Origin of the sequence: Nocardia sp. NPDC051911, assembly GCF_040681035.1 — a bacterium.
Lineage (GTDB): Bacteria > Actinomycetota > Actinomycetes > Mycobacteriales > Mycobacteriaceae > Nocardia > Nocardia sichangensis.
Window position 1 is genome coordinate 21,906 of record NZ_JBFAXY010000007.1, and the last position, 113,181, is coordinate 135,086.

The 113,181-nt window shown below is 67.9% G+C and carries 110 protein-coding genes and 2 tRNA genes; 66 read left to right on the plus strand and 46 right to left on the minus strand.

The features are described from left to right. Positions 1-2,177: 2,177 nt before the first annotated feature. The 3 genes from AB0L97_RS10580 (at position 2,178) to dnaG (ending at position 6,083) form a co-directional block, all read left to right on the plus strand. The gene (locus AB0L97_RS10580; protein ID WP_355072512.1) at positions 2,178-3,332 is read left to right on the plus strand and encodes an FIST N-terminal domain-containing protein; all 1,155 of its coding nucleotides are present in this window, start codon (positions 2,178-2,180) and stop codon (positions 3,330-3,332) included. Then, a complete protein-coding gene (locus AB0L97_RS10585) occupies positions 3,329-4,078 on the plus strand; it encodes a Mut7-C RNAse domain-containing protein (RefSeq protein ID WP_364427429.1) in 750 nt (249 codons plus the stop codon). Before AB0L97_RS10580 ends, AB0L97_RS10585 begins: the two co-directional genes overlap by 4 nt. 85 nt (positions 4,079-4,163) lie before the next feature. Beyond that, entirely contained in the window at positions 4,164-6,083 is a 1,920-nt protein-coding gene (gene dnaG, locus AB0L97_RS10590; protein WP_364427432.1) for a DNA primase, read from the plus strand. Positions 6,084-6,153: 70 nt separating this feature from the next. Here the strand turns inward: dnaG and AB0L97_RS10595 are convergent, their stop codons facing one another. Further along, positions 6,154-6,399, minus strand: a complete 246-nt coding sequence (locus AB0L97_RS10595; RefSeq protein ID WP_039796811.1) for a hypothetical protein — start codon at positions 6,397-6,399, stop codon at positions 6,154-6,156. Positions 6,400-6,602: 203 nt separating this feature from the next. Between AB0L97_RS10595 and AB0L97_RS10600 the strand changes: the two genes are divergently transcribed. Then, positions 6,603-6,675: transfer RNA gene (locus tag AB0L97_RS10600), tRNA-Asn, on the plus strand. Positions 6,676-7,039: 364 nt separating this feature from the next. Then, a complete protein-coding gene (locus tag AB0L97_RS10605) occupies positions 7,040-7,357 on the plus strand; it encodes a DUF222 domain-containing protein (RefSeq protein WP_364427436.1) in 318 nt (105 codons plus the stop codon). Between the two features lie 470 nt (positions 7,358-7,827). Here the strand turns inward: AB0L97_RS10605 and AB0L97_RS10610 are convergent, their stop codons facing one another. Continuing rightward, positions 7,828-7,980, minus strand: coding sequence for a hypothetical protein (locus AB0L97_RS10610; RefSeq protein ID WP_364427439.1), 153 nt, complete (start codon positions 7,978-7,980; stop codon positions 7,828-7,830). A 13-nt stretch (positions 7,981-7,993) separates the two neighbouring features. On the opposite strand from AB0L97_RS10610, the gene AB0L97_RS10615 reads away from it, so the two are divergent. Beyond that, entirely contained in the window at positions 7,994-8,251 is a 258-nt protein-coding gene (locus AB0L97_RS10615; protein WP_364427442.1) for a hypothetical protein, read from the plus strand. A gap of 245 nt (positions 8,252-8,496) precedes the next feature. On the opposite strand, the gene sigJ is transcribed toward AB0L97_RS10615, so the two are convergent. Next, on the minus strand, positions 8,497-9,387 hold the full coding sequence (sigJ, locus tag AB0L97_RS10620; protein ID WP_364427445.1) for an RNA polymerase sigma factor SigJ: 891 nt from the start codon (positions 9,385-9,387) through the stop codon (positions 8,497-8,499). A 138-nt stretch (positions 9,388-9,525) separates the two neighbouring features. On the opposite strand from sigJ, the gene AB0L97_RS10625 reads away from it, so the two are divergent. The 3 genes from AB0L97_RS10625 (at position 9,526) to AB0L97_RS10635 (ending at position 12,505) form a co-directional block, all read left to right on the plus strand. Further along, positions 9,526-10,104, plus strand: coding sequence for an NAD(P)H-dependent oxidoreductase (locus AB0L97_RS10625; protein ID WP_364427448.1), 579 nt, complete (start codon positions 9,526-9,528; stop codon positions 10,102-10,104). Positions 10,105-10,156: 52 nt separating this feature from the next. Further along, a complete protein-coding gene (locus tag AB0L97_RS10630; RefSeq protein WP_364427451.1) occupies positions 10,157-10,636 on the plus strand; it encodes a nuclear transport factor 2 family protein in 480 nt (159 codons plus the stop codon). Between the two features lie 387 nt (positions 10,637-11,023). Next, positions 11,024-12,505, plus strand: a complete 1,482-nt coding sequence (locus AB0L97_RS10635) for an MDR family MFS transporter (protein WP_364427454.1) — start codon at positions 11,024-11,026, stop codon at positions 12,503-12,505. Positions 12,506-12,605: 100 nt separating this feature from the next. On the opposite strand, the gene AB0L97_RS10640 is transcribed toward AB0L97_RS10635, so the two are convergent. Further along, on the minus strand, positions 12,606-13,037 hold the full coding sequence (locus tag AB0L97_RS10640; protein WP_355072531.1) for a hypothetical protein: 432 nt from the start codon (positions 13,035-13,037) through the stop codon (positions 12,606-12,608). Positions 13,038-13,293: 256 nt separating this feature from the next. Here AB0L97_RS10640 and AB0L97_RS10645 point away from each other — a divergent pair, with 256 nt between their 5' ends. The 8 genes from AB0L97_RS10645 to AB0L97_RS10680 all read left to right on the plus strand — a co-directional run bounded on the left by AB0L97_RS10645 (position 13,294) and on the right by AB0L97_RS10680 (position 21,532). After that, positions 13,294-14,541: a helix-turn-helix transcriptional regulator gene (locus tag AB0L97_RS10645; RefSeq protein ID WP_355072533.1), complete on the plus strand. Its 1,248-nt coding sequence runs from the start codon at positions 13,294-13,296 to the stop codon at positions 14,539-14,541. Positions 14,542-14,873: 332 nt separating this feature from the next. After that, entirely contained in the window at positions 14,874-15,707 is an 834-nt protein-coding gene (locus tag AB0L97_RS10650; protein ID WP_364427459.1) for a toll/interleukin-1 receptor domain-containing protein, read from the plus strand. Positions 15,708-15,709: 2 nt separating this feature from the next. Further along, positions 15,710-16,036 (plus strand): hypothetical protein, encoded by a 327-nt coding sequence (locus AB0L97_RS10655; RefSeq protein WP_355072537.1) that lies wholly within the window; start codon positions 15,710-15,712, stop codon positions 16,034-16,036. A gap of 35 nt (positions 16,037-16,071) precedes the next feature. Next, the gene (locus AB0L97_RS10660; protein WP_364427463.1) at positions 16,072-16,356 is read left to right on the plus strand and encodes a helix-turn-helix transcriptional regulator; all 285 of its coding nucleotides are present in this window, start codon (positions 16,072-16,074) and stop codon (positions 16,354-16,356) included. Positions 16,357-16,564: 208 nt separating this feature from the next. Next, entirely contained in the window at positions 16,565-17,236 is a 672-nt protein-coding gene (locus AB0L97_RS10665; protein ID WP_355072540.1) for a VWA domain-containing protein, read from the plus strand. Next, the gene (locus tag AB0L97_RS10670) at positions 17,236-18,234 is read left to right on the plus strand and encodes a protein phosphatase 2C domain-containing protein (protein WP_355072971.1); all 999 of its coding nucleotides are present in this window, start codon (positions 17,236-17,238) and stop codon (positions 18,232-18,234) included. Before AB0L97_RS10665 ends, AB0L97_RS10670 begins: the two co-directional genes overlap by 1 nt. A gap of 11 nt (positions 18,235-18,245) precedes the next feature. After that, positions 18,246-20,291 (plus strand): hypothetical protein, encoded by a 2,046-nt coding sequence (locus AB0L97_RS10675; RefSeq protein WP_364427468.1) that lies wholly within the window; start codon positions 18,246-18,248, stop codon positions 20,289-20,291. 50 nt (positions 20,292-20,341) lie between these two features. Further along, positions 20,342-21,532 (plus strand): serine hydrolase domain-containing protein, encoded by a 1,191-nt coding sequence (locus AB0L97_RS10680; protein ID WP_364427471.1) that lies wholly within the window; start codon positions 20,342-20,344, stop codon positions 21,530-21,532. Here AB0L97_RS10680 and AB0L97_RS10685 read toward each other — a convergent pair. Further along, positions 21,499-22,752 (minus strand): acyltransferase, encoded by a 1,254-nt coding sequence (locus tag AB0L97_RS10685; RefSeq protein WP_364427474.1) that lies wholly within the window; start codon positions 22,750-22,752, stop codon positions 21,499-21,501. The two genes, AB0L97_RS10680 and AB0L97_RS10685, sit on opposite strands and share 34 nt — an antisense overlap. A gap of 20 nt (positions 22,753-22,772) precedes the next feature. Beyond that, the gene (locus tag AB0L97_RS10690) at positions 22,773-23,681 is read right to left on the minus strand and encodes an SGNH/GDSL hydrolase family protein (protein WP_364427477.1); all 909 of its coding nucleotides are present in this window, start codon (positions 23,679-23,681) and stop codon (positions 22,773-22,775) included. Between the two features lie 117 nt (positions 23,682-23,798). On the opposite strand from AB0L97_RS10690, the gene AB0L97_RS10695 reads away from it, so the two are divergent. Together AB0L97_RS10695 and AB0L97_RS10700 are read left to right on the plus strand one after the other, a co-directional pair. Further along, complete coding sequence (locus AB0L97_RS10695) at positions 23,799-24,224, plus strand: hypothetical protein (RefSeq protein ID WP_364427480.1); 426 nt, start codon at positions 23,799-23,801, stop codon at positions 24,222-24,224. A 296-nt stretch (positions 24,225-24,520) separates the two neighbouring features. Then, a complete protein-coding gene (locus AB0L97_RS10700) occupies positions 24,521-24,772 on the plus strand; it encodes a CsbD family protein (RefSeq protein WP_039804891.1) in 252 nt (83 codons plus the stop codon). A 77-nt stretch (positions 24,773-24,849) separates the two neighbouring features. On the opposite strand, the gene AB0L97_RS10705 is transcribed toward AB0L97_RS10700, so the two are convergent. Then, positions 24,850-26,040: a lipase family protein gene (locus tag AB0L97_RS10705; protein ID WP_355072558.1), complete on the minus strand. Its 1,191-nt coding sequence runs from the start codon at positions 26,038-26,040 to the stop codon at positions 24,850-24,852. Positions 26,041-26,238: 198 nt separating this feature from the next. Between AB0L97_RS10705 and AB0L97_RS10710 the strand changes: the two genes are divergently transcribed. Then, positions 26,239-27,240, plus strand: coding sequence for a YdcF family protein (locus tag AB0L97_RS10710; RefSeq protein WP_364427485.1), 1,002 nt, complete (start codon positions 26,239-26,241; stop codon positions 27,238-27,240). Between the two features lies 1 nt (position 27,241). Here AB0L97_RS10710 and AB0L97_RS10715 read toward each other — a convergent pair whose 3' ends face one another. Continuing rightward, positions 27,242-27,982, minus strand: a complete 741-nt coding sequence (locus tag AB0L97_RS10715) for a glucose 1-dehydrogenase (protein ID WP_364427488.1) — start codon at positions 27,980-27,982, stop codon at positions 27,242-27,244. Positions 27,983-28,194: 212 nt separating this feature from the next. On the opposite strand from AB0L97_RS10715, the gene AB0L97_RS10720 reads away from it, so the two are divergent. Continuing rightward, positions 28,195-29,091: an alpha/beta hydrolase gene (locus AB0L97_RS10720; protein WP_364427491.1), complete on the plus strand. Its 897-nt coding sequence runs from the start codon at positions 28,195-28,197 to the stop codon at positions 29,089-29,091. A gap of 46 nt (positions 29,092-29,137) precedes the next feature. Here AB0L97_RS10720 and AB0L97_RS10725 read toward each other — a convergent pair whose 3' ends face one another. Continuing rightward, positions 29,138-30,529 carry a wax ester/triacylglycerol synthase family O-acyltransferase gene (locus AB0L97_RS10725; RefSeq protein WP_364427494.1) on the minus strand — a complete coding sequence of 464 codons (1,392 nt, stop codon included), beginning with the start codon at positions 30,527-30,529 and terminating at the stop codon, positions 29,138-29,140. Positions 30,530-30,725: 196 nt separating this feature from the next. On the opposite strand from AB0L97_RS10725, the gene AB0L97_RS10730 reads away from it, so the two are divergent. The 3 genes from AB0L97_RS10730 to AB0L97_RS10740 all read left to right on the plus strand — a co-directional run bounded on the left by AB0L97_RS10730 (position 30,726) and on the right by AB0L97_RS10740 (position 34,539). After that, the gene (locus AB0L97_RS10730; RefSeq protein ID WP_355072566.1) at positions 30,726-31,628 is read left to right on the plus strand and encodes a metal-dependent hydrolase; all 903 of its coding nucleotides are present in this window, start codon (positions 30,726-30,728) and stop codon (positions 31,626-31,628) included. A 68-nt stretch (positions 31,629-31,696) separates the two neighbouring features. Next, the gene (locus AB0L97_RS10735; protein ID WP_364427955.1) at positions 31,697-32,728 is read left to right on the plus strand and encodes a PDR/VanB family oxidoreductase; all 1,032 of its coding nucleotides are present in this window, start codon (positions 31,697-31,699) and stop codon (positions 32,726-32,728) included. A 32-nt stretch (positions 32,729-32,760) separates the two neighbouring features. Beyond that, positions 32,761-34,539, plus strand: coding sequence for an SDR family oxidoreductase (locus tag AB0L97_RS10740; RefSeq protein WP_364427498.1), 1,779 nt, complete (start codon positions 32,761-32,763; stop codon positions 34,537-34,539). A gap of 2 nt (positions 34,540-34,541) precedes the next feature. Here the strand turns inward: AB0L97_RS10740 and AB0L97_RS10745 are convergent, their stop codons facing one another. Together AB0L97_RS10745 and AB0L97_RS10750 are read right to left on the minus strand one after the other, a co-directional pair. Continuing rightward, complete coding sequence (locus AB0L97_RS10745) at positions 34,542-35,027, minus strand: hypothetical protein (RefSeq protein ID WP_364427958.1); 486 nt, start codon at positions 35,025-35,027, stop codon at positions 34,542-34,544. 342 nt (positions 35,028-35,369) lie between these two features. Continuing rightward, complete coding sequence (locus AB0L97_RS10750) at positions 35,370-35,522, minus strand: hypothetical protein (protein WP_174553193.1); 153 nt, start codon at positions 35,520-35,522, stop codon at positions 35,370-35,372. Positions 35,523-35,600: 78 nt separating this feature from the next. Here AB0L97_RS10750 and AB0L97_RS10755 point away from each other — a divergent pair, with 78 nt between their 5' ends. Continuing rightward, positions 35,601-36,596: a zinc-binding dehydrogenase gene (locus AB0L97_RS10755; protein WP_355072571.1), complete on the plus strand. Its 996-nt coding sequence runs from the start codon at positions 35,601-35,603 to the stop codon at positions 36,594-36,596. Between the two features lie 64 nt (positions 36,597-36,660). Then, positions 36,661-36,825: a hypothetical protein gene (locus tag AB0L97_RS10760; RefSeq protein ID WP_355072572.1), complete on the plus strand. Its 165-nt coding sequence runs from the start codon at positions 36,661-36,663 to the stop codon at positions 36,823-36,825. A gap of 10 nt (positions 36,826-36,835) precedes the next feature. On the opposite strand, the gene AB0L97_RS10765 is transcribed toward AB0L97_RS10760, so the two are convergent. After that, complete coding sequence (locus tag AB0L97_RS10765; RefSeq protein WP_364427504.1) at positions 36,836-37,264, minus strand: nitroreductase/quinone reductase family protein; 429 nt, start codon at positions 37,262-37,264, stop codon at positions 36,836-36,838. Between the two features lie 112 nt (positions 37,265-37,376). Here AB0L97_RS10765 and AB0L97_RS10770 point away from each other — a divergent pair. Together AB0L97_RS10770 and AB0L97_RS10775 are read left to right on the plus strand one after the other, a co-directional pair. Continuing rightward, positions 37,377-37,450: transfer RNA gene (locus tag AB0L97_RS10770), tRNA-Ile, on the plus strand. A gap of 337 nt (positions 37,451-37,787) precedes the next feature. Then, positions 37,788-38,216 (plus strand): hypothetical protein, encoded by a 429-nt coding sequence (locus tag AB0L97_RS10775; protein ID WP_364427507.1) that lies wholly within the window; start codon positions 37,788-37,790, stop codon positions 38,214-38,216. A 471-nt stretch (positions 38,217-38,687) separates the two neighbouring features. Here the strand turns inward: AB0L97_RS10775 and AB0L97_RS10780 are convergent, their stop codons facing one another. From AB0L97_RS10780 to AB0L97_RS10790, 3 genes are all read right to left on the minus strand, one after another. Beyond that, positions 38,688-39,002, minus strand: a complete 315-nt coding sequence (locus AB0L97_RS10780; RefSeq protein ID WP_364427510.1) for a hypothetical protein — start codon at positions 39,000-39,002, stop codon at positions 38,688-38,690. A gap of 137 nt (positions 39,003-39,139) precedes the next feature. Further along, on the minus strand, positions 39,140-40,522 hold the full coding sequence (locus AB0L97_RS10785) for a toll/interleukin-1 receptor domain-containing protein (RefSeq protein ID WP_364427513.1): 1,383 nt from the start codon (positions 40,520-40,522) through the stop codon (positions 39,140-39,142). Next, the gene (locus AB0L97_RS10790) at positions 40,512-41,195 is read right to left on the minus strand and encodes a hypothetical protein (RefSeq protein ID WP_364427516.1); all 684 of its coding nucleotides are present in this window, start codon (positions 41,193-41,195) and stop codon (positions 40,512-40,514) included. Before AB0L97_RS10790 ends, AB0L97_RS10785 begins: the two co-directional genes overlap by 11 nt. A 934-nt stretch (positions 41,196-42,129) precedes the next feature. Here AB0L97_RS10790 and AB0L97_RS10795 point away from each other — a divergent pair. Both AB0L97_RS10795 and AB0L97_RS10800 read left to right on the plus strand, forming a co-directional pair. Next, complete coding sequence (locus tag AB0L97_RS10795) at positions 42,130-42,375, plus strand: hypothetical protein (RefSeq protein ID WP_364427519.1); 246 nt, start codon at positions 42,130-42,132, stop codon at positions 42,373-42,375. A gap of 306 nt (positions 42,376-42,681) precedes the next feature. After that, positions 42,682-43,269 carry a serine protease gene (locus tag AB0L97_RS10800; protein ID WP_355072976.1) on the plus strand — a complete coding sequence of 196 codons (588 nt, stop codon included), beginning with the start codon at positions 42,682-42,684 and terminating at the stop codon, positions 43,267-43,269. A gap of 101 nt (positions 43,270-43,370) precedes the next feature. Here AB0L97_RS10800 and AB0L97_RS10805 read toward each other — a convergent pair whose 3' ends face one another. Then, positions 43,371-43,607 carry a DUF6374 family protein gene (locus AB0L97_RS10805; protein ID WP_355072629.1) on the minus strand — a complete coding sequence of 79 codons (237 nt, stop codon included), beginning with the start codon at positions 43,605-43,607 and terminating at the stop codon, positions 43,371-43,373. A gap of 352 nt (positions 43,608-43,959) precedes the next feature. On the opposite strand from AB0L97_RS10805, the gene AB0L97_RS10810 reads away from it, so the two are divergent. After that, positions 43,960-44,910 carry a hypothetical protein gene (locus AB0L97_RS10810; RefSeq protein ID WP_364427523.1) on the plus strand — a complete coding sequence of 317 codons (951 nt, stop codon included), beginning with the start codon at positions 43,960-43,962 and terminating at the stop codon, positions 44,908-44,910. Between the two features lie 149 nt (positions 44,911-45,059). Here AB0L97_RS10810 and AB0L97_RS10815 read toward each other — a convergent pair whose 3' ends face one another. Together AB0L97_RS10815 and AB0L97_RS10820 are read right to left on the minus strand one after the other, a co-directional pair. After that, the gene (locus AB0L97_RS10815; RefSeq protein ID WP_364427526.1) at positions 45,060-45,863 is read right to left on the minus strand and encodes an LLM class flavin-dependent oxidoreductase; all 804 of its coding nucleotides are present in this window, start codon (positions 45,861-45,863) and stop codon (positions 45,060-45,062) included. Positions 45,864-45,917: 54 nt separating this feature from the next. After that, positions 45,918-46,499 carry a TetR family transcriptional regulator gene (locus AB0L97_RS10820; protein ID WP_364427529.1) on the minus strand — a complete coding sequence of 194 codons (582 nt, stop codon included), beginning with the start codon at positions 46,497-46,499 and terminating at the stop codon, positions 45,918-45,920. 72 nt (positions 46,500-46,571) lie between these two features. Here AB0L97_RS10820 and AB0L97_RS10825 point away from each other — a divergent pair, with 72 nt between their 5' ends. From AB0L97_RS10825 to AB0L97_RS10850, 6 genes are all read left to right on the plus strand, one after another. Continuing rightward, positions 46,572-47,147 carry a dihydrofolate reductase family protein gene (locus AB0L97_RS10825; protein WP_364427532.1) on the plus strand — a complete coding sequence of 192 codons (576 nt, stop codon included), beginning with the start codon at positions 46,572-46,574 and terminating at the stop codon, positions 47,145-47,147. Between the two features lie 70 nt (positions 47,148-47,217). Further along, the gene (locus AB0L97_RS10830; RefSeq protein WP_364427535.1) at positions 47,218-47,349 is read left to right on the plus strand and encodes a hypothetical protein; all 132 of its coding nucleotides are present in this window, start codon (positions 47,218-47,220) and stop codon (positions 47,347-47,349) included. Positions 47,350-47,419: 70 nt separating this feature from the next. Beyond that, complete coding sequence (locus AB0L97_RS10835) at positions 47,420-48,973, plus strand: FAD-dependent monooxygenase (RefSeq protein ID WP_364427538.1); 1,554 nt, start codon at positions 47,420-47,422, stop codon at positions 48,971-48,973. Between the two features lie 182 nt (positions 48,974-49,155). After that, on the plus strand, positions 49,156-50,100 hold the full coding sequence (locus tag AB0L97_RS10840; protein WP_364427541.1) for an ATP-binding cassette domain-containing protein: 945 nt from the start codon (positions 49,156-49,158) through the stop codon (positions 50,098-50,100). Beyond that, the gene (locus tag AB0L97_RS10845) at positions 50,097-50,858 is read left to right on the plus strand and encodes an ABC transporter permease (protein ID WP_355072642.1); all 762 of its coding nucleotides are present in this window, start codon (positions 50,097-50,099) and stop codon (positions 50,856-50,858) included. The genes AB0L97_RS10840 and AB0L97_RS10845 overlap by 4 nt, the downstream gene beginning before the upstream one ends. A 54-nt stretch (positions 50,859-50,912) precedes the next feature. Beyond that, positions 50,913-51,557 (plus strand): DUF4097 family beta strand repeat-containing protein, encoded by a 645-nt coding sequence (locus AB0L97_RS10850; protein WP_355072644.1) that lies wholly within the window; start codon positions 50,913-50,915, stop codon positions 51,555-51,557. A gap of 87 nt (positions 51,558-51,644) precedes the next feature. On the opposite strand, the gene AB0L97_RS10855 is transcribed toward AB0L97_RS10850, so the two are convergent. Beyond that, entirely contained in the window at positions 51,645-54,806 is a 3,162-nt protein-coding gene (locus AB0L97_RS10855; protein ID WP_355072646.1) for a BTAD domain-containing putative transcriptional regulator, read from the minus strand. A 366-nt stretch (positions 54,807-55,172) separates the two neighbouring features. Here AB0L97_RS10855 and AB0L97_RS10860 point away from each other — a divergent pair, with 366 nt between their 5' ends. Both AB0L97_RS10860 and AB0L97_RS10865 read left to right on the plus strand, forming a co-directional pair. Beyond that, positions 55,173-55,391 (plus strand): ferredoxin, encoded by a 219-nt coding sequence (locus AB0L97_RS10860; protein ID WP_364427546.1) that lies wholly within the window; start codon positions 55,173-55,175, stop codon positions 55,389-55,391. Beyond that, positions 55,388-56,614, plus strand: coding sequence for a cytochrome P450 (locus AB0L97_RS10865; RefSeq protein WP_364427549.1), 1,227 nt, complete (start codon positions 55,388-55,390; stop codon positions 56,612-56,614). Before AB0L97_RS10860 ends, AB0L97_RS10865 begins: the two co-directional genes overlap by 4 nt. Before the next feature lie 45 nt (positions 56,615-56,659). On the opposite strand, the gene AB0L97_RS10870 is transcribed toward AB0L97_RS10865, so the two are convergent. Continuing rightward, on the minus strand, positions 56,660-56,785 hold the full coding sequence (locus AB0L97_RS10870) for a hypothetical protein (RefSeq protein WP_355072651.1): 126 nt from the start codon (positions 56,783-56,785) through the stop codon (positions 56,660-56,662). A 317-nt stretch (positions 56,786-57,102) separates the two neighbouring features. Between AB0L97_RS10870 and AB0L97_RS10875 the strand changes: the two genes are divergently transcribed. Further along, a complete protein-coding gene (locus AB0L97_RS10875; RefSeq protein WP_364427554.1) occupies positions 57,103-57,561 on the plus strand; it encodes an SRPBCC family protein in 459 nt (152 codons plus the stop codon). Positions 57,562-57,572: 11 nt separating this feature from the next. On the opposite strand, the gene AB0L97_RS10880 is transcribed toward AB0L97_RS10875, so the two are convergent. After that, a complete protein-coding gene (locus tag AB0L97_RS10880; protein WP_364427557.1) occupies positions 57,573-59,429 on the minus strand; it encodes a DNA/RNA non-specific endonuclease in 1,857 nt (618 codons plus the stop codon). A 202-nt stretch (positions 59,430-59,631) separates the two neighbouring features. Beyond that, complete coding sequence (locus AB0L97_RS10885; protein WP_364427560.1) at positions 59,632-60,054, minus strand: MarR family transcriptional regulator; 423 nt, start codon at positions 60,052-60,054, stop codon at positions 59,632-59,634. Between the two features lie 88 nt (positions 60,055-60,142). Between AB0L97_RS10885 and AB0L97_RS10890 the strand changes: the two genes are divergently transcribed. Then, positions 60,143-60,868, plus strand: a complete 726-nt coding sequence (locus AB0L97_RS10890) for a glucose 1-dehydrogenase (protein ID WP_364427563.1) — start codon at positions 60,143-60,145, stop codon at positions 60,866-60,868. A 54-nt stretch (positions 60,869-60,922) separates the two neighbouring features. Here the strand turns inward: AB0L97_RS10890 and AB0L97_RS10895 are convergent, their stop codons facing one another. Beyond that, entirely contained in the window at positions 60,923-62,791 is a 1,869-nt protein-coding gene (locus AB0L97_RS10895; RefSeq protein WP_355072978.1) for a potassium transporter Kup, read from the minus strand. Between the two features lie 205 nt (positions 62,792-62,996). Further along, positions 62,997-63,971: a helix-turn-helix domain-containing protein gene (locus tag AB0L97_RS10900; protein WP_355072661.1), complete on the minus strand. Its 975-nt coding sequence runs from the start codon at positions 63,969-63,971 to the stop codon at positions 62,997-62,999. A 140-nt stretch (positions 63,972-64,111) separates the two neighbouring features. Between AB0L97_RS10900 and AB0L97_RS10905 the strand changes: the two genes are divergently transcribed. The 5 genes from AB0L97_RS10905 to AB0L97_RS10925 all read left to right on the plus strand — a co-directional run bounded on the left by AB0L97_RS10905 (position 64,112) and on the right by AB0L97_RS10925 (position 68,878). Then, positions 64,112-64,537: a VOC family protein gene (locus AB0L97_RS10905; protein WP_355072663.1), complete on the plus strand. Its 426-nt coding sequence runs from the start codon at positions 64,112-64,114 to the stop codon at positions 64,535-64,537. 110 nt (positions 64,538-64,647) lie between these two features. Then, complete coding sequence (locus AB0L97_RS10910) at positions 64,648-65,130, plus strand: DUF4254 domain-containing protein (RefSeq protein WP_364427568.1); 483 nt, start codon at positions 64,648-64,650, stop codon at positions 65,128-65,130. 237 nt (positions 65,131-65,367) lie between these two features. Next, positions 65,368-65,805 (plus strand): anti-sigma factor, encoded by a 438-nt coding sequence (locus tag AB0L97_RS10915; RefSeq protein WP_355072666.1) that lies wholly within the window; start codon positions 65,368-65,370, stop codon positions 65,803-65,805. Continuing rightward, positions 65,798-66,607 (plus strand): RNA polymerase sigma factor SigF, encoded by an 810-nt coding sequence (locus AB0L97_RS10920; protein ID WP_355072668.1) that lies wholly within the window; start codon positions 65,798-65,800, stop codon positions 66,605-66,607. Before AB0L97_RS10915 ends, AB0L97_RS10920 begins: the two co-directional genes overlap by 8 nt. A 153-nt stretch (positions 66,608-66,760) precedes the next feature. Further along, the gene (locus AB0L97_RS10925) at positions 66,761-68,878 is read left to right on the plus strand and encodes an MMPL family transporter (RefSeq protein ID WP_364427573.1); all 2,118 of its coding nucleotides are present in this window, start codon (positions 66,761-66,763) and stop codon (positions 68,876-68,878) included. On the opposite strand, the gene AB0L97_RS10930 is transcribed toward AB0L97_RS10925, so the two are convergent. The 7 genes from AB0L97_RS10930 to AB0L97_RS10960 form a co-directional block, all read right to left on the minus strand. Further along, a complete protein-coding gene (locus AB0L97_RS10930) occupies positions 68,839-69,666 on the minus strand; it encodes a sterol desaturase family protein (RefSeq protein ID WP_364427576.1) in 828 nt (275 codons plus the stop codon). The two genes, AB0L97_RS10925 and AB0L97_RS10930, sit on opposite strands and share 40 nt — an antisense overlap. Positions 69,667-69,670: 4 nt before the next feature. Continuing rightward, complete coding sequence (locus AB0L97_RS10935) at positions 69,671-70,384, minus strand: GntR family transcriptional regulator (RefSeq protein WP_355072674.1); 714 nt, start codon at positions 70,382-70,384, stop codon at positions 69,671-69,673. A gap of 206 nt (positions 70,385-70,590) precedes the next feature. Beyond that, complete coding sequence (locus AB0L97_RS10940; RefSeq protein WP_355072675.1) at positions 70,591-70,764, minus strand: CsbD family protein; 174 nt, start codon at positions 70,762-70,764, stop codon at positions 70,591-70,593. A gap of 202 nt (positions 70,765-70,966) precedes the next feature. After that, positions 70,967-71,773 carry a hypothetical protein gene (locus tag AB0L97_RS10945; RefSeq protein WP_364427581.1) on the minus strand — a complete coding sequence of 269 codons (807 nt, stop codon included), beginning with the start codon at positions 71,771-71,773 and terminating at the stop codon, positions 70,967-70,969. A gap of 678 nt (positions 71,774-72,451) precedes the next feature. Beyond that, on the minus strand, positions 72,452-73,747 hold the full coding sequence (locus tag AB0L97_RS10950; protein ID WP_355072679.1) for a bifunctional o-acetylhomoserine/o-acetylserine sulfhydrylase: 1,296 nt from the start codon (positions 73,745-73,747) through the stop codon (positions 72,452-72,454). Between the two features lie 48 nt (positions 73,748-73,795). Further along, complete coding sequence (locus tag AB0L97_RS10955; protein ID WP_355072680.1) at positions 73,796-74,311, minus strand: OsmC family protein; 516 nt, start codon at positions 74,309-74,311, stop codon at positions 73,796-73,798. Positions 74,312-74,392: 81 nt separating this feature from the next. After that, complete coding sequence (locus AB0L97_RS10960; protein ID WP_355072682.1) at positions 74,393-75,532, minus strand: AI-2E family transporter; 1,140 nt, start codon at positions 75,530-75,532, stop codon at positions 74,393-74,395. Between the two features lie 147 nt (positions 75,533-75,679). Here AB0L97_RS10960 and AB0L97_RS10965 point away from each other — a divergent pair, with 147 nt between their 5' ends. Further along, positions 75,680-77,140, plus strand: a complete 1,461-nt coding sequence (locus tag AB0L97_RS10965; protein WP_364427586.1) for an SDR family oxidoreductase — start codon at positions 75,680-75,682, stop codon at positions 77,138-77,140. Positions 77,141-77,158: 18 nt separating this feature from the next. On the opposite strand, the gene AB0L97_RS10970 is transcribed toward AB0L97_RS10965, so the two are convergent. After that, positions 77,159-78,085 (minus strand): alpha/beta hydrolase family protein, encoded by a 927-nt coding sequence (locus AB0L97_RS10970; RefSeq protein WP_364427963.1) that lies wholly within the window; start codon positions 78,083-78,085, stop codon positions 77,159-77,161. A gap of 370 nt (positions 78,086-78,455) precedes the next feature. Here AB0L97_RS10970 and AB0L97_RS10975 point away from each other — a divergent pair, with 370 nt between their 5' ends. From AB0L97_RS10975 to AB0L97_RS10990, 4 genes are all read left to right on the plus strand, one after another. Next, positions 78,456-79,877 (plus strand): condensation domain-containing protein, encoded by a 1,422-nt coding sequence (locus tag AB0L97_RS10975; RefSeq protein WP_364427589.1) that lies wholly within the window; start codon positions 78,456-78,458, stop codon positions 79,875-79,877. Next, positions 79,874-81,514 (plus strand): MFS transporter, encoded by a 1,641-nt coding sequence (locus AB0L97_RS10980; RefSeq protein WP_364427592.1) that lies wholly within the window; start codon positions 79,874-79,876, stop codon positions 81,512-81,514. The genes AB0L97_RS10975 and AB0L97_RS10980 overlap by 4 nt, the downstream gene beginning before the upstream one ends. Then, positions 81,511-82,410: a glucosyl-3-phosphoglycerate synthase gene (locus AB0L97_RS10985; protein ID WP_364427595.1), complete on the plus strand. Its 900-nt coding sequence runs from the start codon at positions 81,511-81,513 to the stop codon at positions 82,408-82,410. The genes AB0L97_RS10980 and AB0L97_RS10985 overlap by 4 nt, the downstream gene beginning before the upstream one ends. 124 nt (positions 82,411-82,534) lie before the next feature. After that, a complete protein-coding gene (locus AB0L97_RS10990) occupies positions 82,535-83,821 on the plus strand; it encodes a VWA domain-containing protein (protein ID WP_364427598.1) in 1,287 nt (428 codons plus the stop codon). Positions 83,822-83,906: 85 nt separating this feature from the next. On the opposite strand, the gene AB0L97_RS10995 is transcribed toward AB0L97_RS10990, so the two are convergent. After that, complete coding sequence (locus AB0L97_RS10995; RefSeq protein ID WP_355072692.1) at positions 83,907-84,182, minus strand: hypothetical protein; 276 nt, start codon at positions 84,180-84,182, stop codon at positions 83,907-83,909. A gap of 316 nt (positions 84,183-84,498) precedes the next feature. Here AB0L97_RS10995 and AB0L97_RS11000 point away from each other — a divergent pair, with 316 nt between their 5' ends. Next, on the plus strand, positions 84,499-84,792 hold the full coding sequence (locus AB0L97_RS11000; protein WP_195077704.1) for a hypothetical protein: 294 nt from the start codon (positions 84,499-84,501) through the stop codon (positions 84,790-84,792). 138 nt (positions 84,793-84,930) lie between these two features. Then, on the plus strand, positions 84,931-86,352 hold the full coding sequence (locus AB0L97_RS11005; protein ID WP_364427603.1) for a DUF1254 domain-containing protein: 1,422 nt from the start codon (positions 84,931-84,933) through the stop codon (positions 86,350-86,352). 332 nt (positions 86,353-86,684) lie between these two features. Here the strand turns inward: AB0L97_RS11005 and AB0L97_RS11010 are convergent, their stop codons facing one another. Continuing rightward, entirely contained in the window at positions 86,685-87,128 is a 444-nt protein-coding gene (locus tag AB0L97_RS11010; RefSeq protein ID WP_364427606.1) for a hypothetical protein, read from the minus strand. Positions 87,129-87,374: 246 nt separating this feature from the next. Between AB0L97_RS11010 and AB0L97_RS11015 the strand changes: the two genes are divergently transcribed. Continuing rightward, a complete protein-coding gene (locus AB0L97_RS11015) occupies positions 87,375-88,604 on the plus strand; it encodes a cytochrome P450 (protein WP_356965225.1) in 1,230 nt (409 codons plus the stop codon). Between the two features lie 8 nt (positions 88,605-88,612). Next, positions 88,613-89,338 (plus strand): TetR/AcrR family transcriptional regulator, encoded by a 726-nt coding sequence (locus tag AB0L97_RS11020; protein WP_355072698.1) that lies wholly within the window; start codon positions 88,613-88,615, stop codon positions 89,336-89,338. Between the two features lie 7 nt (positions 89,339-89,345). Here AB0L97_RS11020 and AB0L97_RS11025 read toward each other — a convergent pair whose 3' ends face one another. Then, positions 89,346-91,358: a TerD family protein gene (locus AB0L97_RS11025; protein ID WP_364427610.1), complete on the minus strand. Its 2,013-nt coding sequence runs from the start codon at positions 91,356-91,358 to the stop codon at positions 89,346-89,348. An 85-nt stretch (positions 91,359-91,443) separates the two neighbouring features. Here AB0L97_RS11025 and AB0L97_RS11030 point away from each other — a divergent pair, with 85 nt between their 5' ends. After that, a complete protein-coding gene (locus AB0L97_RS11030) occupies positions 91,444-91,941 on the plus strand; it encodes a hypothetical protein (RefSeq protein ID WP_364427613.1) in 498 nt (165 codons plus the stop codon). A 14-nt stretch (positions 91,942-91,955) separates the two neighbouring features. Here the strand turns inward: AB0L97_RS11030 and pabB are convergent, their stop codons facing one another. Then, positions 91,956-94,175, minus strand: coding sequence for an aminodeoxychorismate synthase component I (pabB, locus tag AB0L97_RS11035; protein WP_364427616.1), 2,220 nt, complete (start codon positions 94,173-94,175; stop codon positions 91,956-91,958). Between the two features lie 80 nt (positions 94,176-94,255). Here pabB and AB0L97_RS11040 point away from each other — a divergent pair, with 80 nt between their 5' ends. The 3 genes from AB0L97_RS11040 (at position 94,256) to AB0L97_RS11050 (ending at position 97,198) form a co-directional block, all read left to right on the plus strand. Beyond that, positions 94,256-95,320: a phosphotransferase family protein gene (locus AB0L97_RS11040; protein ID WP_364427619.1), complete on the plus strand. Its 1,065-nt coding sequence runs from the start codon at positions 94,256-94,258 to the stop codon at positions 95,318-95,320. A 73-nt stretch (positions 95,321-95,393) separates the two neighbouring features. Further along, on the plus strand, positions 95,394-95,924 hold the full coding sequence (locus tag AB0L97_RS11045) for a DinB family protein (protein WP_355072707.1): 531 nt from the start codon (positions 95,394-95,396) through the stop codon (positions 95,922-95,924). Positions 95,925-96,067: 143 nt separating this feature from the next. Further along, on the plus strand, positions 96,068-97,198 hold the full coding sequence (locus tag AB0L97_RS11050) for an NDMA-dependent alcohol dehydrogenase (protein WP_355072708.1): 1,131 nt from the start codon (positions 96,068-96,070) through the stop codon (positions 97,196-97,198). Between the two features lie 88 nt (positions 97,199-97,286). Here AB0L97_RS11050 and AB0L97_RS11055 read toward each other — a convergent pair whose 3' ends face one another. Continuing rightward, positions 97,287-98,480: a serine hydrolase domain-containing protein gene (locus AB0L97_RS11055; protein WP_364427624.1), complete on the minus strand. Its 1,194-nt coding sequence runs from the start codon at positions 98,478-98,480 to the stop codon at positions 97,287-97,289. 42 nt (positions 98,481-98,522) lie between these two features. On the opposite strand from AB0L97_RS11055, the gene AB0L97_RS11060 reads away from it, so the two are divergent. Continuing rightward, the gene (locus AB0L97_RS11060) at positions 98,523-99,356 is read left to right on the plus strand and encodes a serine hydrolase domain-containing protein (protein WP_355072712.1); all 834 of its coding nucleotides are present in this window, start codon (positions 98,523-98,525) and stop codon (positions 99,354-99,356) included. Between the two features lie 95 nt (positions 99,357-99,451). After that, positions 99,452-99,985, plus strand: a complete 534-nt coding sequence (locus tag AB0L97_RS11065; RefSeq protein ID WP_355072714.1) for a DUF3145 domain-containing protein — start codon at positions 99,452-99,454, stop codon at positions 99,983-99,985. Between the two features lie 26 nt (positions 99,986-100,011). Here AB0L97_RS11065 and AB0L97_RS11070 read toward each other — a convergent pair whose 3' ends face one another. The 4 genes from AB0L97_RS11070 to AB0L97_RS11085 form a co-directional block, all read right to left on the minus strand. Continuing rightward, positions 100,012-100,542 carry a VOC family protein gene (locus AB0L97_RS11070; RefSeq protein WP_364427629.1) on the minus strand — a complete coding sequence of 177 codons (531 nt, stop codon included), beginning with the start codon at positions 100,540-100,542 and terminating at the stop codon, positions 100,012-100,014. A gap of 68 nt (positions 100,543-100,610) precedes the next feature. Beyond that, positions 100,611-101,825: an FAD-dependent monooxygenase gene (locus AB0L97_RS11075; RefSeq protein ID WP_364427632.1), complete on the minus strand. Its 1,215-nt coding sequence runs from the start codon at positions 101,823-101,825 to the stop codon at positions 100,611-100,613. Positions 101,826-101,870: 45 nt separating this feature from the next. Beyond that, positions 101,871-104,969 carry a BTAD domain-containing putative transcriptional regulator gene (locus tag AB0L97_RS11080; RefSeq protein ID WP_364427635.1) on the minus strand — a complete coding sequence of 1,033 codons (3,099 nt, stop codon included), beginning with the start codon at positions 104,967-104,969 and terminating at the stop codon, positions 101,871-101,873. Between the two features lie 278 nt (positions 104,970-105,247). After that, entirely contained in the window at positions 105,248-106,090 is an 843-nt protein-coding gene (locus AB0L97_RS11085) for a methyltransferase domain-containing protein (protein ID WP_364427638.1), read from the minus strand. A gap of 71 nt (positions 106,091-106,161) precedes the next feature. On the opposite strand from AB0L97_RS11085, the gene AB0L97_RS11090 reads away from it, so the two are divergent. Together AB0L97_RS11090 and AB0L97_RS11095 are read left to right on the plus strand one after the other, a co-directional pair. After that, on the plus strand, positions 106,162-106,857 hold the full coding sequence (locus AB0L97_RS11090) for a class I SAM-dependent methyltransferase (protein ID WP_364427966.1): 696 nt from the start codon (positions 106,162-106,164) through the stop codon (positions 106,855-106,857). Positions 106,858-106,867: 10 nt separating this feature from the next. Then, complete coding sequence (locus tag AB0L97_RS11095; RefSeq protein ID WP_364427641.1) at positions 106,868-107,683, plus strand: class I SAM-dependent methyltransferase; 816 nt, start codon at positions 106,868-106,870, stop codon at positions 107,681-107,683. A gap of 66 nt (positions 107,684-107,749) precedes the next feature. On the opposite strand, the gene AB0L97_RS11100 is transcribed toward AB0L97_RS11095, so the two are convergent. After that, positions 107,750-108,349 carry a TetR/AcrR family transcriptional regulator gene (locus AB0L97_RS11100; RefSeq protein WP_364427644.1) on the minus strand — a complete coding sequence of 200 codons (600 nt, stop codon included), beginning with the start codon at positions 108,347-108,349 and terminating at the stop codon, positions 107,750-107,752. A gap of 61 nt (positions 108,350-108,410) precedes the next feature. On the opposite strand from AB0L97_RS11100, the gene AB0L97_RS11105 reads away from it, so the two are divergent. Next, positions 108,411-109,775, plus strand: a complete 1,365-nt coding sequence (locus tag AB0L97_RS11105) for an FAD-dependent oxidoreductase (protein ID WP_364427647.1) — start codon at positions 108,411-108,413, stop codon at positions 109,773-109,775. A 52-nt stretch (positions 109,776-109,827) separates the two neighbouring features. Here AB0L97_RS11105 and AB0L97_RS11110 read toward each other — a convergent pair whose 3' ends face one another. After that, positions 109,828-110,247 carry a heme-binding protein gene (locus AB0L97_RS11110; RefSeq protein ID WP_364427650.1) on the minus strand — a complete coding sequence of 140 codons (420 nt, stop codon included), beginning with the start codon at positions 110,245-110,247 and terminating at the stop codon, positions 109,828-109,830. 97 nt (positions 110,248-110,344) lie between these two features. Between AB0L97_RS11110 and AB0L97_RS11115 the strand changes: the two genes are divergently transcribed. Both AB0L97_RS11115 and AB0L97_RS11120 read left to right on the plus strand, forming a co-directional pair. After that, complete coding sequence (locus AB0L97_RS11115) at positions 110,345-110,776, plus strand: MarR family transcriptional regulator (protein ID WP_364427653.1); 432 nt, start codon at positions 110,345-110,347, stop codon at positions 110,774-110,776. 511 nt (positions 110,777-111,287) lie between these two features. Further along, on the plus strand, positions 111,288-111,530 hold the full coding sequence (locus tag AB0L97_RS11120) for a hypothetical protein (protein WP_364427656.1): 243 nt from the start codon (positions 111,288-111,290) through the stop codon (positions 111,528-111,530). A gap of 10 nt (positions 111,531-111,540) precedes the next feature. Here the strand turns inward: AB0L97_RS11120 and AB0L97_RS11125 are convergent, their stop codons facing one another. From AB0L97_RS11125 to AB0L97_RS11135, 3 genes are all read right to left on the minus strand, one after another. Next, complete coding sequence (locus AB0L97_RS11125) at positions 111,541-111,696, minus strand: hypothetical protein (protein ID WP_364427659.1); 156 nt, start codon at positions 111,694-111,696, stop codon at positions 111,541-111,543. A gap of 158 nt (positions 111,697-111,854) precedes the next feature. Continuing rightward, positions 111,855-112,682 (minus strand): GAF domain-containing protein, encoded by an 828-nt coding sequence (locus tag AB0L97_RS11130; protein WP_364427662.1) that lies wholly within the window; start codon positions 112,680-112,682, stop codon positions 111,855-111,857. Between the two features lie 8 nt (positions 112,683-112,690). After that, positions 112,691-112,921, minus strand: a complete 231-nt coding sequence (locus tag AB0L97_RS11135; protein ID WP_364427665.1) for a hypothetical protein — start codon at positions 112,919-112,921, stop codon at positions 112,691-112,693. Positions 112,922-113,181 lie beyond the last annotated feature (260 nt).

The window sequence follows — 113,181 nt, forward strand, 5'->3', positions numbered from 1 at the left end:
GTGGCGTCGTTCTGGGGGTTCGGTTCGGGGTGGGGCGTGGTAGCTGCGGGTGCGGGTGCCGTCTCCTCGGCGATGTCCGTCGGTGGGTGGGGCTCCGGGGCGTGGGTGCTGATTGCCGGTTGTCGGCCGGAAAGGCGCGCGCTGTCGATCGGCTGGTCGGGCGTTGAGGTTGTCTGCCGTTTGGCGGCGGGGTGCTCTGTGGCGTCGTTCTGGGGGTTCGGTTCGGGGTGGGGCGTGGTAGCTGCGGGTGCGGGTGCCGTCTCCTCGGCGATGTCCGTCGGTGGGTGGGGCTCCAGGGCGTCGGTGCTGATTGGCGGTTGTTGGCCGGAGAGGTTTGTGTAGTCGATCGACGGTGTAGGTGGGGCGTCGGGAACCTGGAGGGATGCGGAGTCGGTGGGGCGATCGCTCTGAGGGGAGGACGCGGCGTCGGTCTTCGGAGTGGGCGTGGGTTGGCCGGTTCTTCGGCGACGTGCGAGCTCGCCTGCGCTGCCGGACTGATGGGTGGGCTCGATCCGTGCCGGAAGGGGTGGGGTATCGAACTGGAACGGAAGCGGCGAGTCGTCCGCGATACCGGACGTCGGGGTGGTTGCGGTGTCGAGGGTCGTGTCGTCTCGCGGGGTGACCGCCGGAAGATGCGGGTTGTCGGCTTCTTCAATGGGTGCGACACCGCCGGTGGCGTGGATCGGGGCCAGGTGCCCGGGGTCATCGGTGCGTTCAGGGAGCGCAGGTTCTGTCGTCTTCGGGACGGGCTTTGGACGGGATGCGGGGCCCGTCTCCGGAGCGGACGGGGTGTCGTCAGCCGTACCGATACGTCGCGGTGGTGCGATGGCTTCCGGCGAATCCGTTCGGCGGATCGGTTTTGGATGTTGCGTGCCGTTCGTCGCGCGGACGGGTTCGTGGTTGTCCTCGGCATCAATCCGGCACGCTGAGGTTCGGTGCTCCTCAGCGGTGGTGCTCGTGGAGTCGGTCGGTGCGGAGGCGCCGGTGGAATCGGTTGGCCGGGCCGGTGCAGACCCGCCCCGGGGGCCCGGTGCGAGGGTCGGCTGTTCGTTATCCGGTCGCGGTATCGAGTCTTCGGCGATCTCGATGTCCAGACGCGGCGGAAGACCGCCGGCTCTGTCGGCCCGCGGAGCGGCTACCTCGTGGCGCGGGTCCCCGATCTGCGGGATGTCCTCGGTGCGGTGCGCTCTTTCGACCGGTGGGCTGGGTGCGGCGACGGTCGGCTGATTCGGTGGGCGGCCGTCAGGGGACCGGCGGCCGGATGCGGTATCCATCCGAGGACGGGGTGTGGAGTGCTCGCCCCGGTCCGTCCGCCGGATCGACGCCGGAGCAACGGTGACTGCGGGTGCAGGGCCCTCGGCGACAACCGAGCGCCGGACGGATGCCGGCTCGTCGAGGGCGTCGGTCCGGTGACTTGCCGGTTCGAATTGCGGGTGATGCCCTGCGGCCGGTCGGCGTACGGCTGCGGACAACTCTGCCGAGACGCCGATCTCGCGGCCCGCGGATACGCGAACCGGTGTGCCCGGCGCCGCCGGGTATGGCCGGACCACCCGCTTGGACCAGGGCGTCTCCTGGGTCTTCCGAGACCATGGCGTCGGCATCGCCTTCGGCGCGGGCTCGGCCGATGACTCCGGCGGAAGCACCCGGCTCTCCGGTGCGGGCGCCAAGACAGGCAATGCTTCGGCATGATCGAGCCGGTCGCCGTCGACGAGCCCTTCCGCGGAGGCGATGGCCGCCTTCAGTTCGCCGACCGTCCGGGAAGCGTCGGCAATGAGCCGCTCCAAGGTGGATACCATCGCGCGCAGCTCGCCCGTGTCGATCCGCGACGGCTGACTCACAATGTCTCCCGCCTGTCCTCATCAGGTCTTGCCGCGGTGCGCCCGGCCCGCGCCGACACTCTGGTCCCGGGTGACCGAAAACAGACTGTGGTCGCGGCTATTGTCGCTCAAATCCGCCGGACCTCCCCGGGCTGGGAAGATCGAGTATGCGTCGCTGCCGCCGAACAGCTATCGATTCGCAACCTGTTCGTCGCCCTTGTCGCTTCGCTCGTGGAGCTGAGGAATCTCCGGCCCGCCCCGCGCATCGGGCCACTTGGCGGTACCGGCTCGGCAATGTCGATGAAAAGCACTGCGCGACAGGTGAATTCACTGAAGCCGCAGGTTGGCTACCATGGAAGGGTGCGGATCGGAGTAGGGCTCTCCACCGCGCCCGAAGCGCGGCGAGCGGGCATGGAGGCCGCAGCGCGCGCCCGCGACCAGATCGCGGGCGAAGCGCCGTCGCTCGCTGTGCTGCTCGCGTCCCGCGTGCACACCGACGACGCCGTCGAGGTGCTCTCCGGCGTCCACCGGACGGTCCGGGTGCCCGCCCTGATCGGATGCGTGGCGCAGGCGGTGGTGGCGGGTCGCCGTGAAATCGAGGACGAACCCGCGGTGGCGGTGTGGCTGGCCTCCGGACTGCCCGCAGCCGAAACCTTCCAATTGGACTTCCTTCGCACGGCCAGCGGCGGGCTCCTCGCCGGCTATCGCTTCGACAAGGCCGCACGCGACTTCCACCTGCTGCTGCCCGACCCTTACTCCTTTCCGGCCGATCTGCTGCTGGAGTACGTGAACACGGATCTGCCCGGCACCGTCGTGATGGGCGGGTTGGTCAGCGGCGGCCACGGCCCGGAAGGCAGCCGCCTGTTCCGCGACCACGCCGTGGTGACCTCGGGCGCGGTCGGCGTGCGTCTTCCCGGACTGCACAACGTGCCGATCGTGTCCCAGGGCTGCCGTCCGATCGGCAACCCCTACACGGTCACCGGCGCGGACGGCACGGTGATCACCGGACTCGGCGGTCTGTCCCCGATCGAGCGGTTGCGTCAGATCGTCGCCGTGCTGCCACCCGACCAGCAGGAAGAGCTCGCGCGCGGCCTGCAGATCGGGTTCGTCGTCGACGAGCACCTGGCCGAGCCCGGGCAGGGCGACTTCCTGATCCGCGGTCTGCTCGGCGCCGATCCGTCCAGCGGCGCGATCGAGGTGGGTGAGGTCGTGGAAGTCGGCACCACCGTCCAATTCCAGGTCCGCGACGCGATCGGAGCCGACCACGACCTGCGGAACGCGCTGGCGCGTGCGCGCACCGACCTTTCCGTCCGTCCGGCCGGTGCGTTGCTGTTCACGTGCAACGGACGCGGCCGCCGGATGTTCGGTGTTGCGGACCACGACGCCACGACCATCGAGGACTTGCTCGACGGCATCCCACTCGCGGGTTTCTTCGCCGCCGGTGAGATCGGGCCCATCGCGGGCCGCAACGCGCTGCACGGATTCACCGCATCGATGGCGCTGTTCGTCGAATGAGCGTCGATCTCCGGGTCTACGCCGAGCTGAACGATTTCCTGCGGCCCGGCGAGCGATACACCGTGCTGCGTCGGCCGTGCCGCCCGCACCAGACCGTCAAGGACGTCATCGAGGCAGCGGGCATTCCGCACACCGAAGTGGACCTGGTCCTGGTCGACGGAGAACCGGTCGACTTCGATCATCACCCGCGCCTCGGCGGGCGGATCACCGCGTATCCCGTGTTCGAGACACTCGACATCGGCCGGGTGACGCTGGTCCGCCCGCATCCGCTGCGTGAGCCGCGCTTCCTCGCCGACGTGAATCTGGGCGGTCTCGCCAAGCTGATGCGGCTGCTGGGTCTCGACGTGCACTGCCGGTGGGAGGCCGAGGACGCCGAACTCGCCGAGGCGTCCGCGGCTGAGCACCGGATCCTGCTCACCCGTGACCGAGGCCTGTTGAAGCGCCGCAACGTCACACACGGCGTATACATCTGGTCGGAGCAGCCGATCGAGCAGGTCGTGGAGGTGATCCGGCGGCTCGACCTCGTCGCATGCCTGGATCCGTTCACCCGCTGCCTGCGCTGCGGCGGCGTCGTCGCCGAGGTCGACAAAGCCGAGGTCGAGGATCGCCTCGAACCGCTCACCCGCCGCTACTACGACATTTTCCGGCAGTGCCGCGATTGCGGCCGGATCTACTGGCAGGGTTCCCACCAGTCACGTCTGGCCGAAACGGTCGCGGCGATCCGCGCGGAACTGGATCGCTCGTGATTCCCCGCGAGGGCGCCTTCGCCCGGAACTCGCGGTGCCGAGCCGCCCGGGCGCGTCGGCCCCGGCTTCGCCTAGACTCTCTGCCGTGGCCGGACGACTTCCTGATCGCGATATCGCGGCAATACGCGAGCGCGTCCGGATCGAAGACGTGGTGGGCGAGTACGTCGCGCTCAAGCGCGCCGGAGCGGACTCCATGAAGGGCCTGTGCCCGTTCCACGACGAGAAGTCGCCGTCGTTCCACGTGCGACCCAATCACGGCCTGTTCCATTGCTTCGGCTGCGGCGAGGGCGGCGACGTGTTCGCCTTCCTGCAGAAGATCGAGCACGTCGGGTTCGTCGAGTCGGTCGAGCAGTTGGCCGACCGGATCGGCTACCAGATCAACTACGAGGGCGGCGGCACCTCGGTGCAGCGCGATCGCGGCACCCGGTCCCGGCTCGTCGCGGCGAACGCGGACGCGCACGAGTTCTACGTCGCCCAGCTGCGCGAGCCGGAAGCCGAGACCGCGCGCAAATATCTCACCGATCGCAACTTCGACGCCGCGGCCGCGCACCATTTCGGCTGCGGCTACGCCCCGACGGGGTGGGACACGCTCACCAAACACCTGCTTCGCAAGGGGTTCGACTTCAAGGAGCTGGAGGCGGCCGGGCTGTCCCGGCAGGGTCAGCGCGGCCCGATCGACCGTTTCCACCGACGGCTGCTGTGGCCGATCCGCAACCTGTCCGGTGATGTCATCGGCTTCGGCGCCCGCAAGCTCTTCGACGACGACACCATGCCCGGTAAGTACATCAACACCCCGGAAACGTTGCTGTACAAGAAATCCCAGGTGCTCTTCGGCCTGGATCACGCCAAGCGCGAGATCGCCAAGGGGCACCAGGCGGTCGTGGTCGAGGGCTACACCGACGTCATGGCGATGCACCTGGCCGGGATAAAGACCGCCGTGGCCTCGTGCGGCACCGCATTCGGCGACGACCACCTCGCCCTGTTGCGCCGCCTGATGATGGACGACAATTTCTGGCGCGGCGAGATCATCTACACCTTCGACGGCGATGCCGCGGGCCAGGCGGCGGCCCTGAAAGCCTTCTCTGGTGATCAGAAGCTGGCCGGTCAGACCTACATCGCGATCGCGCCGGACGGGCAGGACCCGTGCGAACTGCGGCAGCACTCCGGTGACGCCGCCGTGCGCGATCTGGTCGCCCGCCGAACCCCGCTGTACGAGTTCGTGATTCGCGGTCTACTGGCCGACCACAACCTGGACACCGCGGAGGGCCAGGTGGAGGCGCTGCGCCGGGCGGTGCCGGTGGTCGCGCAGATCAAGGACAACGCCCTGCGCAAGGCCTACGCCACCAAACTGGCCGGGTGGGTCGGCTGGGACGACATCCAGACCGTGGTGCGCCGCGTCGGCGAGGAAGCCAAGCGGAACCGCAACGGCGGCGGGCAGGCGGGCGCGGGGCGTGCGCCCGCGCCGCGCCAGGTGGTCGCGGAACATCCTGCGGCACGGCCGAATCCGAACGATCCCACCCTGCTGCCGCAACGGCAGGTACTCGCCGCCGCACTCCAGTACCCGGCGATGGCCGGAGCGGGTTTCGACGCGCTCGAGGCCGAAGCCTTCACCCACCCCGCCTACTCGGTCCTTCGCGGCCTGATCGCCGAGGCGGGCGGCACGGCCGCCGGGCTCGGCGGCGCCGAATGGGTCAACGCCGTCGCCGACCGCACCGAGGATCTGACCGTGCGCGCCCTGCTGTCGGAGCTCGCCAACGAGCCGCTGCCGGTGAAATCGGAGTCCGACATCCCGCGCTTCGTCGCCGGTGTCCTTGCGCGCACCCAGGAGGCCTGGGTAGGCAGGCAGATCGCCGAACTCAAGTCCAAGCTCCAGCGGGTCTCCTCGACCGAACAGCCGGAGGCCTACTTCGCCCTCTTCGGCGACCTCGTCGCTCTCGAGCAGTACCGCAAGAGCCTGCTCACCCAGGCGATGGGCAACCACGGGGACTTCGCCACCGGGGCCTAGGGTCGATCAGATCCGTGATTCCTCGCACACAGTCCGACTGGTGCGAGGATCGGTCACAGCATGTGCGGGGTCAGCGGCGCAGCTGGTCGTGCGGTACCAGGACGGTGGTCCGCTCATCGATCGGCTCCATCGGTTCGAGGCGGGGGCGGGTGCTGAGCTTGTCCGCCAGTTTCTGCCTGCCGACGAGCACGAGCTTGCGGGTCACCGGGCTCTCGGTCAGCGCGCGGGTAGCGGCGCTGATCTGTTCGTAGCGAGCCCGCCCGGCCTTACTGCCGAGTACGTAGCCGGCCGCCACGCCGATGATCAACCGCAGCATCTCGATGTGCTCCTCCCAGTTGCCAGTTCGCCGCCCCCATCCTGCCCGACACCCCACACGCCTGTCGATCCGGACACTCGGTAGCGACACCCCCGCTCTCAGTGACAACTCAGCAGGTAGCGCCGCGATTTGGGCCTCCGCCCAGCGATACGCTAGAGTTTCTCCTCGGCCCGCCCGATACCAACCGGACGAGCCAAGGGCAATCCCCTATAGCTCAATTGGCAGAGCAGCCGACTGTTAATCGGCAGGTTTCTGGTTCGAGTCCAGATGGGGGAGCAAGAATAGGCCTCTGACCAGGAAATATGGTCAGGGGCTTCATTCGTTTGGTCCACTGATCGGACCTCACCAAGAAAACGCCAAGATTCGCCACCGAACGTTTCGTCGACCGGTCGTGTCGAAACCTGACCGAGTCGTCCAACGGCGTCACCATGATGATTCCGAACAGTGAGCCTCGGTGTGAGATCGATGCTGTCTACGCCGAGTGTGATGGGCCGAGGTTCCGGTACGAAAATCAACGCTCATGCCGAATCCGTGCGAATGCGCCGCGCCGCCAGGCCGCCAATAGCGCACCGACAGTGACGCCAGGCTCGGCGTATCGAATTGTCGAACATATGTTCGACACTGAGGTAGGCTGGTTCGGGTGAACAAACATTCGATCGCGGCGGCGCCGGATGCTCCAGCACCGGGATGGCCGGAACTGGCCGATGTCGATTTGCTGCGCACCCTCGTCGAAACCGAACGCCGTCGGAGGCGACTGGATGCTGCCATGCGCGCAGCCGTCGCCGAAGCCGAACGTCGTGGCCTCGCCGCGGACACCGGCTATCGGGACACCGTGGAGCTATTGACTGATCTGCTGCGGATCAGTGCCCACGAAGCGCGCCAGCGAATCGAATACGCGGCTCCGCAGGCCCGCTCGCGTTCCAGAAAGGTATGGAGGGTGCTGGCGGCAGCAAGCTGAGGCCGAGCCCGCTGCCTCGACCTCTGTTCGGAGGGCCGCGAGGACCGACTGCCCGTTCACCGTGTAAGCGCCAGCACGGGCCGCGTCCACTGTGGCTCGTTTCGAAACGGCGCAACGTTGGCCAGCAGTTGATCTCGCGAACGCGCGCACATGCCGATGATCGTGTGCGTCGAACTCTGTGGTGCTGATCAGACCACACCTTGGGAGGGGCTCGGCCATCTCCACGCGTTGAGCAGGTTTCCCCGTCACGGGTGGGGAAGCAAAACGCCCTGCTGTGTAGCAAATTCGGACATTCGACCGATAGGGGACTCGGGTGCGGCGAGCGCGCTTATGTCGAGTTGGAGGTCAACGATGTCTCATTGGCGGAGAAGTCCGCGCACGGTTGGACAGTCGGTCCTGCTGGCCGCAGTCGCCGGGACGGTGGTGCTTGCTCCGGCCGCGCTGGTCTTACCGGCATTCGCAACCCCTGATCAACCCCCGGCTACTACCGCACCTGTCACCATCGCGCCCGTGACGACGGTGCCGCCGGTGACGACCGCGCCGCCGGTGACGACCGTGCCGCCGGTCACTACCGTGCCGCCGGTGACGACCGTGCCGCCGGTCACCACCGTGCCGCCGGTCACGACCGAACCGCCCGTGACGACTCCGTCATTTCCGAAAACTGTTGAGCCGGAAGACCCCTACGGACCCGACGGCTTCGATGTCTGGGGCTACGACCGCTGGGGTTACGACAGGTGGGGTTACGACAGGTGGGGCTACGACCGGCAAGGCTACAACGAACGGGGCTACACCTCGCAGGGCTGCGCCCGTTCCGGCGAGGACCGGCCGGACACCGACCGGCTCGCCTGCGAACTGCGCAGGGCGCGACCTTCCACCGGCAGCGCGGGCAGCTGAAACCCATACCGCTGCTGTTCAACACCTCGCCCATCGACTCGTAGCGCAGACGACCGCGCCGCGGGTCGACGCTGATTCGAGTCGGTTCTGGGGGGCCGTGTGCGAACCTGCTGGGTACATCGTGATGGACTCGACCGTCGGCAGCACCGCCTTGCTCTGTAAATAGGCCCGTACCGTGCTCGCGCGTCCCTTCAGCGTCAAGAGGCCTGCGGCGATCCGCCGACTCTCGACCCCGGAGCAGTCGTTCAGTCCGCTGCCCAGAGGCTGAGTTTTTCCGGATTCCGGATCGCCCAGATGCGGGTGATCCGGTTGTCGGCGATGTCGAAGGCGTAGACCGACACGATGGTGTCGGCGAGCTGCGCCACCAGGCCGGGTTGGCCGTTCACCGTGCGCTCCAGCAACCTCACCTCGGGAGATCGGGCGGCGATTTCGATCCAAGCGCGGGCGATCCGCTCGCCGCCGTTGATCGGGTGCAGGAAGGCCGGGGCCAGGCCGCCGCTGTCGGCGGTCGCGGTCGCGTTCGGATCGAGCAGCCCGATCAGAGCTTCGATGTCCTGTGTCTCCCAGGCACGTTTGAAGTCCCTGATCACCTCGGCGTGCCGGGTTCCCGACGGCCCCTGCGCGGTGCGGATGCGGCGGCGGGCGGAAGAGGCGAGCTGGCGGCAAGCCGCAGGGGTGCGTCCGACGATCTCGGCGACCTCGGCGAAGGAGTAGCGGAAGACATCGTGCAGGACGAACGCGACCCGTTCGGCCGGTGTCATGGAATCGAGGACGACGAGGAACGCCATACTGATCGACTCGTCGAGGGTTACCCGGTCGGCGGGATCAGCAGGGGAGGGACCACCGAGCCATTCGGAACGGTCGGGCAACGGCTCGGGAATCCATTCGCCTACATAACGTTCCCGTCTGGCACGCGCCGAGCCGAGGAGGTCGAGACAGATGCGGCTGGCGACCGTCGTCAACCAGGCGCCGGGCGCCGCCACCTCCTGCCGCTGCCGCTCGGGCAACGCGTACCAGCGCAGGTAGGTCTCCTGCACCACATCCTCGGCTTCGGCCAACGAGCCGAGCAGCCGGTAGGCGAGATTGATCAGTTGACGGCGTTCACTGATCACCGAGCGCAGGTGCGGGTCGGTCATGGGTATCGGCTCCTTCGGTCGACGCGGGCCCTTACCGAATCGACGAGACAGCGACCCGATTTGTGAGACAGCCTGACATTCCGGACGGCTGTGTCGTCGGAAGGTCGTGACACTTTCAGCGAAGCAGGAGTTCCGGAAATGACCAGAATCGGCATCATTCTCGGCAGTACCCGACCCAACCGTAACGGCTCGCAGGTCGCCCAGTGGGTCCTGGACGTAGCATCGCAGCGCGGCGACGCCGAGTTCGAACTGATCGATCTGCGTGACCACCCGCTGCCGCATCTGGACGAAGCGGTGCCGCCGATGTTCGGCCCGTCCGTCAACACGCATACCCGCGCTTGGGCGGAGCGCATCGCACCGTTCGACGGTTTCGTGGTGGTGACCCCGGAGTACAACGGCGGCGTCCCGGGAGTGCTGAAGAACGCCTTGGACCACCTGTTCGCGGAGTGGACCGACAAGGCGGTCGGATTCGTCTCCTACGGCGTGAACGGCGGCGCCCGCGCGGTGGTGCAGTTGCGGACGGTCTGCAGCACGCTGGGCATGGCCGACGTGGGCTATCAGGTCGCGATCTCGGTGCTCACCGATTTCGAGAACCACACCACCTTCGTACCGGGCGAGCACCATGCCGCCGCCCTCGGCAAAACGCTGGATCAGGTCGTCGCGTGGAGCGTCGCTCTCGCACCTTTGCGCGCCGCTGCCGCGGCCGCCGTCGGGTGATCCCGCAGAAGAGATCGCCTCGCGGCCGGAAATTCATCGAATGGAGGATGCAATGACTGCCAACGATCACGGAGTTGGTTCGGTGGTATCGGCGCCCGCGCAACGCGCAGTGGACGAAGCCGAGATCAGGCGGCGGATCGACAAGTTGGCCGAAGGAATCGGGGCCAAGGATCTCGAGGGCGTGAAGCAGCTCTACGCAACGGACGTCGTGTCCTTCGACGTCGAGCCTCCGCTGCAGCATGTCGGTATCGCGGCGAAAGCGAAGAACTGGGCGAACGCGTTCATGTTCTTCCAGGACGTGAACTATGAGGTTCGCGACCTGGTCCTCACCGTGGGCGACGATGTGGCATTCGGACACGCCTTCGGTCGGCTCAGTGGCACGCTGCAGAACGGGGTGGCGACGAACGGTATGTGGGTCCGGGTCACTCTCTGCTTCCGGAAGATCGACGGCGATTGGCTGATCACGCACGACCAGGCTTCTGTGCCGTTCGATATTTCGACCGGCAAAGGAGTGGCCGACCTCGAGCCCTAGCTGCTGCCTGCCGCGGTAGCCGGGCAATGCCGCCGACACGCCGAGGCCCCGGCGCGAGCGTCGCGTTCGGGGTTGCGGCGGGCAGGTTTTCACTCGGACTCCGTGTCGGGACAGTCCGCGAGCGCGGATCGCCTAGAGTGACCAGGCTCACGATTGGGATTCGCGTAGGGCTGTAGAGGGTCCTGACCAGCGGTTTCCAGTAGGGGTGCTGGGTGTATCGGCAAGAAAACCGGGTGATTTGTGTCGGTGCCGGGCGGAATACTGACCCGCGCCCGATGAGTTCGAGCAGTCGACACCGTCTCTACAGCTGTGGCGCCGGGATGCGATCCGGTGACTCGGCGAAGGGCCACATGTTCTGTCAACGACCCATGCCTCCGGAGGTATCCGATGTCCGCCGCACCATCCGTTCCAGCCTCGGGAGGGCGGACACCGACCGTCATTCGGGTGCTGGTACTCGCTACCTTCGTGGTGATCCTGAACGAGACCATCATGATCAACGCGATTCCGCGCCTGATGGCGGATCTGGCGATCACCGACCGGGCGGCGCAGTGGGTGTCGACGGCGTTCATGCTGACGATGGCGGCGGTCATCCCGACCACCGGCTGGTTCCTGCAGCGCGTGTCGACCCGGCAGGCGTATGCCGCGGCGATGGGCGTCTTCCTGGCCGGTACCGCGTTGTCGGCGGTCGCGCCGTCGTTCGCGGTGCTGCTACTCGGCCGGATCGTGCAGGCCTTCGGCACCGCTGTGATGATGCCGCTGCTGATGACCACTCTGATGACGGTGGTGGCCGAGCACGACCGCGGCAGGGTGATGGGCAATGTCACCCTGGCGATTTCGGTTGCGCCCGCGATGGGGCCGGTGATCTCCGGTGGTGTTCTGCAAATCGCTTCGTGGCGTTGGCTTTTCGTGCTTGTGCTGCCGATCGCGGGTGTGATCACTTGGCTGGGGCTGCGGCAGCTGGAGAACGTCGGTGAACCGCAAGCCGGGCAGATCGATGTGGCCAGCGTGGCGCTGGCGGCGCTCGGGTTCGGCGGACTGGTGTTCGGGCTCAGCCGGTTCGAAAGCGACGACTTCGCGGGCCCGCTCGGCATCGTCGCCGTGGGCTCGGCGCTGATCGCCCTGTTCGTGTGGCGGCAGTTGCGCTTGCAGCGCAGCGGTACCCCGCTGCTCGATCTGCGCGTGCTGCTGTCGGCCACCTACACCAAGGCGTTGATCCTGATGTCGGTGGCGTTCATGGCCATGCTCGGGTCGATGATTCTGCTGCCGCTGTACCTGCAGAACCTGCGTGGCCTCAGCCCGTTGGCCACCGGCTTGCTGGTCATGCCAGGCGGATTGGCGATGGGTCTGCTCGGGCCGACCGTCGGCCGCCTGTTCGACCGGTTCGGCGGTCGCTTGCTGGTGATCCCGGGGTCGATCGGAATCGCCATAGCGCTGGCCGGGTTCACTCAGATCTCGATGACCATGCCGTACTGGCAGCTGCTGGCCCTGCACATCCTGCTGATGGTGTCGCTGGCGGCGGCGTTCACCCCGGTGTTCACCCTGGGTCTCGGTGCGCTGCCGCAGCATCTGTACTCGCACGGCAGCTCCATGCTCGGCACCTTGCAGCAGGTCGCCGCGGCGTTCGGCACCGCTCTCGTGGTGACGGTGATGTCGGCGCGCGCCACGTCGCTCGCCGCCGAGGGAAGCGACCTCGTCGCCGCGCATCTCGACGGCATGCGCCTGGCCTTCCTCGTCTCGGCGGCGTTGGCGCTGATCGTGATCGTCATGGCGGTGCTGCTGCCGAACCGGGCCGCCGCGCACGAAGAGGCAGCCCCGGTGGAGTCCGTCGAGGGATCGGAGACCACGGCTCCCGAACTGACCAAGCGCTGAACCGCTTCGATACGGAAGCCCCTGGACGCATCCAGCGCCAGGGGCTTCGCCGTACGCTCCTACATCGGCACTGGTGGCGGGAATGTCCGGACGGCGCCGCTCACCCGCCGACGACCGCGACTACCCGGTAGCCGATGATCAGCGCGGTCAAGACCACGGGAATCGCGGCCACGCTCGGAGTGACGATCGCGCGCGCGAAATCGCGTGCGGGCCGGTCGGAATCGGGAATCATGTCGAACGGGAGCGGCCCGGATGCCAGCGGCTCACGTAGTTGCCGCGCGGCGGATGCGAACAGTTCCCGGTAACGGCGTTCCAGGCTCAGGTAGTAACCGTCGAGACCCCAGAAGATCCAGGCCGGTGCCAGCGCCAGCAATATCAGGCCCGATCCTTGCCGGGCCTGTGTGGTGAGAAGCGCGAATATCACGGAGACGAGGGTCACCGACCATCCGCGCACCGTGAACGACTGCTGGCTCAATCGCGCGATGATCGACTGCAACATCTCGAGGTGCTTGATGCGATGATCCGTATCCATCCTGTCCCCAATTCCCGGCTGGCATAGGCTGATTCGGCGTGTCTCGGCGCCGAATCGCCAGAGTACGGCACGGCGGTGGCGCAGCCGCCCGCCCAGCGGTTGGATTCGCTGACGGCGCGGAGTCGCGGGGGTACACTCGCAGCGACAAGGGGTGTGGTGTTCGGTCGGCCCTGGATCATAGGGGCGGTTGCAGGTTCGCCGAAAATTCGTCGCGCGCGAGAATTTCCGGCTGGCAACGGATTCCGAGGTAATACTTATGGCAAGTGCTGAATTCGGTCGAGAACTGCGCAAGCGTCGACTCGAACAGGGGCTGGCCCTGGGCAAACTCGCCGAACTCGTGCACTACAGCAGGAGTCATCTGAGCAGGGTCGAGAACGGGCAGAAGTCGCCGTCCTCGGCGCTGGCGCGCGCCTGCGACGCGGTCCTGTCCGCGGGAGGCGACCTGCTGGTGCTGGCGCCCTCGGCGGCACAGCCGGACCTGGATCTCGATATCGACGTCGGCGGCTACTCGGATGCCGAGTGGAACGTTCGATTGCACGCGGACGGGTCCGGTGTGTTCCGGATCGGGGACTTCGGCGTGCCGCCGGTGACCGCGTTCCCCGCGACAGCCACCAGCTCCGCCGCCTCGCTACCCGGCTTGAGCGCGCTGTTCGAGGAGATCAAACGCCTCGGCCGGACCAGCAGTCCCAGCCTCGTTTTCCCCATGGCGGTGATACACGAACATGCCGCGGCCGCGTCCGCTCTGCGCAGTGCCGGTGAGCTGCGCAGGCAACTTCTGCTGCACGCCGCCCGTACCGCGGAATTCGCCGGCTGGATGGCCCAGGAATGCGGCGACGAGCGCGGCGCGCTGTGGTGGACGACCCGGGCGGTCGACCACGCTTCCGCCGTCAGCGACGAGCACATGGTCAGCTACGCGCTGGTCCGCAGGGCGGTGCTGAGTCTGTATCGCGGCGATTCCGCCGAGACGACCGATCTCACCGAGCAAGTGCTCGCCGACCACGCCGTCCATCCCCGGATCCGCTGGCTGGCCGCGCTGGGGGCGGCACAGGGCTATGCCATCGGCTTGGACCACTCGAATTCCATGCGAGCGCTGGACGAAGCCGCGAACCTTTACGACGTCGCACATCGCACTGGGGAGAACGAGCTGGGGCCCTCGGCCCTGCACGAGCGCTCTGTCCTCATCGAGGCCTGGTGTCACTACGATTTGGGCAACCTCGAGGACGCCGCCGTACTGTTCGACCGAGCGATGTCGCGGAATCCGCAGCAGTCCGACCGTGACCGGGCGCGGTTCGGCACCCGGCGGGCGTTGGTGTACGCCGCGCTCGGCGACCTGGATCGAGCGTGCGCGTTGATCGCGCCGTTGCTCGACGTCATCAGCGCGGTGGACTCGGTGACAATCCGCGCGGATCTCCTCGATTTCGCCCGTACGGTGGGCCGTTACCGCCGACATGCCGCGCTGCTCGACATCCAACCGGCGCTGATGTCGGTCCTCGCCAAGCGTTGAGTGATCGGTTGTCCGTTGCCGCTGCGAACGGCAACGGACAACCACTGTCGCCGGCCGTCTGCTCGCTGAATGCTGAAGAGCGAGCCGCAGTTCGCGGCCCGGAGGTAGGAAAACGCCGCGGGGGCAAATGATGAGGACGAGAACGCCGCTTCGATGCGTTGCGGCCACGGTGGTAGGACTGTGCCGACCTACGGTGAATCGGCACGGCGCTCGACTTATGCGAAAACCGAGCACATTCGGCGCCGGCCGGGAGGGCGAGTCGACCATAATGGGGAAATAAACCAACCAGAACCTTTCGATCCGGCGGTCAGGGGAGACACGCGGTCGGATATATGACCGAACGTTTGCTGTTCGAGTCGCTCAGAGTTCGGTCCGGGTGCAGACTGTTCTCTGAAAACCGTGGTGTTTCGCTCGAGGACGAGATTCGCGACCGTGAGGCATCCGAAGGATGTTACTCGGGGGTGCAACGAACTGGTCGGTTCATCCAAATCGCTCCGTCATCCGCGGCATCTATTCGCAATCGCGCAGCACTGCGCTCGATAAATCGTCCTCGAGAATCGGGTCAACTGATGGAAATATTCCTGAACTACCGCATCGTTGACAGCGTCTACGCGGTCAACGAGATATCGAAGCAGATGGCACGACACCTCGGCAGGGCGCGTGTCTTCCGGGACGTGGATTCGTTGGCCCTGGGTAGGTTGTACGCGCGCAGGATCCGCCGTGCGCTCGAGGAATGCGACACGATGGTGTCGGTGATCGGCTCGTATTGGCTCGACGCACGTGACGAACGCGGACTCCGTCGCATCGATGACGATCGGGACTGGGTGCGTATGGAACTCGTTACCGCGTTCGCGCGCGGGATACCGGTCGTCCCCGTTCTGCTGGACGACACGTCGTTGCCGAGCCCGGACCAGCTTCCGGCGGATATTCGCGCGCTATCGCAATCGCAATACTGGCATATTCGGTACCGAACGGTCGAGGAAGACGTCCGCGGTCTGCTCCGGCACCTTGCTCCGGGGGCCGACATCTGGCCGGACGGGCCGGACCGCGCGGCGCAGCAGGGCCCGCAGAACAATCAGATCAACGTGGCGAAGGACGGCAGTGTCGTACACGCCAATCAGAACGGAACCCAGAACATCTGGCTGGGCGGCCATCACAGGAGATGACGATGCACCCGTCGCCGGGACCGAACAACAATCCCAACACGAACAATCAGATCAATCAGGCCAACAACGGCAGCAGCATCTACGCCAACAACGGCGGTCGGCAGAACATCAATATTCACCAAGGCCCCCGCCGACGCGTCTGGACGTGGTACGTGCTCGCGGGATTGCTGTTACTCGACGTGGGCTTCTTCGTCTACGGCCAGTCCGCGTACACGGCCGAATCCGGGAACTCCGGCGATCTCTCGCGTGCGTTGATATTTTTCGCGCTCTTCGTCGCCACCGTTGCCCTCGTGCGGGTATGTGTGCGTGATCTGTTCGGTCGGCGGTAGGCGCGTGCGATGAATTCTTGTAAAGGAAATGGTTCATGAGTGTCACGTTCGATCACAGAGACGATGCGCTGCCCCCGACATTGGTGCCGCGGAAGCGTCCGGCGCTGAGCAGCAGGGAGATCGAGGTACTGCTGGCGTGGATAGCGTCGGACTCGAAGGTGGAAGTCGCTCGGCGGCTGTATATCTCGCTGGGAACGGTGAACACCCACCTGGCCCGGATCAGGGACAAGTACGCAGCGGTCGGCCGGCCCGCGCCGACGAAAGCCGCTCTCGTGGCCCGCGCATTGCAGGACGCGCTGATCGGCATCGATGACCTGTGACCACGGCCTCGGCGGGCAGTCGGGCAAACGGCGGCGTGGCGACGTGGATATCGCGGAGTGGAAATGCGCTGACGCCGGCGATTCGGGTGGCGCGGAGGAAAACCTGTGGGGCGCAGGGATTTGTCGGTCGAACGGTCGACAGTGAATTACCGTTTGCCCCGGTAGCATTGGCACGCCCGGGTGGCGGGGTGAAAGGGAGTGGCACCTGATGAGTGAACCGAAGGCGACAATTCTTCCGGTATATTTCGTCGCGGACGAATCGTATTCGATGGTCGACGATGTGGCGGATCTGAACGCGGGCCTGTCCAGCTTGCTCGACACCTTGCAGGGCGAATCCATGGCCGCGGCGAAGGTGCGTTTCTGTGTGCTCGGGTTCTCCGATACCGCGGTCTGTCATCTGGAACCGACCGATCTGCGAAATCTGGAAGCCATGCCGGAACTGCGGGCGCGCGGTTCGACGTCGTTCGCGGCGGCGTTCGCCGAATTGACCAACCGGATACCGCGCGACATCGCCGCGCTGAAGTCCGCCGGCTACCTGGTCAATCGACCCGCCGTGTTCTTCCTCACCGACGGTGCGCCGAATCCTGGCGAGGGCTGGGAGACCGAGCACGCGCGGCTGACGAGTTTCGCGGCCCGGCCGAACATTCTGGCGTTCGGCATCGGCCAGGCCGACGCCGATGTGATCCGGCGGGTGGCGACCAACCCGCAGTACGCGTTCATCACCGCGGCCGGCACCGACACCGGCGTCGCGATCTCGAAATTCATCACGGCGCTGACGCAGTCGGTGATCAATTCGGGCCAGGCGTTGGCGACGGGACAGGCGACGCTGCAAGTGGAGAAACCCGATAATTTCGTCTCGCTCGCCGTGGACACGGTGTGATGGGCTTCCTGAGCAAGCGGGGCAAGCGCTTGCCGGATGATCCGGTGCCCGCGGATCCGGCTGTCATCGTGAACCCGGCACCGGCGGACGAGGCGATCGGACCCACCCTTCCGAGCCGCCCGGCGAGCGAGCCGATCGTCGTCGGCGCCCCCACACCGGCGTTCGAGGCGAAGGCCATCGGCACCGAGTACGGCAGGAATTCGTACCGCGCGGACACCATGATCGACGGATGGTCACGCGGACCGTTCACCGTTCGCGCGGCATCGGTGCGTGGTTACCTGCACCGATACAACGGCGCACCCCGTCAGGACGATTTCGCGGTCACCGCGGCGCCGGATCGTGATCGACTGATCGTCGCGGTGGCCGACGGAGTGTCCGCGGCGCGGTATTCGCACATCGGCTCGACCACCGCCGTGCGCTACGCCACCCAGTGGCTGGAAGAGCAGCCAGTGGAGGCGCTCGGCGACATCGGATGGCAATCGCTGTTCCAGAACACCGCGTGGATGCTGACCGAGCGCGCCGCCGCTGTGCTGTCGCTGGCGCAGGCCGATGCCGAGCAGGCCGAGCAGGTGCTGGCGACGACGCTGACGTGTGTGGTGTGTGAGAGCGACGCCGACGGTGCGTTGTCCGCGGTGCTGGCCGGTGTCGGCGACTCCGGTGCCTGGTTGCTGTCGGACGAGCGTTTCGTCCCGGTACTCGGCGGCAAGCAGTCGTCGGACTCCGGGTTGACCTCCTCCGCGGTGAGCGGGCTGCCCAGAGTTCCGAACGAAGTCGAGCCCATCTCGGTGACCGTCGAGCCTGGCCAGGTGTTGCTGGTCGGCACCGACGGATTCGGCGATCCGCTCGGCGGCGGCGACGGCGAGGTCGGGGCATTGTTCGCCTCGGTGCTCGCTGGGCGGGTGCCGTCGCACCTGGAATTCGCGCACACCCTGGATTTCTCGCGGGAGACATTCGACGACGACCGGACATTGGTGGCCATCTGGCCGAGGGTGAACTGACGGGATCGGCAGTGACGCAGCAGCGAGTGAAGGTGGGTCAGCTCGGCCCGTTGACCAAGCTGGCGGCCGGTGGTCAAGGGGTGGTCTTCAGCGCGCCGAGCGCGCGCATGCGATACGCGAAAGCGGTGGTGTACAAGGAATACAAACCCGTCGTGCTGGCGAATGTGGCGGTCGACGTGTTGGAGGAGATGCCCGCCTACCTCGAATCGCTGCCCTTCGCGGAGGGCATGGACCTGCTCTCCCGGGTCGCGTGGCCGTGCAGGCTGGTCGAGGCGGACAACTCCGCCCAGGTGACCGGGTTCGTGATGCCCGCGATTCCGGACGAGTTCTTCATCAAGATGACCATGTCCTCGGCGGTGCAGTCGAAGACCGCGGAGTTCCAGCATCTGCTCAACGGTGACAGTTTCCTGGCGCGGCGCGGCATTCCGCTGACCGACCGGCACCGCTACGAGTTGCTGGCCGAAGCCGCCGAAGCGCTGACGATTCTGCACCGCCACGACATCGCGGTCGGCGACCTGTCACCGAAGAACCTGCTGTTCTCGTTACAGCCGGATCGGAAGGTGTACTTCATCGACTGCGATGCCATGCGGCTGCGGTCCCGGTCGGTCTCGGCGCAAGTCGAGACTCCGGACTGGGAGGTCGAGGTGGTCAATCCCGGAGAGGAACTGGCGACCGCGCGATCGGATGCCTACAAGTTCGGGTTGCTCGCGCTGCGGCTGCTGGCCGGAGACCAGAGCACCCGCGATCCGAACCGGCTGCCCGCCGCCGTGCCCGCTCCGGTGCGGGGACTCGTCGGCGCGGCCCTGTCGCCCGTACCGGCGCAGCGGCCCCGGCCGGGGGACTGGTTGCCCGCGTTGTCCCAGGCCGCGGCGCGCGCCGCCACCCGCGCGCCGTCGCCTCCGCCACGGACCACACCGCCGCGCGGAGCGGTGGCGCCCGCCATCGTCACACCGGCACCACCGGTGATCATGCCGCTGCCCGCTGGCCGCCGCCCGTGGGCGCCTCGGATTCCGACTCGGGTAAAGGTGATCTCCGCGCTCGCTCTCCTTGTTGTCGTCGTCGGCTTTCTGGCCGGCAAGATGTCCGGCGACAACGGTCCGAGCGCCGCGGGCAACCGCGCGGCGGCCGTGGCGACCGGACCGACCTCGGTGACCGCCACGATCGCCGTGGGCGCGCAACCCTGGGGCGTCGCGATCGATCCGACCAGCGCGAACTTGTTCGTTACCAACAGCGCAGGCAATTCGGTCTCGGTGATCGACACGAAGACGAATGTCACCGGAGTGGTTACGGCACCGGGAATGGTGAAGCCGACCGCGGTCGCCATAGATTCGGCGGCGGGGCTCGCCTATGTCACGAATGCCGGAAGCGCCTCCGTGTCACTGATCAACACGCGCAATGGGTCTTTTGCGGGAAGTATCCCCGTGGGCGCGGGGCCGTACGGCATCGTCGTCGACTCCGCCTCTCACACCGCTTTCGTCACGAATTTCGAGGCCGACACGGTGTCGGTGATCGACACCCGATCCAGGGTGGTCACCGCGACGATCCGGGTCGGTAGCCATCCGTACGGCGTGGCCGTCGACCCGAGTTCGCACAGCGTCTTCGTCGCCAACGCCGGTCCGCCCGGCGCCGTCGACCACACGGTGTCGGTGATCGACCCCGCCCTACCGGTCGTAGCGGCCACGATCAATGTCGGGAATCAACCTTGGGGCGTGGCGGTCGACTCCGACACGCGCACCGCGTACGTCACCAATCATGCCGACGGCACCGTATCGGTGATCGACATTCGAACCCGCGCGGTCACCGCGACATTGCGCGTCGGGCTCGGACCGGTCGGCGTGGCGGTGGACGGGCCGCGGAAGACGGTGTACGTCACCAACCACGGCCTCGACGATGTGCGTACTGCCAGCGCTGTTTCTCTGATCGATACTCGGACCGGAAAGCCCGACAGCTCGATTCGAGTGGGGAGCCGCCCGCACGGTGTCGTCGTCGATCCGGGCAACCGGACCGTCTACGTCACTAACTTCAGCGACGGCACAGTGTCCGTGATCGGTGACTGATGGCGACGCACAGCTTCCGCCATGGAAGAAGCCGATGGCCGCGGCTCATTGTGGCAGTCGTCGTCGCATACGCCACCGTCGTGGTCGTGGGCGGCGGGTCCGAGCCCGGGGCGCGTGACAACCCGGTGAGCGCCGGGGACTCCACCGCTCTCGGTCGCACGCTGGAGCCCATCGTGCGCGGAGTGCTCGACGCGCACCTCGTTCCGGGCGCGGTGGTCTACGTGCGGACGCGGGACACCGTGTGGCGACAGGCTTTCGGCACGCGAACGGTCGGGCGGAGCGATCCGGTGACCGTCGACGACTTCTTTCGCGTCGGTTCCACCACCAAGACTATGGTCGGCACGGTCGCGCTGCAGCTGGTCGGGGAGGGCAGACTGGCCCTCGATGATCCGGTGTCGAAGTACCGGCGCGGCGTTCCGAACGGCGCCGGCATCACGATCGCCGAGCTGCTGAACATGCGCAGCGGGTTGTTCAGCTATAACGAAGCACCTCAGCTCGCACGAGCGATGGACGACGACCCGGGGCGCACGTGGGAGCCGGAAGAGCTGCTGCGGCTGGGGTTCTCGTCGCCGCCGTATTTCGCCCCCGATGCCGAGTTCCGCTATTCGAATACCAATACGATTCTGTTGGCCTCGGTGCTCGAGCAGATAACCGGTGAGGACATCCGCTCGCTGCTGACGAATCGCATCTTCGTTCCGCTCGGCCTGACGAACACGTCGTTCCCAGCCCTCGGCGACGCGTCCCTACCCATGCCGTCCCCGCACGGATACCTCTACGGCACCAACGAGTCCGCGCTCACGTCACCGCGGTTGCCCGACGACCAGCTCGCCGCGGCTCGCGCGGGATCACTACTGCCGACCGACGTGACGAACCTGGATCCCTCGTGGATCGGGGCCGCGGGCGCGGCGATCTCGACCGCGGCGGATCTGGCTGCCTACGTGCGCGAGCTGGTCGGTGGCGACCGCCTGCTCGGGCCCCCGCTCCAGGCGCAGCGCCTCGACAGCGCGGCTCCGTTGAGCCGGAGCGATCCGGCGGACATCCACTACGGTCTCGGACTCGAGTCGTTCGGACCGCTGCTCGGCCACGACGGGGCGATCCCCGGGTTCCAGACGTTCATGGGCTATGACCCGGTCACCGATATCACCGTCATCGTGTTGTGCACACTGCGCGACGGGCCCGCGGGCGGGCGGCCCGCGAACGAGATCGCCTACGGTTTCGCGCGCACGCTGATCGGCGGCTGATCCGCAGCGGTGGCCGCACGACGTGGCCGGTCACCAGGTGGGCGTCCGGCGAAGCGTCGCATGATGGGCCGGTCCATACCGTGGTAGATGGCCGCCGCGGCGAGGATCGATACGACCAGTACGACTGTCGCCCACAACGCCCAGCCGCCGATCGAGTAGCGGTGCCCGCCGATGAACAGCCGGGTGACGATCACCATGACCGGAAACTGGATCATGTAGAACGCGTACGAGATGTCACCGAGCCAGACCAGCGGCCGTCTGGCATTGAGGCCGGAGATTCCCGCCAGGTCCCGGGCGGCCAAGGTGGCTATCACCGCCGTCATCGGCGCCACCAGAAGTGCGGACATCTTGTAGTTCACCGGGACGAACCAGGTGGCGCCGTAGGCGAGGACCAGCGCTGTCAACGGTGTGGTCAGCCGCGTATTGCGCCAGAGACCTTCGGCGACGAGACGGGCGGCGATGACTCCGAGGTAGAACTCCGGCAGTCGTGATGCCGGGAAAGGGTAACTGAGCCAATATGACGTCGGGATCGGAATATCGGGCTGCGCGAACCATTGTGGTGAGGCGTGAATTTCGAACTCGGGCGAGACATCGCCGCGCAGCAGCCTCGGCGCGAAGGTGTTGGCGATGCCCTTGGGGCCGTCAGTCCACAGGTAGAAACCGGTGTGCAACGCCAGGATCACGACCAGCAGCGCCGCCACCGCCCACCACAGCCCGCGTCGCGGAATACGCGCGACCATCGGGTAGGCCAGGGGAAAGCTGAAGTAGAACAGCAACTCCGCGCACAGCGACCAGGACGGGACGTTGAGCCCGCCCACCGTGGTCCACTTCGGCACCCAGGTGTGCACGAGCAGGACATTCGGCGCCCACACCACCGCACGGCCGAGCGGGACGCCTGCCGCGACCACGAACACCAGCACAGCGACCAGATGGGTCGGGTAGATCTTCAGAATTCGGCGGCGATAGAACAACCGCACCGGCATACCTTCGCGAAACGACCAGTAGATGACGAAGCCGGAGAGCACGAAGAAGAAGGTCACCCCCGCAGCGCCCTGCTGCATCGGAGCAAAAGTGTGAATGGTACGGAACAGCTCCGACTTCTGGAACGGATAGGCCGGGATGAAGACCAACGCGTGCAGGACGAAGACGGCGAAAGCCGCCCACCACCTCGCGCCGGTGAGCGCGGGCAGCTCAACGGCCGGACGATAGTCGGACGGCATGGGCGGGCCGTGCGTCGCGCTCAGAGCCCGAACCGCTGGCGCACCTGCACGGCGACGGCGCCGTTGCCCTGCGCGTTGGGGTGCACCGGGGCGCCGTCGAACGGCGAGTCCGCGCCTGCGAGCCCGCTGATCCACGGCTCCTCCGAGCAACTGGCGTGCCCCGCGGTGATCGCGCGCACGTCGACGAACTCGATGCCGAGCAGCTGCGCGGCGGCACGTTGCGCGTCCTGCAGGCGATCGAGATAAGCGATGTAGCCTTCCGCGCGCGGCTGGACGACCCGACCGACCACGGCGAGATCCATGCATGCCGCGGGCTGCCCCGGAGGAAAGATCTCCGGGTATCCGACGAGCGCCACCCGCGCGTTCGGGGCGTAGTAACGCACGAACGTGACGACCTCGCGTACGCGGTCCGCGTAGGTCGCGCCGGTCACCGCGTGGTAGTCGGGCAGCCGGTTCTGCTCAGCCGCGTCGAGCCCGCACCCCTCGACGATGTCGAGGAGACAGTCGGTCGAGGGAAACGCGGTCCCGCTCGACGCACCCCAGATGTCGTTCAGGCCCGCTTGGATCAGGACGGCACGTGTATCGGACCCGAACGCGCCCTGCGCGTGGGCCTTTCGTGTCTGATGCACGAGCGTCCAGCCGTTCCCGGTGTCGATCGTGCCGCCGTTGCAGGACACGTCTACGAATCCGGCGGTGCCGGAGAGCCTTGTCGATGTGGCGAGTTTGTTCGGCCAAGAGTTCGGTGACCGAGCGCACCCGTCGTCGGCATGGCCGAGGACGGGCGCGGTGGCGGTGAACGAGTCGCCGAGGACGACCAGCGTCGCGGCGCCGGCCGGATCGGCCGTGGCGGTCGTGCCGGAGGGCAGGGCGAGCAACGAGATCGCTACGAGCGCCGCGGTAGCCGTCGACCTACCTCGGACGGATCTCATCGCACACCCAATCTTTCGACGGCACAGGAGGTTCCAGTATCGCGTCGGGCCGCCGCCCGCCGCTGTCGGTCGAACGGCCGACTGCCGCGGGTACCGTGCCGGCACTAGCGTTGCCTCGTGCCTGCTCTCCGATCCGAATCCCGTCGGTTGCCGCTCGCGTTGGGCATCGTCGCGCTCGCGATCGGCGGATGCGCGCAGCCGTCGGAGTCGGAGCCCGCCGCACCGGCAGCGTCGACGTCGGCCACGAGTCCGACGTCCGCCGCGGCGCCCGCGCCGGTGTCGCCGATCGCTTCGGCGCCTCCGGAGGCTTCTGTTTCGGAGGCGGCTCTGCCGGAACCCGACGCGCCGGAACCCTTGGCCGAGCCCCCTGTCGGCGTACGCGTCCCGCAGCCGCAGCCGCAGCCGCAGCCGCAGCCGCAGCCGCAGCCGCAGCCGCAGCCGCAGCCGCAGCCCGCCGCGCCGCAGCCCAGACCCGCGCCGCAGCAGCCCGCGGAGCCGCCCTCCCTTCCAGACCCCGGTTTCGAGCCGCGTTCCGGGTACTGACCTCCGCGCTGACACATGCCGGAAGAATGGTGGCGAGCGTGCGCGATTCGATTCGGCGGCGCACGCGCGGAGCACGCCATTGCCGGGGAACGCGAAGACTCGGCAAGATATTGCTCGATGAGCGGCCGGATCCCTACGGGAATTGGCGGCTCCGGGCAGCGGTTCGTACGGCTGTTCGCGTCGCGGTCGCGCGGGAACGAGTGAAGGCAACCCGTGGCAGCGCTCACAAGGTGATTGGCTCTGCCGGACCCGGGTATGCGACCCATGTCAGCCGACAAGGAATTGGGAGGTATGTGATGCCCGAGCATCGGAGCGGACCCCTGGAAGCTGTCGAAGGTGTCGTCGAGGACGCCAAGGGGAAGGCGAAGGAAGCCGCCGGCGTCGTCACCGGTGACGAGGACCTGAAGAAAGAGGGTCGCGCACAGCAGGACAAGGCCGAATCGCAGCGGGAGGCGGCGCAGAAGGAAGCCGAGGCCGAAAAGGCCCGTGCGGAAGCAGATCTCGACGAGGCCCGTCAGAGCGCGTACGAGAGCGGCAAGGACGCCTAGCTCCCGCGAGATTCGATGTGGCCGTTTGGCGGAACGGCCCGTCACCGGCCCGGCGGTGAACCACCGCCGGGCCGTTCTCAGCAATTACTCGGCGCGGGAACACCTTTGAAGCGCGCTTCCAGCCAACTGAGCGCGGACGGTACGCCGAGCACCGCGGCGGACAGATGGTCCGGGCTCGGGAATTTCTCGTATTGCACTCGCGCACCCGCGGCGCAATACCGCCGAACCGTAGCGTCGACCGACTCAACCGGGATGAGAGTGTCCTGCTCCGCCCGCCATTGGTAGCTCGGCGTGGCCGGGATGTCTTCGTAGAGTTCGAGGCTGTTCTCCTCGAGCACCTCGCGTGCGCGCTTGTCGTCGGCCAGTGAGTTCGAGGCCGCGACGTCCACGATGCCGCGGCCTGCGCCGACCAGCAGGATGTCGTTGGTGCAACTGTTGGCGATCCGATTGCGGACCGACAGCCCGAGCGAATTCAGCTGATCGCTCACCGGCAGCCGCGTCGGGTACTCACGCTCCAGCCCGAGGGCGGCGGCGAAAGCGAGACCGAACACCGCGTGCGGCGCGTAGCCGAGGCCCTCGATCATCTTGACCAGATTCATCGGCACCCCGCCCGAGGCGACCCCGACGAGCGACAGTTCCGGCGCGTAGGTCGGCGCCAGCGCGGCCGCCCACGCGCTCGCCATGCCTCCGCCGGAATAGCCGAGCAGGCCGACCGGGCTGTCCGCCAATCCGAGTTCGGCGACCCGCCGTGCGGCGCGGATGCCGTCCAGCGTGATCATGCCGCCGAGTTTGGCGGCGCCGTAGGCACTGGTGGGTCCGAGGTGGTCGGGGAGAGCGACCGACCAGCCGCGCAGCAGGAGGGCATTGAGCGCGGGCGCTTCGCGGATCGACAGGTTGGGGTCGCTGGTGTAGAGCACGCGCGACACCGTGCACTGGGTGCCGAGTGCGTTGATGATGTGCTGATAGGACAGCAGTGGCCTGCCGGGGGTGGGATTCTGCGGCGTCAGCACGGTGGTGGTGGCCGCGATCGGCTCGCCCGCGGAGTTGGTGGAGCGGAATTTGATCATCGTGACCGTCGAGCCGGGAAACATCGGTAGCGCGGGCATCGGGCGGACGGCGAGGACGTCGCCCGGCCCGGCGTGGTCCAATCCCGCCGAAGCGGCGTAGAACGGATCCGGATCCGGTGCGGGGTAGATCGGTTGCGCCGCGGCCTGCGGTGTGATCACACAGAGGGCGGCCGCTGCGGTGGCGATGAATAATCGAAGCATGGTTTTCGTCGACTCCCCTTCATCACAACGTGCTGTTCAGTAACGCTGGTGTGCTGAAGCCGAATGCAGCCGGACACCGGTCGCTCGCGACCGATGCCCGGACCTGCACACTGTAGGGGACGATCGGGAAAAGCCGAGGTCGCCGCGCCGCCCGTCGACGGAGGGGCGCGCCGCGCGCCCGTCGGCTACCGTGACCCGGTGCTTTTGCTGGTCGTCGGCGTGGTCCTGCTCGGTGTGTTCGCGGTGCGATTCGGCAGGGACCGCAGGCGTCTGGGCCACGGGGTGTTCCTGCTCCTCGGGCTGGGGTTCGTCGGCGCGTGGGTGGTCGGCCGGATCATCGAGGGCGATCGCACGGTGGTGCTCGCGCCGCTGGTGGTGCTGCTGTCACCGCTGCTGGTGCTGGCGCTGGCCGGGTTGTCGATCGCCAACGGCGCGCAGTTGGTGCGCCGTGAGGGTTGGCGTCTTCCGAATCTGTTGCCGCTCGGACTCGGTATCGCCCTGTTGACGCCGTACGTGGTGCTCCTCCTGGCACTGCTGACCGAGAACATCTGGCTGGTAGTGCTTCTGGCGTCGCTCACGATGACGATCAGCTACGTCGGATTTCTGTTCGCGGCGTTCCTGTTGTATTCCCTGTGCTACGGACTGTTGCCCTACCGTCCCGGGATGGACGCGATCGTCGTGCACGGCGCCGGGCTGGTCGACGGTGAGGTGCCGCCGCTGCTGGCCGCGCGCCTGGATCGGGCGATCGAGGTCTACCGTGACGAAGCCGGTGCTGGGCGCGCCCCACTGCTGATCGCCAGTGGCGGTAGAGGAGACGACGAGGAGGTCTCCGAGGCGTCGGCCATGGGTGATTACTTGATCGACCGGGGCGTGCCGGAAGACCGCGTCGTGCTGGAAGACCGGTCGGGAACGACCGAGGAGAATCTGCTCTTCACCAAACGGCTGCTCGGCGAGCGCGGTCCCACTACGCGCATGGTGCTGGTGACGAGCAACTTTCACATGTTGCGCACGGCGATCCTGGCCCGCCGCCTCGACCTCGACGCCGAGGTGACGGGCGCCAAGACCGCCTTCTACTACTTGCCGAGCGCCTTCCTGCGCGAGTTCGCCGCGCTGCTGGTGGCCTACAAGTGGAGCAACGCGATCGTGGCCGCGGCGCTGGTGTCGCTTCCGCCGCTCGCCCTGCTGGCCACCCGCGGGTGACTCAGAAGCTCTTGTGCGGAACGCCTACGGTGAGACCGCCGTCCACCACGAACTCGGCGCCGGTCGAGTACGACGATTCGTCGCTGGCCAGGAACGTCACCAGCGCGGAGACCTCGGACGGGTCGGCGCCGCGGCCGAGCGGGATCTGGAGGAAGTCCTCCGGGATGTTCTCGGTCATCGGTGTACGGATCAAGCCGGGGTGCACGGAATTCACTCGGATCTTGTACTGCGCCAGCTCGAGCGCGGTGGATTTGGTGAGCCCGCGCACGGCGAACTTGGTGGCCGTGTAGCCGTGCAGGCCCGGGCTGCCGCGCATGCCTTCGACGGAGGAGATGTTGATGATCGAGCCGCCGCCTGCATCGATCATCGCGGGCGTAGCGGCCTGCATCCCGAGGAATGTGCCGGTGAGGTTGATGTCGATGATCCGTTGCCACTCGGCCAATTCGAACGCGACGAGCAGGTTGCCGTTCACGATGCCCGCGTTGTTCACCAGGACACTCAGCGAACCGAAGCGCTCCACCGCCGCGCCGACGGCTTTGCGCCAGTCTTCCGGCTCGCGCACGTCGAGGTGGACGTAGGCGGCGTTGTCGCCGAGTTCCGCGGCGACCGCGGCGCCCTCGTCGTCGAGCACGTCGCCCAGCACCACGCGCGCGTCCTCGGCGACCAGGGCCTTGGCGTGCGCCGCGCCCATGCCACGCGCTCCGCCGCTGATCAACGCCACCTTGCCGGTCAACCGCCCCATCCGGGGTACCTCCGTCTCTCGATCTGCCTGTAACACGTTACAGAAAATGCGCCTGGTGTCGACACGTCTCGCGACAGTAGCCCAGGCGGTCGCCGGTGACAGCGTGATCGACCGCGCGTCCCGGTGAGCGGGCCGTCGATGCCATTCCTGTGCGCCGCAGATATGGAACGTGTTCTAGAATTGCGGAGGTGTGACCACTCGGGAGGTGCGCTATGACGAACCCCGGCCGAAGCGTGACGCGGTTCGGCGGACGTTTGCGGGTGCCGGATATCGCCGAGGTGCCCGGTGGCCGCCTGGTCGAGCTGGCGGGTCGAGGCCGGACCTACGTGGTCGACATCCCGGGGCCCGAGCACGCGCCCGCGCTGGTGCTGCTGCACGCCACCGCCTGCACCGCGTACCTCACCTGGTTCCCGTCGCTGGCGGAGCTGGCCCGGCGGTACCGGGTCATCCTGTTCGACCAACGGTGGCACGGGCGCGGCATCCGCTCCGAGCGGTTCACCCTGGAGGATTGCGCCGACGACGTGGCGGCCGTGCTCGACGCGTTGGAGATCGACCGAGCCATCTGCGCCGGGTTTTCGCTGGGCGGAATCGTCAGCCTGCTGGCGGGACATCGCCATCCGGACCGAGTGAGCGGCCTGGTGCTGTGCGCGACGCCCTATCGGTTCCGCGAGAAATGGCGCGAGCACGCTTTTCACCGGACGTTCGGCGCTGTCGCCGCCGCTGTGGAGCAATACGCCTACCGCCGTGCCGAGAAGCTCGCGGGCCGTCTGCCCGAGCTTCCCGAGATCACGTGGGCGCCGGGACGCTTGGATCGCTGGGCGCTCGGCGAGTTCCGCAGCACCAGCGGGTGGGCGCTCACCCAGGTGCTCGCCGCGGTGGGGCGCTTCGACGCGACCGCGTGGTTGCCGGAGCTGACGATGCCGACGGCGGTGGTGATCACGACCCGAGATCGCGCGATTCCCGTCTATCGGCAGATGGAGTTGGCGACGATGATTCCAGGGGCGAGCAAGCATCTGGTCGCGGCCGGGCACGCGTCCTGTGTGCTGGAAGCCGATCGTTTCGTACCGGTGCTGCTCGAAGCCTGTGCGGCCGTCGCCGCGAAGATGTGACTCGGCGGGTCCCGTCCGGCAGCGGTGGCGGACCGGGACCCGGCGCTCAGCCCGACGTGCGTGCCGCGGCGAGCAATTCGGCGACCACGCCGGGAACGGCGTCGGCCAGCGCGGCGATGTCGGGCACCAATTCCTTGCAGGCGATGAATCCGAAATTCAGCTTGTCGTTGTTCGACAGCACGGTCACCGTCAGGCCCGCGCCGTGGAACACCGGTCCGAACGGGTACATCCCGTCCACCCGGATGCCGAGGAAGTACAGCGGCATCGGCGGACCGGGCACGTTGGACACCACCAAGTTGTGCACCACCGGGTGCTTCTCCGCCAGCTTGAGCGAGGAGTACATCCGTGCGGCGAGCCGGAATGTGTTCGGCGGGGCGTATTTCGACCAGTCCTGCAGGAAGTCGGCACCCATCACCTCGTGCTCTTCCTTGGCCCCCCGGTTGGCCTCGGCCACCTCGCGCAGGCGTTCCACCGGGTCGGCGAGGTCGGTGCCCAGCCGCGCGAACAGCGTGGACACCTTGTTGATCCCGGCCTTGTGCCGGGTCGACTCGTGCACGGACACGGGTACGGACGCGATGAGCGAGCGGTCCGGCAGCTCGTCGCGCCCGGCCAGATAGGCGCGCAGCGCACCGGCGACGACGGTCAGCACCACGTCGTTCACCTTGACGCCGAACGCGGAGCGGATCTCCTTGACGGCGTCGAGTTCGGCCTCGGTGAACGCGACGGCGCGGTGCGGGGTGATGGCGAGATTGAACGGCGTGCGGGGAGCGGAGAACGGGATGGCCATGCCCGTCTTGTTCTGGCGACGGCGCTGCGCGAAACCGGCGACTACGCCGACCGTTTTCGGCAGCATCCCGACGATGCCCGCTCGGGTCGGGAACTTCACCACCGCCTCGGCCAGCAATTGCCAGTCATTCGGTTTCGGCTCGGGGCGCCACTCCTGGTCGGGTACCTCCTTGGCGGCACCCGGCTCCAGATCGCACAGGTGCATCATCAGGTCGGCGCCGGTGATGCCGTCCACGGCGGCGTGGTGGTATTTGCAGACCACCGCGACCTTCCCGTCGTCGAGACCCTCCACCACGGACATCTCCCACAACGGGCGGTCGCGATCCATGGGGCGGCTGGCGATGTCCCCGACGAGTTCGGCCAGTTCGCGGCGTCCGGCCGGCGCCGCGATCGCGATGCGGCGGACGTGGTAGTCGAGGTCGAAATTCTCGTCCTCCACCCACACGGGATGGTCGAGGTTCAACGGCACCTCGTACACGCGGCGGCGCATCTGCGGAATCAGGGGAAGTCGCCGAGCCAGTTCGGCTTTGAAGCCGTCGAACGAGTAGCCGCCCGACGACGGGTCGAGGATCAGCAGCGCGCAGACGTGCAGATGCTGGGTCCCGGTTTCCAAGTAGAGAAAGCTGGCATCCAATCCGGTCAATCGTTCCATAGCAAAAGACTACTAGAACACGTTCTAATTTTGGGCCGGAAGCGGCAGGTGTGACGACTGTCGCGGGTGGTGTCACCGTACAGCGGTGCGTGACGCTTTTGTGTGTTACCGAAAGTTCCACGTATGTGTATGATCCTTGCTACGGATATGTAGGAATCGCGCGGCGACGCGGGCGCGTGAGGATCGAGGAGTATCGATGAAGCTACTTCGCAGGGCCGGGCGGCGGCCCGACACCGACCCGGGCGCCGTGGCGCTGCACGCCCGCAACGTGCGCTTCGACTGGTCGGACACGCCGCTGCGCTGGATGCCCGCCGAGCCCATCGCCTCGCATCTGATCAACTCGCTGAATCTCCTGCTGCCCGAAGGGGAGCGCATGTTCTGCGCCGCCTACGCCGAGGCGCTGCCGTACGTGCGGGACGAGCGGCTGCGGGAGGCGATGCTCGGGTTCATCGGTCAGGAATCGATGCACGCCGAGACGCACGACAAGGTGTTGCACGAGGTGCTCGCCGCGCACGGCATCGATCCCGAGCCCTATCTGCGGCACGCCGAGTATCTGTTCCGCCGCACGCTCGGGCCGAGAGATGTCGAAGGCGTCGCCGAACGGCAGGTGATGGTGGAGCGGCTGGCCTTCATCGCGTGCCTGGAGCACTTCTTCGCCTACCTCGGCGACTGGGTGCTCAACGCGGATCTGGAGCGGTTCGGCGCCGACCCGCGCATGGCCGACCTGTTCCGCTGGCACGGGGCGGAGGAGGTCGAGCACCGGCACGTCGCGCACGACGTGGCCGTGTACTTCGGGGCCGGATACGTGCGGCGCGCGGCCCTCATGCTGCTGGTGTTCCCCATCTTCCTGACGTTGGTGGTGCGCGGCACCAAGTTCCTCGTCCACCAGGACCGCGACCTGCCCGATTACGGCTATCCGGGGCTGCTGATGCGGGCCTTCGGTGCGATGTGGCGCGGCGCGTTGCCCGGCGTCCCCTCGCTGCTGTGGAGTGCGTTGAGCACGTTCAGGCCCGGCTACAACCCGGAGACGGTCGGCTCCACCGCTCAGGCGGTGGCCTATCTGGCAAAGTCCCCGGCGGCGCGGGCGATCGCCTCGTGAGGTCGCCGGTTCCCGATCAATTGCCCGCAGACCTGTTCGGCAGACGCGAGCGCGACCGCACCGTGCGGGTGCTCGACGCGGTGGCCTCGGCTCGACTGCGCTGGACCGCTCTGATCAATCGGCGCGATCCGCGGCCGAAGACGGACGATCGGCGGCTCGCGCTGGTGGTCACCGAGCGGCGGATCGAGGCGCACGACCAAGACGTGGTGAGCCTGCGGCTCGCCGCCCCCGACGGGCGCGCGTTGCCGCCCTGGCGTCCCGGCGCGCATCTCGACCTCGAGTTGCCTTCCGGCCGTTTGCGGCAGTACTCGCTGTGCGGCGACCCCGCGGACGTCCGCGCCTACCGGGTGGCGGTGCGCCGGATCCCCGAAGGCGGCGGTGGATCTGTCGAGGTGCACGACTGTCTTCCGGTGGGTTCGGCGATCGTGGTGCGCGGTCCGCGCAACGCCTTCCCGTTCGCCGTGCCCGGTCACGGATCGCTTTCTGCGCGTTTGCATTTCGTGGCGGGCGGCATCGGTGTCACGCCGATCCTGCCCATGGTCAGGTTGGCGCACCGGCTGGGTATCGAGTGGTCGATGGTGTATACGGGGCGCAGCCGGGATACCTTGCCCTTCCTCGACGAGTTGGCGGGATTCGGCGACCGCGTCGTGGTCCGCACCGACGACGAACACGGTCTCCCCGATGCGGGCGCCTTGCTGCCCGGCGTCGGACCCGACACCGCCGTCTATTGCTGCGGTCCGGTGCCGATGATCACCGTCGTTGCCGATTCGGTGCGGGAAATCCCCCAGGTGGAACTGCATTTCGAGCGGTTCTCGCCACCGCCGATCGTGAACGGTAAGCCGTTCGAGATCGAATTCGCTTCCACGGGGGACGTCGTCGAGGTCGCCGCGGACCGCACCGCGCTCGACGCCATCCTCGCTTTCCGGCCCGACCGCCCGTACTCGTGCAGACAAGGATTCTGCCGCACCTGCAAGGTCCGGGTACTGGCCGGCGAACCCGACCATCGCGACAGCGTGCTCACCGACGCCGAGCACGAGGCGGGCGCGATGCTCGTCTGCGTCTCGCGCGCCGACGGTGGCCGCCTCGTGCTCGATCTGTGATCCGACCCGCCATTCGGCTGAGGAGAAACTCGATGACCACCACCGAAATCGCCGAACTCCCCGCGGTGGGACGCAGCGTGCGCAGTGGCGAATTCGACCTCGCCGTCTACGAATACGGCGACCCGGCCGCGGAAACCATTGTGCTGGTGCACGGTTGGCCGGACACCCATCACCTGTGGGACGCCGTTGTGCCGCGACTGGCTCGACGCTTCCACGTCGTCGCCTACGACACCCGCGGGCACGGACGCTCCACCCGCACCCGGCGCACCGCCGACTTCCGGCTCGACCGCCTGGCCGCGGACTTCTACGCGGTCGCCGACGCGGTCAGCCCCGATCGGCCCGTACATGTGCTCGCCCACGACTGGGGTTCGGTGCAGGTATGGGAAGCGGTGTGCGAGCCCGGCGCGGCCGCCCGGATCGCGTCGTTCACCTCCGTCTCGGGACCGAACCTGGACCACGTCGGCAAATGGATCCGCGACCGGCTGACGCGTCCGACACCGCGCAACGTGTGGCAGCCGTTCACCCAACTGCTGTCCTCGGCTTACACCTTCTTCTTCATGACCCCCGGGCTGCCGCGCGCCACCTTCGGACTGGTAGGGACCGAACGCCTCTGGCGGCGGGTCGTCGCGCTGATGAACGAGACCGAGCCGTCGAACGTGCGTCTCGGCCCCACCTTTCGCGCCGACATCGTCGACGGCCTGCTGATCTACCGCGCGAACATCGTGCAGCGCATGCTCGCCCCACGCGAGCGGCGCACCGAGGTGCCGGTGCAGCTGATCGTCGCCGGACGCGACGTCGCCGTGCGACCCGCCGGATTCGACGACGAACACAAGTGGACCGAGCGGCTGTGGCGGCGGGACGTCCCCGCCGGGCACTGGATGCCGTTCTCTCATCCGGAGTTGCTGGCCACCGCGACCACCGAACTGATCGACACCCTCGGCGGCTCGGCGGCGCCCCGGACTCTGCGCCGCGCCGAGGTGGGGCGGTCCGCGCGGCCGTTCGATGATCGACTTGCGGTCATCACCGGCGGTGGCAGCGGCATCGGGCGCGCGACCGCGCTCGCCTTGGCCCGTCGCGGCGCGGAGATCGTCGTCTCCGACATCGATCCGGCGGCGGCGAAGGAGACCGCCGAGCTGATCGCCGCCGAACACGGTGCGGCGCACGCCTATCCGCTCGACGTCGCCGATGAAGGCGCGATGCGCGCGCACGCCGAGGCGGTGCTGGCGACCCACGGCGTCCCGGACATCCTGATCAACAACGCGGGGATCGGTCAGGCCGGTGGATTCTTCGAGACGTCGGCGGAGGAATTCGACCGGGTGCTGCGGATCAACCTAGGCGGGGTGGTGAACGGCTGCCGCGCATTCGGTCCGGCCATGGCCGAGCGCGGTCTCGGTGGACACATCGTGAACCTGTCGAGCATGGCGGCCTACAGTCCGCAGCAGGGGTTCAGCGCCTACGCCACCAGCAAGTCGGCGGTGTTCATGTTCTCCGACTGCTTGCGAGCGGAAGTCGCCGGTCGCGGCATCTCGGTGCACACCATCTGCCCCGGCATCGTGCACACCGACATCGTGCGGCGCACTCGGTTCTCCGGCGTCAGCGCGGAGGAGGAGAAGCGCAAGCAGGAGCGTTACGACAACCTGTACCGGATGCGGCGCTACGGGCCGGAGAAGGTGGCCGAGCGGATCGTGCGCGCGGTGCAGCGGGATCGCGGCATCGTGCCGGTGACGCCGGAAGCCCACTTGCAGTACCACTTCGGCCGGTTCGCGCCCGGCGTCGTCCGATTCCTGGCGGCGCGGGTGAAGCTGACCTGAGATCAGGAGGCGAGAGTGCGGGCCAGCTCCGCCTCGACGGCCACGACCCGATCGGCGTCGATGCCCCACGGGTGCTCGACACCGACCCGCCGGTCCAGATCCCACAGCACGCATTCCTCGCCGGGAGCCGCCACGAACGACCACGCGACCACGGTGCGGCCGAGCTGTTCGTCCATGGATCCGTGCGCGGGGTTCGCCGGCCCGGCGCCTTCCGGGAAGTGGTGCAGGAAGCGGCCGTAGGCCCTCGCGCAGAAATCGGCGTAGCGCGTGGTGCACAGGATGAATCCGTGCCATGCCTCGTCGACCGCGTGTGACGGCATGCCGATCACCTGGTTGTCACGCATGGCCGCGCCGCAGCACAGCAGCCACTGGCGCAATCCCTTGTCCACCAATTCCCGTGGCTGCCAAGGGCAGGTCTTGTAGACTGCCTCGGGCAGTTTCAGCGCGTCGACGGCGGCGCGTACGGTCGCCAGGTCGACCTCGCGCACCGGGTTTCGACGGAACCTGAAGTTCACCACAGTTCACTGTACGTGCGCGCCGATGTGCCGCTACCGTTCTGACATGAGCGCACTCATCTTTCTGATCATCCTGTTGATGGTGCTGCTCCTCGTGGCGGCTCCGATCATCGCCGTAGTCGCCATCATCCGTTCGCAGCGCAACCGCTATCAGCCGCCGCCGTACGGTGCGTGGCGCGGTGGGAACCGAAGCGGCGGATATTACGAGGGGGGTTCCACAGATCCGTTCTGGGCGGCCGGCGGAGCCGGTCTGATCGGCGGATCCGACCAGCCGAGCGGCTGTGGCGGCGGGCATCAGCACCACCACGGCCATCATCACCACGGCAGCAGTTGCGGCGGGGGAAGCGGTTGCGGCGGCGGGAGTAGTTCCAGCTGCGGCGGCGGCAGTAGTTCCAGTTGCGGTGGTGGCAGCAGTTCCAGCTGTGGTGGTGGCAGCAGCTCCAGCTGCGGCGGCGGTTCCTGACGCACGATTTGACCTCAACACGACTTCAGGTTCCATGCTGATCTTCGTCCGAAGACGGCAAGGAACGACGAAGGGTGTGTGACATGCGGGCTGTGCAAGCCGGTGAGTTCGGTGGACCGGAAGTGCTCGTGGTTCGGGAGCTGCCGGATCCGGTGGCGGGACCAGGGGAGGTGGTCGTCGACGTGGCCGCCGCGGATGTGATGTTCCTGGACACCAGGCTGCGGAGCGGTTGGGGAACCGACTTCTTCGCGATCGAGTTGCCCTATGTGCCCGGCGGCGCGGTCGCCGGGGTGGTGGCGTCGGTCGGTTCCGGCGTCGATTCGTCCTGGATCGGCAAGCGGGTGTCGACGCCCACCGCGGCCAGCGGCATCGGCGGCGGCCTGCCGATCGGCGGATATGCCGAGAAAGCGCTGGCCAAGGCGGATACGCTGACTGCCTTGCCGGAGGGGCTGACCGCGACGCAGGCCGTCGCGCTGGCCCACGACGGTCGAACCGCGCTCGCGGTGTTCGACCATGCCGCCGTCCAGCCTGGGCAATGGGTCCTGATCACCGCCGCGGCCGGTGGGCTCGGTGTGCTGCTGATCCAGCTCGCCCGTGCGGCGGGCGCGCACGTCCTCGCCGCCGCACGTGGCGCCGCCAAGCTGGAACTCGCCGAGCGGCTCGGCGCGACCGCGGTGGTCGACTACTCCGCGCCCGACTGGGCGGCGAAGGCGCGCGCCGCGACCGGGGGAGCGGGCGCGCACGTGGTGTTCGACGGCGCGGGCGGCGCGCTCGGCGAGGCGGCGCTCACGGTTGCCGCTGATGGCGGGCGTTTTTTCGGATACGGAGCCGCCGCAGGCCAATTCGCCGTACTGAACCAGGAAACCGCCGCGGCGCGCGGCATCAGCGTCTACGGGCTGTTCGACATCACCGGCGCGGACATCGATTGGCAGGCGATCGCCCGGCGCGCTCAGGAGGAGGTCGTCGCGGGCCGCCTCGAGGTCGTCATCGGTCAGACCTTCCCGCTCGACCAGGCCGACCGGGCGCATGCCGCCATCGAGTCGAGGGCGGCGCTCGGGCGCACTTTGTTAACAGTGTGAACAAACCGGCGAACTGGACAATCGACGTAGTGCGCTGCCCCGGCGACGGCGCTAGGGTGCCGGGGTGGAAACTGTGCTCGTCGTCGCAATCGTCATCGTGGTCCTCGGCTTCGTGGTAGCTGTCGTCCAGTTCGCCAGCAGGCCGCCGAAGGAAGCCGAGCCATGGGACGACCATGACGACGCCGAGGACTACGAGGACGACTGGGACGAGGACTACCGCGAGGGCTGACCCCGCTCCGCTACACCGGGGCCAGCACCACGACCGCGATAGGCCGCTTCGTCAGCTTCTGATAGGCGCTGTAGCGACCCTTGTTCACCTCGTCGACGAGCGCCCACCGCCGCGCGTACTCGGGATCATCCGGCAGCGTCGCCCGGGCCCGCACCGTCAGTTTCCGCCGTCCGACCTGGATTTCGCACTCCGGTCGGGCCTTCACGTTCGCCAGCCATCCTGGCGGCCGCGGCGATCCGCCGTTGGACGCCGTCACCAGATAGTCCGCACCGTCGCGCGCGTACGTCAGCGCCGAGGTCCGTTCCTTGCCGGACTTGCGTCCCACCGTCCGCAGCAGCAGCGTCGGATTCCCCAGCAGCAGCCGATGCCCCACCAGCCCACCGCTGTTCTCGTACACCCACTGATGCGCCTTCAGCACCTTCGTGAACAGACCGGCCATACCTGACCCTCCAGTAAGTTTCCGACCCACCCACCCTAGGTCACTCCAGCCGACTGGTCCGGAACCCACCCGACCCGGTAGCATCCCCAACGCTCGCGGTTCCCCGCGGCACGGGGCGGTAGCTCAGTCGGTTAGAGCCGTGGACTCATAATCCATTGGTCGCGGGTTCGAGCCCCGCCCGCCCCACAAATGCCCTCTGAACTGTTGAGCCGACCCCGGCGCCGGACCCCCGCGCCCATATAGGGGCTACATCGAGGGCCTCTCGGCGCGGCCCGAGGTCAGTACCGCGTTGTGGGGTGGGCCGCAGGAAATGAGTAGTTCCCTACTCGTGCTCTGTGGCTTCTGTTCGCCCATGATTCGCTCGAGGCCGATTGAGGAGATGTAGCGATGAGCACCGCGTTGTGATGATCCCGGTCCGCATCTGGCACTGAGTCCGGATGTGACTCCGCACAGCTTGCTACGGCAATCTCCGCATCGGCCCGGACCAATAGGAGAACGGCGAAGCGGAAGGACGGATCGGCTGATGACTACAATCAAGAAGATAATTGTTGTCCATTCAACGGCGAACGTAAAGGACGCCGGTTCCGATGCGGTGTTCGAGCTTCAAATCGAGAGACTGCGGCCGGGGAACGTATGGGAGCTGCTGGTGAATCCCAACTTCCCGTCTCTTCCTCATGATGAACGAGAGAGGGGGCTGACCGATCTCTACAGCTTCGATTTTTCCGACCATCCCATTGATTGGTCAGGTCAGACGGGCAACCGCATCGCGATGCGCATGCTCACCCGGGAGGGTGACGGTTGGCTTCCGAAATCCATATTCGTGATCGGCATCGAGTCCGGCCGCAATGCAATCGTTCTCGGATCGCATCCAGCATGGCCGAGAACGGGCTGGTTCGATAATGGTAGCGACGCGTTGGGGCCGGAGGCGCACATTATCAGCGGGTTCAGCTGACTTCGCTATGCCGCCGGTCGATTCCGGGCCGACCTTCTGCACGCCGGCTCGGTAGCTCGGGTGCGTCAACATGGGTAGGCACGTACAAAGGAGTGGGCGATAGGTGCCGAGACCGGACCGATGCCTGAGCCGGAGGGCGCTGATACCCGCCGCGTGACCAGGACCTGGTGGCATCGGATCGGCAGCCTGATTCCGAGCCAACGCGGACCGGAGAATCCCAGGTTGCACAAGGCGGTCCGGGTAGCGGGAGTCTGCCGCCAGATCTACCGCCGTGGCCAGGCTGCGCCGGGCGGCGGTGTCGGCTACGACCGCGTGCTCCAGCCAACCTATTGCGTTACCTCGGACGCGAGCGCAGCCGCATCGGCTCGTGCCGTGCGCGCTTCACGGGCGAAGGTTTCGACCATGGTGGACATGCGTAGAGACAGCGCAAAACCCCTCAGATTCGACGCTGAGGGGTTAAGTGACTTGCGGTCAGGCGGCGCAGACGCGGTTGAGATTGTCGGTGTAGGGGTCGAGGTCGGTGACGTTGGCATCTACCAGTGCGTCGGCGTAGGCAGTGATGACGTCCTTCTCCGCGCCCTGGGCGAAAAGGGCCAGGCCGCCCAGTCGGTCGGACAGCTCGGTCGCCGTCGCCGTGTCCATGGTGCCGCCGCTCGTGTCGATCGCGAGGTTGATCAGCTCGATGGCCCTGGCGCATAAGGGGGACTGGGCTTGCGCGGGTGCGGCGGGCAGGAAGAGCAGAGTGGCGGCGGCCGTAGCGAGTACAGCGGCGAAGGGCTTGGTCATGATTTTCCTCTCAGAACGTTGGGCTGATCGTAACCAGGCGGGAGAGCCCCTATTTCTGGTGGCTCGGTAGGTGTCAGGACGCGGGTGGACACCGATTCGACGAAGCTAGTGTGTCGCAGACGGGGGTGGGGCAGTTGCTATTGCTCGCCGAGCTCCGCATCGCCGAGTAATTCGATCAGTTCCCGCACCGCCGCTTCGACATCGGACTCGGTGTTGCCGGGAAGCCTGCGGTACTGGACCCCTTTGAGGAACTCGGGTAGCTCCACATGCTGAAGTCGTACGGGTAGCAGTGTCGCGCGGCCTTCGATGCTGGCCTGGTACAGGCGTTGGGCCTCGGTTACGCAATACGGGCTGGCGACGTAGCTGGGCGAGAGCAGCAGGACGCCGACCGCTGTCTTCGCCAAGCTGTCCATGAGTTCGTCCAGCCAGTTCTGTCCGGTGCGTATGGATCCGGTCTTCCGATAGTCGAAGACTTCCTGGAACCTGGCATGCAGGGCCCGGCTGAACAGGTCCGCCGTTTCTCTGTCCTCGTTGGCGTAGCTGAGAAATACGACTTCTTTGCGAAGCGCGGCCGTGGTGAAATATCGGCTGGCCTGATCGGCGTCGTGGAAAAGCCGGGGCTGATGCCCGATCACAGTGAGGGTTTCCTCGAAAGAGCTTCCGAGGTCGTCGCGATCCTGCCAGGACAACACCCGCCTACTGTGGCGCGGCTGGACATCCTCGAACAACGCTCCGGAGAGTTGGTCGGGCACTCTATCGGCAGGCGTGTGCAACAGGGGCAGCGTAGGCACGCCGTGCCCTGCGGCAAAGCTCGCCGCGATATATGCCGCCGGGTCGTCGAGTGCGACTACCAGCCAGTCCAGTTCGCGCAGCCGGCTGACGAACGTCAAATCGAGTCGAGGCGGCCAGGCCAGGTTCACCGGCTGCCACACCGCTTCCTCGAGGCTGCTTTCCAACACATCGCCGATCTCCGCCCTGGTGCTCCGGTTCAGCAGCAGGCCTACTTCTCTTCGGCGGTACGAGCGTGTTCCGGCGCGTGCGGAGATATGCGCCCGCAAACCGTTGGCGAAAGTCTCGAATGCTTTGGTGACGCGCGCGATCAGCGGCGAATAGCGTTCGTCGGTGATCTCCTGCGGGTCGTACTCAACGACTCGTATCTCCGGAGGGCACCGGAACAGGGCGCCGTACCGGTGGTCGCAGAAAACGATGCTGGGATACCGCAGGCGTGCGGCGATGCTCAACTCGAGCAGGAAGTACCGCGCTTCGTGCTGGAGCGTGCGCAGATCCCACGCCGTCTGCGCGTCTCCTGGTAGCGGGTATATGCCCACGAACCCGTCCGCGTCTCGCATCATCCGTTCCAGCCGTGTCGGGCTGGTGAAGGTCAGCCCTTCGTCCACGCGGAAGGCGACCGGTTGCACCTTCCGGATGATTCGCCAGAAGAACAGGTTGACATCGGGTGATCGGTACCGGTGACTGAGAAAGACGTTCGGCCTGCTGGAAGAGTCTTTCTCAGTTGCCATTCTGATCCGCCTGCGGCTCGGGAAGGACCGAACGCAGGCCGGATGTGTCGACGACCTGCTGTTGGCGGATTTTGGCGTACACCGCGTCGAAGGTGTAGCCCGCGATGAAACCGACGGACAGTACGAAGAACAGGAGCCGTCGCGCGCCGGGGCCCGTCAACAGATCGGGCGAGGTCGCCAATTGTGCCGAGATGAACAAAAGGACCGCGATCGCACCCGCCGACATCCCCAATACCGAACTTCGCGCCCAGTCCTCCCTGCGGTCGACGGCAGTGCGGATTATCGCCCCTGACGTCGCCGCGAGCAGGGAGCCCGCGATCAGCCCGACCAGGGTGAGCGATGCGTTGCCGTCCACCGCGTAAACCAGCGGGATCATCGCGAATCCGCCGATCAGCAAGAGCGCGCCGAAGAGCAGCCCGATTCCGGACTTGTACTCGGCATGCCGCTCGGCGCGCGACCGCATCGTCTCCGCTGATTGTTTGCGTTCCTGCTGAGTGCGCAGGATCGCGACGACATTCTCAGCGGCGCCGGCGTTCCACTCGCCGCCCAGGATCGAAAGCTCTTCCGGCGTGACGAGATTGCCGGTGCGTCCCATCGATACCCATGCCTTACGCGCGGCACCACCGAAAGCGGCGACGGGCGCGAGGGGAATATCGAACGCCATCGCCACCATCGCGGTGATCAATGTGGTGCGGCCGCCACCGATGAGTACGACACCGTCGGCTTCACGCAGCGAACGGTAATAAGAGACTTCCCAGTCGTCTTCCGCTTCATGACGAATTTCGAAGGCGCCGGACTTATGTGGTGGATGCGGGAAACTGGTTTCGGAAGATCCGTACGGTGGCCGGACATGGATGGAACCGGCTCTGCACGGCTCGACGGAAAGGTATCCGGCTACCACATCGCGTTCGACGAATCGCGGCGCGCTGGAATAGACGAAGAGGTCGTAGCCTGCCCTTGCCAGTTCGGCGCCGACCTCCCGCGCGGCTCGGGCGCCGTTGTCCTCGGTCCACGACGGACGGTCCTCCACCCCGCAAGGGCGTATCCCGCCGACGATCGCGATTGTGCGGCGCTCGCCGATCGAGCCGTTTGTGCCTGACTGCACCGAACATCCCCTCGTTGATCAGGTAACAGTAGGTTGGATAGTAGCGACCGGGCGGCCGTCCGCGCCGAAAATCGTTGTGCCGTAGACCCCGTTCAGCGAGATTCTCGCCGCCTCAACGGCATCCGCCTGCCCTGGGCGCGGTCGCCTGCTCCCGACCGCGGAAGACCGGGAACCGCAGGTGATCCGGCGGGACAAGGGAAACGCCTCTGTTTCGACGCTGAGGGTTTCCCGACGTGGCCGGTTCGGTGCTGCCGGCCGGGCAATTCGAACATGTCTTTCGCGGGCATCGGGTCGGTGAAGTCGACTCGCCGACGAGATTTCGGCCATTGACGCGGGCGCGGTGCGCGAACCCGTGCTCGCCTCGGGTTTCACCCCGAGGGGTGAGTGTTTCCGACCCGTAGGACGATGATCTTGCGAGCTTCCTGAGAGAAGAGTTAGAGGGGTCATAAGAGGGAGCCTTCAACGGGCGAAGGCATCCCAACCGTCAGTTGAAGGAAGCACAATGACCAAAAACAAGATTATCGCAGCCGCGGCTGCGGCAGCCTGTGTGCCAATGATCGCTTTCGGTTCGGGTGTTGCTACCGGGTCCCCGGACGTAGCGCCTGTGCCTGCCCCTCCTGCAGCCGTAGATGTCTCCCAGCACGGGCAATTGCAGACCGATGACGCCGTTCTATTCTGGGCCCCGTTCTTCTGGCCGGTCTGCTTCTTCCCGCCGTTGATCTTCGTCTTCCCGATCTGCATCGCATGATCTGCTGGACGGCATCGCTCAGGAAACGACGAACGCCGCGCGTCACGCACCCTCGCCAGATCGTGGCGTGACCGTCGGCGTTTCGTCACCTAGGAGGCGCACTCGACCAGGCTCGATCCCGCAAGATTGGTGACGACGTCCGGACGCCTGGTCTTCGAGTTCTTCAAGTAAACAGCAGTACTGTTCGCGCGGCATGGGGGGGACGATCTTCCCCTTCGACCGATTGGATCCGGCATGTTCGAGAAACTTGCGGGAACAGCTGCTGCGTTCGCGGCATGCGCAACGCTGATCGGGGCGCACGCGGGCATGGTGCGCGCCGCCGCTCCGGTCGTGCTGGGCGGCGGCTCCGGCATCGCCGTCAACGATCAGGGCCTCTGTACGCTCACCACGATCGGGCACGACGGCGCGGGCCGGTTGGTCGGATTCACCGCGGCTCATTGCGGTGGTGCGGGTACCACCGTCGCCGCGGCGGCCGATCGCGACGCCGGCGTTGTCGGCACCATCGTCCAGGCCAACAACGACATGGACTACGCCGTCATCGTGTTCGAACCGGACAAAGTCGTACCGGTGAGCCGCGTCGGCAACACGACGATCGCCCAGGTGGGCGGTCCGGCGCAGTTCCCGGATATCGCGTGCAAGGAAGGCTATAGCACCGGCCACACCTGCGGACTGACCTACGGAGACGTGCTGGAGTCCGGGTGGACCTGGACGCAGATATGTGTCGTCCCTGGTGACTCCGGCGGGCCGGTCGTGGTCGGAACGACACTCGTCAGCATGGTGAACGCATACGTGACGGTGCCCTGCCTCGGACCTCAGCTCGGGACGAAGATGACCGCCATCATCGACGACGTCGACGCGCGCGGTGGTCCCGGAGCCGGCTTCCGTCCGATCTAGTCGGCCTACCGACCGAGCGGGGACCGCCGACATCCCCGCCCGCCGCCGGATCCGCCCGGTCCCGCGCTCGGGATGAATACGGAATTCGCGGACACCGACCGTCATCGGAGACGGCCGCGGTAGTCGAGGCAGGCGCGCCCGTCGGTGGGCGGGGCCGCGGGTGTGGTCGCGGCCGTGATGGCCTCGGTGTAAGCGCGCAAACCCTCGGCCAGCCTGCCCGCCATGTTCTCCAGCTGCTCGGGTCGCAGATGCTTGCCGAACGCGGCCGCATCCAGCAGCTGCCTGCGCACCTGGTCGATCTGCGTTCCAGCGAAGGGGATGGGCTCGTGGTCCGGCATACTCCGGCACCTTACCTTGAGTCGAACATATGTTCCCATCGGTCTGGCTGGTGTTCTTGATGTAATCGGCGCCAGAACATTTATCCAAGCCGTTTGTGCTTCATCTATCTAACGTCTGACCTTCCTTTTCGGTGATCGTCTACTCGTGCGAACACCCGGATGTCGAAGGGGTCGGTTGTATGGCAGGAACTCGGTGTGCTCAGTGGGGCCATCCAAGGACGGTGAGTGCGTCGCCAGCTGACGCGGCGGTTGACGAGGCCGAGATTCACTCCCATCGGCCGAGGGTGGTCGTCGGTTCGTCGACTGATCGGATGTCGCATTGAGCGGTTGTGACCTTTGCCTGTATCGGTCGGTGACGCCTGGGCTGCGTGGGCCTGGTGCGAGTTTCGAGCAGCAGATGCTGTCGGGAATCGAGCGGCTGGAAGACGACGACGGCTCGGACTATCGGATGCTGCGGCGCATGCTCCGCGCTGCGGCCGCGGTCAGCCGCTCGGAGGTCGAATGGATACGCCGGATGCGGGCGACCGGGACCGTCCTGCGGCCCCGAGTCAGTGTCGTCGACGGCTATGTCGCGGGCTACATCGCCCAATGGCGGGACGCCCACAGTGCACGCCTCGGTCCGGCGATCACCGACCTCGAGGTCGGTGCAGGCCTGAGCTTGCCCGACTTGCGGGATGGGTGGGAACCTGACGCGCATGCGGTGGCGGACGCGCAGACCGAGTGGAAACTTCCGCGTTCGGTCACGCGGTCGGCCAGGGAAACGGTGCTGTGGGATGACACCGAGTTGTGGGCATACGCGCTGGCTGATGTCCGGAGCTTCAACGAGATATTGGCGCGTGTTCCGAGCAATGAGCGCGCGGTATGGCGGTGGGCGGCAAGCCAGGTATCCGGTGTGCTGGCGATGTGGTCGTGGCGGGTCGAGCCGGACGCGCGCGGACCGTTCGCCGTTGCCGCGCACGAAGTCGGAAGGTCCGCACTCGCGGCCGGAAGCCGCGCGCGCCCGCACATCTTCCGACCGCCCGCGCCGGATCTGGAGAAGGTAGCGTTCGTCCTGGCGCGGCTGTGTAGGGAGGTTCACGAGCCATCCACCGAGTCCGATTTGGTCGGCGCGCTGATCACCAGTATCGCCGCGATAATCAAAGCTCATCGGGAACGGGGGGAAATGGCGCGAGCGTCGAGCATCTACGCCACCGCCGTGGGTCCTTTGAAGTGGATAGAGTACGACATCCGCATCACAGTTCCGACTTCGGTGATCGGCTGCCAACTGCGGCTCGGGCACGCATCGCCGTCCCCTCCGAGTTAGCGCCGCGCCAGCCACCTCAGGATTCGCCGATCAGGCCCGGTCGACGGGTCCGTACCGGGCCGCAACGACATGGTGAACCCGCGGTCCACCGACATCGACGCCATGCCATGGTGCCGCGTAGTCGGCGGTGGGCATGACCTTTTGCTCGGCTACCGTCCGGCGAGCTCGGCGACGATCGGAGCGAACCGGTCGGCGAAGTCGGCGCCGAAGACGAAGTAGGAGAAGCCGATCTCCTCCCGTCGCCGCCGGATTTCCTCGGCGGCGGCCGCCGGATCATCCGGAAGTACGGCCAGTGCGTCCGCCGCGCGAAGCGCGGCAGGGTCGGTGTCGGGTGGCGCCATGTGCGGCGCGACAGTGTCGCCGATGACCGGCACGGCGAGCGCGAGCTCGACGTTCCCGATGGTGCGGAAGTCGCGTGCCAGCCGCTCGACCTCACCCCGAGGCTGAGCCCCCAGCGCGAACGTGACCGTGTCCGCGACCTCCGCCGCCAACGACCGGGCCTGTGGACCCAGTACGGCCATCGCCACGGGCGTGTGCAGGTCGGGGCCGTCGAGTTCGCGCAGCGTTTCGACGGTCTCACGTACCTGCGCAAGCCGCTCGTTCGGTGGCGCGACGGACAGTCCCTTGTCGCGGAGTTCGTCCTCGATTCCCGGTCTGCCGGTGCCGATGCCCATCTCGAAGCGTCCGTCGGTGAGTAGCGACAGCGAGTGCGCTTCCCACGCCGTCAGCCAAGGCGGGCGTAGCGGCGAGGCGTACACCCAGGTGCCAACGCGCAGGTCGGTCAGGGCCGCGGCGGTGGCCAGCATGGGGCCGGGCGCCGGTTGCGTCTGCGGGAAGTCGGGCACCAGCAGCGTCGAGTAGCCGCTGTCGGCGATGCGGCGCACGCGATCTCGCCACGTCGGCAGGTCGGTCCTGAGCGGGGCGACGACCCCGAATCGAAACGGTCTCGTCATGCCTGACTTCCTCTCGGAGAGCGTCGGTTCGAACAATTGATGGATCGTTCCGGTTTACCTGACCTGGGCGGGTATTGCCCGGTCCACGATCGTCCGCACCAGTTCGGCGGCCCGCTGCTCGTCGAAAATGCCGGGCAGGGTGAGTCGTTCGAGGATGAGCCAGTTCAGGGCGAGGTAGAGCAGCACAACGGCGTCCTCGTCGCCGGGCAGCTCCGACTCCCGATAGTTGCTGATATTGAAGTCGAGATCCGCGCGTACCCGCTCGGTGAGCAGCGCCTGCAGTTCGGGCCGCCGGGTGGCCTCCAGTCGCAGTTCGAGGATCGCGAGATAGCCGGTGCGGAAATGGAAGACCCGGTCGACCACCTCGGTCATGAGTTCGGTCATGGACTCGCGGGTCTGCGGTCCGCGGGATTTCGCCATGGCGGCGTCGCTGGGGATCAGCCGCTCGTAATAGCGGTGTCCGACCTGGACGAGCAGTGCGTCCCGGTTGGGGAAGTAATTGGAGGCGGTTCCGGCGGGCACTCCCGCCTCCTGATCGACCGCCCTGAAGGTCAGGCCACGTGCCCCTTCGCGGGCCAGGACCTCGATTGACGCATCCAGCAGGGCCTGCCTGCGTTCCGGATTCGTGCGCACCACTTGACACCACTCCATCTGTAGTACTACGGTTCAAATCACTTCGCACAGAGTACTACAGTTGAGGCGGTTAAGATGCGAAAGCTTGTCTACTACGTGGCGGTCTCCCTCGACGGCTACATCGCGGGGCCGCAGGGGGAATTCGACTTCTATCCGATGTGTGAGGACATGACGGCGTGGATCAACGAGCGCTATCCGGAGACGGTGCCGACGCCTCTGCGCGAGTCCGTCGGCATGCCCCTCGACACGCCGAACAAGACCCTGGACACCCTGGTCATGGGTCGCGGCACCTACGAACCGGGCCTCGCCATCGGCTGCACCAGCCCGTACAACCACTTGAGGCAGTACGTCTTCTCGACCACCCTCGCGCCGGTGGACAACCCGCAGGTGGAGGTCGTCGACGCCGATCCGGTCGAGCTCGTCCGGCAACTGAAGAAAAAAGCGGGCCTGGATATTTGGCTCTGCGGCGGCGGCAATCTGGCCGGACAGCTCCTCGGCGAGGTCGACCAGCTGATCATCAAGAGCTACCCCGTGATCGCGGGCGACGGCGTCAGGGCATTCACGGGCAATTTCGAGCCGACGCGATTCGAGGTCACCCAGCGCCAAGAGTTCAGCACCGGCGCGCAGGTCACCTGGTTCGACCGCGCCTGATCCGGCGCCGAACCCGCCGGAGTTCCGGCATCCCGTGGCTTCACATGAGCATCGAAAAGGCGGTACCGATATGCGAAAGCAACGCAGCACCTTCCCGACCAAGACCAACCAGCAGCGCTTCGTGACTCGCCCCGTGCCTCCGCGCACGGTCACCAATTCCAAGGGCGGGTGGCCCCGGCACGGCAGGTACGGGGCGCGGTAGCGCCCGATCGGCGACCTGGGCTGTCCGAAATCGTTTGCCGCGGCCGGAATCGGCCGGGATGGGAGTAGCAATGCATACCGACGTGATCATCGTGGGCGCGGGCCCGACCGGCCTGATGCTGGCCGCCGAGCTGCGCTCGGCCGGAGTGCGGCCGCTGGTGCTGGAGCGGCAGTCGCGGCCGCGGGACACCCCGAAGGCCGGTGGTCTCGGCGGGCAGATCCTGGAGTTGTTGCGCTACCGGGGCTTGCTGGATCGGTTCGAAGCGGCCTGCACCGATCCGATTCCGGCTCCCCGGTTTCCGTTCGGCGGTGTGCACGTGGACCTCACCCAGCTGGACGAGTCCCCGATGCATGCGCTGCCGCTGCCGCAACAGCAGCTGGAGCGACTACTCGGCGAATACGTCGGCGAACTCGGCGTCGATATCCGTCGCGGACACCAGGTGCTCGATGTGCGGCAGGACGCCGACGCGGTCACCGCGGAGGTCAACGGGCCGGTCGGGCCGTACCGGGTGACCGCCCGCTATCTGGTGGGCTGCGACGGTGCGCGCAGCCGGGTTCGTGACCTGGCCGGCATTCCGTTCCCCGGCACCGTATATCCGGAGGTGAATCGGCTGGCCCAGATCACCGTGCCCGATTCGGTGACCCGGCTCGACAACGGCGACCTCGAGGTTCCCGGGTTCGACGCCATCCGTGCGGGTTTCACGCGGACGGATCGCGGTCTGTTCGGGATGGGTGTGTCACCCGCCTCGGAGGCACTGTCCGTCTACACGATCGAGGACGAGACCGTCGAATACGACGATGACGTGCCGATGACCGTGGCAGAGTTGCGCGACAGCATCCGTCGCGTGCTGGGAGTGGATCTGCCTGTGGCGGAGACATTCCGGCTGTCGCGATTCACCTTCAAGGCCCGCCACGCCGAACGCTATCGCGCGGGCCGGGTCCTGCTCGCCGGTGACGCGGCCCATCTGTTTCCCGCCACGGGCGTGGCGCTCAACGCCGGAATGCTGGATGCGGTCAACCTGGCCTGGAAGCTGGCCGCCGAGGTCAACGGGTGGGCGCCGGCCGGCCTGTTGGACACCTATCACGAGGAACGCCATCTCGCCGGGGAGCGCACCATGCTGCACACCCGGGCACAGGTCGCGCTGCGGCGCGGGCACGACCCGGCCTCCGAAGCACTGCGGGCGGTCTTCCAGGAACTTCTCACCGACGAACAGCCCCTGCGGCGCATGGCGGCCCTCATCGCCGGCGCCGATATCCGCTATCGACTGCCCAATCCCAACGACCACATCTCGACCGGAACCTTCGCGCCCGACCTCACCCTGCACACCGACGACGGGACGACCAGCGTCGCCGAAGTCATGCACGCCGCACGGCCCGTCCTGCTCGACCTCGCCGACCGCGCGGACCTTCGTGATACCGCCCGAGACTGGCGGCACCGCGTCGACATCCGCTCCGCCAAAGCCGAGAACCGCGAAGCCGATGCCCTCCTGATCCGCCCGGACGGCCACATCGCCTGGGCCGCGACCATCGACGAACCCGCCGACACCGCCGAGGACGGCCTGCGAGCAGCGCTGTCGTTATGGTTCGGCACACCCGCGGAAACGACGATCCCGACCAGCGATTGACGAGGGCAGGTCGTCACCGCCGATGGAGGGTTGCCGCTTCCGAACCTCCGTCGGCGAAGACGATCTGCACGTGCACGGACATCTGCTCGTCGGATGCGGCGCTGACCAGGCCGAATGCCGTGTCAGCGGACGTGTCAGGCCGGTGTCAGGGCGGTATCAGCGGGGCTCGCGACAGTATCCCTGTGAACAGTTCAGCGATTGCGGCTTCCGGGCTGCGAAAGACATACGGGGACAAGACGATCCTCGATGGTATCGACTTGGATATCGGTGCGGGCACGATCTTCTCTCTGCTCGGCCCGAACGGGGCGGGTAAGACGACCACGGTGAACGTGCTGACCACGCTGTCGAAAGCCGATGGCGGCACGGCGCGGGTCGCCGGGCACGACATCGCGACCGATGCCGAGGCGGTGCGCGCGTCGATCGGGGTCACCGGTCAGTTCGCGGCGGTGGACGATCTGCTGACGGGGGAGGAGAACCTGCGGCTGATGGCGGATCTGCACCATCTGCGGGCACATGAGAGCAAGCGGGTGATCACCGAATTGCTCGAACGGTTCGATTTGGCGGAGTCGGCGCGAAAACAGGCGTCGACCTATTCCGGGGGTATGCGCCGGAAATTGGATCTGGCGATGACGCTGGTCACCAAGCCGGACATCGTCTTCCTGGACGAGCCGACAACGGGATTGGATCCGCGCAGCAGGCGCACCATGTGGGAGATCGTCCGGGAATTGACGAACGACGGTGTGACGATCTTCCTGACCACTCAGTACCTCGAGGAAGCCGATCAGCTGGCCGACCGGATCGCGGTGCTCGACCAGGGCCGCGTAGTCGGCGAAGGCACACCTGACGACCTCAAGCGCCGGGTGCCCGGCAGCCACATCCGGCTCCGATTCACCGACGTCACGCAGCTCGATGCGGCGGCGCGGATCCTGCCGGGGGCCACCCGCGACGACGAGGCCCTGACCCTGCGGGTCCCCGGCGACGGCGGGACGAAAGCACTGCGGGACCTGCTGAATCGGCTCGCCGAACACTCGGTCGACGCCGAGGAGGTCTCCGTCCACACCCCTGACCTCGACGATGTCTTCTTCGCCCTGACCGGTCACGCCACCAAGGAGGCTGTCGCACCATGAGCACCATTTCCGCGCCGCTGGCCGATTCGTCGATCATGCTGCGCCGCAACTTCAAGCACATCGCCCGGACTCCGGTCACGATCTTCAACGCGGCCATGATGCCGGTCGTGATGATGCTGATCTTCGTGTACGTGTTCGGCAACGCGTTCGATGTCGGCGAACAGTACATCGACTACGCGACACCGGGCATGATCCTGCTGGCCATCAGCTACGGGTTGTCGGGCACCGCGGTCTCGGTGAGCTCCGATATGGCGAAAGGCGTCATCAACAGGTTCAAGGTCATGAGCGTCTCTCGTGGCGCCGTACTGACCGGCCACGTCGCGGCCACCGTACTGACCAATGTGGTGGCCATCGCGGCCGTCATAGGTGTGGCCTTCGCGCTGGGGTTCCGGCCGCCCGCGACCGCACTCGACTGGCTGGGCGCGATCGGCATCATGGCGGCGACGTCGTTCGCGGCCGCCTGGCTCACGGTCGCACTGGGAATGGCCGCGAAGACTCCGGAGTCCGCGGGCATGACCGTGGTGCCGCTGATCATGCTGCCGTTCGTGAGCAGCGCGATCGTGCCCGCCGACCAGATGGGGCAGGGTATCCGGCAGTTCGCGCAATACCAACCTTTCACGCCGATCATCGAAGCGTTGCGCGGGTTTCTCGCCGGACACCCCTCAGGTGGCTACACGGCCGCCGCGCTCGCCTGGTGCGCCGGATTCGCCGTCGTCGGATACCTGTGGTCGCGCGCCACTTTCAACAAGCGCGTGTAGTCGCGACCAGCCGCCCATTTCACACACCAACCAATTCACACACAGGAGACAGCCATGCCGACGTTCGAGACCCCGGAACCGATCGCCGTCACGATCGACGTGCTCTCCGGTGCGGTCACGGTGATCGCCTCGGACCGTATCGACACCGTCGTGGAGGTCCGTCCGGCCGACGCGTCCAAAAAGGGTGACGTGCGCGCCGCCGCGCAAACCCAGATCGAATTCACCGCAGGCACTTTGACCGTGCGAACGCCGAAAGACTGGCGGACCTACACCCCGTTCGGCGGCAACCCGTCGATCGAGCTGACCATCGAGGTACCCACCGGCTCCCAGCTGAAGGGCACCGCCGCGGTGGGCCGATTGCTGGGCGCAGGCGAACTCGGCGAATGCGACCTGGAGATATCCGCGGGCGACATCACCGTCGAGCGCCCGCGTGATTCGGTAACCGCGAAAACCGCCAAAGGCGACATCCGTATCGGTGAGGCGTCGCGCGGCGTGCTCCGGCTGGAAACGTCCATGGGCGAGCTCCAGGTCGGAATCAGCCCGAGCAGCGCGGTGCAGCTGGAAACCAACGCCCAGCACGGGACCGTGCGCAACCGGATGCAACCGGTCGACCGGTCGCAGGGCGAGGAGGACATCGTGCGGGTGTACGCGCGCAACTCTTACGGCAACATTGTCATCCAGCACGCCACGGCCGCCTGATACTGCACTCCCGCCACCCCGTCCCGCGCACATTGTCCAACAGGTGTGCGACACCAGGTCGGTGTCGCACAACTGTTTTCGCCATGTTCAGCAAGCGAGCGCAGTGGCGACCAGTTCACGCCAGCTCGCCTGCGCACCCTCCTTCGTCGCCTCGGTGAACCGCACTTCGCCGAGGCGACGTCGTGCTGTCTGCTCGATCCGTTCCACATCCGGTTGGGAACGGTCGGACAGGCCGCGCACTGCGGCACTCGCCGCGAGCAGCCGGACGGCCTGCTCATCGTGGTCGGCGCGTTGCGCCAGGTCGGCGATCCCGACGAGCACCTGAGCGGTCAAAGGCGCGTATCCCGCATCGGATGCCGCCTGGAAGGCCGCGTCGTGGTGTTCGCGGGCTTCATCGAGCCCGTCGGCGAGGTAGCCGAGCAGGTTGTGGGTCCGCGCCCTGACGTAGCGCTGCTCGGCATCGCTGCCGAGGAGGGTTGTCGCGAGATCGATCTGCCGGTACGCCTGCTCGGTGTCGTCGCTCCAACGAGCCAGCTCCGCCCTGGTCAGGGCGAGTTCGGCCAGTGCGTTCGGCCAAGCGGAGCGATCCGCGTGCCGCTGCGCCTCGGCCATGGCGGCCGCACTCGCCTCCGCATCGCCCAGCAGCCAGTACAGCTGAGCCTGCCGCGCCCGCATCAAGAAAACGTCCTCGATCGCGCCGACCTCGGTGACCACCGCGATCGCCTGGTCGAGATGCTCGCACGCACCGGCGAACTCACCGCGCATGGCGATTCGATTCGCCAGTTCGGTCAGAGCGAACGAGATCCCCCAGCGCTCGCCGATGGTCCGGAACTCGGCGAGCGCCGTCTCCAGATACTCGTCCGCCTCCCGCCCCTGCTGTCCCAGCGCGATCCGCGCCTTGCCGAGCTGGAGCCGGGCCAGCGCCCGCACCCAAGGGTCGTCATCGGTGAGCAGCGGTTCGAACGCGGGCAGCAACGCGTCCGGCCCCTGCAACATGCGTTCCAGCGCTGCGACGAACGCCAGCAGCGGGTATCGCCCCCGACTGCGTCGGCTGAACAGGTATGCCTTGTGGATCCATTCCTCCACTTGGTGCTCGTCACTCGGCCCGGAGCTCATGAAGTGCACGACCAGCCCGTACACCCTGGCCCTGATCTCGTCGTCCACCTCGCCGGACGTGTCGGCAGCCGCGGTGATCAGCTCCATGCCCTCGGCCTTGTGGCCGCCGAGCCACCAGTACCAGCCCGCGGCCGCCGCGAGCCGCATCGCCCCGGTCGCGTCCGCGGCCGCGAGCGCGCCACGCATCGCGACGGCGATGTTGTCGTGTTCGACCTCGAGCGTGGCGAGCCACTCCAATTGCTCGGCGCGGCGCAGGTGCGGCTCCGCGATGTCGGCGAGTTCGGTGAAGTACGCGAGATGCGCTCGGCGCGCCGAATCCGATTCGCCCGACTCCTCGAGCCGGTCCCGGGCGTACTGCTTGATCGTGTCCAGCATCCGGAAGCGCGGCCCGCTGTCCTCCACGGTACGCAGCAGCGATTTCTCGGTCAGCGCGGTCAGCAGCTCGAGCACCTCCCACCGCTCGACCGCCATGCTCTCCTCGCCCTGGGCTTCGGGCCCCGCGCAGACCTGCTCGGCCGCCTCCAGGCTCGCGCCGCCGGAGAACACCGCGAGCCTGCGCAGAACCATCCGTTCGGAGTCGGTGAGCAGCTCCCAGCTCCAGTCGACTACCGCTCGCAACGTCCGGTGCTGCGGAATCGCGGTGCGGCTGCCGCCGGTCAGCAGACGGAATCGATCATCGAGGCGGTGGGCGAGCTGGTCGAGGGACATGGTGCGCAGTCTGGCCGCGGCCAGTTCGATCGCCAGGGGGATTCCGTCGAGGGCCCGGCAGACGCGCGCCATGGTCGACAAGGTGGGAGCATCGGCCGCGAGATCCTGACGCACCGCACCGGCCCTGTCCCGCAACAGCTGCACCGCCGGGGATGACTCGATCTCGCCGGGATCCGCGTCCTGCGCGGGCAACGCCAACGGCTCGACCTGCCATAACGCCTCGCCCATGATGCCGAGCGGTTCGCGGCTGGTCGCGAGGATCCGCAGCCGCCCGCACTCTCCGAGCAGCCGGTGGGCGAACGCCGCCGCGGACTCGATCACGTGCTCACAGTTGTCCAGGATCAACAGCGTTTCGCGCTCGCGGATCGCCGCGACGAGCCGGTCCATCGGTTCCGCGTTCGGTGCGCCGCCGAGCAGCGCGTCGCGGAGTCCGAGCGCGGCGAGGGCGGATTGCGCCATGTCGCCACTCGCGCCGACGGACGCCAGTTCCACCAGCCAGGCCCCGTCGGGCAGGTCGTCGAGCATGGTTCGCGCGGTTTCGAGGGCCAACCTGGTCTTGCCCGAGCCACCAGGACCGGTCAACGTGGTGAGCCGATGGTTCGCGATGAGTTCGCGCACGGCGGCGATATCGGCGTATCTGCCCACGAATTCGGTCAACTCGGCCCGCAGGTTCGTGTTGCGGTGGTTCTCCTCCGTTCGCACTTCGCCGCGCAGGAGCGCCACGTGTAATGCGGAGAGTTCCGGCGACGGATCGACGCCCAGCGTGTCGGCGAGTGCCTCCCGTGCGCGCTGGTACGCGATCAGCGCCTCGGCGCCGCGACCCGCGGCGCCGAGCGCGCGCATCAGCGCGGCGACGAGCCGTTCCCGCACCGGGTGCCGGGCCACCAGCTCGGTCAGCTCGGTGATCAGCTCCGTACCCCGGCCGAGGCGGACCTCCGCTTCGTACCGATCCTCCATGGCGGCGAGGCGCAGCCCCTCCAGCCGGGTGACCACCGCGTCGAAAGCCTCGCTGTCCGGTATTCCGACGTCCTGCATCGGCGCGCCGCGCCACAGCTCGACGGCCTCGTGCAGGAGCTGGGCCTGTCGCGCGTCGTCACCGCCGCGGGCCTGGTCGAGAAGCCGTTCGAACCGCAGGGCGTCGACGGCGTGGGGTTCCACCGTCAGCCGGTATCCGCCCGCCTGCCCGTCGAGCGCCCCGTCCGGCAGCACCCTGCGCAGCCGGGAGACCAGTGCCTGCAAGGCGTTCGCCGCGTCGGCGGGCGGTTGCTCACCCCAAATCCAGTCGACCAGCGTCGCTTTCGGGACTACCCGACCTGGTTCGAGCGCGAGCGCGATCAACAGCGCCCGCAACCGAGCGCCCGGTACCTCGATCAATCCGCCGTCGTCTAGTCGGATCTCGAGCGGTCCAAGCATCCCGATCTGCACCGGCCCATTCTGCCGTGGACTCTCGGCGGTGAACCGGGCCGCCCGTCCCCGCGGTGATAACCGCTCCGATGGCGGCGACCGACACCGGTCGGCCGCAGCGTGCCGAGATGTCGGCTTGCCGGAGAGCGGGCGCATACGCGATCTGATCGGCTCTGCGCGGAGGCGATGCGCGTCGACCAGGGCGAACGCCGTATCGGCTGCGTGTCAGGCCGGTATCAGGTCGGTGTCAGCCAGTCGGGCGACAGTTCTCCTGTGAACAGTTCAGCAATGACAGGGCTGAGGAAGGTGTTCCGGACGCCGCTGTGCACCAGTGCACTTGCCCACGGTGTGCGCGCTCTCCCGGTCACCTGGGAAAAGGGGTAGCCGGTGGAACTCAGAGTGGACCGTGAGCGCTGCGTCGGCGCCGGAATGTGCGCACTGACCGCCCCTGGAGTATTCGACCAGGACCCGGAGGACGGCCGGGTGGCGCCGCTGGACCTCACACCCGCGCCCGAGTGGGAGCAGGCCGTCCGCGAGGCGGCCCAGTTGTGCCCGTCCGGCGCGATCACCATCGTTCGACAATCGCCGCGAGAGGAAATTCGATGAGTCAGACGGCCCCCATCCCGCACGGCCTCCCCTTGGAGCGCGACGCGGGACCCTTCGACCCACCCCGCGAGATCACCCGGCTGCGTGAGCTTCGTCCGGTCAGCCCCCTGATCTTCCCCGACGGTCACGAGGGCTGGCTCGTCACCGGCTACGACGCGGTTCGCCGGCTCATGGCCGACACCCGGTTCAGCTCCCGCCAGGACATCGGCATCGTCCACGTGCCGTACGAGACACCCGGCATGCCCGTCGCCACCGAACCGTCACCGCAGGTGCCGGGTTTGTTCATCGCCATGGACCCGCCGGACCACACCCGGCTGCGGCGCAAGCTGACCGGCGCGTTCACCGTCAAACGGATGAGGCAGCTCGAGGAGCACATCATCGACATCGCCGAGCGGCAATTGGACCAGATGGCGCGGCTGACCCCGCCGGTCGACCTGGTCGAGGAGTTCGCGCTGCCGGTGCCTTCGCTGGTGATCTGCGAGCTGCTCGGCGTCCCCTACGCGGACCGCGAGACCTTTCAGGTCAACTCCGCCAAGTTCTTGGTCAAGGACCAATCGCTCGAGGAGAAGATGGCGGCTTACGGCGCGATGACGACGTACCTTGCCGAACTGGTCACACGCAAGCGCGCCGAACCCGGCGAGGACATACTGTCCGACCTGGCCCGCCATGACGACCTCACTATCGAGGAGCTGACCGGCATCGCCTTCCTGTTGCTGCTCGCGGGCCACGAGACCACCGCGAACATGCTCGCGCTCGGCACCTTCGCGCTGCTGGAGCACCCCGAGCAACTGGCCGAACTGCGCGCCGACCCGGATCTGCTTCCCGACGCCGTCGAGGAACTCATGCGTTACCTGTCGGTCGCCGACATCTTCTATCGCTACGCCACCGACGACATCGAACTCGGCGGTGAAACGATCGGCAAGGGTTCCACCGTGGTCGTCTCGCTGCTGGCCGCCAACCACGACCCCCAGCGTTTCGATCATCCCGACACCCTGGACCTGCACCGCAAGGCCCGCGGCCACCTGTCCTTCGGCCACGGCGTCCACCAATGCCTCGGCCAGCAACTGGCCCGCATCGAGATGCGCGCCGGTTTCGCCGGACTGCTGCGCCGCTTCCCGACGCTCGAGCTCGCCATCCCCGCCGGTGCGGTGAAACTCCGGACCGACATGAATATCTACGGCGTCCACGAACTGCCGGTCACCTGGACGGAGACGGCACGGTAGAACTGTCGGCCGAGCGCGTGGGAACGCGCCTGCACGGCCGGTCCGTCAGCCCTGGCCGTATCGGTTGTCGGCCAGGGCGGGCATGCCCATGACGAGGCGCGCTGTGGCCAAGGCGCGCAGCGTATTTCCGGCGTCGTCCTCGTCACCGGCGGCGGGGTGGTTCGAGCCCATGCGAAAGAACACGAAGTAGGCCGTGTGGGCCGCGACGGACCGGTGGCATGAATACCGCTCACGGACAGAATGAACACCCTCGCCACGGTTGGATCGGCATATCGCACACGAGCTCCGCGGCGAAACTCTTGCGATCCCACTTTTATACTCGCCGGTAACAATTGGAATCGATAATAGCCAACGGGTAGCTGGTGACTTATTTTTGGCTCTGACATCGCTCTTTGCGGGGGAATGCTGGTTGCGAGTCGAACGCGTATTGACGGATGGGAAGCGGCACGGGCAGAATCGGCCGGGTTGATCCCGGGGGTGGAGGAGTTATGCGCGTAAAAACCGATATCCATTTCACCGTCGGCGTCGATCCCATCCGGGTGTTCGATGCGGTCGCCGCGATCGAATTGCTTCCCGAATGGTCGACGCATTCGGATGCGCGCGTGGCCACCCGCGGTGAATCCGGTCGTCCGCAGCGGGTCTACGTCACCGCGGAGACTCCGCTCGGCAAGTCCGATCTCCAGGTGCTGGAATACGACTGGACCGCGGACCGAGTGTCGTGGCAGGTCGTGGACAGCTGTGTCGGCGTCGGCGGCGGTGGCTGGTTCGAAGTCGCCGAGGACGGCGCGGGATCGCAGGTCTGGTATCACACCGAGCTGCAATCCTCGCTCTTGCTGCCCGGACTACTCCTCAAGCGCAGCGTCCGGCGGGAGGCCGAGACCGTCGTGCAGAACTTCATCGAATTCGCCGAGGGATATACCGCGCCCCCGAAATCACGCGCCGTATAGGTCGCTCCGCTTCACCATTGGATATCCGCGACCGAGTTCAAGGGGGCGGCCACTTCCTCCGGCGCCAGTTGCAGATCCGCGTCCCGCAGCGCTTGCGGGAAGTGGAAGCGGGCTCGCTGCTCGATCTCGGTCAGCGGCAGCTGGAAGACGCGGAACTCGTCGAGATCGAGCACTTCCAGCTGGTCCAGGTTCTGGCTCAGCAGGAAGCCCCGGGCCTTCAGTTCGCCGTTCTCCCGGAACGCGATGACCTTCCAGAACTCGCGCGGAATCCTGACCTGCCGGAATTCCTGGTCGTCGTCGGTGAAGACCGGGCCGCCGAACGCGCTGACCTTGAGGTCGTCGACGGTGACGTCGGCGAAGACGGCGTCCTCGAGCCGCCCCCAGACCCCATCGCGCATGCTCTGGTTGAAGTCGTCCATCTGCGGGGTGATGTTGGTGTAGAAGAACGAATCCTCGTTGGCCTTCTTGGCCTCGGGCAGGCTGCCCCACAGCAGGTCCGCGCGGCGGGCGAGGTGGCCGCGATCGAGCCGGTTGTCGCGGTACAACTCGTTGCCGACCTGGGCGTCCGCGTCGAGCCGCGCGTCCTTGACGAAGTCGATCTTCTTCCGCGACAGCTTCTTGATCGAGCCGCCGTCGATATTCCAGGCCACCCAGATGGCGAAGCGGCGCGAGCGGCGCATCGCGAGGGAGAAATGCGTGTAGTGCAGGACATCGGCGCCGTCCAGGGTGGTCGCCACGTCGGGGCGGACCTCGGCGTCCACCTCGGGGACCGGAATCGGCGACGCGAGGAAATTCGGGTCGTATCCTGCGACGGCCGCGGCTTCCTCCGCGGCCGGCGGGGTCAAGGTGATGCCGAGCTTCTCGAACACCGATTGCGGCAGGCAGGCCAGCGCGTGCTCGTCAGTGTCCGCGCCCGTCTCGCCTGCGAAATGCAATCCGGCCAGCACGGTGCTGGTCTTGCCGTCGGGGAGCTCGAAAATCCACGCCGATCCGGAGTCGCCGCCGCTGCTGATCTCGCCGTCGACCGCGGGATGGTCCGGGTCGGGCCCGATTTCGAAGCCGCCGATGCTTCTGGTGCCCACGCCGTGATAGTCGATCTTGGCGACCACGTCGACGCGCCGCACCATGCCGTGGGTGACCTGGGTGGTCCGGCCGCTCTTGATCACCTTGTCGCCCAGCTCGGGTTCGCCGAGGCGGTCCGGGACGACGTCCAGGCCCATGATCGCGGCGCTGAACCGCCGGTTCTCGATGTCGGCGACGGCGCAGTCGCCCGCCGTGCCGAGATGGGATCGGATCAGCTTGCCGAGCCGGTTGCGGTCCACCCGGTTGTCGTCACGCGGGCCCGGCTGCACGACGTCGTCGCCGAGATTGCCCGCCGCGGTGTTCAGGACGTGCCAATTGCTCAGCACATACGGTGTTCCGTCGTCCCGGTCGTAGACGACGCAACCGATCGTCCCCGCCGTAGTGCTCGGGTGGGCAACGCTGATTCCCGGCACGATCGGGTCGAGGCGCGACTTGCGCTCGGGCGCGGCCGCTTCGGTGACCAGCCGGAAGGCCGGCTCGAACGTGCGCTGTAGCACGTCGGTCGGTACCTCGATCCCGTCGACGGTGACGGTCTCCGGAATCGCCGACGTGCCAAGCGCTTCCAGCGCCTCCGGTTCGGACACCTTCTCGTGCACGGTGAACTGCACCGCGATCTCGCCGGTCGATTTTCCGTCGACTTGCTTGTGGCCGATGCCGATCGAGGAGATATTGGGGTCTTCGAGGAAGTTCTCTCCCTTGCTGCGGATGAATTTGCGCAGTGCGGCGAGAAGGTCGTCGTTTCGGGCGTTCGTCCGGCGGGCTGGTGAATTCTTTTTGGCAGGCATGGTGGCTCCGTGATCGAGGTGAGCGTGGCGTCGACGGCGCTGTCGCACCAGCTATCGCCATTCTCTGGTCACAGTCGTGCCCGCACACGAGTAGCGAACTACTCGAACGACGGGTGCCGCAATGCTGCGCAAAAGTTAGTTCGCATAACCAAAACAGTAGGTAGAGCCTATGCGTGCTGTCGGTTTCAGCGACGTTAGATTTTCACCGATGTTCGGCCAAGGCTGTCGCCGTCGCGGTCACGAGGCCGATCAATCGAGTTCGGTCGATGCCGGGAAGCCTGCGGGCCAGCTCGTGCTCCAGCTCCGCGCGGAACTTGTGTCGCGCCGCCGAGCCCTGTTCGGTGGGAACGGCGCGAGTCACGCGGCGGTCTCCCGGGTCGGTCTCCCGGACGAGTAGCCCTCGCCGCTCCAGCCGGTCGACCATGCCGGTCACATTGGTCTTGTCACAACCGAGCGTCGCGGCCAGCTCGCCGAACGACGGCGGCCGGTCGGCGCCGAGCAGGCACAGCAATTCGGCTTGCTGACTCGTCAATTCGAGGCGTCGCGCGATCGAGGTGTAGAGGGCGCTGATCTCGCGGTGCAGCCGTGCGAAAGCGGGCGCGAGCCCCTGATCATCGGTCGGCATGGGGAAAGTCTATGTCATCGACAGTTGACATCCTCGCTGATTTGGTTGATGATCTCGACTATCGCCATGGTCATCAATGGGAGGTGAGATGCCGGTCGCGATCGTCACCGGAGGATCCCGCGGCATCGGTCGCGCCATCGCCGAGCGTCTGGGCGCGAGGGGAGCCGCCGTCGTCGTCAACTACCGATCGAACCGGCAGGCCGCCGAACAGGTGGTGGCCGCCATCGAGGGCTCCGGTGGGCAGGCGTGGGCGGTGCGGGCCGACGTCGCCGACCCGGCGGGCCCGCGCAGGTTGTTCGACGCCGCCGAGGAGCGTTTCGGCGGCGTGGACGTCTTCGTGAACAACGCGGGCGTCGGGCGTTTCGGCTCGATAGCCGAGGCCACCGACGAGGACTTCGAGCTGATGTTCGCGGTCAACACCAAGGCGACGTTCGTCGCCCTGCGTGAGGCCGCGAAGCGGTTGCGCGACAACGGCCGCATCGTCGTCGTGTCCTCCGGCGCGACACTGACCCACCGGCCGGGCTCGGGTGTCTACGGCGCCAGCAAGGCCGCCGTAGAGCAGCTGGTTCGGGTGCTGGCCAGGGAACTCGGCTCGCGCGGCATCACGGCCAACAGCGTGCTGCCCGGTGCGGTGCGCACCGACGCACTCGCCGCGTCAGGGGTGATCGGGGCGAATCAGCAGACCCTCCAATCTATTCCGCTCGGCCGCATGGGCGAGCCCGACGACATCGCCGACGTGGTCGGCTTTCTGGCGTCGGAGGAGGCCCGCTGGATCACCGGGGCGAGCGTGCCCGTCGGTGGGGGAGCCTTCTGAACCGCGAACGCACCGGGACGGAGACGGTCCGAGACGGAACCAGGGTGTGCGCGCCTAGATCTCGATGTGAGCGCCCATGATCACCGTGCGCTCGCGGGGTAGGCCGAACTGCTCGGCGGCGTCGGCGGTGATGTAGGAGGTGGCGATGAACAGCCGCTTGCGCCACTGGGCCATCGTCGGCTCGGTACCGGGGCGCAGCTCGATCTTCGACAGGAAGTAGGACGCACGGTCCAGCTGCAACGGTCCCTCGGTGACAGCGGGGTCGAGCAATGCCAGCGCGCCGGGCACGTCTTGCGACTCCATGTAGCCGAACCGGGCGCACACGTGGATGATGCCGTCTTCGGTGTAGCCGAGGGAATCGACGCTGATCCGTTCGTCCGCCGGAACCCGCGGCACGGGTTCGGTCTCGATCGACATGATCACGACGTGCGCGTGGCGCACGTGGTTGTGTTCGGCGTTGGCCCGCAGGGCCAGCGGCGCGGTTCGTTTGCCTCGGTTGAGGAAGACGGCCGTGCCGGGGACCTCGAGTATCGATGGGTCGCCCGCGTGCAAGTGGTCGACGAACTCGCGCAGCGACCCCTCCCGCCGTTCGCGTTCGGCGGTGACGATGTCGCGCCCGCGTTGCCAGGTGGTCATGATTGTGAACGCGGTGAGACCGATCAGCAGCGGCAGCCACGCGCCGTGCACGAGCTTGGTCAGGTTGGCCGCGACGAACAGCAGGTCCACCGACAGCAGGGGGACGGCGCCAAGGGCGAGCAGCCAGCGCGGGATATTCCAGCGGGCGCGGGCGACGTAGAAGAACAACAGCGTGGTGATCGTGATCGTGCCGGTCACCGCCATGCCGAACGCGTAGGCCAGCGCCGCCGAGCTGCGGAAGGCGAACACCAGGGTGAGCACCGAGACCATCAGCAGCCAGTTGATCCACGGCACGTAGATCTGGCCGACCGTCGCCTCCGAGGTGTGCGCGATGCGCAGCCGGGGCAGGTAGCCGAGCCGGGCGGCCTGGGATGCCACCGAATACGCGCCGGTGATCACCGCCTGCGACGCGATCACCGTAGCGGCGGTGGCCAGCAGCACCAGCGGCAGGCGGCCCCATGCGGGCATGAGCAGGAAGAACGGGCTGCTGACGTGGCCGGGATCGTCGAGGATCAGCGCGCCTTGGCCGAAATAGCTGAGGATGCACGCCGGGAACACCAGAAACAGCCAGCCACGGGTGATCGCCCTGCGACCGAAATGACCCATGTCGGCGTACAGCGCCTCGGCTCCGGTCACCGCGAGGACGATCGCGGCCAAGGCGAAGAAGGCGGTGCCGAAATGGCCGAACAGGAAGCCGAGCGCGTAGGTCGGTGACAGGGCTCGCAGAATCTGCGGATGATCGGCGATGCCCGCCACCCCGCACGCGCCGATGACGGCGAACCAGGCGATCATCACCGGCCCGAACACCCGGCCCACGGCCGAGGTGCCCCGGCGCTGCACCAGGAACAGCGTCACGATGATGACCGCGGTGATCGGTACAACGAAATCCGCCAGCGACGGTTGCACGACCTCGATTCCCTCGACGGCGGACAGCACGGAGATCGCCGGAGTGATCATGCTGTCGCCGAAGAACAGCGAAGCGCCGAAGATGCCCAGCGCCGCCAGCGCCGCGGTCTGCCGTCGGCCGTGCTGCGAACCCCACCGCCGCAGCTGCGTGATCAGCGCCATGATGCCGCCCTCGCCGTCGTTGTCGGCGCGCAGGGCCAGCAGGATGTAGGTGACGGTGACGATGATGGTGACCGACCAGAAGATCAGCGAGACCACGCCGTACACGTTGTCCACGCTCACCGGCACCGGATGTGGGTCGGCAGGGTTGAACACCGTCTGGATGGTGTAGATCGGACTGGTGCCGATGTCGCCGAACACCACGCCGAGTGCGGCGACCACCACGCCGAGCCGCGCGGTGTCGTGCGCGCTCGTCGCGGAGGGCGCGGGGGGTCGCTCCTCGTCGGATGTGGTCGTGTGCTGCCGATCGGTCACCGAGTCCTCCTAGCGCGGGCTGTCCGGCCGCCCGTGCGGACGATACCGTTCCCGGAGTTGGGCCGTCGGGCAGTAGCCGCCGCATGACATCCGGCGTCGTGCCTACCGCGGCTCAATACGACACGCGCGTCATGCGGATCTCGGAGATCGACATGCCCCGGCGGCGGCGGAACAATCCGCGCAGTGTTCCGGCGTTGAGATAACCCACCTTGGCGGCCACCGCGTCCACCGTGAGCGAAGTGGTGCGCAGCAGTTGCACGGCGCGTTCCAGGCGGATGTCGTGCACGAATTCCGTGGGGGACATGCCCAGTTCGGCGTGGGTGGCCCGCTGCAGGCTGCGTTCGGTGACGCCGACGGCGCGAGCGGCCTGGGATATCCGGAAATTCTCGCCGAGGTGTGCGCGGACCCAGCGTTCGAAGGCGGCGGTGACGGAATCGCCGCGGGCGATGATCTCGGGGACGATGAACTCCCGTTGCGGTCGGCCCGCGCCCACCGCCAGGTAGCGCATGGCGCGTTCGGCCAGGGCCGGGCTCTTGCTCGCGATCAGCGACAGCGCCAGGTCCATGTGCGAGAGCGCGGCGCCCGCGGTGGTGACGCGTCGACCGCGACACAGCGTGCGTCCCTCGTCGAGTTCCACGTGCGGGTAGCGGCGCCGGAAGCTGGGGCCGAGCCACCAGCTCGTGGTCGCGGGGGAGCCGTCCAGCACGCCCGCCTCGGCCAGGAAGAACGTTCCGGTGCAGGCGCCGGCGAGGTGAGCGCCCCGATCGCGGGCCGCGACCAGCCGGTCGAGCACCGGACGGCTGGCGGGTGCGGAAACCAGGTCGATCAGCGCCGCGGCCTCCAGGACGTTCACGGCGGGCACGATCATCAGATCGAATCCGTCGCCGAGCTCGTCGAGCGGGATCGTCGGCACGGTGTGGCCGTTGCCCGACCGCACCGTGGCGCCGAACGACGCGCTGTGTACCCGCCACGGCTGCGGCGGGTCGGGCAGCTCGGTGCGCACGGCGTTGGCGGTGTTGAAGGTTTCCAGTAGGGCGGCGTATCCGAAATCGGCTACGCCGTCCACCACGAAGACGACGACGTCCATGTCGGAAACGGTACCGAAGATGTCGTTTGCGACACTCGGTTCCGCCGGAATTCTGTCCTACCGTCATCGCGAGACGGCTCGCCCGCCGAGCGAACCGGGGAGCCGATCGAACCCGCCGTACCTCGTTTGGGAGCGTGACCATGATCGAAACGACCGGGACGCATCACATCCGGTTGACCGTGACCGACATCGCCCGGTCGCGTGCCTTCTACCGAGATGTGCTCGGTTTCCCCATCGCCGCCGAATCGCCCGGCAGCCCCGACGATCCGGAGGTGCGCGCCGACCCGATGCGACTGTTCGGCGGGGTGGTGTTCCAGGCCAACGGCATGTTGCTCGGCCTGCGTCCGGTCGCCGATCCGGCGGACCGATTCGATTCCGAACGTGTGGGTTTGGATCATCTCAGCTTCACCGTCCCGGCGCGGGACGATCTGGTGGCCGCGGCCGCTCGCCTGGCCGATGCGGGCATCGAACACGGGAAGATCACCGAGATGGCCGATTTCGGCATCGCGATCCTGTCGTTCTCCGATCCCGACGGCATCCATCTCGAACTCACTGCGCCCCTGTGAGTTTGCGTCCGCCCGCAGCGGGCATGCCCGATCCGGAATGAACGCTGTCCTGATGAAGGCTTGGCCGACCGGCCGTACGAGCGGTGCGGTCGTGCCGGGGAGGTAGGCCGATGCTGGTCCAGCGTGCGCGACCGCGGAAGCTGTCCGAGGATTCGGCGCTGCCGAGTCCGAGCGCACTGCTGTGCGCGCTGGGCGGCCAGCACGTGCAGGGCCCGGTGAGCCGGTGGGCGCGCGAGCTGACCGAACTGCACCGGCGGCGCCGGGAGGACGCACGGGAATCGGTCGGGACGCGGCGGCGGCGCGCCGAGTTGGTCGAACGGATCGACACCTGGGCGGCGCTGCACCTGCCGTGCGCCGACCCCGCGGTGCGGGTGCACCACGAGAGCCTGGGGGAGATGATCGACCGGATGGCCGCCGTCGCGGAAGACGCGTTCCATCTGCTGATGCACGACGATCCGGGAGGCGAGCGCATGCACGCGGCATGGACCCGGCTGGCCGAACTGGAGATCGCCTACGCCGATCTGGTGCGCGCGATCGGGGACGGCCGTCGGCGTCTTCCGTCCGGACGAACCGGCGCTTCGGGCGCCCAGTGATGCCGGGGTGGCCTACCGGCGGTCGATCGAGTGGCCGAGCCGGTCGCATCGGACGAACGCGCTGGTCATCGTTGTCGGCATGCGTTGTGGGGAGTGCGCGCGTCCGCGTCGCGGCGCCTCGCGATCAGCCGTCCCCGGACGAAGACGCGCGCGCCGAGCCGTGGCCGATCGAGTTCACTACGGAGGAGGGCGTAGGCTTGGCGCTCCGACGGACGGCGCGACTTCTGGGAGCGGTGCATGAGCAAGGGTGAGGGGACTCCTCCCGCTACGACGCGGACCGGCACGATCAGCGTGCGGGTGCCCGCGGTGTCCGAACAGCTCGCGATGTTGCGTGCCTTGGCCGAGACCGTCGTGCTCATGGCCGATTTCGGCATCGACGAGGTGACCGACATCCGGCTGGCCCTCGACGAGGTGGCCAGCGCCCTGGTGCTGGACGCGGTGGACGGGGCGGAGCTGGAGTGCGCGTTCGGCTTCGAGGACGACGCGGTGGAGGTGCGCGTCTCCACCGTCACGGTGTCGGACGCCAGCCCGGACGAGTCCGGCTTCGGCTGGCACATCGTGGCGACGCTCACGGATTCGGTCTCGGCCACCCGAGGCGCACACGACTCCGCTGTGGGCGGCTACCCGACCGTCGTCGACTTCCGTTGGGTGCGCGGCGGCTCGAATAATGAGTAGCGAGTCGAATCAGGTCGCTTCCAAGCGCAAATCGCGGGGAGACACCTACGACAATATCGAGCCGCTCTTCGCCGAACTGGCCGCGCTGGCCCCGGACGATCCACGCCGGGACGCCGTGCGCACCGAGCTGATCGAACGTTGCCTGCCGCTGGCCGAACACATCGCCCGCAAGTTCAGCGGCCGCGGCGAGAGCTTCGAGGACCTGTTGCAGATCGCTCGGGTGGGCATGCTCGCCGCCGTCGACCGCTTCGATCCGGGGCACGGCGCGACCTTCCTGTCGTTCGCGGTGCCGACGATCATGGGTGAAGTGCGCAGGCATTTCCGCGACTACGCCTGGTCGGTGCGAGTGCCAAGGCGGCTCAAGGAGATCCAGTCCACCATCGGTCCGACGGTGGAGATCCTGTCGCAGCGGCTGGGCCGGATGCCGCGGGCGCGGGAGATCGCCGAGGAACTGGGCGCGGACCTGAACGAGGTGACCCAGGCGCTCATCGCCCGCAACGCCTACCAGACCTCCTCGATCGACGCCGCCTCGGACACCGACGACTCCGAATCCGGCGGTCCCTCGCTGCTGGACTCGCTCGGCGCCGAAGACCCGGACTTCAGCACCGTGGAGAACTACCTGGCGGTCAAGCCGTTGCTGGCGGCTCTGCCGGAACGTGAGAAGCAGGTGCTGGTGATGCGCTTCTTCGACTCGATGTCCCAGGAGCAGATCGCCCAGCGCATCGGATGTTCGCAGATGCAGGTCTCACGGATTCTGTCGAAGACCTTGAAATCGCTGCGCGAGCAGGCGCTGCGGGACTGACCCGCGCCCCGGCGGAGGCGTTCACTCGCCGGTCAGCCCGTGGTGACGCTCGCGCATCGCGTGGACGACGGCGACCAGCACGCGATGTGCGGCGCGCAGGTCCGCGTCGGGCAGTTCGGCCATCGCGGCTCAGTTTCTGAGAGAGTTGGCGGGGTGAGCGCTTGGGATCGCTATGCGTCGGTGGTGACCGCCCGGACCTCGTGGGTGCTGCTCGTGGTGCTCGCCGCGGCTTCGATCGGCCTGATCGGCGCGGTGGGCGAGAACGAGTCCGCCGGGCAGGCCCCTACCGCGCTACCGGCCTCAGCCGAATCGGCGCGAGTCGAACAGGCGCTCGAGGAGTTCCCGGACGCGGGGTCGGCCGCCGCGATCATCGTGGTGACGCGCGCCGATGACGGCGAGCTGACCGATGACGACCGCAACGCCACCGTGACGGCGGTCACGCGCGCGTCGGGACGGGCACCCGGCCCGAGCGACCTGCTCGCTTCGCCGGACCGGAAAGCGGCGATCGGGCAAGTGCCCGTGGACGCCGATCTGAGCGGATTCCCGCTGACCGACCGGATCGGGGACATCCGTGCCGTCGCGCGGGAGGGCCTGCCCGAGGGACTCGTCCTGCAGGTCACCGGCGGTCCGGCGTTCGGCGCCGACATCGCCGACTCGTTCTCCGGCGCCAACGTCACCCTGCTGGCGGTGACCGCGATGGTCGTCGCCGTGCTGCTGATCGCGACGTACCGCTCCCCGGTGCTGTGGCTGGTGCCGCTCGCGGTGGTCGGCGCGGCCGATCGGGTGGCCACCGGCGCCGGAACCGCGCTGGCGCGTGTGACCGCCCTGACCTTCGACGGCTCGACCTCCGGTGTCACGAGTGTGCTGGTGTTCGGTGCGGGCACCAACTACGCGCTGCTGCTGGTGTCGCGTTATCGGGACGAACTGCATCGGGAAGCCGACCACCGCACGGCATTGCGACACGCGGTGCGGCGCGCCGGGCCCGCGATCCTGGCCAGCAACGTCACGGTGGTCGCCGCCCTGCTCGTGCTGGTGCTCGCCTCCGTGCCCAGCACGCGCAGTCTCGGTGTGATGGCCGCGCTGGGATTGCTGGTCGCGGTGGTGTTCGTCCTGCTCGCGCTGCCCGCCGCGCTCGTGTTGTGCGGACGCAACGTGTTCTGGCCGTTCGTGCCGGAGGCCGACGATCGCGATACGGCGAACGAGGGCGTCTGGCACGCGGTCGCCGCGTGGGTGGTGCGCAGGCCCGCGGTGGTCGCAGGAACCGCGCTCGTGGGGCTGGCCATCTGCGCGACCGGATTGCTGTCGACGCAGGTGGGCCTGTCGCAGACCGAGCAGTTCCGGGTTCGCGCGGAGTCGGTGGAGGGATTCGACGCCCTCGCTCGGCATTTCCCCTCCGGCGCTTCCGATCCCGCGATCGTCCTCGCGCGCAGCGACGCGGTGGTGCAGGTCGACGCGGCGTTCCACCGCACGGAGGGCGTGGTGATGACCTGGCAGACCGGCACCTCGCCGACCGGGCTGACCCGGTGGGCCGTGGTGATCGACGCGCCGCCGTCTTCCGCACGTGCCTTCGACACGATCGAGGCGCTGCGCGCGTCGGTGGCCCAGGTGCCGGGCGCCGACGCGATTGTCGGCGGCACCGATGCCCAGGCGCTGGACGTCCAGACGGCCGCGAGCCGCGACCGCAAGCTGATCATTCCGCTGATCCTGGTCGTCGTGCTGGTGGTGCTGCTGGTGCTGCTGCGCGCGGTGCCTGCCGCGTTGCTGCTCGTCGCGGTCACGGTGTTGAGCGCGCTGGCGGCGCTCGGGCTGGGCAGCTGGATGAGCGAGCACGTGTTCGGGTTCCCGGCGCTGGACATCAGCGTGCCGCTGTTCGCGTTCCTGTTCCTGGTCGCGCTCGGCGTCGACTACACGATCTTCTTGGTGACCAGGGCCCGCGAGGAGACTCCGGGCCACGGCACCACGCATGGCATGGTGCGGGCGGTGTCGGTGACCGGCGCGGTGATCACCAGTGCGGGCATCGTGCTCGCGGCGGTGTTCTGCGTGCTCGGCGTGCTCCCGCTGATCACCCTGACTCAAGTCGGCATCGTGGTGGGCCTCGGCATCCTGCTGGACACGTTCGTCGTGCGCACGGTGGTGATCCCCGCGCTGTTCAGCCTGATCGGGCGGAAGATCTGGTGGCCGAGCGAGCTGCGGCTCGTCGAGGAGGAGGGCGACGGGCGCGGCGGCGGGGATCAGTCGGCGGGCGCCCAGCCCGGGCCGCGGAACAAGTAGCCGCCGCGGGCGCGCCACGAGGGCGCGCTACGCAGGTCCCGCCAGATCGAGGCGAACTCGTGGGTGGCGACCTTCGCCGGATTGAACGTCTCGATGTTCTTGGTCAGCCCGTAGCGGACGCGTTCGTCCTCCGGCTCGAAGGTGCCGAACAGCCGATCCCAGATGATCAGGATGCCGCCGTAGTTCTTGTCCAGGTAGCGATCGTTGGAGCCGTGGTGCACCCGGTGATGGGACGGGGTGTTGAGCACGAATTCCACGGGACGCCATAGCGTCGCGACCCGCTCGGTGTGGATGAAGAACTGGTAGACGAGGCTGACCGACTGTTGCAGCAGGATCATCCAGGGCGGGAAACCGGCCAGCGCCAGCGGCAACCAATAGGGCAGCGAGCTGAACGGGGTCCACGGCTGGCGCAGCGCGGTGGAGAGGTTGTAGAACTCGCTGGAGTGGTGCACCACGTGGCTGGCCCAGAACACGCGCACCGTGTGGTGCGTGCGGTGATACCAGTAGTAGGCGATCTCGTCGGCGAAGAACAGCGCGACCCAGGTCAACGGATGGTCCGTCGGGAGATGGAACGGGGCGGCCAGGTACGCCGCGGCGTACACCGCGACGACCGCGAGTTTCCAGCCGAGGTTCACCACCACGTTCCCCAGCCCCATGAGCACGCTGGTGCGCGCGTCGCGGAACTGGTAGCCGAGTTGGTCGTCGTCGGGCAGCAGGTGGAAGGAGGCCGCTTCGAGGGCAAGGCAGAGCACGAAAACCGGTATGGCGTGGGCGATCAGGTCGAACAATGGGTCAATCTTTCGGTGCTGCTTGGGCGTCCACCAGGCGGGTGAGCAGGGCGTAGGCGGTGTCGTAGGCCGCGGCCGAATCGCGGCGGGCAATGTGTTCCGCGAGCGCGCGATGGGCGCCGGGATCGATGTATTCCTTGTTCAGGCCCAGTTCGGCGACGACTTCCATCCCGATCCCGAAATAGCCGGAGACCAGGGTGTTCAACGCCAGCCGGTAGGCGAGATTGCCGGAGCCGTCCAGGATCGCCACCCAGAACGCCAGATCGGCATCGACCACGGCGCCGAACGGGGCGGTGGCGTCCGGATAGGCCGCGGCGGCGCGTTGCACCGTCGCCAGTTGGTCGGCGTCGGCGTGCTCGGCGCACAACCGGGCCGCGTCGGCGGCGACCGAACGCCGCATCACCGCGATGTCGTGCAGGATCCGTCTGGCCGGTACCGCGCCGGAGCGAGTGAGCGCGGTCAGGATGTCCAGGCCCGCGTGCGAGCGCCAGTCGAGAACCCGGGTCTTGCCACCGGGCGTGACGCGGACCAGCCCGCTCTGCTGTACGCGCTTGAGCGCTTCGCGGACGGCGTGGCGGTTCACCTGGAACATCTCGGCCAGCTCGCGCTCGGAGGGGAGCGTCGCCTCGGGGGCGAGTTTGCCGCTCAGGATGGCGTCGATGATCTGGCCGAAGACCGTATCGGAGACGGCGGTGCGGGCGACCGCGGCGAATTCCATGTCACCGAGTCTCGCGTATGGCGGTCAACAGGTCAACTGGTTGGACCAGTTCCTGGAAAGCAAGGCGGATGCCCGCTTCATGCGGCCATCCGCCTACGGCCTATCTGCCTCCGCTTTCGCTCGGCCGTGCGCGGTGCTACCACGCGTTCGCTACGGCCGTGCGCGGCGCCAGGCACGGACAACGTCCGATAGCGCACGTGCAGCGGTCAGTGCCGGAAGGCGTCCTTGACCTTCTCGCCGGCGTCCTTCAGGTCGGACTTGATCTGGTCGGTGCGGCCTTCGTCGCGCTTCCCCCGGTCACCCTTGGCCTCTCCGAGCTTTTCTTTGGCCTGACCAGCGACTTTATCGGTCTTGTTCTTCGCCTTGTCGACTGCGCTCATGTCACAACCTCCCTTTGAAGCGACCGGCCGGCCATCTTCAGCCGGTCTTCTCGGCAGTAGCCCGTAATCGGGCGGCCAAACATCGGCCATTCCTCGTAAAAAGCGGAAGACCCGGCGGGCAACCGGGTCTTCGCGGAAATCGTGCGTATTCGAAATCGCCGCCGAATCCGCATGCTGCGTGCGGTCTCCGGCGCGCCGGGAATTACGCGGCCGGAACCGTGGGCGGTGTCAGAAGGCCTTGCAGCACACCGACACCCGCGCCGAGGGCCGCACCGACGGCGATGGCAGGGGAGGCGACGAATCCATAACCGATGGCGGCGCCGAAGGCCATGACGGCCACCGTCCCGGTCGGAAACATCGGCAGGCCCGCGATGGCGCCGCAGATGGCGCCGATGACCGCTCCGATCGAGGCGACCGGCGCGGCCACCATGCTGCCCGCCGAGGCGCCGATGGCGGTGGAGCCGATCAGGTCGGCGGCGATGCGGTCGGAACGCGACGGATCGAAGCCCGCCGAATCCAGGGTCTGCGCGATGCCTGCTTCCGGGCCCGCGATCGCGTCGTTGAACATCTTGCCCTGCTCGGGAGTCATGAAGTCCGGGCGGCCGATCACCACCGAACCCACGCGCAGCGTGCCGGGCGGCGCCTCGATCGGCGCGACCGCGGGAGCCGGGGCTGCGGGGTTGGGCAGGTGCAGCCGCTGCGGATCGATCGGCGCGAGCAGGTTCGGATCCGGCATCGGCCGGTTGACGCTCAGGTCGTTGCGGCCCGCGGAAACCGGGGGCGCGGGCGGAAGAGCCTCGGGGTCCGCGGGATCGGCCACCGGGATGACGCCGAGGCCGGGCCCCGGGGCGAACGGGACCTGGACGGAGATCTCCGGCAGCGGGTTCGCGGTGGCGGTCGCGGCGGCGCCGACCAAGGACAACGGAATGGCGCCCGCGACGACCAGAGTGGCGGCGCGGCGGAAGAACGGGTGTGCTGCAGTTTCGATTCCGGGTACTGCTATGCCCATGGACTTACCCACCTCATTCTGAAGAGGACATGTACCTACCCTTCTAGTTCGGTCCAGAAAGCCGTACGGATGCGCGGCAGTTCGATTTATTTTCGATTGCGGTGAAACGCGCCCCTGCCAATCGAATCCGCGTGACAGCGCCGAATAGCCCTGTCGCCGTGGTCAACCAATCGCGACTGCGCTGCTGCTGGTTTTCTTCAACGGAAATCAGGGAAACCACCCTCGAAACGGGGCTTTGCCCCGCTGCGCGGGTTCCGAGCCACGCCGTGGCCTGATCAAGAGCCCATCCGATCCCCCGTCGTGTGGGGGCGTTCGAGGTGGTTGGCGAACTGGTCAGCACGACACTCCGCGACGGCTACCTCACCTCGGAGCGGATGCGCTTCTTCGCGGCCAAGTTCCGCGAAGCGGCCCAGGCATCCGACAAAGCGGTCGAAGCGCCCCGCAGTGACATCGACACGCGGGCATCGAGCACGTTGAACCAGTCGGGCTGCTGGTCCTGGGCATGTACGGTGACCGTGTACGGGTGCTGCGGAGAGGCTGTGTTCGCGGACTCCAGCGAGTTTGCGCCGGGGCAATGTTTTTCGCGGTTAGCAGCGCGCCCAAGGCGGGTGTGCGGCTCCCGTGCGGGAGGAGTTGACCACCCGATCCCCGCCGGGCACACCCGGCGGGGCCAACGCGTCAGGATGCCGCGTCGAATCCGGCGCGCAGGTCGGCGAGGATGTCGTCGATTCCCTCGATGCCGACCGCGAGTCGGACCAGGCCGGGGGTGACGCCCGCGGCCAGTTGCTCTTCCGGCGTCAGTTGCGAGTGGGTGGTGGAGGCCGGGTGGATCACCAGCGAGCGGACGTCGCCGATGTTGGCCACGTGGCTGTGCAGGCGCAGCGCCTCGACGAACCGCTTGCCCGCGTCCACGCCGCCCGCCAGCTCGAAGCCGATCACCGCGCCGGTGCCCTTCGGGGCGAGGGCGCGGCCGCGCTCGTACCACGGCGACGACGGCAGGCCCGCGTAGGACACCGAGGTGACTTCCGAACGGGTGGTGAGGAATTCGGCCACCGCCTGCGCGTTCTGCACGTGCCGCTCCACCCGCAGACTCAGCGTCTCCAGGCCCTGGCTGATCAGGAACGCGTTGAACGGCGAGACCGCCGAGCCGAGGTCGCGCAGCAGTTGCACGCGCGCCTTCAACGCGTAGGCGGGCGCGCCGAGTTCGGCGTACACGACACCGTGGTAGCTCGGGTCGGGTTCGGTGAAGCCGGGGAAGCGGCCGCCGGTCCAGTCGAACTTGCCGCCGTCCACGATCACGCCCGCGATGGCCGCGCCGTGTCCGCCGAGGTACTTGGTGGCCGAGTGCACGACGATGTCGGCGCCATGGGCCAGCGGCTGGATCAGGTACGGCGTGGCGACGGTGTTGTCCACGATCAACGGCACACCGTTGTCGTGGGCGACGCCCGCGATCCCCGGGATGTCGAGGATGTGGTTCTGCGGGTTGGAGATCGTTTCGCCGTACAGCGCCTTGGTGTTCGGGCGGATGGCGGCTTTCCACTGCTCGAGGTCGTCGGGGTCGTCGACGAACGAGACCTCGATGCCGAGCTTGGGCAGCGAGTAGTGGAAGAGGTTGTAGGTGCCGCCGTAGAGCCGGGGGCTGGACACGATGTGGTCGCCCGCTCCGGCGATGTTGAGGATCGCGAAGGTCTCCGCGGCCTGCCCGGAGGCCAGCAGCAGAGCGGCCACGCCGCCTTCCAGGGCGGCGATGCGCTGCTCCACCGCGTCCTGGGTCGGGTTCATGATCCGGGTGTAGATGTTGCCGGGCTCGGCCAGACCGAACAGCGCCGCCGCGTGCGCGGTGTCGCGGAAGGTGTAGGAGGTGGTCTGGTAGATCGGCAGGGCGCGGGCGTTGGTCGTGCCGTCCGGAATCTGTCCGACGTGGATCTGCTTCGTCTCGAAGCTCCAGTCCTGCGACAGGTCGGGTTCGGTCATCGGGAAGGTCCTCCTTCTGGTGAGTGATCGAGCTGGTTGGGACGGCGGCTAATCGGTGATCAGCCTGGTGTCGACCGGAGTGCGCCCGGTCGTGAGATCCAGTACCGGGCAGTGTGCGTCGACGGCCTGCTGGAGTTCGGCATAGCGCTGCTCGGTCTCGGGCCCGCTGAGGCGGACGGTCACCCGCACCGCCTGGAAGCCGGGGCGAACGTTCTCATCCAAGCCGAAGAACCCGCGCACGTCGAGATCGCCTTCGGCGCTCACCGCCAGTTCGTCGATCGTGATGCCGAGGCGCTGGGCCCAGAACCGATAGGTCACCACTTGACAGGCGATGAGCGACGCCAGGTACACCTCGACCGGATTGGGCGCGGTGTCCGCGCCGCCGAGCGCGGGTGGTTCGTCCACGCGCACGGTGTGCCTACCGAGCGTGATCGCGCTGCCCACTGTCCCCTCGGGAGTCCCGGAGGCACGGAACACCACCAGCGCGTTCGCCGGGTCGTCGGCCACCGCCTTCGCCGTCGCGTCGGCGATGTCGTTGAGCGGGGTGCCCACATCAGTTGTCATGTCCACTGACGCTAGAAACCGCAGGGGGCGACGGCGATAGTTACATTCGGACTGAGTGCAAGGATGGCGCGCGGTACTGCGTCAGTCCGCGGGTTCGCTCTCCGGTTCCGGCGGTGGCGCGGTGGCCGCGTCGATCTGCTCGCCGAGGTAACGCAGGACCACCGCGGCGATCGCGACGACCGGCACGGCCAGGAACGCGCCGACGATCCCGTAGAGCGAGCCGCCCGCGGTGACCGCGAGCAGCACGATGACCGCGTGCAACTGCATGCTGCGGCTCTGCAACACCGGTTGCAGCACGTTGCCCTCCAGTTGCTGTACGGCCACGACGATGCCGAGCACGATCAGCGCGGTGACGAAGCCGTTGCCCACCAGCGCGACCAGCACCGCGAGGGCGCCCGCGACGAACGCGCCGACCATCGGCACGAATCCGCCGAGGAAGGTGATCACCGCGAGCACCAGCGCCAGCGGTACCCCGAGGATGACCAGACCGGCGCCGATGAGCACCGCGTCGACCAGGCTGACCAGCGCCTGGGTCCGGATGAACCCGCCGAGCACGACCCAGATCCGGCTGAGCACCTCTTCCAGGTGCCTGCCGCCGCGGCTGCCGGAGACGCTGTGCAGCCAGGGCAGGAAACGCGGCCCGTCCTTGACGAAGAAGAAGCTCAGTACCAGCACGAGGAACAGGGTGATCAGCGCCGACGTCGCGGTGGTCACGCCGCTGAATACGCCGGTGGCGATCTGCGCGGAACTCGACTGCAACCGGGACACGATGGCGTCGACCGCCGAATTCAACTGCTCTTCGCGGATTCGCAACGGCGGCCCCTGCAACCAGTCGCGCACCTGGTTGACGCCCGCGCTCGCCTTGTCGGCCAGTTCCGGGACCTGGTCGACCACCGAGGGCACGATCAGCGCGATGACACCGGCGAGCACACCGAGGAAACCGAGCACCGCGAGCGAGGCCGCCGCGGCGGGCGGCAAGCCGCGGGCGGTGAGCCAGCGCACCGGCGGCCACAGCACGGTGGCGATCACGATCGCCAGCGCCACCGGCAGGATCACTACCCACAGCCGGGCGACCAGGAAGCCGAGCACCCACGCGCCCGCCGCGATCGCGACGATGCACACCGCCCACTTGGCCAGCCACAGCAGGCCCACACCGATGACATCACCGCGATCACGCGGCGTGAGTTCGTCCGGTTTGTCGCTTTTGCTGCGTTCGCTCACCGGCCCAGTCTGGCACGCGCCACGAGATCGAGCGGGACTCGTGATCAGGCGACGCGGTCGATTCCGGGTTCTGTGCGCACTGGAGTCGCTGTTTGGCCCCGGCATCCCCGGTCATCACCTGAGCAGGTCATCGGAAGGGTGGTTGCCGTGCGGTGTGTGGTGTTCGGTGCGACCGGCTACATCGGCGGACGGCTGGTGCCGGAGTTGCTACGCGCGGGTCACTCGGTTCGCGTGCTGGCACGCACACCCGGCAAGCTCGCCGAGGCCCCCTGGCGCGATCGCGTCGAAGTGGTGGCGGGCGACGTGACCTCGGCCGCCGACGTGCGCGGCGCGCTGGCGGGGCAGGAGGTGCTGTACTACCTGGTCCATTCGCTGACCCGCGCTGACTTCGACACGGTGGACCGGGAGGCCGCCACGCTGGTCGCGGCCGAGGCGGCGCACGCGAGGCTGACCAGGATCGTCTACTTGGGCGGCATCGTCCCGGGTGCGCAGCGGCTGTCGCGGCACCTGGCCTCCCGCACCGAGGTCGGCGAGATCCTGCAGGCGGGCGCGGTACCCGCCCTGGTGCTGCGGGCCGCGGTGATCATCGGTTCCGGCTCGGCCAGTTTCGAGATGCTGCGCTATCTGACCGAGCGTCTGCCGCTGATGGTCACCCCGCGCTGGGTGCGCAACCGGATCCAGCCGATCGCGGTGCGTGACGTGCTGTATTACCTGACGCGGGCGGCGACGCTGCCCGAAGGCGCGGGCGGCGCGTTCGACATCGGCGGCCCGGACGTGCTGACCTACGTACAGATGATGCGCGCCTACGCCGAAGTGGCCCAGCTGCCGCGACGGCTGATCGTGCCGGTGCCGGTGCTGACGCCGTGGTTGTCGGCGCAGTGGGTGAATCTGGTGACCCCGGTGCCGCGCGCGATCGCCGTTCCGCTCATGGAGTCGCTGATCAACGACGTGGTCTGCCGCGACCACGCGATCGCGGGCCTCATCCCGGACCCACCGGACGGACCGACCGGTTATCGCAGAGCAGTCGCGTTGGCGCTGGAGAAGATTCGCGATCTGGACGTACCGACCAGGTGGTCGGACGCCCATCCGCCGGGCGCGCCGTCGGACCCGCTGCCCACCGACCCGGCGTGGTCGGGCGGGTCGCTGTACCGGGACGTGCGCGAACGCCACACCGATGCCGACCCCGCGACGCTGTGGCGGGTGATCGAGGCTATCGGGGGCGAGCACGGCTGGTATTCCTTCCCGCTGGCCTGGTCACTGCGCGGTTGGATCGACCGGCTCGCCGGCGGCGTCGGTCTCGGCCGTGGACGCCGCGATCCACACCGGCTGCACGAAGGGGAGGCGCTGGATTGGTGGCGGGTGGAGCGGATCGAACGACCTCGGATGCTGCGCCTGCGCGCCGAGATGCGGGTACCGGGACGGGCGTGGCTCGAGCTCGCGGTCGAGCCGGACGGTCCGGGCGCCACCTACCGCCAGTGCGCGGTGTTCGAACCGCACGGACTGGCCGGGCATCTGTACTGGAAATCCATCGCGCCGTTCCACGCGGCCATCTTCGGCGGGATGGCGCGCAATATCACCGGCGCCGCGGAATCTTCCCGCGCGCGGTGACGCGGCCCGCTCACCCGGCTATCCGGTGGCGGGGGTCGCCAGCGCCGCGGCGATCAGCGGCCACGAGTTGTGCAGGTCCTCTTGCCAGTAGCCCCAGGAGTGCGTGCCGGAGGGACGGAAGTCGAACGTCGCGGGGATGTTCAAGGCACGCAATCGATCGCTCAGGACGTGAGCGCACTGGTTGATGATCGCCTCCAGGAAGCCGCCGGTGACGAGCTGGCTGACCAGTTTGTCGCGATTGCCGTCGATGCCGGGCCCGTCGGGCCGGTCGAACGGTCCCGGCATGCCGGTGCCGGTGGAGACGTAGATGGCAGTGCCGCGCAGTTGATCCGCGTGCAGGTACGGGTCGTTGGCGGCCCATCGGGGATCGGTGGGCGGGCCCCACATGTTGAGGGCGTTGCCGCGCCAGCGGGTGACGACGGCGGCGACCATGGCTTGGCCTTGCGGATCGCTGGTGCGGACGCATCCGCTGTAGGAGCCGACGGCTCGATAGAGCCCGGGTGCGTTGAGGGCGAGCTGGAATACCGAGGTGGCCGCCATGGAGATTCCGGCGACGGCGTTGGCGCCGTTGCCGGCGAAAGCGGCGTCGATCAGCGGCGGCAGTTCTCTGGTGAGAAATGTCGTCCAGCGTTGCCTGCCCAGCACCGGATCGTCCGTCCGCCAATCCGCGAAATAACTTCCCTCGCCGCCCATGGGCACGACGACATTCACTTGTTTGTCCCGGAAGAAATCCTCGATATCGGTCCGATCGGTCCAGTTGCTTCCTTCCGAGCCGCCGCTGGCTCCGTTGAGCAGATACAGCGTCGGCGCGGGTGCCGAATTATCCGGTGCGCGGATGACTTTCACCGGGATCGTCGTACCCATAGCGGCGGAATGGATCCGCACGTCGGTCAGCCGACCGGTGCCAGGCTCGATGCCGACCACTCGGGCGTCATCCGCGGTCACCGTGTCCGGTGTCCGGGCCGTAGGTTCCGCTGTCGCCGCAGGCCAGGCCGGTGACAGCGGTGTAGCGGCGAGCGCGAGCGCGACGGCGATCGAGGTGATGATCGCGCCTGGCCTGCCTGTCGTTCGTGCCCGCACGCAAGACCTCCGAACCTGCTTCGTGCACCGTAGTGGTGGCGAAAGTAGGGCGCGGTCACGATGCCCGGCAAGCGCTCGCGAGCATTCTTGGGAAACTCGACGACCCGCCCGCGCCGTCTGCTGGTGGTGGTCACAAGATTCCGTGCTACCCATGGTCGTCGGATGATCGAAGTCGTTAACTTTCATGGGGGTTCAGCCGAGGATTTCTCCTCGCCGGCACGAATCGAGAACACCTGTGGTCAATTTCGGTTTCATCGACGAATGGCATCCCGCTGCGGGAAAGCTCACCAGTTGGCGCGCGGCACCGGAATCGCTCGCCGCGGCGCGCCGTGCCCCGGCGCATCCGGCGCCGCCGTCACATCAGCAGGAGGAATACCTGCGCACCACATACCGCAATGCCGATGCGGGCTTCCGCGTTTCGCGGGTGTGCATGCTCGCGTTCACGATTCCCGGCGTCCCGGACCATGCCGCGCTCACGCGCACGGTCGACGCTTTCCTGCGCAGGCACGACACGTTCTGGAGCTGGTTCGTCCGCACCCCGGAGGACCGGGTGGAGCGCCGGGTACTCGACCCGGCGGACATCCGGATGGTGCCGACCGAACACGGCGTCCACAGCGAAAGCGACACCATCCGAGCGCACGTCTTCGCCGAGACGCCCGGCCCGCTGGACTGGGACTGCTTCAGTTTCGGCGTCATCGAGCACGCGGAGTCGTTCACGATGTACGCGGCAGTGGATCACCTGCACACCGACGGTGTGGCACAGGCACTGTCGTGCGTAGACCTGCTGACGCTCTACGGCAGCGAATTGTCCGGCGGCAGCCCGACTCTCGCGCCGGTGACCGGCCACATCGCGTACTGCGAGCGCGAGCGCCGCCACAGCGCCGAGCTGACCGCCGACTCATCGCAGATCTCCGTCTGGCTGGATCTGCTGCGGCGCAACGGCGGTGACGTGCCCGGTTTCCCGGTGGACCTGTGGGTCGACGGAGACCAGCACGTCCGGGGCGCGCAGGTGACCACCGTCCTCATCGACGAACCGGGTGCGCTGCGCTTCGAGGAGGCCTGCCGGGCGCACGACGGCCGGTTCACCGGCGGACTGTTCGCCGCGGCCGCGCTCGCGGAGATCGAATTGGCGGGTGGCGACTGGTATTTCGGTCTCACGCCGGTGAACACGCGCCGCACCGACGGCGAGGCCGCCTCGGTCGGGTGGTACACGAATCTGATCCCGGTGGCCTTCTCGGTGGGCGCCGAGCAGTCTTTCGCGGACGTGGTAGCGGCGGCGCAGCAAGCATATGACCAGGGCAAAGACCTGACCGACGCGTCCTTGCACCGGGCACTGCAACTGGCGCCGCCCGAACTCGGTATCCGCACTCGGCCGGGTTGGAACGCGCGCATGCTGTCCTACCTGGACATTCGCAAAATGGCGGGCGTCGAGATGTTCGACAAGATCGACGGCGGCATGTTCGCCAACCGCGGCAGTTCGCGCGAGGTCTACATCTGGATCAACAGGTTCACCGACGTCACCACCCTCAGCCTGCTGTTCCCCGACACGCCGCAGGCGCACGAGGCGATCGGGCGCTACGTCACCGCCATGCAGGCGATCGTGGCCGACGTCGCCGCGAAAGGCGACCGCGCGGTGCGGGTCGGCGCCCTTCCATGAGTACGCGGGCGAGCATCGCCACCGGCACGCCTTCGGTGGTCGTCGGCCCGCCGGAGTGGGCCGCGCTGGGCGCGTGCCTGCTCGCGGTGTTCATGCAGATGCTGGACATGACGATCGTCAACACCGCGCTGCCGAGCATCGCCAAGGATCTGGCGGCGCCCGGTTCGGCGCAGGTGTTCGTCGTGGCGGGCTACAGCCTGGCCTTCGCGGGCACACTGATGACCGCCGCGCGGATCGGGGAGTCGATCGGGCGGCGGCGCGTCTTCCTCGGCGCCATGGCGGCGTTCACCATGGCCTCGGTGTGGTGCGGCCTGGCCCACCTGCCCGGCGAGCTGATCGCGGCGCGCGCTGTCCAGGGCCTGTCCGCCGCGGCGATGTCCGCGCAGGTCATCGCCATCATCAGCGCGGTGTTCCCGAAGGGCAAGCAGCCGTTGGCCTTCGGGTTCTACGGCGCGGCCGCCGGTCTGGCGGCCATCGTGGGGCCGTTGCTCGGCGGCGCGGTCATCGCTTCCGATCCGTTCGGCCTGGGCTGGCGCGCGATCTTCCTGCTGAACGTGCCGCTGTGCGTCCTGGGGTTGCTGCTGGCGCACCGGCATCTGCACGTCGGCAGGCCCCCGACCAGGGAACGGCTGGATGTCGCCGGCGCGCTGCTGGCGAGCAGCGGACTGGTCGCCCTGCTGTATCCGCTCGCGGCCGGACGGGAACAACGCTGGCCCCTACAGCTGTTCGGGCTGCTCGGCGCCGGGCTCGGGCTGCTCGTCGTATTCGTCTGGCATCAGCGCAGGCGGCTGCGGGCCGGGGAAAGCCCGCTGCTGCGGATCGATCTCTTCGCGGACCGGGGTTTCGCGGTCGGCTCCGTGCTCACGCTGCTGTTCTTCGGGATCTTCGCCGCGTTCTTGTTCACCGTGTCGGTGATGGCGCAATCCGGCTTGGGATTCACCGCCTTGCGAACCGGAATCCTGGTGCTGCCCTTCGCGCTCGGCGGCGCGTGTGGCGCGCTCACCTCGCCGATCCTGGTGGCGCGGCTCGGCAGTCGCGGGCTCACCCTCGGGGTGCTGGTGTTCGCGGTCGCCATCGTGGTCATCGCGCTGACCGTCGACCCCGAGGACGCGGCGATCGATCTGGGGCGGCTCGCCGTACCGGTCTTCGCCGCCGGAGCCGGGATGGGGCTGTTCGCCGCGCCGCTGCCCGCGGCCATGATGGCGGGCGTCGCGGAACGGGCGACCGGTTCGGCGTCCGGAACGGTGCCGACCGTGCAGCAGATCGGCAGTTCGCTGGGCGTGGCGGTTCTCGGCGCGCTGTTCTTCCGCCGGGTCGACGCCGACACCGACCTCGGCGTCGGTCATGCGAAAGCCGTTCTGGCGGCATCGCTGACGAACTCTCCGGCGACGACCGCCCAGCGCGACGGTGTCGTCACGTCGTTCGCCGACTGCGCCGAATCGGCGCTGCGTTCGCCGACCCCGCACCTCGACGCGCACACCTGTCCCGGCGCGGGGGCCGACGTGGCCGGACAGATCGCCGCCGCGCACACCTTCCTCGCCGCCTGCGTCACTGTGCTGTGGATGGTCGCGGCGATCGCGCTGGTGCTCGTCGTGCTCAGTCTCGCGCTGCCGTCGCGGAACGGGGAGCCACGGTGACGGCAACCGGCGTCGTGCACTACGACCGCGCGTGGTCGCACGACGAGCTACTCGAACGCAAGCGGCACCGCACCGTCTCGGTGGTCGTTCCCGCTCTGAACGAGGAGGACACCGTCGCGGATGTGGTGGGCTCGATCCGTGACCTGGTCGGCACCTTGGTCGACGAGCTGATCGTGCTCGATTCCGGCTCCACCGACCGGACCGCCGCCCGCGCCCGAGCGGCGGGCGCGACCGTCTATTCCCGCGAGCAAGCGCTGCCCGCCGTGCCGCCGTGTCCGGGCAAAGGGGAGGTGCTGTGGCGGTCGCTGGCGGTGGCGTCCGGTGATCTCATCGTGTTCGTCGACGCGGATCTCGTCGCTCCCGACCCGCGGTTCGTGCCGTCGCTGCTCGCGCCACTGCTGTCCGACGACCGACTGCGGTTGGTGAAAGGGTTCTACCGCCGGCCGTTCGGCGACGCTCCCGACGGCGGCGGACGCGTCACCCAACTCGTGGCCCGGCCGCTGCTCACCGCGCTCGCGCCGGAGCTGGCCGAGTTGCGCCAGCCGCTGGGCGGCGAGTACGCGGCCACCCGGGAACTGCTGCGGTCGTTGCCGTTCGCACCTGCCTACGGCGTCGAGATCGGCATCCTGATCGACACCTGGCGCAGGCACGGGGCCGGCGCCATCGGGCAGGTCGATCTCGGCGCCCGCGTGCATCGCAATCGGCCGCTGCACGAATTGGCCGAGATGAGCAGGCAGGTGATCGCGACGCTGCTCGACCGGTTCGGAATCCCCGATTCGGGCGTCCCGCTGACGCAGTATCTCCCGGACGGCTCGAGCTGGCATGCGGTGCCGGGCGCGGCGCCCGCGGCCGATCGGCCGCCGATGGCCACGCTGAGCGGCACCGGTATCCGCTGACGGCGATGGCGAATTCTGCGGCGGGTGAACCGGTATCGCCGCGGCGAACACTCCGCATCCGGCCCGGGCCGGCCTTACCCTGATCCCGGTGACGATTGCGGAGTGACGACGGCTGGGAGCTTCGATGGGCGCGGCATTGGTCAAGGGTCAGAACGGTGTGCTGGACCTGGCTCACGTACTGGTGTCGGTGCGCACCGAGGCGGCGGTCGATGTGTCGGCGCTACTGGTGACCGAAGTGGGGCGCGTGCGATCCGACGCGGATTTCGTGTTCTTCAACCAGCCCAGCGCGCCCGGTGTCGCGCTGGCGGCGGGAACGCCCGGAGTGCTGTCGGTTTCGCTGGGTGATCTGCCCGCGGACATCGCCCAGTTGCGTGCGGTGCTCACACTCGACGATCCGGCGCAGACCTTCGGCCGGTTCGCGCCGCCGGTCGCCACGGTCGCCGACGCCGCGGGAAACGTTCTGTACGAGTACCGCATAGAAGGGTTGAGCAGCGAATCCGTGGTGATCGCGCTCGAGCTGTACCGCCGCCAGGGGACGTGGAAGGTGCGTGCGGTCGGGCAAGGCTATGCGGGTGGGTTCGCCGCGCTGGTCACCGATCACGGGGTGAGTGTGGACGAGGAACCCGCCGGTGCGAACGTTCCTTCTCCGGATCGGCCGGTGGCGAATCTCGCCCCGGCGGCGGAGGTGTTCACCGTTCCCGGCGAGGCGAAGCTCTCCTTCGAAAAGCGCGCGAAACTGGACCTGCGCAAGCGTGAGGTCGCGAAGGTCCTCATCGACAAGGACGCTTTCGGCATCCGTGCCCGCGTCGTGCTGGTCATCGACAAGACCGGCAGCATGCAACGGCAGTACCGCGATCAGGTGGTGCACCGCGTCGTGCAGCGGATGATTCCGGTGGCCACCCAGCTCGACGACGACGGCACCTTGGAGGCGTACCTGTACGCCCTCTCGTTCGCCAAGCTGCCCGACATCACCGTCGAGCACGGTGACGACTGGGCCCGGACCTATCTGCATCTCGGCGGAACCCACGGCGACATCGATTACGACCGGCTCGGCGGCCGCAACGACGAACTGCCGGTCATGCGCGACATCATCGACTCGTTGCGCCCTGGTGGCCGTCCCACGCTCGTGTTGTTCTTCACCGACGGCGGCTTCGCCAAGAAGCGCGAGATCACGGCGCTCATGCGCGAAGCCGCGCGGTTGCCCGCCTTCTGGCAGTTCGTCGGGCTCGGTCGCGCCAACTACGGTCTGCTGCGCGCTCTGGACGAATTGTCCGACCGGGCGGTCGACAACGCGGGTTTCTTCGCCCTCGACGACATCGATCAGGTCGACGACGCGCAGCTCTACGCCCGTTTGCTCGGGGAGTTCCCGGACTGGCTGCGCGCAGCGCGAAACGCGGGCATTCTGCGCTGACAGCGCGAACCTGCCCTGCTCACCGCGCATCGCCCGCTTGTCATAGCGAAAGGCTATAGCGGTTCGCGATTCGGTCCGCGGCGGATCAGCCGATGACGGCGTTCATGATGGTGCCCGCGCTGGTGGCCACCACCCCGCCGATCATGGCTCCGGCCACCATCTTCGGTGACTCGAGTCCGCCGCCGGTCCACTTCTCCCAGGCGAAGCGGCCACCGGCGTAGATGATGCCGCAGATGCCCGACAGGAGCACGAACCACGTCAGGTAGCGGACCAGTTGGAGGAACTTGTCGGAGATCGGCGGTGCCTCGGGGCTGGGATTGCCGATCTGCGCCAGGGTGTCGTAAGCGGCGGCCAGGATCATCGTCGTTCGCTCATTCTGGATTCGGGACAGGGGCAAGTGATTCGCTGAGAAGATCGTATCCGTTCGCTCGCCGCGATGCAGTCAGGTCCATGTAGCGCAGGGAAGTTCGTGTTTCCCTCGCCCGCGCCCGGGTAGCCGAACTCCTGAGCCTGCTGCCCGTTCCGCCGCTGGGCGCGAAGGTTCCGCGCAGTGCGCGCACCGCGGCGGCGTCTGGGCCCGTATCCTGGTTCGTGGCCGAATTCATCGGTGGTCGAACGGCTTTCGCAAAGCGGCTGGTCGGCGGCAGGGTTGTATTCGAGCGTAGAGGGAGTAGACGGTGAGCATCATTCTTGCGTCGGTCGGCGATTCGTTCACGACGTTGGCGCAGATCGGCAATCCGACCCCGGAGGCGCCGCCCCTGGCGGACAAGCTCTTACAGTTCGTCCGGTACCTGACCTGGTTCGCGCTCGCGTCGGGCATCGTCAGCATCATCTACGCGGGCGGCAGATTCGCCTGGGAGAAGTGGAGCGGCGGCGGATTGCAGTCGCCGAAGATGATCGCCGGCGCGATGATCGGCGGGGTGGTGGCCACCAGTGCGGGCACCATCATGAACACCGTCCTGGAATTCTGAGCGAGGGCGGCGCTCCTTCCCGCGTGTTCTCGCGGCGAACCTCCGCAAACGCCCTCGAGCTGCGATTTCCGTCGCGGAGTGCGGTCGCGCTCCGGTGCGGGAATCGCGGTGCCGATAGGATCGGAGGCGGAGCGGATCATGGACGAGAGGACCGAAGGCAAGCTCACGATGTCGCGGCGCACGGCGCTCGGCATCGCGATGTCGTCGGTGGCCGCGTTGGGATCGGCGGCATGCGGCGGATTCGGCCAGGATTCCGGGCCGCATCCCGCCCCAGGTGACGCTGCCACGATCGCCAAAGACGCCTACGTATTCGGCTACCCTCTGGTGCTGCTGGACGTCACCCGGGTGGCTGCGGAGATGGTCACGCCGATCAACCGCTTCCACCACGCCGCCTCGCTGCCCACCCCGGCGCAGCGAGACGTGGTACGGCTCGACCGCGACACGCTGCGTTCCACCGCGTGGCTCGATGTGGCGAGCGAGCCGATGGTGCTGAGCGTCCCCGCGCTGGACGAGGGCCGGTTCTGGCTGGCCAAGGTGACGGACGCCTGGACGAACAACGTGCACAACCCCAGCAGCCGTCGGCCGGCGACTGAGTCGGCCGGGCCGCCGTATACCTATGCGGTGACCGGTCCGGGGTGGTCGGGTGCGCTACCGGAAGGTCTCACGCCGTTGCCGATGCCGACGCCGACGGTGTGGCTGATCGTCCGGATCCGGGTCGACGGCGAGAGCGATCTCCCGGCGGTGCGCGCCGCGCAAGAGGGATTGCGATTGGTGCCGTTGAGCGCTTGGGTGGCGGGCACCGAGCCGCCTGCGCCCACCGGGACGGGGCAATCGAGCGTACAGCCGCCACCCGAGTGGGTCGCCGGGATGGACCCGCGGGTGTTCTTCGACCGGATGTGCGCGTTGCTGTCGACCAACCCGACCGCGCCCGAGGACGCGCCCGCCATGCGGCGGTCCGAGAAGATCGGGATCCGGCCGGGTGGCACAGTCGAGGGCATTTCGGATACCGAGCTCACGGCGGCGGTGGAGACCGCACGGCAGCAGATCCCGGTATCTCTGGGGGCGCGGACGGTCAACGAGAACGGCTGGCTGGTCGACCCCGACGTCGGCAGGTTCGGCACCAACTATCTGCTGCGCGCCGTCATCGCTCACGTGGCGCTCGGCGCCAGCCTGATGACCGAGAACGCCTACTATCCGACGCTGTTCGCGTCGACGGACGCCGGAGGTGGCACGGGCCGATTCCGGCTGCATTTCGCGCCCGGCCAGTTGCCGCCCGTGGACGAGTTCTGGTCGCTGACCGCCTATGCCGCCGACAACTATCTGGTGCCCAATCCGGCCGGCATCTACGCGGTCGGCCATCCGGATCCGGTGACGGTCAACCCCGATGGGTCCGTCGACATCGCGTTGCAGTACACCGACCCGAGGGCGGGCGTCGCGGCCGGGAACTGGCTGCCGATTCCCGAATCCGGACAATTCTCGCTGACCCTGCGCCTGTACGCGCCGAAGGCGGAGGCCGTCCAGGGGCGCTGGCGTCCCCCGCCGCTGTTACCGGTGCTCTGACGCGATTCGCGCGAAGTCCCGCCGCTCTCGGCGATCGGGTGACAGGTACCGCTGGTCAGCTACTTTTCCGCAAACAGGCGGATGTACTCCGGGACGGATCTGGCGCTGCGACCGATCGCATCGGGAGGCGGAACGGGATCATGGAGGACTGGACCTCATCGCGATACGATCTCACACTCCAGCAGCACGATCCCGGTCCGGCGTCCCCAGGGGCAACTGGTTGCCCATCCCGGAATCCGATCCGTTCTCGGCGAGCCTGGCGTTGTTCGCGCCCAAGCCGGTGGTGTTGCGGAGGCGATGGCAGCCGCCGCCGCTGATCACGCTGCGCTGAGTCAGTCGTCGCCCGCCCAACTCCAGCGTGGGACCTCGCGGATCGGGTGCAACTCCGAATCGCTGGTCGCATGCGAATTCTGCTGCGCCACCCGTGATCCGAATGCGACGTGCTCATAGACCGCGGTGCGGAACTCTTCGTTCTCCAGCAGTCCGGCCTCCTCGAAGGTCTGCATGTACACCTCGACGAAACGTTCCCGCTGCTCGTCGGTGATCCGCAGGCCGCGGTGCACCGCGATGATGTATTCGAATCCGAGCTCTCGGGTAAATCGATCCGGGCCGCCGAACGATTCGGCGGTGAACCAGGTGAGATGGTCGACGTGTCGCGGCAGTCGTTCGGTGAACAACGTCTTCAGCACCGGGTCGCTGAGCGCTTTGTCGTAGAACGCCGCTTCGACACGATGGAGCACCTCGTCGCCGCCGACGTGGTCGTAGAGACTGGGCATGGCACCTCCGGCCGGAGTAGGGCTGCTGCTCTCATTAGAGGTGGTCCGCGGCGTCGGTGTACACCTGAATCGGGGTAATGGCCGATACCTGCCACCTCCGTCCGTGGTCCGGTGGGCGGACCGGCGGCATGAAAAGTAAACGGGTTTTACTAAACGCTGTTCACGAAGCTCGGTTCTGTGGTTGCATCACTGGTGACCGTGTTCGCCAGGTCTGCGCCCAGACCGCCGTAGGAGTTAGCCGTGACCGTGACCACGCCCTCGATCCCGACGGGTTTCGACTTCACCGACCCCGATCTGCTCGCCACCCGCCTGCCCATCGAGGAGTTCGCCGAACTGCGCCGCACCGCCCCGGTATGGTGGTGCGCTCAGTCCGATCGGGCCAGCGGTTTCGACGACGGCGGCTACTGGGTCGTCTCCAAGCTCGCGCACATCAAGGAGATCTCCAAGAATCCCGAGGTGTTCTCCTCGCACGAGAACACCGCGATCATCCGGTTCAACGAGGAGACCACGCGCGAGCAGATCGACATGCTCGGCGACATGCTGTTGCTCAACCAAGACCCGCCCAAGCACACCAAGACCCGCCGCATCATCTCCAAGGGCTTCACCCCGCGGGCGGTGGAGAGCCTGCGCGCCGCGCTGACCGAACGCGCCGCGCGGATCGTGCACGAGGCCAGAAAGTCCGGCAGCGGCGACTTCGTCGAACAGGTCGCCTGTGAACTGCCGTTGCAGGCCATCGCCGAACTGATCGGCATCCCGCAGGAGGACCGCAAGAAGATCTTCGACTGGTCCAACCAGATGATCTCCTACGACGATCCCGAATTCGAGGGCGATCACCACGCCGCCACCGCCGAGGTGATGGGCTACGCCTGGAACATGGCCGAACAGCGGCGCGCCTGCCCGGCCGAGGACATCGTCACCCAGTTGGTGAACGCCGATATCGACGGCGAGCACCTCGGCTCGGACGAGTTCGCGTTCTTCGTCATCCTGCTGTCGGTGGCGGGAAACGAGACCACGCGCAACTCGATCACCCACGGCATGAAAGCGTTCGTTGACCATCCCGAGCAGTGGGAGATCTACCGGCAGCAGCGTCCGCGCACCGCGCCCGACGAGATCGTCCGGTGGGCGACCCCGGTCACGGCCTTCCAGCGCACCGCCACACAGGACACCGTGCTCGGGGGCCAGGAGATCAAGAAGGGCCAACGGCTCGGACTGTTCTACAGCTCGGCCAATTTCGACGAGGAAGCGTTCGCGGATCCGTTCACCTTCGACGTGCTGCGCGATCCGAACCCGCACGTGGGCTTCGGCGGCACCGGCACGCACTACTGCGTCGGCGCGAACCTGGCCCGGTTGCAGATCGATCTGATGTTCAACGCCATCGCCGACGTGATGCCCAACCTGCGCCAGGTGTCCGAGCCGGTGCGGCTGCGGTCGGGCTGGCTGAACGGGATCAAGCGCTGGGACGTCGAATACGCTTGAATCGATCAGTGCAACAGTCCAGACCACGGGGCCGCGCGCCGGTGGTGACCGACACCGACATCCGGCGGGTGGCCAGCGCGCTGCTGGTCGAGCGCGGGCCCGATGCGGTCACCCTGCGTGCCATCGCGCGCGAACTCGGAGTCACCGCGCCCGCGCTGTACCGGTACTACGACTCGCTCGAAGACCTGCTGGAGCGGCTGCGGCTGGACTTCTGCGCCGACCTGGCCGGGGAACTGACCGCCGAGATCGCCACGCTGCCCGACGACGGCGCCGCGCAGTTCTTCGCCATCTGCCGTGGCTTCCGGCGCTGGGCGCTGACGCACACCAGGGAGTTCACCCTGGTGTTCGCCTCGCCCGGCGCGGGCCAGGCCCGCGCGCTGCGCCGCTTCGACGAGCCCTTCGGCCGGGTTTTCCTGGCCGCGGCGGGCAGGCTGCTGGCGAACTACGACATCGTCACGCCATCGACGGACGTCATCCCGCCGGAGTTGCGTGAGGATCTGGTGCACTTCCAGACCGAACTGCTGGCGGCGCTGTCGGAGTCGGGCCAGAAGTTCCCCGCCGAGAAACTGGATCTGGGTGTGACGTACCTGATGATCCAGATCTGGGCGCGGCTCTACGGCCACGTCACGCTCGAGGTGTTCGGGAATTACCCGATACCGCTGGACAATCCGGAGATCCTGTTCGACGCGATGCTCGCCGATCTGGGCCGCACCGCGGGCCTGCTCGGCGAGTGAGCCGGGTTCAGATGCGGGCGCCTTTGGCCCGGTTGCACGCGCGGCACAGGATCTGGAGGTTGGCGGCGCTGGTCGCGCCGCCGCGGCTGAGCGGGATGACGTGGTCGAACTCCAGGTAGTGCCCGTCGCCGCATTCGACGCAGCGGCCACCGTCGCGCTGCCACACCTCCGCTTTCACCTCTTGCGGGATGCTGCGGGTGTCGCGCTGGCCTGGCGTGAGAACGAGACGTTTGGCCACGCGCAGCGCGCCTTCCAGCGCGGCCGAGACATAATCCGGATCGTCGACGGCGAAGGTCGCGCCGCCGCGCGCGGACGTGGCCGCTAGTACCACCGTTCCCTGTTCCGCGTGCACGGAAACCACTCGTGACCACGGCATCTCGATGCCGGTGTCGGCGCCGACGAAACGTAGCTTCTTGTTGCTGCCGATCAGCCTGCCCTCGGTGAACTTCGGGCCGCGTGCGAGCTGACGCACGTGCGTCGCGGGCAGATCGAGGTGCACCGTCTCCTCTGGGTCCAGGTGCAGGCCGGGCGTGCGGACGATCGGCAGATCGCCCGTACGCAGCCGGTAGAGGGTGTGCCCGCGATGCATTCGCCTGCGCAGATCCTCGATCAGCGGTCCGCCGAGCGCGAGTTCGGTGACCGCGTGCTCGAACAGTTCCAGTTCCGCGTGCCGTACTTCACCGTCGGCGAAGGCGAAGGTCACCAGCCGCTCCACGTAGCTGAGCCCCGCGTCGCGCAGGACCGCGCGGCCCGCTTCGGCGTCGATGCGCTGGTAACGCAGTGATGCCCACAGGTCCGCCCACTCGGGGCCGCGTGGCCCGTGGCCGGTGAGCACCCGCCACGCCCTGGTGTGCCAGTGGACGAGGTACTCCTCGATCTCCTGGGCGCATCTCTGGCACGGCGCGAACCCACCGAAGAACTTGCGGCGCAGCGTGTTTCCGCAGCGTGCGCAGTGGCGGTCGCCGGGCGGGGGTCGGAGATACCGGTCCTCGGTCCATATGGTGCCGTCCCACCAGCGCATGGTCTGCGGGTTGTCCGGATCCGGGTGCCAGTCCGCGAGTTCGGGGTGCGGGGGCGGAGGAGCGGGCGGTGCGGTGTCGCGGCTGTGCCGGTGGAGGTCGACCGTGCGGTGGGTGTGTGGGCGCGGCAGGGGAGATGTATCGCCACGGTCGAGCACTTCGGTGCGTGGCCGGGCGGGGATGTCTACGCCCGGGTGTTCTTCGGTCCCTTCGAGCCGCCCGGGCGAGTCGTCGGTGCGGATGGGTTCGCGTTGGACCGGCGCGTTTTCGGCGAGGTCCGTTCCGATTTCCGCGGGAGTTTCCCCGTTTCGCGCGGAGTGGCCGGAGGGCAACGATCCGTGGGAGAAGCGTCGGGCCGAGGTCGGGTCGTGCCGAGCGGACCGTTCGGTGGCGGGTTCCGCTCCGGCCGGAGAAAGTCGTTCTTGCGCGGACGGATTCGCCGCCGGGCGGCGCACCCGGAACGGGTTGGTGGGATGCGTGGTGCGGGCGGGCGCCGAGGGATCGTTGACCTGGACGCCGAACTCGGTGACCAACCCGGCCAGTCCGCTGGACCAGCCCTGGCCGATCGCGCGGAACCGCCACTGCCCGTCGCGGCGGTAGAACTCGCCGAACATCAGCGCCGACACCGCCTCCGCGTCGTCGATCTCGAACGTCACGACCGCCCCGTCCACCGAGTGCACGGCGACGGTGAGCCCGCGGATGTCGCCGAAGGTGCCGTCCTCCAGCGAGCCGGAGACGACGATGCGGTCGACGTCGGCTTCCGTGCGCGGCAGCGAGACGCTCAGCCGCGCGGTGCCCGGCGCGGGCTCCTGATCGAGGGTGACCGCCTGCGAAACGTGCCGCGGCGCGTTGTAGAACACCAGGTCGCGATCCGAGCGCACCGCGCCCGACGCGTCCAGCAGCAAGGCATGCGCGTCCACCGTGTGCTCCGATCGCCATGAAACGACCACGGCTAGAAGGGATGTCGGTACCGCTGCGTTCGCGCCCTTGCTGAGTTTCATGGTGCTCGAACTATGCCATGAGCCTCCGACACGCCGAACGCGCGAGGGCCGGTCCTTCGGCGGGGCGTGCGGCACAGTGTTCCCCATGACGAACCCGAAACGCCCGGGTCGTAAGCCGCCGACCCCGAAACTGCCCGGTGGGCGTGTGCCCGGCCCGGCCGACGTGCTAGCCGCCGCCCAGGCGGCGGTCGAGGCGGCGCAGACGGCCGCGGGCCAAGCGCTGGAAGCCGCTCAGCTGACCGCGACATCGGCGTTCGACACCGCGGTGCGGCTGCCGCCCGCGTCCGCTCAGCTGGCCGCGCAACTGCCCGGCCTGATCGAGAGCCTGTCGACCGCGATCGAGCGGCTCAACTCCACCATCGATCGGCTCGACCGCACGTTGGCCCTGGCCGATCCGGCCTTCGCCGCCTACGACCGCCTGCTGCCCCGGCTGGAGGCGATGATCTCCCTCGGGGAGGACGTGCTCGGGCGGTTGGCGAAGCTGCCCGGCTTCGCCTTGCTCGCCAAGCTGACCGGCTTGAGCGCGCCGGAACCGCCCGCCGAGGAGCCGCCCCGCCGAAAGTCCGGCAAGCGGCACAAATAGTCGAGGTCGGACGCTCAGCGGTGCGCGTGGTCGGCGGCCGCGCGCAACGTGGCGGCCGCCTTGAGCAGAACCTCGTGATACTCGTCGGCGGGATCGGAGTCGAGCACGATGGCCCCGCCCGCGCCGATCCGCCAGCGCCCGCCGTAGCGGACGGCGGTGCGGATCACGATGTTCAGGTCCGCGGTACCGCCGAGACCGAGGAAACCGATGGTGCCCGAATAGATTCCGCGCGCTTCGGTTTCCAGCGCGTCGATGATCTCCATGGTGCGCAGCTTCGGCGCTCCGGTCATCGAGCCCCCGGGAAAACAGGCTCGCAGGCAATCGACCACGCCGACCTCCGGCCGCAGCCTGCCACGTACCGTCGATACCAGTTGGTGCACGGTCGCGTACTGCTCGGTGGCCATCAGTTTGGGGACGTACACACTGCCGATCTCGCAGACCCGGCCCAGATCGTTGCGCAGCAGATCGACGATCATGAGGTTTTCCGCCCTGGTCTTCGGGCTGTCGGCCAGCTCGCGGCGCAGGCGCTCGTCCTGCTCCGGCGTCGCGCCGCGCGGTGCGGTCCCCTTGATCGGCTTGCTCTCCACGATGCGGCGGCGGTCGACCTTCAGGAAGCGCTCCGGTGACGAGCATGCGATGTCGAGATCGTCGAAGCGCAGGTAGGCGGCATACGGGGCGGGGTTGCACCGGCGCAGGGTGCGGTAGAAGTCGAGGCCGTCGGCCGCGGTGGCGGGGATCGTGGCGCTGTCGGTCAGAGTGATCTCGTAGGACTCCCCGGCATGCAACCGCTGCCGGCAGACCGCGATGTCGGCGAGATAGCGCTCCCGGCCGCGGGTGAGCAGGGGCGCGACGGCGTCACCGTCCGGCGGTAATTCGAGTGGCGGTGGATTGGTCCAGGTCGGCAGGGTGTCGAGGGTTTCGCGGGTGTCGCGCAGCCAGTCGGCGGCGGACCGGGCGGTCTCCACGTCGTCGCTCAGCGCCAGCAGATGGGTCCGCTCGCCCACGTGGTCGACCACCACCATCCGGTCGGCGAAGATCCACTGCGCGTCCGGGGTCGCCGCGCGATGCGCCGCGTTGCCGCCGCAGTCGGCTTTGACCTCGTAGCCGAGATAGCCGACGTAGCCGCCGACGAAATCGAAGGGGAGATCGGGCAGTTCGAGCCTGCGTGCGCGCAGCTCGGCGGCCAGGAACTCGAGAATGCCGCCGGGTGCGGTGCGCCGGTGCCCGTCGGACGATTCCACGGTCACCTCGCCGTCGCCCACGCGGTAGCGCAGCACCTCGGCCAGCGGACCGCTCGCGTCGCCCAGGAAGGAGAACCGGTCGGCCCCCGGTTCGACGTGCTCGCTGTCCAGCCAGAACGCGGTGGGGGAGTTGGCGTACAACTGCACGAACGCGCTCTCGGTATCGATCGGCCGTTCGAGGACGGCCCGCTGGAGCCGGAAGGTCCGCGGCACCGTGCCATCGCAACCCGTGCGCCCGGCGGGACGCTCGAGTTGGGCTGCCGCGGCGGGGAACTGCTCCGGTGCGAGCGGCATCGGCGAGGCCGCGGTGCGTGTGGCGGAAAGCGGAAGGCCTGCGGCGACCGGCTCGGCGACGAACTCACCCCCGGCGTCGATCGATGGGCTCGCCGCCGGGACGGCGCGCCTGCTCCGGTGCGCCGTGGTGAGTCTCGCGAAGTTGCGCAGCAGAGCCGCGCCGAACTCACTGGCGATCGATTCCGGATGGAACTGCACGCCCCATTGCGGTCGCGTGCGGTGCCGCACACCCATCACGACGCCGTCGCCGGACAGCGCGGTGACCTCCAGATCGTCCGGCAGCGGCCGCAGCGCGCACAGCGAGTGGTAGCGCACGGCGGTGAAGCCCTGCGGCACGCCCGCGAAAAGGTCCTGGTCGTCGTGCTCGATGCGATCGAGATATCCGTGCCGGGCCGCGGGCGCCTCGGCGACCACGCCGCCCGCCGCGACCACGATTCCCTGATGGCCCAGGCACACACCGAGCAGCGGCAGGTCGCTTTCGCGAATCACCGCCGTGGAGATCCCTACGTCGCGGGCCACGTCCGGCCGCCCAGGGCCGGGTGAGACGACGACGTTGTCGTAGCGTCCCAGATCGAGTTCGGCGACCGTGCGCGCCTCGTCGTTGCGCACGACTGTCGGCTCGACGCCGTTCACCTCGCTGATCAGCTGGTACAGGTTGTAGGTGAACGAGTCGTAGTTGTCGATCAACAGCGTGCGCATGGTGCTCGAAACCCTACGCCGCGCCGGTGGTAGCCAACTGTTGTCATCTGCCTTCAGTTCGGGTCGGCAGGTGGTGCACAATGTGGGGCATGTCTGTTGCGCAACCGGTCGATGTGGATCCCGCGGTCGTCGACTTCGCCGTCGTCGGAAAGTGGATGGATGAGCAGGGTCTGTCCGGGGGTGAGTTCGAGGACGTGACCGCGCTGGGCGGCGGAACACAGAACATCATGCTCCGCTTCACCCGCGGCGGCCGGACCTACGTGCTGCGTCGCGGCCCGAAACATCTGCGCCCGAAGAGCAACGACGTGATCCGGCGTGAGGCCGGGCTGCTCGGCGCGCTGGGCGGCACCGAGGTCCGCGCGCCCAGGGTGATCGCGGCCTGCGCCGACGAGTCGGTCCTCGGCGCGGTCTTCTACCTGATGGAGCCGATCCGCGGTTTCAACCCGCAGAACGAACTGCCCGAACTGCATGCGGGCGATCCGGAGATCCGCAGGCAGATGGGCCTGTCCGCGGTCGAGGCCATCGCGCGCCTCGGCGCGTTGGACTACCAGGCGCTCGGCTTGGCCGACTACGGCAAGCCGGAGGGTTTCCTGGAACGTCAGGTGCCGCGCTGGCTGGGTGAGCTCGACTCCTATTCGGCCAACGAGGGCTACCCCGGCCCGGAGATCCCCGGTGTGGCGACGGTGGGCGAGTGGCTGGACCGCAATCGCCCCGCCCAATGGACCCCGGGCATCCTGCACGGCGACTGCCATTTGGCGAACATGATGTTCTCCTTCGACGGCCCGCAGGTCGCGGCGATGGTCGACTGGGAGATGTCCACCATCGGCGACCCGCTGCTCGACCTCGGCTGGCAGATCGCCACCCGCCCGGAGCCGGGCACCACGGGAGCGGCGCTGGTGGGCAAGCTCGGCGCGGTCGGCGGGCTGCCGACGGCCGAGGAGATGATCGCGCACTACGGGCAGTTCTCCGACCGCGACCTGAGCGCTATGTCCTGGTACACCGTGCTGGCCTGCTTCAAGCTCGGCATCGTCCTGGAGGGCACGCATGCCCGCGCGTTCGCCGGTAAGGCCCCCAGGCAGGTCGGCGACTTCCTGCACGCGATCACGCTGGAACTCTTCGAGCGGGCGCACCGGCTGATGGAGTGAACTGTCGGGATGTGCTCGATAGTTGACCGGATATCGGTGGAAGGCGCGATCCGGCCGCGCCTAGGTTGAGCGCATGCCGATCGTTCCCGATGTCAAGGACTGGACCTGGGTGCTCGAGCGCCCTTGTTCGCAATGCGGTTTCGACGCCGCCGCGACCAGCTACGCGGCCGTACCGACGCTGACCAGGGACACCGCGGTCCGCTTCGCCGCGGTGCTCGACCGTCCCGGCGTCCGCCTGCGGCCGGACGAATCGACCTGGTCCGCCCTGGAATACGGCGCACATGTGCGTGACGTCTGCCGCCTGTTCGATACTCGCCTCGGCCTGATGCTGGCCGGTGACCCCGAGGGCGAGCCGCCGCGCTTCCCGAACTGGGACCAGGACGCGACCGCGGTGGCCGACCGCTACAACGAGCAGGACCCGGCTCGGGTGGCCGCGGAGCTGGCCGATGCCGCCGAGCGGGTGGCGCGCTCCTTCGCGTCGGTGCCGCCCGAGCGCCGTGGTCTGCGCGGTGCGCGCGGCGACGGGGCGGAGTTCACGGTGGAGTCGTTCGCGCGGTATTTCGTGCACGATCTGGTGCACCACGTGCACGACGTCCAGGGCTGACGCGTCGCGGAACTGTAACGCGTTCGGCTATTGGGTCACGCTATACCGACGATTTTTTCGAGCGGTACTAGAACGCGTTACATTTTTCTCGTACTGTGGGTGCAGTCACATATAAGCACGTGCATGCGAGAGGGTCGACAGGAATGAAGACGAAGGGCGCGATCCTGTGGGGGATCGACCAGCCGTGGTCGGTGGAGGAGATCGAGGTCGGTGACCCGGTCGCCGGCGAGGTGCAGATCCGGATGGAAACCGCGGGCATGTGCCACTCCGACCACCACATCGTGACCGGCGCGACCCCGATGCCGTCCTTCCCCGTCATGGGCGGGCACGAGGGCGCGGGCGTGATCACCAAACTCGGCCCGAACTGCCCGGCCGATCTGCAGGTCGGCGACCACGTGATCCTGTCGTTCATCCCCGCCTGCGGCCGCTGTCCGGCTTGCGTGGCAGGACACATGGCGCTGTGCGACCTGGGCGCGGGTCTCCTGCTGGGGCAGGCGATCAGCGACGGCACCTATCGCATCCAGGCCCGCGGCGAGAACGTCATCCCGATGTGCCTGCTGGGCACCTTCGCGCCGTACATGACGGTGCACCACACCTCCGTGGTGAAGATCGATCCGAGCATTCCGTTCGAGGTGGCCTGCCTGGTCGGTTGCGGCGTCCCCACCGGTTTCGGCTCCTCCACCCACGTCGCCCAGGTCGCTCCGGGCGAGACCGTGGTGATCGCGGGCATCGGCGGCGTCGGCATGAGCGCCTTGCAGGGCGCGGTGCTGTCGGGCGCGTCGAAGGTGGTGGCGATCGACCCGAATCCGTGGAAGCGCGAGCAGGCGCAGAAGTTCGGCGCCACGCACACCTACGAGAGCATGGCCGCCGCGATCATGCCGCTGTTGGAGGCCACCGAGGGCCGGATGGCCGAGAAGGTCATCCTGACCATGGGCGAGATGCACGGCGAGTACATCGAAGAGGGCCTGATCCTCACCTCGAAGGCGGGCACCCTGGTGGTCACCTCGATGGGCCGGATGGACGAGAGCGACGTCAAGCTGAACAGCTTCCTGCTGTCGATGCTGCAGAAGACGGTGAAGGGCTGCATCTTCGGCGGCGGCAACGCCCGCCAGGACGCGCCGCGCCTGCTGTCGCTGTACAAGTCCGGCCAGCTCAACCTGGACGACATGGTCACCCGCAGCTACTCCCTGGAGGAGATCAACCAGGGCTACCAGGACATGCTGGACGGCAAGAACATCCGCGGGATCATCAAGTACACCGAAGCCGACTGGTAGAGCACAACACCGCCGCTCGGCGAGCGCGGTGGCGATCCGTGCGATCAGCTCGTACGGCACCGCTTCGCCGAGCCGGCGATCGAGGCGCTCAGATCCGGCAGCGCAGCAGGGCTTCGCGCAGGTTGCGGCTGCGGACGTCGTCGAGGACGGCCAGACCCAGCCGGTTCATCGTGTACCCGAAACCGAGGCCCGTTGCGGGATCGGCGAATCCGAACGAGCCGCCCAGCCCCGTGGTGCCGTAGGCGCGTTTGTCGGAGCCGAAGCGGAAAATACCGCGCGACTTGCGGAAGCCCAGGTGATAGCGGCTCTTGGTGTGCAGCACCAGATCCTCGGCGGGGACGTCGTCGGCGGTCTCGGCAGCGGCGAGCCGGTCCAGCACGGCGTCGTCGATCGGCAACGCACCGGTGCGAGCGGCGGCCGCGCCGTAGACCTTCGCCAGCGCGCGGGCGTTGCCCACTCCGTTGGATCCCGGCAGTTCCACTTCGAGGAACTCGCGCCGGGTCGCCCGCGCAGGCGCTCCGCAGCGCGGATTGGTCAGCGCCGCGTAGGACAGGCCGCGTTTGGCATAGATCTCCGCGCCGATGCGCAGCGGAAGATCGCGTTCGTAGCGCAACACGTCCAGCCCCTGGGTGGCCGACATCGTGGCGATGCGGTCCATGCGCTGCTCAGCGGGCAGGCCGATGAAGAAATCGACGCCGAGCGGTGCGGCGATGTCCTCGGCGAAGATTCGCCCGAGCGTGCGACGGCGCGGGTCCACCCGGCGCAACAGCTCACCCTGGTACAGGCCGAGGGTGATGGCGTGATAGCCGTGCCTGGTGCCGGGACGCCAAGCCGGTTTCTGTGCCGCCAGAACGGTCGCGAGCCCGTCCAGGTCGGCGATCTGAGGCAGTCGCACGACCTCGCTCAGGCCGGACAACCCCGCCTGGTGGTCGATCAGCTGACGCACGGTGATCGCGTCCTTGCCGTGGGCGGCGAACTCCGGCCAGTACTTCGCCACCGGCTCCTCGTAGTCGAGCAGGCCCCCGGCCACGGCGGTGGCGACGGTGAACGCCGCCATGCCTTTGGTCGAGGAGAACACCGGCACGATCGTGTCCCGCTCCCACGGCAGCGTGCGCCTGCGATCGCGGAACCCGGCCCACAGGTCCACCACGGGGCGCTCACCCGCGTAGACCGCGACGGCGGCGCCGATTTCGCCGTGACGCTCGAAATTGCGGCGGAAGGCGTCGGCGACCGGCTCGAAACCGGGCGCGACGTCGCCGTGAACAGTGGGCGTTTCACTCATGGTGAATCGATGGTAGCTACGCGGTTCTCGTAGGCTCGCAGGGTGCGTTCACTCGAGCAGATCCGGGAATGGCCGGTCCGCCACGCGGCGGCCGCGGTGGTCACCGCCGACGGCGGTGCCGCGAGCGAAGGCGACGTGCGGCGGGTGTTCCCGCTCGCGTCGGTGACCAAGCCCTTGGTGGCGTACGCGGTGCTGGTCGCGGTGGAGGAGGGCGCGGTCGAACTCGACCAGCCCGCGGGCCCGCCCGGCGCTACGGTGCGTCATCTGCTGGCGCACACGTCCGGCCTCGCGTTCGACACCACCGACGTCCAAGCCGCGCCGGGGACCCGGCGGATCTACTCCAGCGCGGGTTTCGAGGTGCTCGCCGAATTCGTCACCGCCCAGACCGGGATCGCGTTCGACGAGTACCTGCGCGACGCCGTGTTCGAGCCGCTGGGCATGACCGCTTCGGTGCTTGCCGGTCCGGCCGGGCACGCGGCGCGGTCCACCGCGGCGGATCTGGCCCGCTTCGCCGCCGAATTGCTGGACCCGCAGTTGATCTCGGCGCAGACGCACGCCGAGGCCACCTCGGTCCAGTTCCCCGGCATGAACGGCGTCCTGCCCGGCTACGGTTCGCAGCGCCCCAACGACTGGGGATTGGGCTTCGAGATCCGCGACGGCAAGACTCCGCACTGGACCGGTGGCACGAATTCGCCACAAACCTATGGACATTTCGGCCAATCCGGGACATTTTTATGGGTTGACCCGAGAACGGGGTTGGCGTGTCTCGCCTTGAGCGACGAGAATTTCGGCGACTGGGCGCGCGCGGCCTGGCCACCGCTGAGCGATGCCGTCATCGCGGAGGTGGCCGCCACGCGCAACACGGTCACGAAGTAACACGTGTAACTTCGGGCACTCCAGTACACTCAGGCAACGCCAGTTCGACGAATCGTTGGGGAAGACGTTCCTCGTCGAAGCTGGAGGTGTTGGTGGTGCGCGCATCGAGTCAGTTCGCGGACGCGACGGCGGGTGTGGTCTACATCCACTCGTCGCCTGCCGCGCTGTGCCCGCATGTCGAGTGGGCGCTCACCTCGGCCCTCGGCGCCCCCGCGAAACTGCGCTGGACCGCCCAACCGGCCGACGGCCAACTGCGCGCCACCAGCGAGTGGATCGGCCCCGTCGGCACGGCGTCGAAGATCGCCCAATCGTTGCGCTCCTGGCCGGTTCTGCGCTTCGAGGTGACCGAGGACCCCAGCGACGGCGTGGACGGCGAGCGCTACAGCTTCGTTCCCGGCCTGGGCCTGTGGCACGGCTCGACGAGCGCCAACGGCGACGTCATGCTCGGCGAGATGCGCCTGCGCGCGATGCTGCAGGCCACCCGGGAACTCGGCAAGTACTCCGCCTACGACCTGGCTGAAGAAATCGACCGCGCCCTCGGCACCGCGTGGGACGAGGACCTCGAAATCTACCGCTACGGAACGGAATCCGGCGCGGAGGTCACCTGGCTGCGCCGGGACGTGGGGTGAGGACTCCAGCTGTCGCCACTGCCGTGTCATTCGCGGGAAGCGCCCTGGCCGTGTGACCACGGATTCCGGTAGCCGTCCGGAATCATGCTGTCGAACAGTGCGCGCGCGTCCGCGGGCAGCCGCAGCAATTCGACGTACGAGCCGAGTGATCCCCCGGCGAGGTAGACGAACTCCATGCCGATCTCCGCGACAGCGCAGTGTTGGACGATTTCGGCGCCGCCTGCCAGCGCCTCCGCCAGTGCGGCATCGAAATCGTCTGGCACCCAAGCGATATGGTGCAGACCGGGACCGGACCGCTCGAGCGCTTCGGTGTACAGGTTCGCCCCCGAGACCGGTGCGATCAATTCCAATTGCTGCCCGCCCGCGTAGCCGAGCGAGCTGTCGATCGTGTAGTCGGCCGGCGCACCGCGATAGCTGCACGAGTCCGGGCCGAAACGCATGCGGGGCATGCGAACCCATTTGTCGACTCCGTAGCGTTCGGTGAATTCTCGTTCCGCCGCCTCGATGTCGTGGACGACCCACGCCAACTGGAAGATCGGTCCGGATGCGATGCTCATTCTGGTGCTCCTCAGGTGCTTCAGGGATGGGGTGCTTTCGCCGGAACGGCGCGAGGTGACCGTGCGGTTCAGTAGTCGGCGAGGCGGATGGCGTTGGCCGCGCGCTCGAGCGGCTTGATGATCGGGCGCAGCGCCAGGCCCTTCCACGGCATGTGCCGCAGCATGCGCAGCATGGTGGTCTGGGTCCGGATCGCGCGCTGGTCGGACGCCACCATCTGAGTGGCGTTGTTCCAGCCCAGCGTCAGGTTCCGGGTGACATAGTCCTGCATGGCGCGCTGGTAGCGATCGAAGGCGGCGTCGTGGTCGCCTGCGGCCGCTTTCAGCTCGCCAGCGAGGACATACGCGCCGACCAGTGCCATGCTCGTGCCCTGCCCGGACAGCGGCGAGGGGCAGTAGGCGGCGTCGCCGACCAGTGCGACGCGGCCCGCGGACCATTGGTCGAGATGGATCTGGCTGACCGAGTCGAAATAGAAGTCGGGCGATTCGGGCATGGCGCGTACCAAGTTCAGTGTCTCCCAGCCCGCATCGGCGAAAGCGCCGGCCACCAGCTGCTGCTGCGCGGCGCGGTCGCGCCGGTCCGGCAGTTGTTCCGGGGCCTGGAAGATGAATTGGGCTTTGGCCGTGGAGCGGCGGGTGCTGTACACCTGCACCACTCGCCCCGGAGTCGGATGGACCAATTCCCAATGGTCGAGATCCAAATGGTTCGGCACCGAGATCACGCAGGCCGCCATGCCGGTGTGCCGGGCGAATCGCTCCTCCGGCCCGAACGCGAGGCGGCGCACCGTCGAATGGATGCCGTCGGCGCCGAGCACCAGGTCGAACACTCGCGGCTCGGCGTTGCGGAACCGCACGGTCACGCCGTCGGCGTGCTGCGCCAGGCCTATGATCGAGTCGCCGAACAGGTACTCGACCCCGTCCTTGGTGGCGTCGAAGAGAATATGGGCGAGATCGCCGCGCAGCACCTCGTCGTCGCCGGGCGACCGCAGTCCGATCAGCTCCGGCCCCAGCGTGGCCAGCGCCTTGCCCGAGTCGTCGACCCACGCGCCGCCACGCATCGCCGTCGAGGCCGCGCGGACTTCCGGCAGCAGCCCCATCCGATCGATGACATCCATGGCCACGCCCCGAATGTCGACCTTGTAGCCGCCCTCGCGCAGGGTGGGAGCCTGTTCGACGACGGTGACGGTGAACCCGTGGCGGGTCAGCCAGTAGGCCAGTGCCGGACCGGCGACGCTCGCGCCGGAGATGAGAACGGTTTTGTTGGTGAACTGTCGCGTCGTTGTCATGGGAACAGCGTCGGCCGCGGCGCTCACCACGCACTCACCATCGGCTCACCGCCGCTCACCGAGCAGGGCCGCCACCTCCTCGATCGACCGCCCGATGCCGCGGTCATAGGCGGCGCGGAACTTCTGTTCGCCGAGTTCGGCACGGCACCGTGCGGCGGTCTCGGCCGCCGCACCGTCACCCGCGGCGGGCATCCCGCGCAGCGAATCGGCAGCGCCGAGCAGCAGCGCGGCCCGCGCCGGATCGCCGATCACCGCGGCGGCCTCCGCCAGACCGGCCACCGCGTCCGCGGCCACCGATCGGGATCGGCCACGGGCCAGCTCGAAGGCCTCGCGATGCGCCGCCTGCCCGGCTTCGCTGTCGGCTTCGGCGAGCGAGACCCAGCCCAGTCCTATGAGGCTGCGCGCACGGGCCTCGGCCATGCCGAACGAACCGTTGTCGGGCAGGGCGACGGCCGTGCCGTAGTACTCCCTGGCGCCGATGAGGTCGCCCGCCGCACGGCGCAGATCGCCGAGTCCGCGTATCGCGTTGGCGTACATGTCCGTCGCGCCCGCCGCCCGGGCAGATTCGGCGGCACGCTCGTAGGCGGCGCGGGCTCCGTCCGCGTCGTGGCAAGCGTCCCGGCGGGCGAGAAGGTCGCCACGCCGGTTGAGCAGGTCGGCGGCCTCGTCACCCGCGCCCAACTCGGTTTGCAGGGCAACGGCCTCGTCGATCAGGTCCAGCGCGACCGCCCGCTCACCGCGCCAGTCGGCGACAGCGGCGAGTTTGTCCAGGGTGGTGGCGATCGCCCAGCGGTCGCGGGTGGCGCGGAAACCTTCCAGGGCGCAGTGGAATTCGGGTTCGGCCGCCACCGGCTCACCGGACATGAGCAGGTGCAGTCCCGCGCCCAGCCGGAGGAACGCCTGCGACCACGGGTCGGCACCGAAGAGCAGGCGCTGCCGCTGCGGCGGCAGGTCCAGCAACCCGCCGACGGTCGCCAGCAGGAACACCAGATGCGGGCGTTGAAGGGGTTTCTCGACACCGGACAACTCCGTGACCGCGCGGGTGACCGCGACCGGCAGTCCGTTTCCCGCTCGCGCGGCGATCGCCGCGCACAGGCCGTATTTCTCGACGTCGGCCGCCGGATCGAGTGCGGGCAGTAGCTTGCCCGCGAGCTCGACGGCACCGCCCGGATGACCGCGCAGCCACCAGCACCACGCGTGCGCGGCGATGAGTCGTTGTGCCAATGGCGGATCGGCGGCCACCGCCCAGCGCAGCGCCACCTGCACGTTGTCGTGTTCGGCGCTCAGTCGTGCCAGCCAGTCCAGCTGGTCCGGGCCGCGCAGTCGCGGATCGGCCCGCTCGGCCAGGGCGGTGAAGAATGCCGCGTGGGCACGCTGCATGCGCTCACGCTCGCTGGAGTCGGTCAAACGTGCCAGACCGTAGGCTCGGATGGTCTCCAGCATCCGGTAGCGGCCGCCGTGCACCTCCACCAGCGATTTGTCGGCCAGGCCGTCGAGCAGTTCGTCGGCATCGTCGAGTTCGCAGACCGAAGCGGCTGTCGCGGCCGACGCGCCGCCCGCGAAGACCGCGAAGCGCCGCGCCATGAGGCGCTCGGCCGGTTCCAGCAGACCCCAGCTCCATTCGACTACCGCCTGCAAGGTCTGATGTCGGGGCTCCGCGGTCCGGTCTCCTCGTGACAGCAGCCGGAACCGGTCGGAGAGGCGTCCGTCGATGTCGTCCACTTCGAGGTTGCGCAGACGGGCGGCGGCGAGTTCCAAAGCCAGCGGCAAGCCGTCCAATCGCGCGCAGACGCGCCGCACGGCCGCGATCGTGCCCGCGTCGACGGTGAATCCGGGCCGCGCCGCGGCCGCGCGGTCGGTGAACAGACGGACCGCCGCGCAGCCGAGCTGCTCGGACAGCGGCGCTTCGGCGGCCGCGACCGGCAGTTGCCCGATCGACAGGACGGTCTCGCCGGTGATGCGCAGGGCTTCCCTGCTGGTCGCCAGCACCCGAAGGCCCTGGCATTCGCGCAACAACCGGTGGACGAGCCGCGCGGCGTCGAGCACCAGATGCTCACAGTTGTCGAGAATGATCAGCAGAGACCGGCCTGCGAGCATCGCGTGGAGCCGGTTTTCCGCGTCTTCGTGCTCACCGGCGGTCGCGCGGCCGCCGAGCGTCGCCGCGATCTCCTGCGCCATCTGCGCGCCGTCCACCAATGGCGACAGATCCACGAAACAGACCTCGCCCTGAGCCCGGGAGCCTGCCTCCAACGCCAGCCGGGTCTTGCCGGTGCCCCCCGGACCGGTCAAGGTGACCAGGCGGGCCCGCGCCAGCAGCGACGCGATCTGCGCCAACTCGTCGTCGCGGCCGACGAAACTGGTGAGCTGGGCAGGTAGGCGGCGCAACGAGGCCGCGGCGACGGTGTCCCCGCGCAGAATCGCGAGATGGGCTCGGGCCAGCTCGGCCGAAGGATCCGCCCCCAGCTCATCGGCGAGCAGCCGACGGCCCTGCTCGAACAGCTCCAGCGCCTCCGCTTGCCGGTCGGTCCCGGACAACCCGCGCATCAGCAGCGCTCGAGCCCGCTCCCGCAGCGGATGTGCGGCGACGAGTTCGGTCAGCATCGAGACCACCGCTCGATGGTCGCGCAGCGCCAGACCGGCCTCCGCCCGATCCTCCCGCGCCGCCAGCCACGCTTCGGTGAGGCGGGTCACCGCCGTCGCGGCGAACGGCGCATCGCGGACGTCGGCCAGCGCCGCACCCCGCCACAGCCCGGCGGCTTCGTCCAGCAGCACGGCCGCGGAAGCGGGATCCCCGTCGCGCAACGCGATCCGGCCCTCCTCGGCGAGCCGATCGAACCGGTGCGCGTCCACCGTGACCGGGTCGACCGCGAGCCGGTAGCCCGCGGTCGAGGACTCCACCAGCTCGTCGGCGCTCGCCGAACGCAGCGCCCGCCGCAGCCGCGACACCTGGGACTGCAGCGCGTGCCCGGCGTCGCCCGGCGGATCCTCCCCGTAGAGATCGTCGATCAACCGCTCGCGGGAGACGACCCGCCCGGCCTCCGACGCCAACACCGCCAGCAGCGCCCGCACCTGCGGCCCACCCACCGCGACCGGACCCCCATCGGGCCGCCGCACCTCCACCGGACCCAGGATCCCGAACCGCACGATCGTCAGTATGGCCCGGGGATCGATGGGCTGCCGCTTCGGTGGGTTCTCAGCACCGGCTTGTCTGCGCTGCGTCGTGGACGCCGCTGTGGTTCGGTCCGACGGCTTTCGAGACCAGCTATGGCCGCAGCCGCGTTATCGGTCCCATCGCTCGCTCAGGAACTCCTCGTTCCGCGGCGAAGCACCCGCGTCCCGCTCACGGTCCCGCAACCGCGAGCCGCACCGTATGTCGACACGCCATCGACTCCGGTGCTCGGCAGCGGTCGGAGCCAGGTCGTTCAGTCCGCTCGGTGGGCGAGCACAGCGAACATGGTCACCGACAGGTGGTAATCGCCTTTGGCGATGCCCGCGTCCATGGTGGCCAGTAGGTCGCGCCCTTCCTGTTCGGTGATGGCACCGCTGGTGCTCGCGGACGAGATCATTTGCATGTACAGCGGGAGGGCGGTGTCCGGATTCCAGATCACCGCCTCCGAACCCATGTCATCGATGGTGAAACCGGCGGCTGTGAGCAGGCCGCGCAAGCGCCGGCCCGACGCGGGGTTGGGGGTGGTGGTGAGCATCGCCTTCGACAGGCGGGCGAGCACATCGGGGTCGCCGGGATGCGCGATCACGGTGTGCCAGTCGGTGTCGATGAGCAGCACACGGCCGCCCTGTCGTAGGACGCGGGCGATCTCGGCGGTCGCGGCCGCCGGGTCGTCGAGGTGCTGGTAGACCCGCTCGCAACGCACCGCGTCGAAGTAGCCGTCGGAGAACGGCAGCTGATAGGCGGTGGCTTCGACGAAGCGGGCCCGAGAGTCCGCGGTCTCGGCTCGCCCACGGGCTATGGCGAGCATCGCGGGATTCGGGTCGGCTCCCACCGCGTCGCCATCGGTGCCGACTCGCTCGGACAACTCGATCACCTCGGTGCCGGTACCGGAACCTATGTCCAGTACCCGCTCGCCCGGCTCGACGGCCAAGACCTCGTGCCCCCACGCACGCATGCGCCGGATACCGGGCAGCGCCGCTTGCAGGTCGAGCATGCCGACCAGCGTGGCCATCGGGTCGTCGTCGGTGGTGTGGGAAGAGTCAGGGATCGCGTTCACGTGGAACGACGGGATAGGCGACGAGGGATCGCTCGACATGGTCCGACACTAACCCCGCACCGCCGCTCCCCGCAGTGTGCGGACGACCGATCGCAGGCTGGGCATTGGCGATGCTGCCCACCCGGCGTACCGTCGAGTTTGTGAGCAGTGGCGCCGTGTCGGGGGCAGCGGTGAAGGGCTCGGATCCGTGGGCCCGGGTTTTCGCGGCGCTGTACGACCCTCTGCTGTGGATGGGCGAGAGGGCGGGTATGGGCGCTCGCCGACGAGATCTGCTCAGCCGGGCGAGGGGGCGAACTGTCGAGCTGGGCAGCGGCACCGGTCTCAACATGGGGTACTACCCTGACGACCTCGAAGAATTGATCTTGACCGAACCGGAAGCCGCGATGCGTACGCGGCTGGCGCGGAAGCTGCATCGCAGTGGACGACGGGCACGTGTGCTCGACGCATCGGCGGAACAACTGCCGTTCGACGACGAAACCGTGGATACGGTCGTCTCGACGCTCGTGCTGTGTACTGTCGACCACCCCGAGCCCGTATTGCGCGAGATCGGGCGTGTGTTGCGCCCCGGCGGCCAGCTGCTGTTCATCGAGCATGTGCGTTCGGAGTCGCCGCGACTCGCCCAGTGGCAAGACCGCCTCGCCGGCCCGTGGCGCCGGTTCGCGGAGGGCTGCCATTGCAACCGTGCCACACTCGAGCTCATCCAGGGGTCCGAACTGAAGCTCGAAGACGTACAGGAAGCTTCGTGGCGGGGAGAGCCCCCGATCATTCGACCGCTGATCTTGGGTGTGGCTACCAAAAACACCTAGGGAGCGTCAGATGACCGAGTCCGGCTCCGCTGAGCTGAAGCGGCGGCATCGCGCGATGTGGGCACTGGGCGACTATCCGTCCGTCGCCACCGAGGTCATCTCTGGATTGGGCAGGCGTCTGGTCGAGGCTTGCCGTATCGGCGCTGGTCGGCACGTGTTGGACATCGCGGCAGGGTCCGGCAACGCCGCGATCCCGGCGGCCGAGACCGGTGCGGAGGTCGTGGCGAGCGACCTCACGCCCGAGCTGTTCGAGGCGGGTCGGCGTCTCGCCGCGGAAAGGGGTGTCGAGCTGCGGTGGCAGCAAGCCGATGCCGAGGCATTGCCCTACGCGGATGCCGACTTCGATGCCGTGATCTCCTGCGTCGGCGTCATGTTCGCGCCGTTCCACCAAGCGGCGGCGGACGAAATGCTCCGCGTGACCAGGCCGGGCGGCACGATCGGGCTGATCAACTGGACGCCGACCGGATTCATCGGGCAGATGTTCGCCACGATGAAACCGTTCGCTCCGCCACCCCCGCCCGGCGCCCAGCCGCCCCCGCTGTGGGGCGACGAGACGCACGTACGGTCGCTGTTGGGCGATCGCGTCACCGATCTGGAGCTGCGGCGCGAAAACGCGGTCATCGACCGCTTCGCCGACGGCGCCGAGTTCCGCGACTTCTTCAAGTCCTGTTACGGCCCGGCGGTCGCGGTGTACAAGGCCATCGCCGCCGAGCCCGACCGCGTCGCACAGTTGGACCGGGAACTCGCGGAACTCGCTGCCCGACATGACCTGGGCGACGGGCGCATGGAGTGGGAGTACCTCCTGGTCACCGCGCGCCGCTCCTGAGCGACGGGGATTGGAACCGGGCGTTCGTGCCACATCGCTCCCCCCTTCCCCGGCGGGTTCGTAGTGTCAGGAAGTCGCGCCGATCGTCAACCCTGCGAGGAGATCGTGCACAAGGCTTGCCGCCTGCTCGTGAGCGCGTTGCCGATCATCGGTCTCGGCGATGGTCAGCGACAGTTCGGTCAGGGCCCCATAGAAGGCACTCGCCAGTAATGCGGCGGGGTAGGGACGGATGAGCGCCGCATCGAGCAGATTCTGCACCGCCTCGACGACCAGGCCGCCGAGATGGCGTTGATCGAGTTCGCGCCAGCGCTGCCAGCCGAGGCCGATCGGTCCCTGGAGGAGCACGATGTGCCGGTAGTCGGGTTGGGCGCAGACGTCGAGAAACTCCCGCACACCGCGGTCGACCCGGTCGAACGGGTCCGAGGCCGAGTCGATCGCGGTGCGGATGCGTTGCGCCGCTCGAGTCTCCAGATCGTCGACGATCGCCTCGAACAGCCCCTTCTTGCCGTCGAAGTGGTGATACAGCGCGCCGCGAGTAAGGCCGGTGGCGCGAACCAGCTCTTCCGCCGACAGATCCGCGTACTCGCGTTCGGCGAACAGCCGCCCCGCGGTCTCCAGCAGCGCCTGGCGGGTGTTCTCCGCGTACTTCTCGCGAAACGACTCCATGCGGTATGGATATCACATACAGTATGTATGTGAGATGCGTACTGTATGAAGGTGGGTCGTAATGGGCGAATCAGTGGGCGTCGTCGTTGTCGGAGCCGGGATAGCGGGTCTGGTAGCCGCCCGCGACCTGGCGCGAAGTGGTGTGGAGGTGCTCGTGCTGGAGGCGCGCGACCGGGTCGGCGGCCGGCTGCTGAACGATGAACTCCCCGGTGGTGCGCCCATCGAGGTGGGTGGTCAATGGGTCGGGCCCGGCCAGCAGCACGTGCTCGCGCTGATCGATGACCTCGGCCTGAAGACCTTCCCCACGTACACCGCGGGCCGTCATATCGCCGAACTCGGCACGGCCCGCTCGGTATACACCGGCCGGATTCCCAAGCTGAACCCGCTGGCACTGGCCGATGTAGCGCAGATCCAGTGGAGGCTCGACCGGGTGGCGCGCCGGGTCGCGGCGGCGGAGCCGTGGCTCGCCGACCGGGCTGGGGTGCTGGACGCGCAAACCTTCGCCACCTGGCTGCGGCGGACCGCCCACACCTCCGCGGGTCGGTCGTTCTTGCAGCTGATCACCGAGGCGGTGTTCTCCGCGGAGCCGGAGGATATGTCGGCACTGTGGGCCGCCTACTACGTCGGCGCCGCCGGTGGGCTGGACGCGTTGATCAATACCGCGGGCGGTGCGCAGCAGGACCGCGTTGTCGGCGGTTCGCAGACCATCGCGTTGGCGCTGGCCCAGGAACTCGGTGACCGTGTCCTCCTGGAAAGCGTGGTGACCGATGTCGAGTGGGACGTCTCGGGTGTCCGGGTCGTCGCGGGCGGCACGACCGTTCGCGCTCGTCGAGCCGTGATCGCGGTTCCGCCGCCACTGGCGGCGCGCATCCGCTTCACCCCCGGCCTGCCCGGCGATCGTGACCAACTCGTGCAGCGCATGCCGATGGGCCGGGTCATCAAAGTCAATGTCGCCTACGACGAGCCCTTCTGGCGCGAAGCGGGTCTGAGCGGCCAAGCCAACAGCGACCATCGGCCCCTGGGCACCGTCTTCGACAACACCCCGCTCGACGGTTCACCCGGCGTGCTCGTCGGCTTCCTCGAGGGACGGCACGCCGACAGAGGCGCGCGCCTCGACCTCACCGATCGTCGTGCACAGGTGATCGACGATCTCGCAGGCTACTTCGGGCCACGGGCCCGCAACCCCATCGCCTACATCGAACGTGACTGGGCCGAAGAGGAATTCAGCCGCGGCTGCTACGGCGCGTTCACCACGCCCGGCACCCTCACCCGCTTCGGTCCGGCCCTGCGCACACCCATCGGCCCGCTGCATTGGGCAGGCACCGAAACCGCTACCCGGTGGGCCGGCTACATGGACGGAGCCGCCGAATCCGGCCACCGCGCCGCCCGCGAAGTCGCTCCCGAGCTCGGCCGCAGTGGGGTGTAGAGGCGGTTCGACCACGACTGCTGGCAGAAGTGGGCGAACGCCCGAATGAGACTCAGTCCGACACGGCCGACCGGACCGAAACCAGCCCAATCTCAGCGCAGACGTCGTCTTGTTCAGGTGCGCTCCCACTGACCGCAATCGCACCGACCACGACATCGCCACGTCGGATCAGTCGAGAACCTGCACCCGCGATGATGGGTGTGCCCGCAACCTGATCCAGCTGTGCGAACAGTGCGGGCCATGCCTGCTGCAATCGCACCAACTCACCGCCGTCGCGGTGGAACAGCGCAACACTGGATGCTTTCGCTGGGGCGATTCGAGCCGACAACGGCGGCGCGCCGTCCATCCGATCGACAACCAGCACGTGTCCACCGCCGTCAACGATGGCGACCGTGATTCGGGCACCGAGCCCTGCGGCATGCTCGCGTACGCAGGCGCTGACCGCTCGCGCTTGTTCCGAAGTGAGTGACATCGCTCCACCTTCAAATCTCTTGGATCAACCAAGCTTGGACGTCCCAAGGATAACCATATTCATGGGTCGGACCAAGAGTTTGACTAGACTTTCGTGCATGGAGCTGGAGGAAACGCCCACGCGCCTGCGCAGCAAACCGACCTGGCTGATCAGCAAGGCGGCCGTGCGGGCGCATCGGCTCATCGGCGAAGCGATGGCCGCATCCGGCGGCCGTGCATATCACTTCGCGATCCTCGCCACGCTGGACGAATTCGGCCCCGACAGTCAGGCGCGGATCGGCCAACGGTGCGGAATCGACCAGAGCGATATGCACACCATGCTCAAGGAATTGATAGAGCAGGGGCACGTCGCGCGCACCTCGGACCCCAACGATCGACGCCGCAATCTGATCGCCTTGACGCGCTCTGGCCGACAACGACTGACGGAACTGGACGCGACACTCTCGGGCGTTCAACGCGATCTTCTCAACGCCTTGTCGACTACCGAGAGGGACCATCTCGCAGCGCTACTCGTCCGGGTTCTCGAGTAGATCGTCATCGAGGACGCACCAACGCACTCCCGTAGCCGCGTTCCGCGCGTCCGGGCAGTGCCTGTCGGTCAGTGAGCAGCGCGGGAACCGGGTTCTACTTCTGGGCTCGCGACAGTTGTCCCATGATCGGCAACGAGGTGGTCAGTCGGGGATGGCAATCAACACGAATGATTCTCCACAGCAAGGTGTTCCGGGCGCCAGCCCAGCTAACGCCAGTTTCCGTTCAACTGGACCCCACGTGGGTGCCTGGGGTGCTCGACGTGCACCGACTGCGCCGGAACCTGCTATTGCGGCGCCGCCGAAGACGAGGACCCGCCCGTCCACCTCCTGGATCTCGCCAGCTGATCCGATCAGCTCGACCGCGTCGTCGGGTGCTCGCAGTCCGCACCGACGGGCGGTGTGTAGACGACGTGACCACACCGGATGCACCAGTGGAGGCGGTGCAGACCGCCAGCCTGAAGCTGGCCAACGACCCGACGAGCATCTGTCTCGGGCCGAACTGATGCCCGCGATGCGGGCAGCTGCGAGGCCACGGCTCGGCCCACTTTCCGTTGCGCAGCCGGTAGAGGCGGCCGGGCTCGACGATCCGGCCGTCACTGAGCCGGTACACCACGCGCGGGTTGTCGAACACACTTTCGATCACGTCGCGTACTGGTCGGCGATCGTGCAGGCCGTGCTCGAGGCGCCCGGCCGCTACCCGTTCAGCGTCCGCACCGCGACGCTCGTAGCGGCGGATCCCGCGTCGGAGGCGTAGGGCGTCAGCTCTACCTTTTGCCGTCGATGCGTTCGAGCGCCGCGGCGAGCAGTGGCAGGGTGCCTTCGGCCAGCCGGTACTCCACGATCGTGGGGTTCTGCGGGTCATCGGCGCTGCGTGACTCGATCACGCGTGGTGGCGGGAGCTCGTCGGTCGTGTCGTGCATGGCCCGCCGCATCGTCGTGCGCATGCCGCCCAAGGCAGTGACGCCCAGGGGAAACAACCAGTGGACCACGGGGCCGGTAGCTGCGGGTGCGCGCGTGGCGGGCGGTCACCCGGGCTGCCGGTGCCGCACGGGGCCGGGAGGTTGGTTCGTGGTGACGGTCAGCGGTTGAGGTAGGCGGCCAGGCCACCGAGTTCCTCGTTGGCGATGAACACCGAACGGACGTTGATGATGGCCTCTTCGACGTGGGTGGTGCAGCCCCAGGCCGAGTCGCCCCACGAATCGGCGATCTTCAGCTCGGCCGGCGCGGTGCAGCCGGCGGTGCCGCCGAGCTGGCAGTGCTCAGGGTGCGGCGTGGTGGCCTGTACGGCGGCCGCGGCTCGTATCTGGGCGGCGAGTTCGGCGGCGGCAGCGGCGCGTTGCTCGGCATCGTCGCGCAACTGGCGTTCGGCGCGTACCGCCTTGATGGTGGCCAGGCGCAGCTCCAGGTGCTGCGCGACCTGGTCGGCGAGATAGCCGAGCACGGTCGCCTGCACCTCGCTCAACTCCCGAGGCATGGCGTCGATTGCGGTAACGGTGCCGAGGTGGTGCCCGTCGGCGGTGACGATCGGGGCGGCGGCGTAGAACCGCAGCCCCAGCTCACCACGTACCAACGGATGATCGAGGGTGCGCGGATCGGTGACCGCGTCGTTGACCACGTACGGGCCCTCGGCGCAGAACGCCGACGCGCACAGTCCCGGTTCCGTGCCGACCTGCGCGACACCATCCAGTCCCTTGACCGCGGCGAACCAGACCCGATCGGCGTCGACGATGCTGACCGTGGCGATCGGGGTGCCGCACACCGCTGCGGCGGTCGCCGCGATGGTGTCGAACTGGCCGTCGGTCGGAGCGTCGAGGATCTCGTAACGGCGTACCGCAGCTAGCCGGGCGGGGTCGGTGAGGGCGGTTCTGTCGGCGGTGATCGACACGGTGTGGTGCTCGCTTCCCATGAGGGTGTTCAGGCCTGGGTAGCGTACGTGGTTGCTGCGGTCATGCCGCACCCGCTGTGGCTGCCGTGATGGTGGCGCGGTCCGAGCCGCGCGAGCAGATAGACACCCGAGAGCCGTACGTCAATCTTGTCGGAGGCGAGTTGTTCAGCCGCCAGCCGAAAGCGATCGGTGACCGCCGTCTGCTGCGATAAGGAGTACTGGTTGTTCGTCGCGCCGAGCGTCGCCACTGTCGTTGCCATGGCCGCTACTTTCGTCCAGCCCGACCAATGGAACACCCTGCCCCACCGCGAAGACTGACCCGGTGCGGGCGGATCGTTCTCCGGCGGGGCGGGCGGGTCTGGCGGAATCGGCGTGCCCCCCGTGCTCATTCGTCATCCCTCTGAAGTGTTTGTCTCACTACAGCAGTCGGGACACTCGCCGACGGCACCGCATCGGCAAGAACGCTAGGCCCGTCAACGCTGCTTCCGAGCGACATTCGGTGCGCGCATAGGCGCATACT

Coding starts and splice junctions, on each gene's coding strand:
- AB0L97_RS10585 (WP_364427429.1), top strand. CDS start 3,329: ATGAGCGTCGATCTCCGGGTCTACGCCGAGCTGAACGATTTCCTGCGG.
- AB0L97_RS10595 (WP_039796811.1), bottom strand. CDS start 6,399: ATGCTGCGGTTGATCATCGGCGTGGCGGCCGGCTACGTACTCGGCAGT.
- sigJ (WP_364427445.1), bottom strand. CDS start 9,387: ATGACCGACCCGCACCTGCGCTCGGTGATCAGTGAACGCCGTCAACTG.
- AB0L97_RS10625 (WP_364427448.1), top strand. CDS start 9,526: ATGACCAGAATCGGCATCATTCTCGGCAGTACCCGACCCAACCGTAAC.
- AB0L97_RS10630 (WP_364427451.1), top strand. CDS start 10,157: ATGACTGCCAACGATCACGGAGTTGGTTCGGTGGTATCGGCGCCCGCG.
- AB0L97_RS10635 (WP_364427454.1), top strand. CDS start 11,024: ATGTCCGCCGCACCATCCGTTCCAGCCTCGGGAGGGCGGACACCGACC.
- AB0L97_RS10640 (WP_355072531.1), bottom strand. CDS start 13,037: ATGGATACGGATCATCGCATCAAGCACCTCGAGATGTTGCAGTCGATC.
- AB0L97_RS10645 (WP_355072533.1), top strand. CDS start 13,294: ATGGCAAGTGCTGAATTCGGTCGAGAACTGCGCAAGCGTCGACTCGAA.
- AB0L97_RS10650 (WP_364427459.1), top strand. CDS start 14,874: ATGACCGAACGTTTGCTGTTCGAGTCGCTCAGAGTTCGGTCCGGGTGC.
- AB0L97_RS10655 (WP_355072537.1), top strand. CDS start 15,710: ATGCACCCGTCGCCGGGACCGAACAACAATCCCAACACGAACAATCAG.
- AB0L97_RS10660 (WP_364427463.1), top strand. CDS start 16,072: ATGAGTGTCACGTTCGATCACAGAGACGATGCGCTGCCCCCGACATTG.
- AB0L97_RS10665 (WP_355072540.1), top strand. CDS start 16,565: ATGAGTGAACCGAAGGCGACAATTCTTCCGGTATATTTCGTCGCGGAC.
- AB0L97_RS10670 (WP_355072971.1), top strand. CDS start 17,236: ATGGGCTTCCTGAGCAAGCGGGGCAAGCGCTTGCCGGATGATCCGGTG.
- AB0L97_RS10685 (WP_364427474.1), bottom strand. CDS start 22,752: ATGCCGTCCGACTATCGTCCGGCCGTTGAGCTGCCCGCGCTCACCGGC.
- AB0L97_RS10690 (WP_364427477.1), bottom strand. CDS start 23,681: ATGAGATCCGTCCGAGGTAGGTCGACGGCTACCGCGGCGCTCGTAGCG.
- AB0L97_RS10700 (WP_039804891.1), top strand. CDS start 24,521: ATGCCCGAGCATCGGAGCGGACCCCTGGAAGCTGTCGAAGGTGTCGTC.
- AB0L97_RS10705 (WP_355072558.1), bottom strand. CDS start 26,040: ATGCTTCGATTATTCATCGCCACCGCAGCGGCCGCCCTCTGTGTGATC.
- AB0L97_RS10715 (WP_364427488.1), bottom strand. CDS start 27,982: ATGGGGCGGTTGACCGGCAAGGTGGCGTTGATCAGCGGCGGAGCGCGT.
- AB0L97_RS10720 (WP_364427491.1), top strand. CDS start 28,195: ATGACGAACCCCGGCCGAAGCGTGACGCGGTTCGGCGGACGTTTGCGG.
- AB0L97_RS10725 (WP_364427494.1), bottom strand. CDS start 30,529: ATGGAACGATTGACCGGATTGGATGCCAGCTTTCTCTACTTGGAAACC.
- AB0L97_RS10730 (WP_355072566.1), top strand. CDS start 30,726: ATGAAGCTACTTCGCAGGGCCGGGCGGCGGCCCGACACCGACCCGGGC.
- AB0L97_RS10740 (WP_364427498.1), top strand. CDS start 32,761: ATGACCACCACCGAAATCGCCGAACTCCCCGCGGTGGGACGCAGCGTG.
- AB0L97_RS10755 (WP_355072571.1), top strand. CDS start 35,601: ATGCGGGCTGTGCAAGCCGGTGAGTTCGGTGGACCGGAAGTGCTCGTG.
- AB0L97_RS10765 (WP_364427504.1), bottom strand. CDS start 37,264: ATGGCCGGTCTGTTCACGAAGGTGCTGAAGGCGCATCAGTGGGTGTAC.
- AB0L97_RS10775 (WP_364427507.1), top strand. CDS start 37,788: ATGACTACAATCAAGAAGATAATTGTTGTCCATTCAACGGCGAACGTA.
- AB0L97_RS10780 (WP_364427510.1), bottom strand. CDS start 39,002: ATGACCAAGCCCTTCGCCGCTGTACTCGCTACGGCCGCCGCCACTCTG.
- AB0L97_RS10785 (WP_364427513.1), bottom strand. CDS start 40,522: ATGGCAACTGAGAAAGACTCTTCCAGCAGGCCGAACGTCTTTCTCAGT.
- AB0L97_RS10790 (WP_364427516.1), bottom strand. CDS start 41,195: ATGGTGGCGATGGCGTTCGATATTCCCCTCGCGCCCGTCGCCGCTTTC.
- AB0L97_RS10795 (WP_364427519.1), top strand. CDS start 42,130: ATGACCAAAAACAAGATTATCGCAGCCGCGGCTGCGGCAGCCTGTGTG.
- AB0L97_RS10800 (WP_355072976.1), top strand. CDS start 42,682: ATGGTGCGCGCCGCCGCTCCGGTCGTGCTGGGCGGCGGCTCCGGCATC.
- AB0L97_RS10805 (WP_355072629.1), bottom strand. CDS start 43,607: ATGCCGGACCACGAGCCCATCCCCTTCGCTGGAACGCAGATCGACCAG.
- AB0L97_RS10815 (WP_364427526.1), bottom strand. CDS start 45,863: ATGACGAGACCGTTTCGATTCGGGGTCGTCGCCCCGCTCAGGACCGAC.
- AB0L97_RS10825 (WP_364427532.1), top strand. CDS start 46,572: ATGCGAAAGCTTGTCTACTACGTGGCGGTCTCCCTCGACGGCTACATC.
- AB0L97_RS10830 (WP_364427535.1), top strand. CDS start 47,218: ATGCGAAAGCAACGCAGCACCTTCCCGACCAAGACCAACCAGCAGCGC.
- AB0L97_RS10835 (WP_364427538.1), top strand. CDS start 47,420: ATGCATACCGACGTGATCATCGTGGGCGCGGGCCCGACCGGCCTGATG.
- AB0L97_RS10845 (WP_355072642.1), top strand. CDS start 50,097: ATGAGCACCATTTCCGCGCCGCTGGCCGATTCGTCGATCATGCTGCGC.
- AB0L97_RS10850 (WP_355072644.1), top strand. CDS start 50,913: ATGCCGACGTTCGAGACCCCGGAACCGATCGCCGTCACGATCGACGTG.
- AB0L97_RS10865 (WP_364427549.1), top strand. CDS start 55,388: ATGAGTCAGACGGCCCCCATCCCGCACGGCCTCCCCTTGGAGCGCGAC.
- AB0L97_RS10870 (WP_355072651.1), bottom strand. CDS start 56,785: ATGGGCTCGAACCACCCCGCCGCCGGTGACGAGGACGACGCCGGAAAT.
- AB0L97_RS10875 (WP_364427554.1), top strand. CDS start 57,103: ATGCGCGTAAAAACCGATATCCATTTCACCGTCGGCGTCGATCCCATC.
- AB0L97_RS10880 (WP_364427557.1), bottom strand. CDS start 59,429: ATGCCTGCCAAAAAGAATTCACCAGCCCGCCGGACGAACGCCCGAAAC.
- AB0L97_RS10885 (WP_364427560.1), bottom strand. CDS start 60,054: ATGCCGACCGATGATCAGGGGCTCGCGCCCGCTTTCGCACGGCTGCAC.
- AB0L97_RS10890 (WP_364427563.1), top strand. CDS start 60,143: ATGCCGGTCGCGATCGTCACCGGAGGATCCCGCGGCATCGGTCGCGCC.
- AB0L97_RS10900 (WP_355072661.1), bottom strand. CDS start 63,971: ATGGACGTCGTCGTCTTCGTGGTGGACGGCGTAGCCGATTTCGGATAC.
- AB0L97_RS10905 (WP_355072663.1), top strand. CDS start 64,112: ATGATCGAAACGACCGGGACGCATCACATCCGGTTGACCGTGACCGAC.
- AB0L97_RS10910 (WP_364427568.1), top strand. CDS start 64,648: ATGCTGGTCCAGCGTGCGCGACCGCGGAAGCTGTCCGAGGATTCGGCG.
- AB0L97_RS10915 (WP_355072666.1), top strand. CDS start 65,368: ATGAGCAAGGGTGAGGGGACTCCTCCCGCTACGACGCGGACCGGCACG.
- AB0L97_RS10920 (WP_355072668.1), top strand. CDS start 65,798: ATGAGTAGCGAGTCGAATCAGGTCGCTTCCAAGCGCAAATCGCGGGGA.
- AB0L97_RS10935 (WP_355072674.1), bottom strand. CDS start 70,384: ATGGAATTCGCCGCGGTCGCCCGCACCGCCGTCTCCGATACGGTCTTC.
- AB0L97_RS10940 (WP_355072675.1), bottom strand. CDS start 70,764: ATGAGCGCAGTCGACAAGGCGAAGAACAAGACCGATAAAGTCGCTGGT.
- AB0L97_RS10945 (WP_364427581.1), bottom strand. CDS start 71,773: ATGGGCATAGCAGTACCCGGAATCGAAACTGCAGCACACCCGTTCTTC.
- AB0L97_RS10950 (WP_355072679.1), bottom strand. CDS start 73,747: ATGACCGAACCCGACCTGTCGCAGGACTGGAGCTTCGAGACGAAGCAG.
- AB0L97_RS10955 (WP_355072680.1), bottom strand. CDS start 74,311: ATGACAACTGATGTGGGCACCCCGCTCAACGACATCGCCGACGCGACG.
- AB0L97_RS10980 (WP_364427592.1), top strand. CDS start 79,874: ATGAGTACGCGGGCGAGCATCGCCACCGGCACGCCTTCGGTGGTCGTC.
- AB0L97_RS10990 (WP_364427598.1), top strand. CDS start 82,535: ATGGGCGCGGCATTGGTCAAGGGTCAGAACGGTGTGCTGGACCTGGCT.
- AB0L97_RS10995 (WP_355072692.1), bottom strand. CDS start 84,182: ATGATCCTGGCCGCCGCTTACGACACCCTGGCGCAGATCGGCAATCCC.
- AB0L97_RS11005 (WP_364427603.1), top strand. CDS start 84,931: ATGGACGAGAGGACCGAAGGCAAGCTCACGATGTCGCGGCGCACGGCG.
- AB0L97_RS11010 (WP_364427606.1), bottom strand. CDS start 87,128: ATGCCCAGTCTCTACGACCACGTCGGCGGCGACGAGGTGCTCCATCGT.
- AB0L97_RS11025 (WP_364427610.1), bottom strand. CDS start 91,358: ATGAAACTCAGCAAGGGCGCGAACGCAGCGGTACCGACATCCCTTCTA.
- AB0L97_RS11030 (WP_364427613.1), top strand. CDS start 91,444: ATGACGAACCCGAAACGCCCGGGTCGTAAGCCGCCGACCCCGAAACTG.
- pabB (WP_364427616.1), bottom strand. CDS start 94,175: ATGCGCACGCTGTTGATCGACAACTACGACTCGTTCACCTACAACCTG.
- AB0L97_RS11040 (WP_364427619.1), top strand. CDS start 94,256: ATGTGGGGCATGTCTGTTGCGCAACCGGTCGATGTGGATCCCGCGGTC.
- AB0L97_RS11045 (WP_355072707.1), top strand. CDS start 95,394: ATGCCGATCGTTCCCGATGTCAAGGACTGGACCTGGGTGCTCGAGCGC.
- AB0L97_RS11050 (WP_355072708.1), top strand. CDS start 96,068: ATGAAGACGAAGGGCGCGATCCTGTGGGGGATCGACCAGCCGTGGTCG.
- AB0L97_RS11055 (WP_364427624.1), bottom strand. CDS start 98,480: ATGAGTGAAACGCCCACTGTTCACGGCGACGTCGCGCCCGGTTTCGAG.
- AB0L97_RS11070 (WP_364427629.1), bottom strand. CDS start 100,542: ATGAGCATCGCATCCGGACCGATCTTCCAGTTGGCGTGGGTCGTCCAC.
- AB0L97_RS11075 (WP_364427632.1), bottom strand. CDS start 101,825: ATGACAACGACGCGACAGTTCACCAACAAAACCGTTCTCATCTCCGGC.
- AB0L97_RS11085 (WP_364427638.1), bottom strand. CDS start 106,090: ATGTCGAGCGATCCCTCGTCGCCTATCCCGTCGTTCCACGTGAACGCG.
- AB0L97_RS11090 (WP_364427966.1), top strand. CDS start 106,162: ATGCTGCCCACCCGGCGTACCGTCGAGTTTGTGAGCAGTGGCGCCGTG.
- AB0L97_RS11095 (WP_364427641.1), top strand. CDS start 106,868: ATGACCGAGTCCGGCTCCGCTGAGCTGAAGCGGCGGCATCGCGCGATG.
- AB0L97_RS11100 (WP_364427644.1), bottom strand. CDS start 108,349: ATGGAGTCGTTTCGCGAGAAGTACGCGGAGAACACCCGCCAGGCGCTG.
- AB0L97_RS11105 (WP_364427647.1), top strand. CDS start 108,411: ATGGGCGAATCAGTGGGCGTCGTCGTTGTCGGAGCCGGGATAGCGGGT.
- AB0L97_RS11110 (WP_364427650.1), bottom strand. CDS start 110,247: ATGTCACTCACTTCGGAACAAGCGCGAGCGGTCAGCGCCTGCGTACGC.
- AB0L97_RS11115 (WP_364427653.1), top strand. CDS start 110,345: ATGGAGCTGGAGGAAACGCCCACGCGCCTGCGCAGCAAACCGACCTGG.
- AB0L97_RS11120 (WP_364427656.1), top strand. CDS start 111,288: ATGCGGGCAGCTGCGAGGCCACGGCTCGGCCCACTTTCCGTTGCGCAG.
- AB0L97_RS11125 (WP_364427659.1), bottom strand. CDS start 111,696: ATGCACGACACGACCGACGAGCTCCCGCCACCACGCGTGATCGAGTCA.
- AB0L97_RS11130 (WP_364427662.1), bottom strand. CDS start 112,682: ATGGGAAGCGAGCACCACACCGTGTCGATCACCGCCGACAGAACCGCC.
- AB0L97_RS11135 (WP_364427665.1), bottom strand. CDS start 112,921: ATGGCAACGACAGTGGCGACGCTCGGCGCGACGAACAACCAGTACTCC.